General features: G+C 41.6%; 112 protein-coding genes, 1 tRNA gene and 4 CRISPR repeat arrays (1 of these 117 running past the window's edge). Of the genes, 66 read left to right on the top strand and 47 right to left on the bottom strand.

Features of this window, described 5'->3' with window-relative positions; all coding sequences use genetic code 11:
• From N483_RS17485 to N483_RS17465, 5 genes are all read left to right on the top strand, one after another.
• On the top strand, positions 1–431 hold the end of the coding sequence (locus N483_RS17485; RefSeq protein WP_023400138.1) for a transposase. Its footprint begins 562 nt before the window's first position; only the last 431 of its 993 coding nucleotides appear in the window; its start codon lies beyond the left edge, outside the window; it ends in the stop codon at positions 429–431.
• Between the two features lie 385 nt (positions 432–816).
• Positions 817–1,653, top strand: coding sequence for a hypothetical protein (locus N483_RS17480; RefSeq protein WP_023400137.1), 837 nt, complete (start codon positions 817–819; stop codon positions 1,651–1,653).
• A gap of 109 nt (positions 1,654–1,762) precedes the next feature.
• Positions 1,763–2,110: a zinc ribbon domain-containing protein gene (locus tag N483_RS27300; RefSeq protein WP_023400136.1), complete on the top strand. Its 348-nt coding sequence runs from the start codon at positions 1,763–1,765 to the stop codon at positions 2,108–2,110.
• A 158-nt stretch (positions 2,111–2,268) separates the two neighbouring features.
• Positions 2,269–3,423, top strand: coding sequence for a DUF262 domain-containing protein (locus N483_RS17470; RefSeq protein WP_023400135.1), 1,155 nt, complete (start codon positions 2,269–2,271; stop codon positions 3,421–3,423).
• Positions 3,424–3,427: 4 nt separating this feature from the next.
• Entirely contained in the window at positions 3,428–3,970 is a 543-nt protein-coding gene (locus N483_RS17465) for a HEPN domain-containing protein (RefSeq protein ID WP_023400134.1), read from the top strand.
• Between the two features lie 406 nt (positions 3,971–4,376).
• Here the strand turns inward: N483_RS17465 and N483_RS17460 are convergent, their stop codons facing one another.
• Positions 4,377–5,531, bottom strand: coding sequence for an IS110 family transposase (locus N483_RS17460; RefSeq protein WP_023400133.1), 1,155 nt, complete (start codon positions 5,529–5,531; stop codon positions 4,377–4,379).
• A gap of 111 nt (positions 5,532–5,642) precedes the next feature.
• Between N483_RS17460 and N483_RS17455 the strand changes: the two genes are divergently transcribed.
• Both N483_RS17455 and N483_RS17450 read left to right on the top strand, forming a co-directional pair.
• Positions 5,643–6,005 carry a hypothetical protein gene (locus N483_RS17455; RefSeq protein WP_023400132.1) on the top strand — a complete coding sequence of 121 codons (363 nt, stop codon included), beginning with the start codon at positions 5,643–5,645 and terminating at the stop codon, positions 6,003–6,005.
• 108 nt (positions 6,006–6,113) lie between these two features.
• Positions 6,114–6,461: a hypothetical protein gene (locus N483_RS17450; protein WP_023400131.1), complete on the top strand. Its 348-nt coding sequence runs from the start codon at positions 6,114–6,116 to the stop codon at positions 6,459–6,461.
• Between the two features lie 325 nt (positions 6,462–6,786).
• On the opposite strand, the gene N483_RS17445 is transcribed toward N483_RS17450, so the two are convergent.
• Positions 6,787–7,209: a PACE efflux transporter gene (locus tag N483_RS17445; protein ID WP_023400129.1), complete on the bottom strand. Its 423-nt coding sequence runs from the start codon at positions 7,207–7,209 to the stop codon at positions 6,787–6,789.
• 91 nt (positions 7,210–7,300) lie between these two features.
• On the opposite strand from N483_RS17445, the gene N483_RS17440 reads away from it, so the two are divergent.
• Entirely contained in the window at positions 7,301–8,191 is an 891-nt protein-coding gene (locus tag N483_RS17440; RefSeq protein WP_023400128.1) for a LysR family transcriptional regulator, read from the top strand.
• 22 nt (positions 8,192–8,213) lie between these two features.
• On the opposite strand, the gene N483_RS17435 is transcribed toward N483_RS17440, so the two are convergent.
• The gene (locus N483_RS17435) at positions 8,214–9,089 is read right to left on the bottom strand and encodes an SDR family oxidoreductase (protein ID WP_023400127.1); all 876 of its coding nucleotides are present in this window, start codon (positions 9,087–9,089) and stop codon (positions 8,214–8,216) included.
• Positions 9,090–9,546: 457 nt separating this feature from the next.
• Here N483_RS17435 and N483_RS17430 point away from each other — a divergent pair, with 457 nt between their 5' ends.
• Positions 9,547–9,921, top strand: a complete 375-nt coding sequence (locus tag N483_RS17430) for a hypothetical protein (RefSeq protein ID WP_023400126.1) — start codon at positions 9,547–9,549, stop codon at positions 9,919–9,921.
• 98 nt (positions 9,922–10,019) lie between these two features.
• Here the strand turns inward: N483_RS17430 and N483_RS17425 are convergent, their stop codons facing one another.
• On the bottom strand, positions 10,020–10,469 hold the full coding sequence (locus N483_RS17425) for an Hsp20 family protein (RefSeq protein WP_023400125.1): 450 nt from the start codon (positions 10,467–10,469) through the stop codon (positions 10,020–10,022).
• A gap of 763 nt (positions 10,470–11,232) precedes the next feature.
• On the opposite strand from N483_RS17425, the gene N483_RS17420 reads away from it, so the two are divergent.
• Positions 11,233–11,940, top strand: a complete 708-nt coding sequence (locus N483_RS17420) for a TorF family putative porin (protein ID WP_036976607.1) — start codon at positions 11,233–11,235, stop codon at positions 11,938–11,940.
• A gap of 59 nt (positions 11,941–11,999) precedes the next feature.
• On the opposite strand, the gene N483_RS17415 is transcribed toward N483_RS17420, so the two are convergent.
• Positions 12,000–12,725, bottom strand: coding sequence for a YebC/PmpR family DNA-binding transcriptional regulator (locus tag N483_RS17415; protein WP_023400123.1), 726 nt, complete (start codon positions 12,723–12,725; stop codon positions 12,000–12,002).
• A 121-nt stretch (positions 12,726–12,846) separates the two neighbouring features.
• On the bottom strand, positions 12,847–13,452 hold the full coding sequence (locus tag N483_RS17410) for an HAD family hydrolase (RefSeq protein WP_023400122.1): 606 nt from the start codon (positions 13,450–13,452) through the stop codon (positions 12,847–12,849).
• Positions 13,453–13,840: 388 nt separating this feature from the next.
• Between N483_RS17410 and N483_RS17405 the strand changes: the two genes are divergently transcribed.
• The 3 genes from N483_RS17405 (at position 13,841) to N483_RS17395 (ending at position 16,717) form a co-directional block, all read left to right on the top strand.
• Positions 13,841–14,728, top strand: coding sequence for a LysR substrate-binding domain-containing protein (locus tag N483_RS17405; RefSeq protein WP_023400121.1), 888 nt, complete (start codon positions 13,841–13,843; stop codon positions 14,726–14,728).
• An 80-nt stretch (positions 14,729–14,808) separates the two neighbouring features.
• Positions 14,809–15,411 (top strand): hypothetical protein, encoded by a 603-nt coding sequence (locus N483_RS17400; protein ID WP_023400120.1) that lies wholly within the window; start codon positions 14,809–14,811, stop codon positions 15,409–15,411.
• A gap of 1 nt (position 15,412) precedes the next feature.
• A complete protein-coding gene (locus tag N483_RS17395; protein ID WP_023400119.1) occupies positions 15,413–16,717 on the top strand; it encodes a S41 family peptidase in 1,305 nt (434 codons plus the stop codon).
• Between the two features lie 175 nt (positions 16,718–16,892).
• Here the strand turns inward: N483_RS17395 and N483_RS17390 are convergent, their stop codons facing one another.
• A complete protein-coding gene (locus tag N483_RS17390; protein WP_023400118.1) occupies positions 16,893–17,273 on the bottom strand; it encodes a DoxX family protein in 381 nt (126 codons plus the stop codon).
• 99 nt (positions 17,274–17,372) lie between these two features.
• Between N483_RS17390 and N483_RS17385 the strand changes: the two genes are divergently transcribed.
• Positions 17,373–18,257 (top strand): LysR family transcriptional regulator, encoded by an 885-nt coding sequence (locus N483_RS17385; protein ID WP_023400117.1) that lies wholly within the window; start codon positions 17,373–17,375, stop codon positions 18,255–18,257.
• A 293-nt stretch (positions 18,258–18,550) separates the two neighbouring features.
• On the opposite strand, the gene N483_RS17380 is transcribed toward N483_RS17385, so the two are convergent.
• Entirely contained in the window at positions 18,551–21,346 is a 2,796-nt protein-coding gene (locus tag N483_RS17380) for a methyl-accepting chemotaxis protein (protein WP_063383365.1), read from the bottom strand.
• Between the two features lie 546 nt (positions 21,347–21,892).
• Here N483_RS17380 and N483_RS17375 point away from each other — a divergent pair.
• Positions 21,893–22,297, top strand: coding sequence for a hypothetical protein (locus N483_RS17375; RefSeq protein WP_023400115.1), 405 nt, complete (start codon positions 21,893–21,895; stop codon positions 22,295–22,297).
• A gap of 62 nt (positions 22,298–22,359) precedes the next feature.
• Here N483_RS17375 and N483_RS17370 read toward each other — a convergent pair whose 3' ends face one another.
• Positions 22,360–23,175 carry an aminotransferase class IV family protein gene (locus N483_RS17370; RefSeq protein ID WP_023400114.1) on the bottom strand — a complete coding sequence of 272 codons (816 nt, stop codon included), beginning with the start codon at positions 23,173–23,175 and terminating at the stop codon, positions 22,360–22,362.
• Between the two features lie 77 nt (positions 23,176–23,252).
• On the opposite strand from N483_RS17370, the gene N483_RS17365 reads away from it, so the two are divergent.
• Entirely contained in the window at positions 23,253–23,612 is a 360-nt protein-coding gene (locus tag N483_RS17365) for a MerR family transcriptional regulator (RefSeq protein ID WP_023400113.1), read from the top strand.
• 52 nt (positions 23,613–23,664) lie between these two features.
• Here the strand turns inward: N483_RS17365 and N483_RS17360 are convergent, their stop codons facing one another.
• Positions 23,665–24,537 carry a LysR family transcriptional regulator gene (locus N483_RS17360; protein ID WP_023400112.1) on the bottom strand — a complete coding sequence of 291 codons (873 nt, stop codon included), beginning with the start codon at positions 24,535–24,537 and terminating at the stop codon, positions 23,665–23,667.
• A gap of 109 nt (positions 24,538–24,646) precedes the next feature.
• Between N483_RS17360 and N483_RS17355 the strand changes: the two genes are divergently transcribed.
• Positions 24,647–25,705 carry an NAD(P)/FAD-dependent oxidoreductase gene (locus N483_RS17355; RefSeq protein WP_023400111.1) on the top strand — a complete coding sequence of 353 codons (1,059 nt, stop codon included), beginning with the start codon at positions 24,647–24,649 and terminating at the stop codon, positions 25,703–25,705.
• A 109-nt stretch (positions 25,706–25,814) separates the two neighbouring features.
• Here N483_RS17355 and N483_RS17350 read toward each other — a convergent pair whose 3' ends face one another.
• From N483_RS17350 to N483_RS17315, 8 genes are all read right to left on the bottom strand, one after another.
• Positions 25,815–26,234, bottom strand: coding sequence for a GNAT family N-acetyltransferase (locus N483_RS17350; protein WP_023400110.1), 420 nt, complete (start codon positions 26,232–26,234; stop codon positions 25,815–25,817).
• 328 nt (positions 26,235–26,562) lie between these two features.
• Entirely contained in the window at positions 26,563–26,919 is a 357-nt protein-coding gene (locus N483_RS17345) for a ribonuclease E inhibitor RraB (protein ID WP_023400109.1), read from the bottom strand.
• Positions 26,920–27,304: 385 nt separating this feature from the next.
• Entirely contained in the window at positions 27,305–27,622 is a 318-nt protein-coding gene (locus tag N483_RS17340) for a hypothetical protein (protein ID WP_023400108.1), read from the bottom strand.
• Between the two features lie 255 nt (positions 27,623–27,877).
• Positions 27,878–28,675 (bottom strand): nucleotidyltransferase domain-containing protein, encoded by a 798-nt coding sequence (locus N483_RS17335; protein ID WP_023400107.1) that lies wholly within the window; start codon positions 28,673–28,675, stop codon positions 27,878–27,880.
• 2 nt (positions 28,676–28,677) lie between these two features.
• On the bottom strand, positions 28,678–29,721 hold the full coding sequence (gene rtcA, locus N483_RS17330) for an RNA 3'-terminal phosphate cyclase (RefSeq protein WP_023400106.1): 1,044 nt from the start codon (positions 29,719–29,721) through the stop codon (positions 28,678–28,680).
• A gap of 2 nt (positions 29,722–29,723) precedes the next feature.
• On the bottom strand, positions 29,724–30,950 hold the full coding sequence (locus N483_RS17325; RefSeq protein WP_023400105.1) for an RtcB family protein: 1,227 nt from the start codon (positions 30,948–30,950) through the stop codon (positions 29,724–29,726).
• Between the two features lie 10 nt (positions 30,951–30,960).
• A complete protein-coding gene (locus N483_RS17320; protein WP_023400104.1) occupies positions 30,961–32,565 on the bottom strand; it encodes a slipin family protein in 1,605 nt (534 codons plus the stop codon).
• A 208-nt stretch (positions 32,566–32,773) separates the two neighbouring features.
• Positions 32,774–32,847: transfer RNA gene (locus N483_RS17315), tRNA-Leu, on the bottom strand.
• Positions 32,848–33,142: 295 nt separating this feature from the next.
• On the opposite strand from N483_RS17315, the gene rtcR reads away from it, so the two are divergent.
• Together rtcR and N483_RS17305 are read left to right on the top strand one after the other, a co-directional pair.
• Positions 33,143–34,747, top strand: a complete 1,605-nt coding sequence (rtcR, locus tag N483_RS17310; protein ID WP_023400103.1) for an RNA repair transcriptional activator RtcR — start codon at positions 33,143–33,145, stop codon at positions 34,745–34,747.
• Between the two features lie 98 nt (positions 34,748–34,845).
• Positions 34,846–36,285, top strand: a complete 1,440-nt coding sequence (locus N483_RS17305) for a metallophosphoesterase (RefSeq protein WP_023400102.1) — start codon at positions 34,846–34,848, stop codon at positions 36,283–36,285.
• A gap of 273 nt (positions 36,286–36,558) precedes the next feature.
• Here the strand turns inward: N483_RS17305 and N483_RS17300 are convergent, their stop codons facing one another.
• Positions 36,559–37,077, bottom strand: coding sequence for a DUF6702 family protein (locus N483_RS17300; RefSeq protein ID WP_023400101.1), 519 nt, complete (start codon positions 37,075–37,077; stop codon positions 36,559–36,561).
• A 503-nt stretch (positions 37,078–37,580) separates the two neighbouring features.
• On the opposite strand from N483_RS17300, the gene N483_RS17295 reads away from it, so the two are divergent.
• The 4 genes from N483_RS17295 to N483_RS17280 are packed head-to-tail and all read left to right on the top strand — an operon-like array spanning position 37,581 to position 43,426.
• Positions 37,581–37,817, top strand: coding sequence for a hypothetical protein (locus N483_RS17295; RefSeq protein WP_023400100.1), 237 nt, complete (start codon positions 37,581–37,583; stop codon positions 37,815–37,817).
• A 55-nt stretch (positions 37,818–37,872) separates the two neighbouring features.
• On the top strand, positions 37,873–39,093 hold the full coding sequence (locus N483_RS17290) for an exonuclease SbcCD subunit D (RefSeq protein WP_023400099.1): 1,221 nt from the start codon (positions 37,873–37,875) through the stop codon (positions 39,091–39,093).
• Entirely contained in the window at positions 39,090–42,743 is a 3,654-nt protein-coding gene (locus tag N483_RS17285; protein ID WP_023400098.1) for an AAA family ATPase, read from the top strand. The genes N483_RS17290 and N483_RS17285 overlap by 4 nt, the downstream gene beginning before the upstream one ends.
• Positions 42,744–42,754: 11 nt before the next feature.
• Complete coding sequence (locus tag N483_RS17280; RefSeq protein ID WP_023400097.1) at positions 42,755–43,426, top strand: class I SAM-dependent methyltransferase; 672 nt, start codon at positions 42,755–42,757, stop codon at positions 43,424–43,426.
• On the opposite strand, the gene N483_RS17275 is transcribed toward N483_RS17280, so the two are convergent.
• Positions 43,427–43,969 (bottom strand): DUF6942 family protein, encoded by a 543-nt coding sequence (locus tag N483_RS17275; RefSeq protein ID WP_023400096.1) that lies wholly within the window; start codon positions 43,967–43,969, stop codon positions 43,427–43,429.
• Between the two features lie 124 nt (positions 43,970–44,093).
• Here N483_RS17275 and N483_RS17270 point away from each other — a divergent pair, with 124 nt between their 5' ends.
• The 3 genes from N483_RS17270 (at position 44,094) to N483_RS17260 (ending at position 48,527) form a co-directional block, all read left to right on the top strand.
• On the top strand, positions 44,094–44,630 hold the full coding sequence (locus N483_RS17270) for a lipocalin family protein (protein ID WP_023400095.1): 537 nt from the start codon (positions 44,094–44,096) through the stop codon (positions 44,628–44,630).
• 152 nt (positions 44,631–44,782) lie between these two features.
• Positions 44,783–46,804: an alkaline phosphatase PhoX gene (locus N483_RS17265; RefSeq protein WP_023400094.1), complete on the top strand. Its 2,022-nt coding sequence runs from the start codon at positions 44,783–44,785 to the stop codon at positions 46,802–46,804.
• Between the two features lie 64 nt (positions 46,805–46,868).
• On the top strand, positions 46,869–48,527 hold the full coding sequence (locus N483_RS17260) for a hypothetical protein (protein ID WP_023400093.1): 1,659 nt from the start codon (positions 46,869–46,871) through the stop codon (positions 48,525–48,527).
• A gap of 681 nt (positions 48,528–49,208) precedes the next feature.
• On the opposite strand, the gene N483_RS17255 is transcribed toward N483_RS17260, so the two are convergent.
• Together N483_RS17255 and N483_RS17250 are read right to left on the bottom strand one after the other, a co-directional pair.
• On the bottom strand, positions 49,209–49,544 hold the full coding sequence (locus N483_RS17255; protein WP_023400092.1) for a DUF3325 domain-containing protein: 336 nt from the start codon (positions 49,542–49,544) through the stop codon (positions 49,209–49,211).
• Positions 49,541–51,130, bottom strand: coding sequence for a PepSY-associated TM helix domain-containing protein (locus tag N483_RS17250; protein WP_023400091.1), 1,590 nt, complete (start codon positions 51,128–51,130; stop codon positions 49,541–49,543). The genes N483_RS17255 and N483_RS17250 overlap by 4 nt, the downstream gene beginning before the upstream one ends.
• A 609-nt stretch (positions 51,131–51,739) precedes the next feature.
• Between N483_RS17250 and N483_RS17240 the strand changes: the two genes are divergently transcribed.
• From N483_RS17240 to N483_RS17230, 3 genes are all read left to right on the top strand, one after another.
• Positions 51,740–52,306, top strand: a complete 567-nt coding sequence (locus N483_RS17240) for a uracil-DNA glycosylase family protein (RefSeq protein ID WP_023400089.1) — start codon at positions 51,740–51,742, stop codon at positions 52,304–52,306.
• A 108-nt stretch (positions 52,307–52,414) separates the two neighbouring features.
• Positions 52,415–52,798, top strand: coding sequence for a hypothetical protein (locus tag N483_RS17235; protein ID WP_023400088.1), 384 nt, complete (start codon positions 52,415–52,417; stop codon positions 52,796–52,798).
• Positions 52,799–53,110: 312 nt separating this feature from the next.
• The gene (locus N483_RS17230) at positions 53,111–53,602 is read left to right on the top strand and encodes a DUF2314 domain-containing protein (protein WP_023400086.1); all 492 of its coding nucleotides are present in this window, start codon (positions 53,111–53,113) and stop codon (positions 53,600–53,602) included.
• 7 nt (positions 53,603–53,609) lie between these two features.
• Here N483_RS17230 and N483_RS17225 read toward each other — a convergent pair whose 3' ends face one another.
• Entirely contained in the window at positions 53,610–54,092 is a 483-nt protein-coding gene (locus tag N483_RS17225) for a GNAT family N-acetyltransferase (protein ID WP_023400085.1), read from the bottom strand.
• Between the two features lie 98 nt (positions 54,093–54,190).
• Here N483_RS17225 and N483_RS17220 point away from each other — a divergent pair, with 98 nt between their 5' ends.
• The 4 genes from N483_RS17220 to N483_RS17205 all read left to right on the top strand — a co-directional run bounded on the left by N483_RS17220 (position 54,191) and on the right by N483_RS17205 (position 57,123).
• Positions 54,191–55,108 (top strand): LysR family transcriptional regulator, encoded by a 918-nt coding sequence (locus N483_RS17220; RefSeq protein WP_023400084.1) that lies wholly within the window; start codon positions 54,191–54,193, stop codon positions 55,106–55,108.
• A gap of 146 nt (positions 55,109–55,254) precedes the next feature.
• Positions 55,255–55,782, top strand: coding sequence for a chalcone isomerase family protein (locus N483_RS17215; RefSeq protein ID WP_023400083.1), 528 nt, complete (start codon positions 55,255–55,257; stop codon positions 55,780–55,782).
• The gene (locus N483_RS17210; protein WP_023400082.1) at positions 55,779–56,339 is read left to right on the top strand and encodes a DUF3833 domain-containing protein; all 561 of its coding nucleotides are present in this window, start codon (positions 55,779–55,781) and stop codon (positions 56,337–56,339) included. The genes N483_RS17215 and N483_RS17210 overlap by 4 nt, the downstream gene beginning before the upstream one ends.
• 220 nt (positions 56,340–56,559) lie before the next feature.
• The gene (locus tag N483_RS17205) at positions 56,560–57,123 is read left to right on the top strand and encodes a metal-dependent hydrolase (RefSeq protein ID WP_023400081.1); all 564 of its coding nucleotides are present in this window, start codon (positions 56,560–56,562) and stop codon (positions 57,121–57,123) included.
• 58 nt (positions 57,124–57,181) lie between these two features.
• On the opposite strand, the gene N483_RS17200 is transcribed toward N483_RS17205, so the two are convergent.
• The 3 genes from N483_RS17200 to N483_RS17190 all read right to left on the bottom strand — a co-directional run bounded on the left by N483_RS17200 (position 57,182) and on the right by N483_RS17190 (position 59,215).
• Positions 57,182–57,499: a hypothetical protein gene (locus tag N483_RS17200; RefSeq protein WP_023400080.1), complete on the bottom strand. Its 318-nt coding sequence runs from the start codon at positions 57,497–57,499 to the stop codon at positions 57,182–57,184.
• A gap of 118 nt (positions 57,500–57,617) precedes the next feature.
• Positions 57,618–58,565 (bottom strand): GlxA family transcriptional regulator, encoded by a 948-nt coding sequence (locus N483_RS17195; protein WP_036976599.1) that lies wholly within the window; start codon positions 58,563–58,565, stop codon positions 57,618–57,620.
• A 110-nt stretch (positions 58,566–58,675) separates the two neighbouring features.
• Entirely contained in the window at positions 58,676–59,215 is a 540-nt protein-coding gene (locus N483_RS17190; RefSeq protein ID WP_023400078.1) for an isochorismatase family protein, read from the bottom strand.
• Positions 59,216–59,404: 189 nt separating this feature from the next.
• On the opposite strand from N483_RS17190, the gene N483_RS17185 reads away from it, so the two are divergent.
• From N483_RS17185 to N483_RS17175, 3 genes are all read left to right on the top strand, one after another.
• A complete protein-coding gene (locus N483_RS17185) occupies positions 59,405–59,596 on the top strand; it encodes a hypothetical protein (RefSeq protein ID WP_023400077.1) in 192 nt (63 codons plus the stop codon).
• A 289-nt stretch (positions 59,597–59,885) separates the two neighbouring features.
• Entirely contained in the window at positions 59,886–60,188 is a 303-nt protein-coding gene (locus N483_RS17180; protein WP_023400075.1) for a hypothetical protein, read from the top strand.
• A gap of 176 nt (positions 60,189–60,364) precedes the next feature.
• The gene (locus N483_RS17175) at positions 60,365–61,114 is read left to right on the top strand and encodes a substrate-binding periplasmic protein (RefSeq protein ID WP_023400074.1); all 750 of its coding nucleotides are present in this window, start codon (positions 60,365–60,367) and stop codon (positions 61,112–61,114) included.
• Positions 61,115–61,150: 36 nt separating this feature from the next.
• On the opposite strand, the gene N483_RS17170 is transcribed toward N483_RS17175, so the two are convergent.
• The 4 genes from N483_RS17170 to N483_RS17155 form a co-directional block, all read right to left on the bottom strand.
• Positions 61,151–62,599: a dihydrolipoyl dehydrogenase gene (locus N483_RS17170; protein ID WP_023400073.1), complete on the bottom strand. Its 1,449-nt coding sequence runs from the start codon at positions 62,597–62,599 to the stop codon at positions 61,151–61,153.
• Positions 62,600–62,666: 67 nt separating this feature from the next.
• On the bottom strand, positions 62,667–63,401 hold the full coding sequence (locus tag N483_RS17165) for a glutathione peroxidase (protein ID WP_023400072.1): 735 nt from the start codon (positions 63,399–63,401) through the stop codon (positions 62,667–62,669).
• A 266-nt stretch (positions 63,402–63,667) separates the two neighbouring features.
• Positions 63,668–65,830, bottom strand: a complete 2,163-nt coding sequence (locus N483_RS17160; protein ID WP_023400071.1) for an ATP-binding protein — start codon at positions 65,828–65,830, stop codon at positions 63,668–63,670.
• Between the two features lie 252 nt (positions 65,831–66,082).
• Positions 66,083–67,114 (bottom strand): DUF4097 family beta strand repeat-containing protein, encoded by a 1,032-nt coding sequence (locus tag N483_RS17155; protein WP_023400070.1) that lies wholly within the window; start codon positions 67,112–67,114, stop codon positions 66,083–66,085.
• A 233-nt stretch (positions 67,115–67,347) separates the two neighbouring features.
• Here N483_RS17155 and N483_RS17150 point away from each other — a divergent pair, with 233 nt between their 5' ends.
• Both N483_RS17150 and N483_RS17145 read left to right on the top strand, forming a co-directional pair.
• On the top strand, positions 67,348–68,145 hold the full coding sequence (locus N483_RS17150; RefSeq protein ID WP_023400069.1) for an MBL fold metallo-hydrolase: 798 nt from the start codon (positions 67,348–67,350) through the stop codon (positions 68,143–68,145).
• Between the two features lie 267 nt (positions 68,146–68,412).
• Complete coding sequence (locus N483_RS17145; RefSeq protein WP_023400068.1) at positions 68,413–68,877, top strand: GNAT family N-acetyltransferase; 465 nt, start codon at positions 68,413–68,415, stop codon at positions 68,875–68,877.
• Here the strand turns inward: N483_RS17145 and N483_RS17140 are convergent.
• The gene (locus N483_RS17140) at positions 68,874–69,122 is read right to left on the bottom strand and encodes a Rho-binding antiterminator (protein ID WP_036976596.1); all 249 of its coding nucleotides are present in this window, start codon (positions 69,120–69,122) and stop codon (positions 68,874–68,876) included. The two genes, N483_RS17145 and N483_RS17140, sit on opposite strands and share 4 nt — an antisense overlap.
• Before the next feature lie 186 nt (positions 69,123–69,308).
• Between N483_RS17140 and N483_RS17135 the strand changes: the two genes are divergently transcribed.
• Complete coding sequence (locus tag N483_RS17135; RefSeq protein ID WP_023400066.1) at positions 69,309–69,698, top strand: response regulator; 390 nt, start codon at positions 69,309–69,311, stop codon at positions 69,696–69,698.
• Between the two features lie 86 nt (positions 69,699–69,784).
• Here N483_RS17135 and N483_RS17130 read toward each other — a convergent pair whose 3' ends face one another.
• Positions 69,785–71,947, bottom strand: coding sequence for a M3 family metallopeptidase (locus N483_RS17130; RefSeq protein WP_023400065.1), 2,163 nt, complete (start codon positions 71,945–71,947; stop codon positions 69,785–69,787).
• Between the two features lie 359 nt (positions 71,948–72,306).
• Between N483_RS17130 and N483_RS17125 the strand changes: the two genes are divergently transcribed.
• Together N483_RS17125 and N483_RS17120 are read left to right on the top strand one after the other, a co-directional pair.
• Entirely contained in the window at positions 72,307–72,882 is a 576-nt protein-coding gene (locus N483_RS17125; protein ID WP_023400064.1) for a DJ-1/PfpI family protein, read from the top strand.
• A 102-nt stretch (positions 72,883–72,984) separates the two neighbouring features.
• Positions 72,985–73,524 (top strand): dihydrofolate reductase family protein, encoded by a 540-nt coding sequence (locus N483_RS17120; protein ID WP_023400063.1) that lies wholly within the window; start codon positions 72,985–72,987, stop codon positions 73,522–73,524.
• A gap of 22 nt (positions 73,525–73,546) precedes the next feature.
• Here the strand turns inward: N483_RS17120 and N483_RS17115 are convergent, their stop codons facing one another.
• Complete coding sequence (locus N483_RS17115; protein WP_023400062.1) at positions 73,547–73,975, bottom strand: GNAT family N-acetyltransferase; 429 nt, start codon at positions 73,973–73,975, stop codon at positions 73,547–73,549.
• A 185-nt stretch (positions 73,976–74,160) separates the two neighbouring features.
• Here N483_RS17115 and N483_RS17110 point away from each other — a divergent pair, with 185 nt between their 5' ends.
• Positions 74,161–74,652: a GrpB family protein gene (locus N483_RS17110; protein WP_023400061.1), complete on the top strand. Its 492-nt coding sequence runs from the start codon at positions 74,161–74,163 to the stop codon at positions 74,650–74,652.
• 74 nt (positions 74,653–74,726) lie between these two features.
• Here the strand turns inward: N483_RS17110 and N483_RS17105 are convergent, their stop codons facing one another.
• Positions 74,727–75,482, bottom strand: a complete 756-nt coding sequence (locus N483_RS17105; protein ID WP_023400060.1) for an SDR family oxidoreductase — start codon at positions 75,480–75,482, stop codon at positions 74,727–74,729.
• A 121-nt stretch (positions 75,483–75,603) separates the two neighbouring features.
• Here N483_RS17105 and N483_RS17100 point away from each other — a divergent pair, with 121 nt between their 5' ends.
• Positions 75,604–76,077, top strand: a complete 474-nt coding sequence (locus tag N483_RS17100) for an NYN domain-containing protein (RefSeq protein ID WP_023400059.1) — start codon at positions 75,604–75,606, stop codon at positions 76,075–76,077.
• Between the two features lie 70 nt (positions 76,078–76,147).
• On the opposite strand, the gene N483_RS17095 is transcribed toward N483_RS17100, so the two are convergent.
• The 3 genes from N483_RS17095 to N483_RS17085 all read right to left on the bottom strand — a co-directional run bounded on the left by N483_RS17095 (position 76,148) and on the right by N483_RS17085 (position 78,726).
• Positions 76,148–76,912: an alpha/beta hydrolase gene (locus N483_RS17095; protein ID WP_023400058.1), complete on the bottom strand. Its 765-nt coding sequence runs from the start codon at positions 76,910–76,912 to the stop codon at positions 76,148–76,150.
• A 125-nt stretch (positions 76,913–77,037) separates the two neighbouring features.
• The gene (locus N483_RS17090) at positions 77,038–77,874 is read right to left on the bottom strand and encodes a pirin family protein (protein WP_023400057.1); all 837 of its coding nucleotides are present in this window, start codon (positions 77,872–77,874) and stop codon (positions 77,038–77,040) included.
• A gap of 129 nt (positions 77,875–78,003) precedes the next feature.
• Positions 78,004–78,726: a substrate-binding periplasmic protein gene (locus tag N483_RS17085; RefSeq protein ID WP_023400056.1), complete on the bottom strand. Its 723-nt coding sequence runs from the start codon at positions 78,724–78,726 to the stop codon at positions 78,004–78,006.
• 225 nt (positions 78,727–78,951) lie between these two features.
• Between N483_RS17085 and N483_RS17080 the strand changes: the two genes are divergently transcribed.
• The 4 genes from N483_RS17080 (at position 78,952) to N483_RS17065 (ending at position 83,234) form a co-directional block, all read left to right on the top strand.
• Complete coding sequence (locus N483_RS17080) at positions 78,952–80,280, top strand: ABC1 kinase family protein (protein WP_036976593.1); 1,329 nt, start codon at positions 78,952–78,954, stop codon at positions 80,278–80,280.
• A gap of 303 nt (positions 80,281–80,583) precedes the next feature.
• The gene (locus N483_RS17075; protein WP_023400054.1) at positions 80,584–81,246 is read left to right on the top strand and encodes a M15 family metallopeptidase; all 663 of its coding nucleotides are present in this window, start codon (positions 80,584–80,586) and stop codon (positions 81,244–81,246) included.
• Between the two features lie 399 nt (positions 81,247–81,645).
• Complete coding sequence (locus N483_RS17070) at positions 81,646–82,053, top strand: hypothetical protein (RefSeq protein ID WP_023400053.1); 408 nt, start codon at positions 81,646–81,648, stop codon at positions 82,051–82,053.
• 212 nt (positions 82,054–82,265) lie between these two features.
• Complete coding sequence (locus tag N483_RS17065) at positions 82,266–83,234, top strand: phosphatidylinositol transfer protein (RefSeq protein WP_036976619.1); 969 nt, start codon at positions 82,266–82,268, stop codon at positions 83,232–83,234.
• Positions 83,235–83,262: 28 nt separating this feature from the next.
• Here N483_RS17065 and N483_RS17060 read toward each other — a convergent pair whose 3' ends face one another.
• The gene (locus N483_RS17060; protein ID WP_080672620.1) at positions 83,263–84,312 is read right to left on the bottom strand and encodes a M48 family metallopeptidase; all 1,050 of its coding nucleotides are present in this window, start codon (positions 84,310–84,312) and stop codon (positions 83,263–83,265) included.
• Entirely contained in the window at positions 84,296–85,342 is a 1,047-nt protein-coding gene (locus tag N483_RS17055; RefSeq protein ID WP_023400050.1) for a YjgN family protein, read from the bottom strand. The genes N483_RS17060 and N483_RS17055 overlap by 17 nt, the downstream gene beginning before the upstream one ends.
• A 180-nt stretch (positions 85,343–85,522) precedes the next feature.
• Here N483_RS17055 and N483_RS17050 point away from each other — a divergent pair, with 180 nt between their 5' ends.
• The 3 genes from N483_RS17050 to N483_RS17040 all read left to right on the top strand — a co-directional run bounded on the left by N483_RS17050 (position 85,523) and on the right by N483_RS17040 (position 88,447).
• Positions 85,523–86,395 (top strand): GNAT family N-acetyltransferase, encoded by an 873-nt coding sequence (locus N483_RS17050; RefSeq protein WP_023400049.1) that lies wholly within the window; start codon positions 85,523–85,525, stop codon positions 86,393–86,395.
• Positions 86,396–86,478: 83 nt separating this feature from the next.
• Positions 86,479–87,333 carry a cupin domain-containing protein gene (locus tag N483_RS17045; protein WP_023400048.1) on the top strand — a complete coding sequence of 285 codons (855 nt, stop codon included), beginning with the start codon at positions 86,479–86,481 and terminating at the stop codon, positions 87,331–87,333.
• Between the two features lie 94 nt (positions 87,334–87,427).
• The gene (locus tag N483_RS17040; protein WP_023400047.1) at positions 87,428–88,447 is read left to right on the top strand and encodes a tetratricopeptide repeat protein; all 1,020 of its coding nucleotides are present in this window, start codon (positions 87,428–87,430) and stop codon (positions 88,445–88,447) included.
• Positions 88,448–88,548: 101 nt separating this feature from the next.
• On the opposite strand, the gene N483_RS17035 is transcribed toward N483_RS17040, so the two are convergent.
• A complete protein-coding gene (locus N483_RS17035; protein ID WP_023400046.1) occupies positions 88,549–88,956 on the bottom strand; it encodes a hypothetical protein in 408 nt (135 codons plus the stop codon).
• A gap of 54 nt (positions 88,957–89,010) precedes the next feature.
• Complete coding sequence (locus tag N483_RS17030; protein ID WP_023400045.1) at positions 89,011–89,556, bottom strand: hypothetical protein; 546 nt, start codon at positions 89,554–89,556, stop codon at positions 89,011–89,013.
• A 134-nt stretch (positions 89,557–89,690) separates the two neighbouring features.
• Here N483_RS17030 and N483_RS17025 point away from each other — a divergent pair, with 134 nt between their 5' ends.
• The gene (locus N483_RS17025; RefSeq protein WP_023400044.1) at positions 89,691–90,245 is read left to right on the top strand and encodes a GrpB family protein; all 555 of its coding nucleotides are present in this window, start codon (positions 89,691–89,693) and stop codon (positions 90,243–90,245) included.
• 19 nt (positions 90,246–90,264) lie between these two features.
• A complete protein-coding gene (locus N483_RS17020) occupies positions 90,265–90,768 on the top strand; it encodes a pyridoxamine 5'-phosphate oxidase family protein (protein WP_155250775.1) in 504 nt (167 codons plus the stop codon).
• Positions 90,769–90,838: 70 nt separating this feature from the next.
• Here the strand turns inward: N483_RS17020 and N483_RS17015 are convergent, their stop codons facing one another.
• From N483_RS17015 to N483_RS17000, 4 genes are all read right to left on the bottom strand, one after another.
• Positions 90,839–91,441 (bottom strand): DUF998 domain-containing protein, encoded by a 603-nt coding sequence (locus tag N483_RS17015; RefSeq protein ID WP_023400042.1) that lies wholly within the window; start codon positions 91,439–91,441, stop codon positions 90,839–90,841.
• 129 nt (positions 91,442–91,570) lie between these two features.
• Positions 91,571–92,365 (bottom strand): tetratricopeptide repeat protein, encoded by a 795-nt coding sequence (locus tag N483_RS17010; protein WP_023400041.1) that lies wholly within the window; start codon positions 92,363–92,365, stop codon positions 91,571–91,573.
• 290 nt (positions 92,366–92,655) lie between these two features.
• Positions 92,656–93,255: a hypothetical protein gene (locus N483_RS17005; protein WP_155250774.1), complete on the bottom strand. Its 600-nt coding sequence runs from the start codon at positions 93,253–93,255 to the stop codon at positions 92,656–92,658.
• Between the two features lie 249 nt (positions 93,256–93,504).
• Positions 93,505–93,804 (bottom strand): helix-turn-helix domain-containing protein, encoded by a 300-nt coding sequence (locus tag N483_RS17000; RefSeq protein WP_023400038.1) that lies wholly within the window; start codon positions 93,802–93,804, stop codon positions 93,505–93,507.
• A 110-nt stretch (positions 93,805–93,914) separates the two neighbouring features.
• On the opposite strand from N483_RS17000, the gene N483_RS16995 reads away from it, so the two are divergent.
• The 13 genes from N483_RS16995 (at position 93,915) to N483_RS27630 (ending at position 112,715) form a co-directional block, all read left to right on the top strand.
• A complete protein-coding gene (locus N483_RS16995; protein ID WP_023400037.1) occupies positions 93,915–94,424 on the top strand; it encodes a hypothetical protein in 510 nt (169 codons plus the stop codon).
• An 89-nt stretch (positions 94,425–94,513) separates the two neighbouring features.
• On the top strand, positions 94,514–94,756 hold the full coding sequence (locus tag N483_RS16990) for a hypothetical protein (protein WP_023400036.1): 243 nt from the start codon (positions 94,514–94,516) through the stop codon (positions 94,754–94,756).
• A gap of 26 nt (positions 94,757–94,782) precedes the next feature.
• Complete coding sequence (locus N483_RS16985; protein WP_023400035.1) at positions 94,783–95,226, top strand: hypothetical protein; 444 nt, start codon at positions 94,783–94,785, stop codon at positions 95,224–95,226.
• Between the two features lie 437 nt (positions 95,227–95,663).
• Positions 95,664–97,469, top strand: a complete 1,806-nt coding sequence (locus tag N483_RS16980) for an ATP-binding cassette domain-containing protein (RefSeq protein WP_063383364.1) — start codon at positions 95,664–95,666, stop codon at positions 97,467–97,469.
• Positions 97,470–97,482: 13 nt separating this feature from the next.
• Positions 97,483–99,231 (top strand): ABC transporter ATP-binding protein, encoded by a 1,749-nt coding sequence (locus tag N483_RS16975; RefSeq protein WP_023400033.1) that lies wholly within the window; start codon positions 97,483–97,485, stop codon positions 99,229–99,231.
• Between the two features lie 356 nt (positions 99,232–99,587).
• Positions 99,588–99,869, top strand: a complete 282-nt coding sequence (locus tag N483_RS16970) for a hypothetical protein (protein WP_023400032.1) — start codon at positions 99,588–99,590, stop codon at positions 99,867–99,869.
• Positions 99,870–100,144: 275 nt separating this feature from the next.
• Positions 100,145–100,952: direct repeats of the CRISPR family, unit length 28 nt.
• 380 nt (positions 100,953–101,332) lie between these two features.
• Positions 101,333–102,142: a CRISPR direct-repeat array (repeat unit 28 nt; unit sequence GTTCACTGCCGTACAGGCAGCTTAGAAA).
• Between the two features lie 398 nt (positions 102,143–102,540).
• Positions 102,541–103,371: a helix-turn-helix transcriptional regulator gene (locus tag N483_RS16965; RefSeq protein ID WP_023400031.1), complete on the top strand. Its 831-nt coding sequence runs from the start codon at positions 102,541–102,543 to the stop codon at positions 103,369–103,371.
• A 98-nt stretch (positions 103,372–103,469) separates the two neighbouring features.
• A complete protein-coding gene (gene cas1f, locus N483_RS16960) occupies positions 103,470–104,483 on the top strand; it encodes a type I-F CRISPR-associated endonuclease Cas1f (protein ID WP_023400030.1) in 1,014 nt (337 codons plus the stop codon).
• Positions 104,480–107,434, top strand: coding sequence for a CRISPR-associated endonuclease Cas3'' (locus N483_RS16955; protein WP_023400029.1), 2,955 nt, complete (start codon positions 104,480–104,482; stop codon positions 107,432–107,434). Before cas1f ends, N483_RS16955 begins: the two co-directional genes overlap by 4 nt.
• 19 nt (positions 107,435–107,453) lie before the next feature.
• Positions 107,454–108,410, top strand: coding sequence for a type I-Fv CRISPR-associated protein Cas7fv (gene cas7fv / locus N483_RS16950; protein WP_023400028.1), 957 nt, complete (start codon positions 107,454–107,456; stop codon positions 108,408–108,410).
• Between the two features lie 8 nt (positions 108,411–108,418).
• On the top strand, positions 108,419–109,423 hold the full coding sequence (gene cas5fv / locus N483_RS16945; protein WP_023400027.1) for a type I-Fv CRISPR-associated protein Cas5fv: 1,005 nt from the start codon (positions 108,419–108,421) through the stop codon (positions 109,421–109,423).
• Positions 109,424–109,432: 9 nt separating this feature from the next.
• The gene (gene cas6f, locus N483_RS16940) at positions 109,433–109,984 is read left to right on the top strand and encodes a type I-F CRISPR-associated endoribonuclease Cas6/Csy4 (RefSeq protein WP_023400026.1); all 552 of its coding nucleotides are present in this window, start codon (positions 109,433–109,435) and stop codon (positions 109,982–109,984) included.
• A 167-nt stretch (positions 109,985–110,151) separates the two neighbouring features.
• Positions 110,152–111,260: a CRISPR direct-repeat array (repeat unit 28 nt; unit sequence GTTCACTGCCGTACAGGCAGCTTAGAAA).
• Between the two features lie 369 nt (positions 111,261–111,629).
• Positions 111,630–112,378: a CRISPR direct-repeat array (repeat unit 28 nt; unit sequence GTTCACTGCCGTACAGGCAGCTTAGAAA).
• A gap of 211 nt (positions 112,379–112,589) precedes the next feature.
• On the top strand, positions 112,590–112,715 hold the full coding sequence (locus N483_RS27630) for a hypothetical protein (protein ID WP_269201438.1): 126 nt from the start codon (positions 112,590–112,592) through the stop codon (positions 112,713–112,715).
• A gap of 4 nt (positions 112,716–112,719) precedes the next feature.
• On the opposite strand, the gene N483_RS16935 is transcribed toward N483_RS27630, so the two are convergent.
• Positions 112,720–113,781, bottom strand: coding sequence for a bifunctional transcriptional activator/DNA repair enzyme AdaA (locus N483_RS16935; protein ID WP_023398200.1), 1,062 nt, complete (start codon positions 113,779–113,781; stop codon positions 112,720–112,722).
• Positions 113,782–113,981: 200 nt separating this feature from the next.
• Here N483_RS16935 and N483_RS16930 point away from each other — a divergent pair, with 200 nt between their 5' ends.
• Entirely contained in the window at positions 113,982–114,905 is a 924-nt protein-coding gene (locus tag N483_RS16930; RefSeq protein WP_036975368.1) for a DMT family transporter, read from the top strand.
• 59 nt (positions 114,906–114,964) lie between these two features.
• Here N483_RS16930 and N483_RS27295 read toward each other — a convergent pair.
• The coding region (locus N483_RS27295; RefSeq protein WP_196764413.1) for a hypothetical protein at positions 114,965–115,343 on the bottom strand (379 nt) is incomplete at its 5' end.

The raw sequence follows: 115,343 nt of genomic DNA, 5'->3' as shown, positions 1-115,343 counted from the left end.
CAGTCCGAGCCAACATGGCAAATAATCTAGAGGATAGTGATTTTACATCGATTCAAGAGCGCATCGAGCACTTTAAAAACACCAAATCAAACGCAAAAAAAATCGAATCAAAACAACAATACAGGACACCAAACCAACCTAAATCACTAAAACCGTTTGGCGTAAGAGAGCATGAAAACGCTTTACCTTTCTCGCTTTTGGATTACCTTGAACTAGTTGACTGGACGGGTCGCCATGTTCATCCCAAAAAGAGGGGATACATATCAAATAGTATGCCTAGTATTCTAGTCTCACTGAGGATTGAAAAAGCGACTTGGCTGAATAGGGTACAAAGCTTTAGAAGTTACTACGGTAACTTTGCAGGTTCGCAAACTACGTTAAGAATACATGCCGCTAAAAATGATGTGAATTGGTATAAGGGGGTTGGTTAGTAAAAAATTTTTTTAGCCTTGCTTATCAACCTAAACTTTCCTTGTTTAATAAAATGAAAATATTCCTAAGTTAAATTTATTTCTACCATAAGGCGGATTTTAATCACGTTGCTCAGAAAAACCTTAGGCTTAGAATACATTTCAGCAATTCGATTCTAACTTTTAAAAAAATTGCCTGTCCTATTTGTTACTCGTATAGTCAAGAAAACGACCAAATCGCTTGTTTTTATCCTAAGATAAAGGCGAGAACTCCTAAGTTTTAATAACACTGGCAATTAGTTAACAAATTTGTTAAAAACAACCTAATCAGAAAAACGAGCTATGCAGTTGTAGGAAAACGCGCGATTAGCTCGCTATAAACATGTTAGGCATTCACGGAGGATTCATGTCTGAAGATTCAAATGAAAATCCCAAAGAAAATAAAGATCTATTAGATGAAGCTTTTGAGTCTGGAAGTGGATCAAAGGTAGCGCGTTTTGCTCTTTCTGTTTTAGGTGGTCTTGTGCCCTTTGCGGGAGGAGCAATTGGTGGTGCGGCTGGAGCTTGGTCGGAAAGCGAATCAGAGAAATTCAAAAACCTACTGCATGCATGGCTCAAAATGCAGCAAGAAGAAGTAGAGGAAATTGGACAAACTCTCTTTGAAGTTATGGAGCGACTAGACCAATCTGACGAAAAAATTAGAGAAAGAATTGAAAGCAAAGAATATTTGTCACTGGTAAAGAAGTGCTTTAGAGATTGGGCAGCCGCCGAAAGCGAAGAAAAACGAGTCCTAATTAGAAATCTATTGGCAAATTCTGCTTCATGTAAATTAACAAGTGACGGAGTAGTTCGACTATTTATTGAATGGATAGAGAACTTTAGTGAAGCACATTTTGCTGTAATCAGGGAAGTTTTCACACATCAAAATATTACTCGCTACGGTATGTGGCGCAACATTCATGGTGAAAGTGTCAGGGAAGATTCAGCTGAAGCCGATTTATTTAAATTGATAATTCATGATTTGAGTATTGGTCATGTTATTCGACAATATCGACCTGTTGACTATCATGGGAATTTTATAAAACAACCGGCTCAAAAACGTCAAAAGGGATACTCATCAAACACGATGAAATCAGCTTTTGACAATGAAAAACAATATGTTTTAACTGAACTTGGTAAACAATTTGTTCATTACACAATGAATGAAATTGTTGGAAAGCTAAATTACCAAGAGAATGCCTAACAAGTTACTCAAAAGGACGCAAAACGCTTGGCTTGCGCTCCTTCGTCGCTAATTTTAGCCAAGCATTTCTCGCCTCTTAGTAAGGCGTTATAGCGCTTGGGAGTTTACAGTGCAGAACGAATGGGAGTGCATAGCATGTGGCTCTAAAAATAAGGGTGCAGAGCAGGTATGTAGTAACTGTGGTGTAGCTAATGAAAAGCTTTCTTCTGAGCGCAAAGCAGCAGGTGTATTGAATAAGATGGGAAGTAAAAGTAAGTTTAAGTTTGAGTGTGTTAAATGCCAACATACGGAATTTGAGGTGGGTGAACTCCGAGGTAAAGGAGGGTTGTTTTCTTCAATTTTCCAATTCAACAATAAGCGCTTTTACCATATTAGCTGCAAGTCTTGTGGTTACAGCGAGTTCTATAAACGTGACTTAAGCAGCAGAGAAAAGGCCATAGACCTATTCACAGGATAGCGCGCCATAACAAAGCAAATTAAAAAGAGCGGACAAAAATCAGCTGGCTTTGTTCGTTCCTCACAAGTTTAGCCAACTAATTTTTGCCGTTTATTTGCGGCGTTAGATTTTCAAAGGGCTCATCTTAGGAATCAATATTTAAATTTAAGGAATTAAAAATGGTACAAGAAGAAGTGTTAGATATAGAAAGGGAAGAAGAAGATTATCCTTTAAATGAATACCAACTAACAACCACACCAAATGATTTTAATATTTTGACTATCGTAAGTTTCATAGAGTCTAAAGTATTCAAGATCCCATCTTTTCAAAGGCATTACGTATGGGATTTAAAAAGAGCATCTAAGCTAATAGAGTCACTACTAATTGGATTGCCAATACCCCAAATGTTTCTATATGAAAGTGGGAGAAACGAATTTTTGGTTATTGATGGTCAGCAACGTCTTATGACAATTTATTATTTCCAAAAAGGTAGGTTTCCTCGAAAGGAAAAGAGAGCTGAACTAAGAGAAATCTTCGATTTGCATGGCTACATCCCTGATGATGTTATGGCGGATGATACACTTTTCCAAAAGTTCAACTTGAAATTAGATGGAATAGTTGAAGGCAGTGAAAACCGCTTCAATGGCAAAAACTATCAAACACTAGATGAATTTAAAACTACTTTAGACTTGGCAACGATAAGAAACATGGTTGTCAAACCAGTATCCGGAGACGATGAAAGTGGCGCAATGTTCGAAATTTTCAATCGACTAAATAGTGGAGGTATTAATTTGGGGCCTCAAGAAATTAGAATGAGCTTGTATCATTCCGAGTTCTTAAGAGCATTATTAGAGATGAATAAAGATGAACGCTGGAGAACGCTATTAGGAAAAGAAAATCCAGATATTCGCCTTAATGATGTCGAGGCTATATTGAGAGTGTTTGCGATGGCTTCATTTCTAGAAAATTACAAGGCAACTGTAAATGGATTTATAAATAAATTTGCAAACCACGCCAAAAGTTTTACAGAAGAAGATATTATTTATTTTAAAGCGCTTTGGGATGAATTTTTATCTGCATGTTCTGAGCTAGAACCGTCAGACTTTAGAATCAACTCAAATCGTTTCAGTATTATGATATTTGAATCTATTTTCTTTGCATCAGTAAAAGATGCTATTGAAGGTAGACATACGGGTGCAAGAGCCCTTTCTAAAACTTATATCGACACCCTGAAAGCTGATGAAGATTTTCAAAAATACACATACGGAAAAACAACTTTAAAAGATAACGTGGTAGGTAGATTAAATCGAGCTAAAGATATTTTAATTGGGTGATATTATGCAAGATCAGGATGATGCGTTACTTGCTGTGGAGCAACTATTCAATGACTATAAAGAAAACTATAGCACTCTTATAGAGAGCAATGAAATTAGCTTTGCAACAGATTATAAAAATCAATTTGCTAAGGTTATTTTATTAGCTTGCGCTAGTTACTTTGAAACCAAAGTTGTTAACGCGGTTATTGAATCTCTAAATACGAAAGATTGCTCGTTAACTTACAACTTTGTTTCACGTAAAGCTCTTAAAAGACAGTATCACACTTTATTTAGTTGGGATTCGTCAAATGCAAATACGTTTTTCTCTTTTTTTGGAGAAGATTTTAAAAAATTTATGGTTCAAAGAGTTAAAGAAGACGAAAACCTTAGAAGTTCAATAAAAGATTTTTTGTTGCTTGGTTCGCTCCGAAACCAACTTGTTCACGATAATTATGCGATGTTTTCTTTGGATTTAACCGTAGAAGATATGTGGGCGAAGTTTAAAAATGCACAAGAATTTGTTTTTAATATCAAAAGTATGACAAGTGAATTTAAGTGTGCGTAATCAAAATCTAACAAGTCAATCCAAAGGACAAAAAACAGTTGGTTTTGCGCCTGCGCCGCTAATTTTAACCAACTGATTTTTGCCTCTGATTGAGGCGTTGGTATGACTCCCACTGTCAAGTTAAACACACTGTTCCTTGCCTAACTTTTCAAGCCATATATTCTCACACTCGAATTAGAGCGAGTTAATACATAAAATGAAGCAAGTAATGTCGTCGGTTATCATGCTGATATTCGTAGATTACTTATTTTCATAAGCAGAGCTGACCTTACTTAGTTCGTCGTGGCACCTGTCTTCAGTCTATGTTCGTGGGTCAATACAGGGTGAGCTGTACTGCCATCCTAACGCCGTCGGTGGTAGTGCCACAGCCGATGCTTGATCCTATGCATTAACTCTAATTCGTTTTTCATGCCGGTATTCTTGCCAATCTGAGTTTTGGGTCGACCTGAGAGAGCACCACTTCTTTAGCAATCGCCCAGATATAGGCAATCATTTCACGCGCAATAGCAGTGATAACCAGGTTGTAATGCTTACCTTTATTGATGAGCTTTTGGTATCGGCGGCATAACCTCACCTGCGCTTTCCAGGCGATGGCGATGATATGCTTTGGTAAACCTTCTTGTCGTTTTTGTAACTCAGTGGATATATTGGCGGCATAGCGATAAGTATGTGCACCTTCAATCAACAGCCGCCTTACTCGGCCATTCCCACACTTTGTGATGGCCCCGATATGACGTTTACCTCCACTTGAGTGTTCACTGGGGACAAGACCAAGGTAACTCATAAGCTTGCGGGGATGGTCAAAACGGGTTAAATCGCCAAGCTCGGCGACGACACCTGCTGCGACTAATAGTCGCACTCCGCGCATGGCCTGGATAGCTTTTACAACCGGGTAATAGCGCCATTGATAGACATGGTGTGTCAGCTCATTATCAAGCCGTTGAAGTCTAGCAATACGCTCATTAATGGCTTGAAGGCATTCTTGCAATACAATTTGTTGTGCGGGGTGTGGTAAGACTAACTCGGTTAACCAGCGTAGATGTTTAAGAGACCAATTAGCGGTACCTGCGTAGTTGATATTATTTCTAAGTAGCAAGGCCTTTAATTGGTATTTAGCGTCTTTTAAGTCTTTCATAGCGACTTCACGTGCTCGAGATAAGTCGCGAACGGCTTCATCTTCAGGCTCAGGCACATAAATGGGTGTGAGGTCTTCAGATTTGAGTAACTTAGCGAGTTTTAAAGCATCACGTTTATCAGTTTTAACACGTTCACCGGGCTTTTTAGGGATAAGTGAAGGTGCGACAACATAACAACAATGACCTAAGGACGTTAAAAGTCGGTAAATCCAATATCCACAAGGCCCTGCTTCGTAGACAAAATGAAGCGTCGCATAGGGATATTTAGATTGAAATTGTCTGGCCAATTTTATGATTGCCTGTTTAGCGCTTGAAACACGGCCATGGTGAACCGGATTTGAACCGCGATGTTCTTCTATGTATGCGACCTCAACAAATTCTTTATGCGTATCTAAGCCAATAAAAAGTATGTTATGTTTAGTCATGCTAGCCTCTGCTATTTAGTTGATGACAAACTAAGTATGGCTCTGGCTTATAGCTAACCCACGAAAATGCGGAGGCTAGCACCGTGTGGGAGTCATTATGTCTAGGTATACATGGAATTTCTGCACAAATTTGCATGTTTTGATTGTCGAGTGGCATTCAAAAGGCGTGCGACCGAAGAGTCAAATACGGGTACTGCTTGGCAAGCGGAATCAGAACTCGAGCATAATTGCCCTAATTGTGGTCGCAAGATGGCTTTTTTAGGTCGCAATTTTCGTGCACCAAAACAATCGAGTAAAAATAAGTGGCAATCGGCAATGTTACTTTGGGAGGCTGGCTTTAGGTACTGTGGCAGTGGCTATCATTCAGATCCTGCTCTTCCTGAAAGCAAAGTTGAAACAATTGACTTCATTAAAAATAATCCTAGCCACACTCAAAAAATTGCTAGTAGTAACTGTTGGGAAACGTATACCTAACAAGTTACTCAAAAGGACGCAAAACGCTTGGCTTGCGCTCCTTCGTCGCTAATTTTAGCCAAGCATTTATGCGCCCATTAGTAAGGCGTTAGGCAACTTAGGAAAGTCATGCGCAAAATTTTATTTCTATTCGTATTAATAGTCTCATCTAATTCCTACGGTCAAACGTTGGTTACAGGAAAGTACGAATTGACTATCACTGAACTGTGCGAAGAAGGCGTTGTTGGTTGTGACAATGTTGTTTTGAACATGATTGAGCATGATAGTGCAGAGAAGATACGAATTGGTGGTGAAGCGTTTCATACAATGTGTGCAGACGGAGTTACGCCATGCGCATTTCAAGGTTATAGATTCAAAACCAAAAGTGAAACATACAGAATTTTAAACAATGGCACTTTCCAGATCTTTGATACAAATGGAGAGCAAATACACTCAGAAAAAGGAAAATGGTTGTAGCCGTTGCCTAACAAGTGCCTAAACCAAAGGACGCAAAACAGCAGGCTTGCGCTCCTTCGTCGCTAATTTTAGCCTGCTATTTTACGCCGGTTAGGCAAGCGTTAAGAGCGACCGCTTCTGGCACACAGCTGTCCTTCATCTCTAGCGCGTTTAGGTCCACTTTCGTTTCAGCCTGGCCGGGCTGAAACATTTCTTGCCTCAAAGTGCGTTAGTATAAATACACAATCTGTCTCAAATGAGCGAATAACGATTATAACAATTTGTGATATAAAGCAGGCGTATTTTAATGATCAGAAGGTGAACCGAGTTCTGATTTACTTACATATTATCTGATCTTTGGCGGGCTAATAATGTCGTAAAGGTAGTTATAAACAAAAGTGTATAAAGTAATGTAAATGACTAAAAACAACTCCAATCGTAGTGCCTCAAACATTGACACATTTAGCCACCAAGCCAATATTGGTAGAGTCAATACCAGCATAGTGCCTTCAAAACCTAAGGCATGAACAACCCTTACTTTTAGTGAACGCTGGATAAGTTGTTTGGGGTGATGTTTTAACAAATACGTATCAAAAACATAGTTAAATATTAAATTCCAAACGACGGCAAATATGGAAAAGGCAATACCAATCGTCAGAGATTTGGACATTTCTAGTTGAAATAAAGGTTTAAGCAATACGCTAATACCCAGCAGGGCAAATACTTCATAAAACAGGGCGTGAATTATTCGCTCTTGTTTGGTTCTCATTTTTTATCCATCGTCTAAATTGCTATCTGCTAACCATTTTATATACTTAGTGACTAGATTATTATTTAGAATATATACATTAAGTAGATAGATGGCCGTTTCCTTCGAACAATTAGAAGCTTTTGTGGCAACACATAAATGTGGTTCGTTTTCCGCCGCTGCCAGATATACTGGCAAAGCACAATCAGTAATGAGCACCTTAGTATCAAACTTGGAGATTGATTTAGGTGTCGATTTATTTGATCGCAGCCATAGATATCCAACCCTCACTCCTGCTGGAGAGTCCTTAATAGGTCGGGCTTGTGGGGTTGTTGAGCAAAGAGAGAGGTTAATAGTTGCGGCAGATGAACTGCTTGCCAACGTTGAAACTAAACTGACTATTGCTATAGAGAATCAAATAACGATTGAAAACCTAGGTCATGTACTCAAACAACTCATCGTAAAACATCCTTATGTCGATATTGAAATCGATTATGGCACGGTACAGGACGTATGGCGCAGAGTGTCCAATGACACCGCACAACTTGGCATAGTAATACAGCCTGAAAACCCTTTAGAAGGTGTTGATTTTAGAGGTGTCGGTGCTATGGAATTTGTCTGTGTTGCATCTGAAGAGCATCCGCTGTCACAATTAAAACAAGTATCTTGGGAAGATTTAAAACAGCACAGGCAGATATTGATCAAAGGTTTTGAAGATTCATCCATGACTAAATGGCAAGCTTCATTTCAGATTTGGCAAGTAGCAAACGTTCATGGATGTTTCGAGCTGGTTAGTGAAGGCATTGGTTGGGCGGTATTGCCTCGTTATGTATTAAAAGACACTAATTCAAAACAGAAAATTGTAAACTTGCCTTTGTCATTCGACAGCAGGAGTAGCTTTGCTCAGGAAGTGGATTTAATCTGGTCCGATACCAAAGCACTTGGCCCAGCTGCTAAGTTTATTACTGAACAACTGAGCGATTTAATGCAAGTGCGAAATTAATATTAACTAACCAGAGCTTGGCTTAACTCACAAGTGATTTGGCAAAAGACTCTATCGTCGTTGTTGGCTCACCTAATATTTGCCAGGTTTGTTCAGATACAGGCTGTTCATTTAACTGTTCAAAATAAGTGAGCAAGTGCTCCATAAATTCAGCTTCTTCTGCAGGAAAGCCCATCTCTGGAATAGCGGCAATCGGGTAAGTAGCTATTTGGGTTTCGGGGCTGAATACGTCTAAGAATTTTCTCGCCGCTTCTGGAAATGAAATACCTTCTTTACCTTGTACTGAAAACGCTTGGTTATAAGCTTTGTCGTTACCAATGGCGTTGTAAATGTTTATCGCTAAATCGGTCGTATTAGTATAGTAGATAGGGTAAGTATGATCGCCGATGATGCCGAACTGACCTTCTTGAATAAATACAGGGAATGAATCCAAAAAGAACGAACAGTGGAAGAAGGTATAGTTAATTCCCGATTTTTTGATGTAGTCCATTCCCGGTAAACGAATTAGATTCGTTTTGTAAATTAATCCTTTAGCGGCAAACTCTTCGTGTAAGCTGTCAATACCAACAATTTGCATAACGTGCTTCACGCCATTTTCTTTGGCGGCATCAACAATATTAATTACCCCTTCTCGTTCAGTATGAAATGGCAAACTAGGATCAAGGCTAGTGGTATTTAAACTGATATAAACAGTTTCTGCACCTTTCAATGCGTCTTTTAAACTGTCTAAATCGCTTACATCTGCATAAACACAAGTCACCTCTTCAGGTAGAGCTGCTTTTGCTTTTTGCACATCTCGTACAACGGCGGTTACTTGAACGCCTTTAGCAACTAAATTTCTAATAACAGGTTGAGCCAAGTTACCTGTTGCGCCTATTACCGTAATTGATTTTTGCATGAATAATCTCTCTATAAATATACACCACGAATGTAATATTAATATCGACTTAGGGTATTAATAAAAATAGGTTGTATCCATTTCATGTATAGGTTGATGGTTGTTCCTGGAAGATCAGTTACAAATTATAAAGCGATGAAAATTGATTCGTTTTGTCCAAAAACGAGTTTGCTGGCCGTCTGTTTCTCGCTCAAATCGACAAGTTACATAAAACCTAAATCTACTTACAAATTAAGCAGTGCCTTTGAGTTATCAAACTGTCTATATATTTGATTTTCTTTACGCCCTTCATCGTCTATGGGTTAAATTATCGCCTGTCTGTCATTTTATGTTTTTGCGTTAAATGCCTGACTTCTTTGAGGCTGTTACCTGTTCAGGAATTCGCCTACACTTTGTTACAAGTTACTAAAAATCAATGTGCTAGATTAGGGGTATATTGATTGGTATCGAGGTGAGTGTGAAAAACAGTAAGCATTTGATAAGTTTGATTGCCCTAATAGGACTATCTGGCTGCATAGTTGCGCCCAAAAAGACAATGCACTTTGATGAGCACTGTGATTTTGTCAGAGAAAAAACGGAGATAGATGTACAGATCTTTGGCGATGACCCAGCTAATCGCAGCCCCATTGTTCCTGGAGATCTCTTTATTCCAGTTATGGTTGCTGCGACAACTGCGGCGTTTTCATCGGCTGTTTATGTTTACGATAATGCACAAAATTCTATAGCGTACAAGCAAAATTGTAAGGATACTCAGCAGTCAAATAGGCATAAAACTAAACCTGAAGATACATGCGGTGGCAATGAATTGTGTGGAATAGAAAGAACGAAGTAGCTACCCTGCTGGTTTGTAAAGGGGGTTTACATACACAGAAAAAGCCGCATAAAGCGACTTTATCAGGGATAATCAAATAGGTTGTTTTGGGGTAAAGCTTAACTGGCGTTTTCGAGCAGTTTGCCTTTACCTATTTCAATTTTTCTTGGTTTTAAGGCTTCCGGTACTTCTCGCTCTAGGCTGACTACCAGCAAACCATTTTCTAATTCTGCGCCAATCACTCTAACATGGTCACCGAGCTGGAAGCTTTGTTCAAAATTGCGCTCAGCAATACCTTGGTGAATAAATTTGCGTTGAGTTTGGTCTTCTTTATTGGCTTTTTGACCTTTAATTCTTAGCGTGTTGTTCTCTGATTCTATATGCAGTTCATCTTCGCTAAAGCCGGCAACAGCCATTGTAATTTGATATTTGTCTTGGTCCAGCGCCTCGATGTTATATGGAGGGTAGCTAGTTTGTTTGCCATTATGTGCAGCTCGGTCCATCAGTGACGCTAAGTGGTCAAAGCCAATGAATGAACGGTATAGTGGAGTAAGATCTACGTTTCTCATAATAATATCCTCTTAGAGCGATAAGGTTTGTTCACCTTTCAATTGAACCGATAAACAAACGTAATAAATAATATTTTGTATTGGTTGGGACCCTGTCGGCGTCCTCACAATACTATCTATGGACGGGGCAATTTGTTTTCAAGGAAAAATCTAAAAAAAATTTAAAAACGCCGCTTTTAATGCCTTTCAGGCAAGTTTTTATCCTTTCTTCCATAAACAATGTTCCCTTTGCCTATAACCAAACTTGTGGCTGACTCGGCTTGGCAAGAAGTAACGGCGGGCATGGGATATAGGTATAAGTATTATCGCGATATGCGTGCTGCTCCTTTATTGAACATTTTTTTCGTTAAATTTTTATTTATGGTGTGTGAGATTAAAAATGGAGTGTATTTATAAGTGTAAATTTCAAAATAGTATAATTGCTAAACAAACTTTGCAATGTTTGGTAATTAGGTACTATTGAAATAGAGCTAATATTAAGATTAAATTAGCAAAAATAACATGTTACCTACTAAAATGATGCTTTTTTACGAGTTGTTTTTTACTTGTTGACTACGTCATTAAAGCACAAATGTCGTTTCTGCTTATTGTGGTAATGGTAATTTTAGCTGTTTAAATATTAATTTACTGATCTTGTCTTGGGGTATTCGCTTGTTTAACCAGTGAGTTACACTAAACTTGGTGCATATGAAGTATCTAGATAGCGCATTTTTACTTTTAAACTAACAAGGTTCGGGGTTTGATTAACTTCGAAATAAAAATTATGAAAAAAAATCTGCGACTCACATTGTGTACGCTGTCTGTATTGTTTGCCTCTAATTCAGTTATTGCAGGTGATTGGTCTTCAACCATCACTGGCGCTTCCGATTATACATTCAATGGTATCAGCCAAACGGATAACGATTTTGCGCTACAGGCTAGCTTAGACTACAGCAATTCAAAGACGAATTGGTATGCAGGTTCATGGGCTTCAAACGTCGACTTTAGCGATGGCACAGACACGGAAGTTGATGTCTACTTTGGGCGGACCTTCTCATTGACTGACGCTGTGAGCCTAGATGTTGGCATCGCATATTATAGCTATTATGGCGGTGACGACTCCAGCGATTTAAATTACCCAGAAGCTTACACTAAGTTTGGATTTGATAATGCTCTGGGCACGACTGAGTTTAACTTTTGGTATAGCTGGGACTACGCTGGTCAAGATGAAAAACACACTATTACTACGTTATCACACACTTTTGAAGTTGCTGAAAACCACGATATTTCGGTAAGTTATACGGTGTCTAATTATGTGGGAGGGGATGTAAAATGGGACGAGACAAATAGCTCCTACCACCATTATGAAATCGCTTATTCAACCAGTTTATCGGGTTTCGATTTATCGATTGCAGCTGAAGATACGTCAATAGACTCAGACACATCTGATGAGCGCATCGCGTTTTCTGTATCTCGTACCTTTGAATTTTAATTTATAAACGAAAAAAGCCGGGAAGTTGCCCGGCTTCTACATAATTATTCTATGGTCGTTTATTTTTTAACGATTGCGTTGTGATAAACGTTTTGCACGTCGTCACAATCTTCTAGCATACCCATAAACTTTTCGAAGTTAGCGATGTCATCTTCGTTTTCGATTTCAACGTGAGTTTGTGGGATCCAAGTGATTTCATCAACTTCAAAAGTGATGCCATCAAAAGCTTCTGTTAGAGCCGTTTTTGCTTTGAAGTACTCAGTGTTTGGTGCAAATACTGAAACTTTACCATCTTCAACTTCAACGTCGGTCACGTCAACATCTGCCATCATTAGGGCTTCTAGTACAGCTTCGTCATCGTCACCTGCAAAACCTAAAATAGCGAAGTGATCAAACATGTGTGCTACACAGCCTGGGCTACCAATTTTTGAGTCAGTTTTAGTAAACGGAAGACGCACATCTTTGATTGTACGATTAGGGTTATCTGTTAAGCAGTCAACGATAACCATACAGTTACCTGGACCGTAACCTTCATAACGTGCCGGTGAGTAGTCTTCACCAGCGCCACCAGCAGCTTTTTCGACTGCTTTTTCAATAACGTGTGCTGGAACTTGATCTTTTTTTGCTTTTTCGATCAAACGACGAAGGGATAGATTTGTTTCAGGATCTGCGCCACCGTTTTTAGCAACTACATAGATCTCTTTACCGTACTTAGAGTTTACCTTAGTTTTTGCCGCTGCCGTTTTTGCCATGGCGTTTTTGCGGACTTCAAATGCTCTACCCATCTTAATTCTCGTTATTTGAAATTCAATTGCACAAGATTCTAACAAGACTAGACGCTTTGGGCTATACCCTAATGGGCCTCAGTCCATATGAAAGGCTGGATTATCGGTGCAAATCACAATCTTAGGCAAGTTGATGCTGGAATTTGAGATTTTTTTGCTCTATCAACATTAATAGTGTTTCCCAACTGTTGAAAGTGATGTCTGCTTTTGAGGAATATTCAGGCGTCGCATTGGGAATATAAAGGCAGGATATCATCTGTGCATTGTGTGCGGCTTCAATATCGTACAGGTAGTCGCCAACATACATACAGGCTGTACTTGGCAGGCCCCATTGCTGCGCAATCATATTTAATGCTGTAGGGTCTGGTTTAGCAGGCGCATCGTCACGGGTTAAGATGATATCTATAGGCAGGTTACACCGCGCTAATTTTGTTTGTGCTGCTTTGGCAAAGTTACGTGTCACGATGGCCATAGGAAACCCTCTATGATGTAACTGCTCAACGACCTGCGCCGCACCAGGTATAAACTCCGCTTGATGCGCATCTTGCATTTCGTGTTGATGAATAAGCGCCATTGCTTCTTCACGCATGTAGGGTGAGGGCAGTGTATCGACAAATTCCAACAAGTCATTTTCTCTAGGGCAACCCAGCTGCGCTTTCATCATGGCGAAGTCTAAGTTGGAAGTGACTAATGTGCCATCCAAGTCAAAAATAATTCCTTTAATCATGCGTTTCTTACCTCGTATTCCGTAGCAAGACACTCTGCCTGCTTTAAACATAGAGTACGTCAATTGAGGTTGCAAAGATCACAGCGAAAATTTATCCAATTGACCATGGTGGACCGACCAAAAAGTCATAGAAATAGTTTGTAGATGTACCTGAGTTTATCACTAACATAATCTAAAGTTATTTTATTTGTGATTGCATAAGTGCTCTACTTGGAGTGATTTACCTATTTTACTTAACCATATTGATATCAAGTTAGTTTTCTCTTTTGAACTTTTCGCTGTTTTTTCCATTGTTTTTCTTTGTTTTAATAGAGGTTTATAAAAATTATGTGCTATAAAACTGTCTATTACGAACGATAAATACTAAACATATATATAAGCTAAAGTTATGTATAAAGAGTTGCTAAATATATCTGGGTTTCGCATGGTAGAGGCGGCGGCAAGGCTACAAAGTTATAGCAAAGCTGCTGAGGAATTAAATGTGACACAAGCGGCCGTGAGCCAACAAATTCGTAAAATTGAAGCGCAGATTGGTTGCAAACTGTTTTACCGTCAAGGTCGCTGTATGCAGCTAACGTATCAAGGTGCTGTTTTAACCGAAGCGATACAAAATGGCTTTGAATTAATAGTAGAGGGCCTGAAAAAGATCCAATATGAGCCATTGCCTGGTAAGTTGACCATCACAACAACACAATCTTTTGCGTCATTAGTATTGGTGCCTAGAATGTGGAAGTTCTCATCTGCATATCCTGATATTGATCTACGCATTGTGACTTCAAAGGAAGTAGAAGATTTACGCCAAGGTGAAATCGACATCGCGATTCGCTATGGCTACAGTGAATATCCTGATTATCACTGTGAGGTTTTAATCAATGATCCCATTGTTCCACTATGTTCTCCTGCTGTTGCTGAGGTGCTCGATAAAAGCAGCCCTGTCAGCTTAAAGCAAAGTTGGCTAATTGATTATTCTGGTGTCTCTTATTGGCCTAAGTGGTTTGAGCATATTGGTATTGATCCGGATATTAGCGCCTGCCAAGTACTAAAGGTGAATAATATTGATGTCGCAATGAGTGCTGTACTTGCAGGTCACGGAGTATGCTTGGGTTCCGCAAAACAAGCAGCGCACTATTTAAATGAAGGAATGCTAGTACAACCCTACGAGTTCGGGCTGATGCCGGGCACTCAGTATCGATTGATGTATGACCCTCAATCTCCACGTTTAAAGCGTATTGAGCTGTTCAGTCAGTGGCTTCATAAGGAGATAGAGTCTTTATAATTTATCTTAAAATTGATGCCTGTAGCTGCTACAGTACCAAGTGTTAGATGGAAATATAATAATTATAAAAGATGTAATAAATGGCGTATTTGATCACAACGGTTATTTTAATTGCGTGTTGCTCTGTTTTTTTCATTCCTAAATTTAAGCAGTTTACTAAGAATAACGAGCTGGCAAGTAATTTTGTACTTACGCTGGTGGCAACGCTTGTTGGTGTTTTGCTGGCGATTGCTATAAGCAATTACGATGAAGATGAAAGGGAACGCCGTGACCTAATTAAACTGCTTTATGCGGCTAAGGCTGTTGCATCTGAAAGTCTTGATTATAGTCATGCCGTAATGGATTACTATCAAAGTAATGAAGCGGGTGAGGAAACAAAAGAGTCAAAGGCTCGTTTCTTCAAAAATAATCCGTTGCCCTACCCTGACTACCTAGATGCATTGATGTCGCAACAACTATTTATTAAAAACCTCTCGCAAGAATCTCTGACTGAGTTAAGTGAATCACTGATTGTCATGAAACGAGCAAAAACCTATAGGCCGAGATTGTTTATCTCCAATTTAACGTTTGCTCTTTATATCTTAGATCAGGAGCGGCTCTTCCAAGAAGGTAAGATATCAGAGATGGAATTGGAACTGCGTTTAAGCGAGAAAGAAAGGCAGCTAGAAGAAGGAAAAAACTAAATTGAATATTCTGTTTTCTCACAAGGGAGCTTGTACTAAAGCCTGTGTATTTTTTATTTCATTGATGTCCAGCAGTGGGGCATTTTCACAAACGACTACACAGCATTTGTCGCCGACAGCAATCGACGAAGACATATCCTCATTTATTTCATTGCTAAATGAGCGTTATGCCTATTTCGATAAGAAGCAAGTTGATAAAGAGCAGTTCAATGCTTGTTTGCAAAAGGATACTAATAAGATAAAAACACGCAATGATTTGTCGAGGAAGCTTAACCATTGTTTTGAGTTTTTCTACGATCAACATAGCGAAATAAGACCTAGACCTCGCGACTACTATCTACCTATGCCCACCGCATTGACAATGTGGGCTGAGCTACGTGACAGCAAAGCAATTATCACCTCACTACCACATAATGGCTATGCGCATAAAGTGGGGTTTAGGCCGGGTATGATCATAGAGAACATAGACAACAAGCCGGTTCTTGAAGCCGTCCGGCAAGCGAATGTATCAGGCCAAAAAGCGGCTCAAACCTGGGTTCTCAATCGATTATTAACCGGAACAAGGGAGCAGCAGATCTCTGTTGATGTGAACTGGCAAGGGCGTTTGCAAACGTTGACAATAGACACCGGGCAGGTTGTTGCGGGCATCTTGAAGGAAAAGCCACTATTAACCAGTAAACTAATAGGAGAGTTTGCGTATATCAGACCTGAAAACAGTTTGGGCAACAATGCATTGATCGGCGCTTTTGATGAGGCAATATCACAGTACAAACACTCAGCCGGTTTGATATTGGACTTGCGCAATACACCCAGTGGTGGGAATAGCGATGTTGCTAGAGGCATAATGAGCAGGTTTATCGCGCAGCGGCTTCCCTATCAAGAGCATGAATTGATTGCTGTAGAGCGTCAATATGGCGTTAAAAGGCGTTGGCAAGAGTTTGTCTATCCAAGAGGTGACTTTACTTATGAAAAGCCTTTGGTGGTTTTAAGTAATCGCTGGACAGGTAGTATGGGGGAAGGGCTAACGATTGGGCTCCATGGTATGAACCGTGCCACAGTGATTGGGACACAGATGGCTCAGTTACTTGGTGCTATTTCCGGACATACATTACCCAAATCAAAGCTTGATGTAGTGATCCCGGTTGAAAAGCTATTTCATGTTGATGGCAGTGCAAGAGAGGTGTTTTTGCCTGACATACAAATAGATCATGTTAAGAACGCGGAAAATGCAGATCTTGCTTTGAAAGCGGCGATAACCTACCTGAATAAATTTGCAAGTGCCGGTGATAAATTCCAATCCGAGTAAAGGAACAAGGCATCAAAGTGAAATCTGGATGAGAAAAGCTGCTTGTTTAATTAATCTGATTTGTTAGCAAGCAAGCTCCTTTATATAGAGCGCAATTGTGCGCTCTTTTTCAATGTATAGAAGTGTGCCTTCTATCTGTTATCCCATAGTTTGCCTATGAGCAAACGTCATCGTTTCAATTGCTACTGAAAAATTGTGACAGCAGAGTTTGGTTGGATATAACTAATGCAGAAGATAGCAACAAAGTAACAATTGCTGGAATAGCATCTTTCAGTGTATCGAATTTTAAGTGGAAAAAAATCGCGCCAACTGACGCTATAGTAATACATAGAGCGCCAATGCAATTTAATATTGCATGTTCGTATGCCAACGAACCTAACAAAGATAGTGCAGCCGTCAGTTCGATAATACCAACCAAAAACATATGTATACGAGTCAACCCATACTTTCGAAAGAAAGCCAGCTGTGTTTCAAATATATACTTCTGCCAGCCTAATATTTTAATTGAACTTGCAAAGGTGAAAAAAACGCCAAGAACAGCAGTAATATATGTCATGTAAAACTCCCAATAAATTTTTCAATGGCATTTAAGCATTCCTTAATAGTCGGATAAATGCTATTTTTACGATATCTGGTATTCCAATTTGGAATGATGATGGACAAGTTAGAGTGTATAAAAGTGTTTCGGCATGTTGCTCGGTTAGAGAGTTTTACGGCTACAGCAATCGAACTCAATACGACACAAGGAGCCGTGAGTAAAAAGATAGCTTGGTTGGAAGGGGATTTAGGCTTTACTCTATTTCATAGGAACTCACGTAAGATTAGTTTAACAAGTGCTGGTAAACAATACCTTGGTTTTTGCCACGAACTTGTTGAGAAAATGACCCTGACTGAGCAATTGATTAACAAACAGCTAAGCCTTGCTGTAGGTACACTTAAGATATCAGCCCCGTCAGCATTTGCTACTCAGCGACTAGCGGTTCCTATACGAAAATTCTTGATAGCAAACCCTGAAGTGAAAATAGATATTTCAGTCGACGACAAGCATGCAGACTTATATCGTGACGATATTGATATCGCTATTCGAGCCTCTTACCTCAAGGATTCTGGGTTAAAAGCCAAAAAGCTGCTGGATCACGACGTTTGCTATTTTGCATCACCTGATTATCTAAAAAATAATGGTACTCCAGTTGTTCCCGAAGAGTTATCAAAGCACACTTGTCTAACTTACTCTTTAAGTACAACCTCAAATGTTTGGCAAATAAATAAAAAGAAATTCATGGTACGAGAGTTGTTTACTAGCGATAGTCCAGAAATGTTAGTGAAAATGGCGATATTGGGATGTGGTATAGCCGCTATGCCGAAATGGATGGTTCAAGAGTCCTTCAAAATGAATCAGTTGACAGAACTGTTCGCAGACCACCAAAAAGGTTCTCTACCAATGTACGCAGTGTATAAAAATTCTGACTATTTACCTTATAGAATTAGAGCGTTTGTCGACTTTATCGCCAGTTACTTTGAATCTGAATTGGTGAATTAGCTTTTATCAATTCTACGGGTGTAATAGAGTGAGCAACCTCCTTTTGTGGGGATAAATCTTAAGAAATAATCTATTGCCATAGAAGTTAAGCGGTTTTAACTTATTCAAAGTGGTTTTTCAGATATTAATTAACCATCGCTGTTACTTGTGATTTTCATAGGTGGTAGCCCAATGCTCCAGTGTGGCTTTTAACTGAAATGGGCGTGAGTGTTTTATTTAAAACCACCGCTTGTTAAGTATTGATTTAAAAATACATTATTACCTAACAAGCTGTTGTGGTTTTCATTCGTGTTTCAATTCCCTACACCAAGCCGCAACATTCCTACAGCCTCTGGCGCGGGTAGCAGTTCCTGCTGAGTCGTCGCCTGTGTTTTAAAGCTAGCGACTTGTTGTAACAAGTTTTGAGCTTGCTGCCTCATAACTTGGCTTGAATGCGTGGATTGTTCGACTAAATGCATATTTTTCTGCGTTTCGTTATCCATTTGCGCAATCGTAGATGACACTGCAGCGACGCCCTCTGATTGCTCTTGACTGGCCTCGGTTATTTCAGTGATCATCACATTTACCTCTTTAACCACTTGGATCAGTTGCTCAAAAGTATCCCCTGATGCCGATACCAGCTGGCTACCTTTAGATACAGCTTGAGAGCTATCTTGTATTAGGCCTTTAATTTCCTTAGCTGCGGATGCGCTGCGCTGTGCGAGATTACGGACTTCACTGGCGACCACCGCAAACCCTCTACCTGCTTCTCCTGCTCTGGCCGCTTCGACAGAGGCATTGAGTGCTAATAGGTTGGTTTGAAAAGCTATCTCATCAATAACCCCGATGATATCTGAGATGCTTTTACTGCACGCTTCAATTTCATTCATCGCGGCAACTGCATCTGAAACGGTACTACCGCCCTGCTGGGCTTTGACCATTACTTCATCTGCGTGATCAGACACATCTTTGGCGCTTTTGGCATTTTGCTGTACGGTCACGGTTAGCTCTTCCATGGTGGAAGCTGTTTCTTCGATGCTTGCGCCTTGATTTTCAGTGCGTTTGTTTAATTCTTCATTACTATTGGCAATACTCTGTGCGCCTTGGTACACGCTGTTTGATGCTTCTGTGATTTCTTGCACCATGCTATTTAAATTATTCATGAGGGCGTTCATAGCGTCTTTTAAGATATTAAACTCAGTGCCTAAATCATCGTCTATGGTATGCATTAACTCACCCTCAGCAAGTGCCATGATGGCGTGTTTGATACTCGAAATCGCGCGCTTTCTAGCTGTGATATCCGTCGCGTACTTCACCACCTTAAAGGGGTTGCCTTCGGCATCAAAAATGGGGTTATAGGATGCTTGGATCCAAATTGCCTGGCCATGTTTATCAATACGCTTGTACTCGCCACTATCAAATTGTCCAAGGCGTAGGCGCTGCCAAAAATCTTGATACTCTTGACTGCGTGCATACTCGGCCTCGGCAAAAATTTTGTGATGCTTACCCTTTATCTCAGCCAAGGTATACCCAGTCGTAGCAAGAAAATTCTCGTTGGCATCAAGGATAGTGCCATCTAAATTGAATTCAATCACGGCTTGTGACTTGTGAATAGCCGCCAGTTGCCCGGCAAAGTCGGCGCTTTGTAACTTTTGAACTGTGATATCCGTCGCAAACTTAACAACTTTGAAGGGCTTGCCATTGGAATCAAATATGGGGTTGTAAGTCGCCTGTATCCAGATTTTTTTGCCATTTTTACCAACTCTTTGGTACTCACCTGAGTCAAATTTTCCTTGGTTGAGTTGTTGCCAAAACTGTTTATATGCCTGACTGTTGGCGTAATCTGGATCAGCAAACATGCTATGGTGTCGGCCTTGAATTTCATCCAATGTGTAGCCAGTCGTTTTTAAGAAATTTTCGTTGGCATTGATGATGGTGCCGTCCATGTTAAATTCGATCACTGCCTGTGATTTGCCTATGGCTTGTAACTGTCCTTCATAGTTGGCGGCCTGAAGCTTTTGCTCCGTGATATCTGTCGCGTATTTAACTACTTTAAATGGTCGGCCGTTTAAATCGAGTATGGGGTTATAAGATGCCTGAATCCAAATTTCTTTGCCGTGCTTAGCTTTGCGCAAGTATTCCCCTGCGGAGTATTGCCCGGCGTTTAATTCAGCCCAAAAATTCGCATATTCGGCACTTGCAGCATACTCTGGATCAGCAAACATACTGTGATGTCGACCTTTTATTTCATCTAGCGTATATCCCATGGCCGATAAAAAGTTTTCATTGGCATAGATGATAGTGCCATCCATATTGAATTCGATAACAGCTTGGGACTTTCTGATGGCTTCAAGTTGACCTTGATAATCCGCCGCTTGCAATTTAGTTTGTGTTATATCTGAAGCGTACTTTACTACTTTGTACGGGCGACCATTTACATCAAAAATGGGATTGTAGGATGCATGGATCCAAACCTCCCTTCCGCCTTTGGCGAGTCTTTTATATTCTCCCGTACTAAATTGGCCCTGATTCAGCGCTTGCCAAAATAACTGATACTCTTCACTTTTGGCGTATTCAGGCTCTGCAAACATGCTGTGGTGTTGGCCGACTACTTCTGACAGTGTGTATCCCATTGCTTGTAGGAAGTTGTCATTGGCATGAACGATTGTACCGTCCATATTAAACTCGATGACTGCCTGTGATTTACCGATGGCCTCAATTTGGCCTAAATGTTCAGTGTTAGCACGTTTATAGTCAGTCACATTGTGCAGCAGTAATAGCGTGAGTTTACTGTGAGTTTGCTGATCAAATGTGCTGTGCATAGATGCGCGAAACCAAAATACGGAATTGTGTTGATATCGGACTTGAAGCTCTTGGTCTGGCTGAGCTATGTGGTTATCTAAATCAAGCTTTGTCTTTATAAGTCGGCTGTAATGTTGACCGATTAAATCGGCTTGTTTACAGCCAAGTTCTGCCAAAAAATGCGCACTGACTTGCGTAATTTTCCCCTCGTCATTGAGTTCTAATACAGATTGTTTTTCAAAAAAGACGTTAAGTTTGGCTTCTAAAGATTGTAATTTTTGACGCTCTGTCCTTGATGAAAATAACATAGTCCACCTAGTTGATAATCGTTACTATTAGTCAGAAATATAGTAGAAAAATGTATAAGTGCCACTTGAGTGTATGTTCGATAAAGGAAAAACGGACGCGTTTGTTAAAGAGCGTGTGATGACAAGGGGAAGAGTTATGTGTGGAGCAAAAAAAAAGCGCGCCAGAGGCGCGCCAAAAGTCTTTTTAAGACAGGGAAATCAACATGTTAAATAACTGCATTAGACATATCTACTTAAAGTCGAAGGTGTGTATATGCGCTTACTCAACAGGGAAAAGTATATCTATAGCTGCTGTTGCAATCTTGACTTAGGGTGCAAATGGCTGTGCAAGCTTGTTACTCTTTGTAAAAGAGTTTTCGTATTGCACTATTTTGAGTACAAAAATAAATCGAAGCTGAACCAAACAAGTATGTGGCATAGAAAAAGTGCCAACCGGAAAGTCTAAAAGTTCATCGATATAATGTGTATTGTCTAGCCTCTAAGGGTAAATTAAATCAGGTAACGGAGAAAAGAAGGTAACCGGGTTTGCAAAGCCAAGGAGTTGAAATGAAGTCTCTTCCTATAATTGTGGTGGTTGTTTTATCTGGGTGTGTTCACACGAACTATACGCAGTTGAGTCTTGCCCAGCGGTTGGTAGGCACTTGGTATTATTCTGATCGTGGTACAAATCACCATGATAGAAAATCATGTCTGTTTAAAGAGTCAGGAAAGGTTGAATGCGATGTTGAGGAAGGCAATTTTTTTGCAAACGGATTTGGCGAAGCGCACTTTCACAAAACAACAGGTAGTTGGCACATATACAAAACTCAGTTAACAGTGATAGAGGCGCCCACCTATTCACCAAATAATGTACATACTTGGAAAATGAAGGTCGACAAGTTGACCCAAAATCAAATGATATTGTTGAATGAACAAGCGTATCGAGAAGTGTGGCAAAAAGTGACAGACTAACTGCTCAGGTACTAGGTGATGCAAAACGGTACATAGTAGTACCGCATTAACCTCATAAATATTTAAACATCTTTTGCCGTTTCAGCTTCATAGGCACGGTGTAGCAGATTCTTGAGTGTATCCGATTGCTCAAACGATTCACTGTCAATGCCCTTTACACTCACTGCGGGTGTCCATGAATTCATAACAACCGCCCCTGTGAATGAACTGAGCTCATCGAGTGTTAATTGCGTGGTGCGTTGTGGCATATTTAGCTTGGTCAATTGACGTTGTAACATACTCATCATAGTACCTTTTAACATTGCGGCGCTTGGCCAAATAACGTGATTGCCATCCCAAAAAGCAACATTCCAAATTGTCCCCTCGCTTATGCGACCTTGCTTATCAATAAACAAAGCATCATCAAATCCGAGCGATTTAGCTTTATGCAGGTAGTAAGTTTTGCCAATTTCCCCCACATGTTTTATTTCTGGTAAATGTCGTTCGTGCGGGATAGTTGTGAGCCTTAAAGGGCCTTGAGGCCCATTTGATGGCGCACTGGTGCTGACCAGTACACTGGGATAAGTATTCATACTACGAGTAGTAAATTCACCGTGGGTAGAGTAAAGAGTCACGGTCAGCGAACAATCATCTGAGGAATTTGTAATTGCTTCACGAATGTAAGATAGAAGTTGTGCGTCATTCAATGATTTACCAAAAATAGTCCGTGAAGCTAGGCGCAATCGTTCTAAGTGTAAATCCACCCCTTTAACCTTGCCATTTCGTACTTGCATGGCACTGAAGTGTGCAAAGCCTGCAAATGCTAATGGGTTAGTTTCTGAGTTGGGCTGACGTCGGCCGTTGATAAAAACTTGTTGTACAACATCTTGATTTTTCATACTTTACTTCCGTTGAATTTGCTTTTGGAAGGCAATAATATAAACCCTCACAGTGCTGTTAGAGTCAAGAGCCCGATATGAAAATTGGTGAATTATCCAAACTAACCGGCGTGAGCATACGAATGCTGCGCTACTATGAAGAGCAAGGGCTTTTAAAGCCACGGCGGTCCGCTTCTGGATACCGTGATTTTGATCAACGAGAAGTGCAAATATTAGAGAGAGTTAAGTTATTGAGTTCTGCAGGCATGACCTTGAGCACCATTCAAGTATTTTTGCCGTGTGTGCGCGGGGAGCGGCCTATTATTGAGCCTTGTGATGAGTTGAGAGTACTCCTAAACACCCAGTTGCGAGAAGTGGATGAAAAAGCCGCTCAGCTGGCTCACAGCAGACTTGTGCTCACAGGTTTCTTACAAGAAATAGAAGCAGGTGACGAATAACAATTCCCGCGGTTAATTGCCTTTGAGAGTCTCTTCAACCTGTCGCTGTAACTTAGGCTTCAGCGAAGGGGGAAGCGCACTTCAACATATCTATAAACTTTCGTACTTTAGGTATATGAATAATGTCACGGTGAACTAATACCCAGCTGTTAACTTGCCAGCTTTCGCCGATTGCGAGTTCATGGAGTAGATTGTTATTTTGCACGGCTTGTTTGGTTGCGATGGAGATCCCGCACCCTGCCTGGAGTGCATGGTCCAGTACTTGATACGAGTTGCTGGTGGTGACAATATTACTGGTTGGAATGTGGGTATGGATCCACTCATTCCATGGCAAGTGCGCGATGCGTTCTGAGTTGGCTAGAAACTGATGCTGGGATACATTATCAAGCGTTGGTAGACCATGTTTTTCGATATACGTTTGGTGTGCACACAGAATTACGTCAATCTGCTGAAATGGAATGACAATATTGTCGAGGGTTTGTGGTTTTTCTCCCATTCGGATCGCCAGATCCGCTTCCCCGTACTCTAGGTCATATTTGCGAATATCACCGAGGATCTCAAAGCGCACATTCGGATATCGAGCTTGGAATTGTCGGATCACAGGAAAAAGTAAAACAGACAGTTCACTGACACAGGTGATCTTAAGGACGCCTTCCATCAGTGCACTTGAGTTGGTTGTTTTATCAACAAATTGCTTAAACTGCACATCGGTGATTTCTCCTAAACGCATTACCTCCAACCCCGCCTCGGTGGGAATATAGCCTTTGTCATTACGTTGGAATAACTTTACGCCAATGTGCGTTTCTAAGGCGTCAATGTGGCGCATCACCGTCGAGCGATGTATGCCTAGATCTTCAGCCGTGGCACTGAGCGTTCTCAATTTTGCTAATCGATACGCTGTTTTAAATTCGGTCCATTTATCCATAATCAGTATTGCGTTGCAAATATGCACATAAGGGTATTTTAATTACGCATTAAAAACAAATTTGCAACGGTATATGCTGTCGATCGTCAAGTGAGTGGAGAGAGTGAATATGAAAACCCAAGTGTTGATCATAGGCGGAGGCTTTGGTGGCGTCACGACAGCGCAAAAGTTACAAAAAAGTGGGATCAAAACAACATTAATCGATAGAAAAGATTACTTTGAGGTGACCTATGCTGTGTTAAGAGATGTGGTTGATCCAAATAAAACGAAGGGGTTAGCACGCAGATATTATCGGGATATTTTAGCGGGAGGTTTTGTGCAAAGCACAGTACAAGTGCTGCGCGATAATAGCGCTTTACTTGAAAACGGCGAGATCATTAATTTCGAACAAGTAGTGATTGCAACAGGCTCCAGATATCCAACACTGCCTCTGGCAAAATCCATAGATGCGTCTACCTTACGCGATAGAGAAGATGAACTAAAGCGCCATTATGACAAGCTCAAAAGTGCATCAGAGGTTTTAATCATGGGTGGCGGTGTGGTCGGAGTCGAACTTGCTGGTGAAATTGCATATGCGATTGAAGGCGTCAATGTGACATTGGTGCACAAAGGTCATGCTGTACTCGATGGCTTTAGTGAAAAAGCACAACGTAAAGCCCACCAGCAATTGGCCAAGTTAGGTGTGCACATAAAATTGGAGAGTAACTATCAACAAAGCGGGAATAGCTATAAAGATGAGCACAGTGGACATGAAATAACCCCGGATGTCGTTTACATGGCCACGGGTACTAAACCAAACAACGCATTTTTACAGCCGCATTTTAAGCATCTGCTTAATGATAAAGGGCTTGTTGTTGTCAACGAGCGATTAGAAGTAGTTGGACAAGACAATTTTTATGCACTCGGTGATATTGCCGAGGTCGGAGAAGCAAAGCTTGGTTACCTTGCCGTAGAGCAAGGCAAATATTTGGCAAAGGTCATAGCGAACAAGCGCCAAAGGCAACCGAACAAAGCATACAAACGCAATGCTTTTATGGCCCTAGTTCCGACTGGACAAAAAACGGGGGTAGTCCAGTTGCCGGTATTTACTTCAACATGTAAGCACCTAGTCAATTTAAAGCAAAAAGATTTGTTTATTGGCAAAACTTATAAAGAGTTTATGAAATAGCTAACGCTTTTTCATTTTGGAGGCTGTTGTTCAGCCCCAATGCTCTTTTTTAAATTGTACAGCTACGTCACTCAACTTGTGATTGTCTCCTGAAATTGACAGGTCCATGTCATACAAACTTACACATACCTAATCCGAGTTTTGTGCCATCGCGAGAGGTAAAGCCAAACTTTTCGTAAAATGTCTCCTTACCTTGGGCTGCCAGCAAACCAATCGTTGCACCAGATTGGCAGTTTTCATCCAGATAAGCACCGATTAGCCCCATGATTTGAGACCCTAGCCCAATGTTTTGATGTTCGGGGTGAACAATGATGTCTTGAATGTAGAAGTACATGGAGCCATCACCGATAACGCGGCCCGTGCCAATTAGTTTGTCGTCACGATACGCAGAAACCCAAAATAATGACGCTTGCATACTGTTTGCTAGGGTGCTCAACTGCGGATTAGACCAACCAATCAATACCCTGATCGCTGCGAATTCTTCGACCGTCGGCGCTTGCTGTTTTAAAACAATGTTAGAGGTAGTCATTTTACTCCTTTAATGGCGATGTTTGAGCAGAGGTAAATACCGTGGAGCTAGATACAGGGGAATTCACACCCACGTTAACTTAGATACTTTTTGTACAACCGGCTCTTTTTGGGTTCAAGTTTTATAGATAAAGTGTCGTCAGGAGAATGTAGTACACCATGTTTAGGTCAGAACGCCGGTAATTTAATAGTGGGAAAGCATTCATGGAAAGACAGTTAGTTATTTATTGACTTGGGTAAGAAAAAGTAGCTACAGGAATTACAATGCACCAACCTATCCTGATATGTTTACATGCGATGATAAGTCAGTGCAACTAGGAGCCTCTTTGTCAGCTACAAGGACTACAAACAGCCCATGAATTACAAACACCATCCAAAGGTTCGACGAGGCGGCTTAGCCTCGTTTGCTCTTGGCCGACAAATTCGTGAGTGACGATATTTTTAGTCGTAAATAGTACATATCCGGGCGCGTCACCGTCAGCAATTGATTCTTGATCTGAGTCTAGAAAGCTTGCTCTCGGTAATTTTTCAGTGATTTCTTGCTGTTGTTTATCAGTGAGAGGCCAGTTTTTAAATTCAATGTAAAACTCAATATTGTGAGTTTTATCGAAGTCAAAATCCCTGTCTTCTAATATGCGCAACACGTCGCCATCAGCATCGGCCGGCCAAGTATTTCTTTCGCTCATGGTATCTTTTCTTTCTATCAAATAGAGTTGGTTAATGTTAGTCGTATTTCGAGTCGATAAATTTACTGCTTTTACTCAATTAATTGAAAGCCTATACACTATTGGACTGGAATGTCTGCTGGTGTGACTTTTAGACTATTCGACGTGGATAAAAAGATGAGTTGGTAGGTTGGTATTGCTTGGCGTTATTTAATACGTAAGGTAGCGTGCAGCTTCCTTGCAGCTTCCTTACAGCTTCCTTGCAGCTTCCTTGCAGCTTCCTTATAGCTTCCTTGCAGCTTCCTTATAGCTTCCTTGCAGCTTTCTTTCAGCTTCCTTGCAACTTCCTTACAACTTCCTTACAACTTCCTTGCAGCTTCCTTGCAGCTTCCTTGCTATCTTAATGTTAGTTTAATGAAACACTACCTAAACTTAGATAACCAAGAGCGCAGCTGTTATAGCTGACATTAACCGGTTTACCTGCCATGTATGCCGCCAATAACATTGAAACGCGTGTTTGATACTCATCAGCGGATTTGAACTCTAAAAAAAAGCCATTGTTGTATGTGCACTGGACACTATTATCTGTGTTTGTGAAGCTTTTTAGCTGAACATAAACACCATTACTTTGTGCTTTAATTGTGTGGATCTCTTTGAGTCCTGACCAAGCTGCACTTGCATTAAACGATAGTGCTAAAAAGGCAAATAGTGCTATTTTTTTCATTTCTGCCACTCATTTTGTTGTGTTTATTTTAATAAATAGGGGTGAAGCTCTTCCGTGAGTCCCTATTTTAAATGCAAATGTATCGTGTCGGTAGGTTTAATGCGTGCTGAACTTAATTTAATGAATTTTATTATATTTCAATGGGCTACACCAAGTAGAAGATGTGACCTCCTATTGGCGAATTGCGGTTGAAAGTGGAAATACAGTGCAGAGTGTTGGGTAGCGTATTACTTACCCAACGTGCAGTTTAATCAATTATATACTGTCTAACATTTGCAAAAAGGCCTTATCCAGTGCTGCTGTGTTTTGGTCCACATCAGACTTATTGAATTGATAGTTAAAATGATTGAGTTCAGCTTCAATAAACCGATTAAGTGTCGGAATTTGCGGCCCTAGTGCTTTTTCTGTCGCGTGCAGTTTTTCTACTACCAGTTTCTGGATCTCGTCGAACAAGACACTGTCATCAATAACAGCTGCCACCAAGGCTTCAAACTCAATGGGGGGTGGGCTTTTAAAGCGTTCTATCCACCTTGCTGCACATAGTGCACGCATTACATAGAGATACTTTTTACGCGGAACATATTCATTTTTCAAATAACCTCGATAGTTGTTTTTAGCCATATTGAAATAATGGTACAACCCCCGCTCTGCTTTATAGTATTGTTTAAAAAGTGCCATCACCTGTGTTTGAAAGTGGTTATGGTTGATATAAACAATGGGTGATTGAAGCCATTCACCAATCGCTGGGTTGGAGACGCGCAGTAGTTTTAGTGCTTTTCTTAAATCCCAGCCATTGATATCGATATCATCGACAATGGGGTATTCAATCACATCTCTTTGGTCTTCTAGCATCACTGACAAATACCAATCTTTGGGATGGGCATAGATAAAGCGTACATCATAGTCACTATTTGAAGACGCAAACCCCCAAGCACGGCTACCAGACTCAATAGCGTAAAGGACCTTTACGTTATGCTCTTGTTCGGTGTTTTTGATGCGTGTCATTATGTCATGGCGTATCTCGGGTGCGATACTATTTACTGGTACGTTCATAGCTAATCCAAATAAACTTTCCAAAGCTTGTCGTTAAGTTGTTGTGTTTTGATACAGGTTCCCGTTATTTGGCTGATCACATCAATATTGGTTGTGGTGTGGCTACTTAGCTGCGTAGTGGTAAAGCTGCCTTTTCCAGCCAGTACCATGGGCAGAAGTAATTGATCTGCCAAGTGCTCTTCAATTGCGGCGCCTGAGTTCAAATAAGCTTTTAAGGCAGTGACGGTTCTCCCTGCTACTTTTTCTGCACTTAGGCCAAGTTCACCCATTTGTTCGAACATGGCTACTTGATTTTGGTGGCCAACACTTAAGTGAAAGCTATTGCCTTGCCCGTGTGCCGCGCAATTTAATATCTCTGTAAAGGGCGCATTCCAACCCAGTCGCTTTTTCGCTTCTTCGATCTCTCTTTTTGCGACAGAGTTTTTTACCCCGGCAACAATGGACATCGCTTTACAGTGACTTTGCTGCTGTTCTAATTCTGCACCGGATTGCTCAAACAAACAGGGGGACAATGTATCTGTAGGGTTGATATCTATTTGCCAACAGCCGCCACCAGCTGGGAAAAATCCCAACTTGGTGGTCTTTACTTGGCAAGCTACGCCCATAGTTTGCAATGCTGGTAAAAATGACTGCTCAAAAAAGGTCAAAGAAGGAGACATGCCATTGTGTGTACCGCCATGCAGTTTTACGCTTGATGCCTTTCCTGCCAGTACTAAGGGGAGTAATATGGTTTGGCATACCAGCACGGTACTGCCCGCTGTGCCAATTTTGAATTCGTACTCGCCCGGTTCGACTGCATTTGGTGTAAATTTAATACATTGCGAATTTAGTTCTGCGCCTTCCACAGCCGCACTGCTGATCTGTTTTGCAGCAAGTACACAGGTCAAATGCTGTCGCATCAGTCCTGGCTTTTTACGACCAGCACGAATGTTACGAATTTCGATGGGCTGATTGTGTAGCATAGATAAGCTCAGTGCCGTTCTTAAAACTTGTCCGCCACCTTCGCCTTTTGAACCGTCTATGATTATTGTTTTTTTATGAGTCATTATTAACCTTTTACACATACTACTTGTTTTAATGTGCACACGACCTCTACCAAATCTTGTTGTGCAGCCATTACTTTGTCTATATCTTTATAAGCGTGAGGGATCTCGTCGATGACCGCTTGGTCTTTGCGGCATTCTACGCCTTTTGTTGCCGCTACGTGATCCGCGATGTTATAGGTCTTTTTAGCCTTGGTACGTGACATAACACGCCCTGCTCCATGGCTGCAACTATTGAAGCTATCTGGATTACCAAGCCCCCTAACTATGTAAGAGCGTGCACCCATATTGCCAGGGATGATCCCCATTTCACCTCTTTTTGCGCGTAAAGCCCCTTTACGGGTGACATAACATTGTTTTCCAAAATGCTCCTCGCGGGAAATGTAATTGTGGTGGCAGTTAACTGCAACATCTATGGTCTCAAATGGGATTGGCAGTTCTTCGCGTAATGCTTTTAGAGCGTTAAACATCATTATCTCGCGGTTTTTGGCTGCGAAATCTTGGGCCCATTCTACGGCTTCAACGTAATCATCAAAATAGGCACTCCCCTCTTTTAAGTAAGCAAGATCCAAATCTGGCAAATGTTGTTGATGACGTTGCATTTCTTTTTTTGCGAGTTCAATAAAGTAGGTGCCAATACGATTGCCAACGCCACGGCTGCCGGAATGTAGCATGACCCAAACATATTGATGCTCATCTATACAGAGCTCTAAAAAGTGATTACCTGTGCCCATGGTGCCCAAGTGGTTAACATGGTTGCTTTTAGCAATTGCTGGATGCTTATCACAAATTCTGTCGAATCGTGTTTCCAACGTTTGCCATTCTTTCGCCACCAGTTTGGGAATATTTCCCCATGCACCTTTGTCTCGCTTACCGCGATTGGCTGTGCGACCATGAGGCACTGCGGCTTCAAACGCGCTACGTATCGACTTGAGGTTGTCGGGTAGGTCGCTGGCTTTTAAGGTTGTTCTCGTTGCGACCATACCGCAACCGATATCAACACCGACAGCTGCGGGGATCACTGCATCAACTGAGGGGATAACACTGCCTATGGTTGCTCCTTTTCCTAAGTGGACGTCAGGCATAACGGCAATATGACTATGTACAATGTCCATAGCTGCAATATTTTCTAGTTGTTGTTGTGCTGCTGGTTCAAATGGCACGCCTTTTGTCCACGCTTTAATCGGGTAACTATTGTCGTTCTGTATTACTTCGTATTGTTCTTTACACATTGTTTTTCCCTTATTGGTGGCTTAGTTTCACAGCGTTATTCATCAGTCCGTCCAGCCCACCATAGACAGTTAGACTATCTATTTTGTCTGCGATCTTCTCTAATGCTTCGAGCTCTTTTAGGCGCATTAGTGTGGGGTTGTTCTCCATCACTTTTGCTGTGTTGTGTAAACTTCGGGTCGCTGCAGTTTCTTCGCGTCGTTTAATAACATTGGCTTCGGCCGCTTTTTGTGCTTCTACTACTTGGTTTAATATCGATTTCATCTCACCGGGTAAGATGATGTCCTTCATGCCCACATTAATTAGCTTGACGCCTAAGGCCTGTAGCTGAGTTCCAACAATGTCTCTTAGGGTTTCGTTTATGTATAATTTGTCGAGTAACAAGTCATCTAGGTTTTGCGTACCTACCGCTTCTCTCAATGCCAACTGTAAAATGTTGTAGGTGAACGACATAATGTCCTCAGTACTTTGTGAAGCGATAACCGCATCTGTGACTTGCACACTCGCAGTGAGATTTATTCGTAGACTCACCCTGTCTTTGCTTAAGATCTCCTGACCAGATACTTCAAGCATTTGAGCACGACAGTCGAATACTTTTAGATCAATGTCTCGATTAAATCGCCACATACCATAGTGGCCCGGTGGCAGCTTTCTGACTAGTACATTGTCTACATATAACAACCCGATATGCTCACTTTCAATTGACACATCGACAATAGGGTTACAGCTCACTGCTGTCTCGCTCTTAAAGAGTTTTGCAGCGCAATTGAGACCTAATCTATTTATGTTTGCCAATGTAGCTGCATCGACATACATGTTTTCGCTTATATCCACTCTTTCCAAATGGATATCACCAGCGTCTTTCCATAAATACAGGTGTTCACCAGGAGGGACGATGCCTTTTAAAACCTGATTTACATACAGCAGCCCTACTTCCTGTGGCCCAATAACTTGATGTGACATACTCTGAATTGCTTTATTTTTATCATATATATCCGCCCCGTCACGCGCTGTTATTGTGCGACAGTCAAAGGTTTTAAATTCATAGTCGCGATTAAATTGCCATACACCATAGTGGCCAGCTGGCAGTTCTTTCACAAGTTGATTATCAGCAAACAAAAAACCGACGTGGTCGCGTTTTACAGTCATCTCGTAAATAGGCTTACAGGCGCTGTTTTTAGCGCTTTTAATAAGTTTAGAGGCGAGGTTCAGCCCTGCTTTTTCAATGAGTTTTAATGTCCTGTCTTCGACGTAAAATTGCGTAGTGAGATCAATTTTCTCTAACCGAATATCTCCCGCATCTTTCCAAAAATATAAATCTTCACCAGGTGCAACGACCCCTTTTAGGGTGTCATTTAAATACAGCAGGCCAACTTCTTGTTCTGTGAGTTTAAAGTGACTTATATGTGATTGCAGTGCTGGGTGTGTGTGGTACAAACGCACAGCATCAGGTGCTGTAAAGTAAAGCGTGTCGATATTGAAAGTAACAAACTCTAGCTCGTTGTTAAAGTCCCAAAAACGGTGCTTACCGGGTGTAAGTACGCGGTCAAAAAGTTTGTTCTTGTATACTAGTACGCGTTTCGCCTCAGCGACAATTTGTTGTTTTATAAATTTCATGTTTTTAATCCTTATATTGCAATTGTAGCGGCCTGCTAGCTATGACCTAATTGGCTTGATAACTGCGTCTTTGGGGAGCATCCTGCTTGCCAACGACGGGAGTTACCTTGCGAGTTTTGCCTGAGTGTTAGCGGCGGCTACGTGCAAAGTTTTGAGCTTTACAGCCCAGTAAATTCGTATCAATCAAAGATGATTTGTATTTTATTTATGGTGATTAGAGCGGGACTCGAACCCGCAACAAACGAAAGCTATGTTCGCGGCTCTACCATTGAGCTATCTATCAAAAATGGGGAGTCGAACCCCGCACCTAAGTGCTTTCCATATTGAGTAGTTAATATCGGAATACGTGCTTACAGCGTAAGTCGTACCGTGGTGTTATTTAGAAACACGTTATCAAGCTACAGCCTAGATATATCAAATGGTGTGCCAAGCATATTAAAAACGTGCTTATTTTGTTTTAAGTATATGATTTTGAATGTTTAAATTTTTGTTTTTTAAATTTTTAACTTGAAGGGGTCTTGCGCTTATTTTGTTTTAATGTTTCTATTTAGATATTAATTTATCTATTTGGATATAAATGTTGAAGGAAGTAGTAGCGGTAAGTTTGCTTGGGACCCAGTTAGATTTCGTCGGTAAGCGGGTGGATAGGTGGCAGCGCTGGCGGCCCAATATCTCGTTGGTTAGTCAAGAAGATCTCATTATCAATAAGCTGTATCTATTACATGGTGAGCGGAGCTTTCGACTCGCCAACAATGTTGCTGTTGATATTGAGACCGTATCGCCTGAAACATCGGTACAACTGGTTGAAGCTAACTTTGAAGATCCTTGGGATTTTGGGGAGGTATATGCCAAGCTCTATGACTTTTGCCAGACCATCGAATTTGATCTAGATAATCGAGAGTATTTGTTTCACATTACTACCGGTACACATGTTGCTCAAATATGCAGCTATTTATTGACTGAAAGCCGCCATTTTCCCGGACGATTAGTACAAACGTCCCCTGATCCTAATAGTGACAATAAATCAGTTGGCCAGGTTCATACAATTGATTTGGACTTGTCGAAGTATGATCAATTGGCTCAGCGTTTTGATATTGAACATCAGCAAGGGGAAAGCTTTCTCAAAGGGGGAATAGAGACAAAAAACCCTGCCTTTAATCGCCTTATTACCCAAATTGAAAAAGTGGCTATTCGTTCTAGTGCTCCTATTTTATTGACCGGTCCCACAGGTGCCGGGAAAAGCCAATTGGCAGCAAGAATTTACCAACTAAAAAAGCAGCGCAATACATTGCAGGGGGATTTGGTCGTGGTGAATTGTGCGACGCTTAAGGGTGAGAACGCCATGGCAGCTTTATTTGGTCATACCAAGGGGGCATTTACTGGCGCTCAGCAAGCACGAGAAGGTTTTTTAATGGCAGCAGATAATGGCCTACTCTTTCTTGACGAGGTTGGTGAGTTAGGGCTGGAAGAGCAAGCTATGCTATTGCGGGCAATTGAAAATAAGCAATTTCATCCTGTTGGTAGCGATAGAGAAGTGAGTAGTCAATTTCAGTTAATAGCGGGCACTAACCGGGATTTAAAAGCAAATGTAGAAAGCGGTTCTTTTCGAGAAGATTTATTGGCAAGGATAAATTTATGGACATACCAGCTACCAGCATTGAAAGACCGTCGTGAAGATATTGATGCAAATATTGACTTTGAGCTAGACAAATATAGTCAAGAGCAAGGGCGTCGAGTTAGATTTAACAAAGAAGCGCGTATGGCGTATTTAAACTTTGCCCACAGTGAGCGCGCAACATGGCAAGGTAATTTTAGAGATCTAGGATCATCGATGATCCGTCTTGCAACACTCGCTGACGGTTCAAGGATCAGTAAAGATGATGTGGATGAAGAAATCAGTCGATTACAAAGAGATTGGCAATTGACCAACGCTACTCTGCATGGATCTTGCTTAATTCATATTATGAACGATGGACAAATTGCCAGTTTAGATGCGTTTGACCGTCAGCAGTTAGAATATGTAGTCACCGTTTGTTTGCAAAGCCCGAGTATGGCAGCGGCAGGACGTGTGTTATTTGATGTGAGCAGAACTCAAAAATCTACGGCGAATGATTCCAGTCGATTGCAAAAGTACTTGGCAAAGTTTGGCATTAAGTGGCGAGATATTGCAGCAGCAAAGTAGCACATAGCTTGTGTAGGTAAACATCTGTAATACCCATTTACAGAGCTTTTACTACACTAAACAAGGAATTAGTGACGCAAATTAGAAGGAAAACGAACATGCGAGTCGTAAGTATATTATGTGGGCTGTTGATACTGGCCAGCTGTAGTAGTCCAAAGCCCCTTAAAAAAGCGGAAGTGATCACGGCGTACTCAATGCTTGCGCCGAGTAGCCAAGGTGACACCCTGATTTATATTAGGGCCATCATTCCGGGTATTCACACGAAACATCAGGTTTGTCCAGTTTTGGAAAGTGAAAGTGGTGAGCGAAGTCAAATGCGCATTCGTGGATTGCATCCAGGTGATAATTTTCCTGTCACTGTGTGCGAAGCTACCGCGAAGGCGGACATTGCCTACCAGGTGGGGGGCACAGAGCTGAAGTTTGATGCAATAACCTTAAACCCCAAGCATATTCAAGTGTATGGAGATTCGGGGTGTAAAGCACATGTGTGCAATGGTAATGGACCCGCAGAGCCGTTTAAAACTTTGATAACTGAAGGTGCAAAACGTGACGTTGATCTCATTTTGCATATGGGGGATTACAACTATCGAGGTACTAGTGGCAGCATCAGTAAAGGCGTCTATGCCTACGATGCTGGAGATGGCGGATATGGTGGGAAAACCTGCGGCTTAGAAGAAACCTACTATAGCCAAAATGCTCAGGGAAGCCCGAAACCGGATACTTGGCGTGCTTGGCGTGCAGACTTTTTTAGCGCAGCTGAGGCTATTTTGACTAAAGCGCCTTGGGTGTTCGCTAGAGGAAACCATGAACTTTGTAGTCGTGCTGGTTTAGGCTGGTTCTACTTTTTCGGTCCTGGTTCAGAATTGAAAGAAGGCATTGCACAACGCGCTTGTCCTGCACAAGGGAGCTTTTCTCAACCTCTAAACTCCGCAATATCGGCGATAACTATGATAGACCCCTACATGCTTAAACTTGATAAACACAATATTTGGGTTCAGGATTCGGCGAATGCTTGTGACGACAGGTTTTCAAATGCGCTTACAGCTCAGTATCAAAGCCAATATGAATCTCTGCAAAAATTTGCCAGCAAATATCCAAATAAACCTATTTGGACAGTGACGCATAGGCCGCTTTGGGGCGTAAACAATGTTGCAACGGACAATACGTTGAATATTATGTTGCAGCGAGCGTTAGCTGATACGCCATTGGGGCGTTTACCAGAGCAAGTTGCGCTTGCGCTGTCTGGTCATATGCATATCTATCAATCTTTGAGCTTTGACAAACAATATAAACGTCCACCGCAAATTGTGGTTGGAAACAGTGGTGTGAGCCTGAGTGAGGAATTGCCTTATACGAGCTTTGAAGCTGTCGTTGATGGGCTTGAAGCAAACGGAAATGAGCAGGCTAAATTTGGCTTTTTAGAGCTTGAACTGGACCGGTACTCTGGTTGGTATGGACGCTTTTTTGACCAACAAGGCGAAGCGTTTTTACGTTGTGATTCCCAGTTTGCCGCACGTGACGAGCAAGTATGTCAGTGAGTGGGCATCAATTGAGTTGAGAGAGTAAATGTTTGATGTGGTAAATTGTCTATGAGTAATTGAGCCAAGCAGCCACATCTTCATCCTTTTTGACAAGTGAGAACATCCTGCAGAATTGCCTTGAATTGAGGCATATTATTGCTAAATTGTGATTTATTAAGAACGTTCTAATATTTAGGTAAGAAACGTATTGTATTGACTGGCACTGAAATTGAAGTTGATGTGCTTTTAGGTACTTAAGTGCATGGCATAGCTCATTGCATTTAATCAGTTTTATTTTTTATTATCTTTTTTACTCTCAAATTGCACGGTTAACCAATTGTCGTTTTTATCAAAATACATCGTCTTTACGGCCCCCATACCTCTAAAGTTAACTAAGTTTATTTGCTGCGGCCAAATATCTCTTAGAACGCCGTGGCGCATTTGTAAGCCTTTCAATGGGATACTTTTGGTGTATTGTGCATCCTGATACACCCACAAGTATTTGTTATCTACTTCATATGTGGGCTTGGACAGGGCCAACGCTTGTCCACTTAATCGCCTAAGCGACGTTTGTGTATACACATAATCAATGAATTGCTGTTGTATTTTTTTGTCTTGATAGATGCTCTTTGAGTCATTAAACAAATGAACAACAGCATGCTCTAAATCATGCAAATGAAATCGATACTCAATTTTTATGTGTCCACTGTCGGGCAATACTTTTGCCGTTGCTAGGGAAACTTTTAACTTGTGTGCTTGACTTGGCATAGCCCAAATCAAGCTGAGCCCGGCAAAAAGCCAAGTTCTCATAAATCTAACTCCTTAACTCGCAAGTGATAGTGTTCACTCACTTACATATAGTCTACTTTATTTTGCAATTGTTTAAGAGGATTATTGTGATTTTTTGTCGATTCTAGCAAGTGGTTTGTCGACTTTTTGACCTCTTTAATGTGTTGAGATAATATCACATTTTTACTTTGAGTTGGGTTAACTTCATAATCTTCATCATATTTAGTGATAAATGTAATAAATTGTATGGGTGGACCTTAGGTTCAGAAATTGTTCAGCTCTTTCTTTTAGGCTAGATGAGTAGTTGAGAGTGATGAGAAAATGACAATTTTTATTGTATGCCAAGTGTTCATTTTTCATATTTATTGTCTCTATTTTGAAAAAAAATTTAAAAACCACAGATTTACTGTTGATATTTGGCATTATTTATCATTAAAATCGCGCTCTTCCTTATTTTGGGTAAAACTGGCGTTAGTTTTGCTCATTGATTAATACCCGTTTATAGAAAAAATGTGGTGAGCGGTATGGACTTTTACATACTAAAAAAACAAGAGAAGTTAGTAGCGATACCTGCTGACGAACAAAATTGTAAAGCGTATATTGAAAACGGCTATTGTTATGTAGACAAGGTGGCTGCGTGTAATGAGCGAGCAGCCATAAAACGATTAGAAGCAAAACAAAGCAAGCTTTATAGAGCACCAATGTTACTATTATTGGCGTTGCCACTATTAATTTTTGCTTGGTGGCGATTGAGCTATTAATAATTAGCCCCAAGCAATGTTATATTAGCGTTCCTAATTAGGAAAGGAACGCTGTATGAAGGTTGTACACACATCAGACTGGCACCTCGGTCAACAATTTTTCGAACATAATAGATATGAAGAACATCAGGCTTTTTTAGACTGGCTTGTTCAAGAGCTAGTGCAAGTCGACGCTGATCTATTGATAGTCAGCGGTGATATTTATCATACAGCAACCCCCCCAGCATCTGCCGAGCAGCAGTTGTATGCGTTTATTAAACAAGCCAAATTGTGCTTACCTCATCTGCATATTGTGATCATTGCCGGCAATCACGACTCCGCAAATCGTATTGAGACTGCCAAACCTTTGTTACAGCAATTTGATACCCATGTGGTTGGTCGATTTGACAAGGATCAACCGCAGGATGTAGTTAAGTTAGTTGAAACACGCGATGGCTTAGTCAATATAGTTGCCATGCCATTTCTACGCAGTGCTGATATGGCACAGACTGACAGTGAAGACAATGGTTATGCACGTGCTGTAAAACAAGCCTACGACTCAGCCTATGCACAGCTTGATGATGTAACCATACCTGTGATTGCAATGGGGCACTTACATGCCAAAGGTGGCGATATTTCCTCTGATTCTGAGCGTAACATAACCATAGGTGGATTTGATTCTATTCACGCGGATGTATTTGGCGAGACGCCTGATTATGTTGCATTGGGTCACTTGCACAAAGCTCAAAAAGTCGCCAATGATGAGGCAATTCGCTATAGCGGTACCCCTTTCCCCATGTCTTTTGCGGAGCGACATTACAAACACCAAGTCGTTTTGATTGAGTTTAGTGGCAAACAAATAAGCAGCATTACTTCTCGGTATGTGCCAAGGCATAAACAAGTGATCCTATTACCTGAAAAAGGAGGGGCAACGCTAGATGAGCTGTGCGATGCGCTCCATAGCTTAGAGTTGCCGCAAGATAGTGAAATACCAAGACCATATTTGCGATTGCGTTTAAACGCGAATGAAACGGACAGCCAGTTTCGTTTCAAGATTGAGCAGGCTCTTGCGGATAAACGCGTACACTTTTGTGGCATTGAACGCGTTTCAAATTCAGCGGAAGGTGACACAGAGCTATTATTTGAAGATTTAAGTAAGGTGAATGAGCTTGCACCATTGACCTTATTAGAGCTGGCTTATAAAGAACAGATCGATGGGGAAGCACCGCTCCCTGTCGAGTTAAAAACATGTTTAGAAACGGTGTTAGTGGCAATCAGTGAGCAAGAGGGATCATGAAAATACTGACAATACAGGTAAAAAACCTTGCTTCATTACCTGAAGCTTCTATTGATTTTACAGCGCCACCACTTAAAGACACCGGGCTATTTGCCATTACCGGAGAGACTGGTGCCGGGAAAAGTACCTTGTTGGATGCTATTTGCTTGGCATTTTACGGTAAAACTGCGCGCTTAAAGTCTGATTCCAAGAATAAAGTGTCATTTAACGGGGACGAAATAAAACTCAGCGATCCAAGACACTTATTACGCCGAGGAACCGTGTCGGGGTTTGCTCAAGTGGGTTTTGTCGGTCAAGATGCAGAGCAATATATAGCGCGTTGGCAAGTCGCTCGGGCACGCAATAAAGTCGATGGCCGAATAAAAGAAGCCGAGTTGATTTTGTTAGATGCAACGGGCGATCAAGTATTAGCACAAAAATCTGCCGCCAAGCAAAAGTTGTTGCAATTAATTGGCTTGAGTTTTGAGCAGTTTACACGCGCGGTGCTGTTGGCGCAGCATGATTTTGCAGCATTTTTAAAGGCCAACGCCGATGAACGAGCACAATTGTTAGAGTGTCTCACCGCGACTGAGCAGTTTAGTCGAGTGGGAAAAACTATTTTTGAATTTCACAAACAAAAGTCTGAAGCGCTGTCTTTGTTTAAGCAAAAGTTAGGTGATATAGAATTACTCAGTGACGATGAGCTTCAGCAAAAGCAATTACAGCTAAGCGAGTTCAAAGAAAAACAAAGTCAGCTACAGCAAGAGGCAAAAAGCCTTGAACAGCATTTAGCTTGGTATGTGACCAAGGCAAAACTAGAACAGCAATTAAGCCTGTTAAATAACACACTGCTTGAACAAGAAACCACGCTTTCTCAGCACAGTGAATCGTTTCAGCGGGCGCACTTGGCACAGTTAACCCAACAGGTTTCTGATAACCGTGCACAAGCGGTGCAATTGACAACGAGCATTCAACGCATGCAGGCCGACATCGCATCTTTGACAGCGGTGGATACACAAAGCGAAATTAATGCGCAGAATGCACTGCTTGATGTGTGTACTGACAAGCTTTCGCAGGCACAAGCGCTGTGGCAGAAGCACCTGCCAGATATCGCCAAGGTGGCTGAATATGATCAAACCTATAATGAGCATATTAAACTCGCAGCACAGTTTCGCACACAAGTTACGCAACAAGGTGCGTTAGAGCATCAATATGTAAATGAGTTGAACGGGCTGCGAACACAATTGATGGCGCTTGAAAGTGAACAATCCTTGGTTGAGCGTTCAATTACGCAGTCTCCAAAAATGGCTTCATTGGCAGCATCTTGGCCTGAAACTCACGAAGTTTTACAGCAGGCGCTTCGCGCTCACAATGATTTAAAAGCGATAAAAAATGAGAAGTGCACACTTGAAGCCAAGTGCCGAGATGCAAACCAAGCGGTTAAGCAATCACAACCTCAATGTGCTGAGCTAGAAAATCAAGTTGAGGGAATGCAGGCTGAAGTCAACCAATTGCAACATCGTCTGAATGAGTTAGATTATGAAAAGTTACAATTCCATAAATCTCAACTGATTAAGGCTCAGCAAGCATTTGCACAGCAAACGGAGCTCAACAATGACTCACTCCAATTGCAGGCTCAGATTGATGGGTTGCGCCATCAACAACACAGTGCAGATGCGCAGCGCAAAGATGCTGAGCACCAAGATGAACTTACTCGGCAACAGCTGATGTTAACTCAAGACAATTTACATCAAGTGAAGTTACGTGCCAGTGATAATATCAGTGCGCTGCGGAGTCAGCTGGAGCACGGAAAAGAGTGTATGGTCTGCGGTGCCACGGAGCATCCCTACCGAGTCGATCATATTGATAGTCACTGGCAGCAATTGATCCGTGACTTTGAAGGACAGTTTCAAGCAGCAGAGCAAGCCCGGCAGCAAACACAAGCTCGTTACCATGATGTTGTTTCTCAGCTAGAGCAAGTTAATGGTCAGCTTCAAGCTGCGCTGCAACAAAAGGCGCAATTAGCGCAAAAGCAGCAAGTTAATCAAACTTTGTTAAGCGAACTTCCTGAGTCGCTGAGAGATTTTAGTAGCCATGCAGAGCAACTGCAGGACATAGACCAAAACCTGTCTTTATATAGCGAGCTAAGCAAAGTACAGCAACAAAAATGGCAAGTGTTGCAGAGCAGTTCACAGCAGTTGCAAACTCAGCGCGAAGCCTTAACGCAACATCAACAACAACTCCAGGCGTTTGAGCAATCACACTCGACATTAAAGCAGCGAGAGGCCGAACTGATTGATTTGAGTTCGCAATTAGCCGAACGTGTTGCGCAGGTATATGACCATACTGATTGGTTGGCTCAGTTTAAAGAGGCACCTGCTGAAGCAATCAGAGTTCTGTCTGAACAAGTCTGTGCGTTTATTGAACTACAAGATAAGGCCGCGCAAATTGTTAAGTCAATAGAACAATGCGCGCCACAACTGACCACAACGCAAACGTTACTGGACAAAGTAACAACTCAATTGCAAGGCTTAAATACCGAGATCACCAAACATCAACAACAGGCTGAAGCTGCGCGAAGTAGTAGAAGTCAATTATTGACTCTGGAAGTGACATCGGAACAGTGGCGTCAGCAATTACAAGATGGTATTACACAGGCACAGCAACAAGTTCAGGCACAAAAAGACAAGTTAAGTGCGATGAGCAAGCGACATGATGAGCAGGCACTGCGTGTAAAGCACTTACAGCAACAGTGCGAAGAGTATCAAGTCGAACTTGAAAAAAATCAGGCCCGCTTTGATGAGTGGCTTAAAGAGACGCAAAATCAATATCCGTTATTGGATATTGCATTGGTTGATGAGTTGCTTGGGTGGCAGTCATCACAATGGCAAGCGTTACTAAAGCAATCTCAGCAATTAGAACAACAACGAAATGGCACTCGTTCCCAATTAGATCACGTAAAACAAAACTTGAGTGAGCATGCTGAGCAAGCACAACCTAATCTAGCAGAAGTTGATTTGACCGCCGCCGTAGAGAAACTAAATGGTCAGCAATCTGAGTTGCAATCCCATATTGTGACTGTTTCTGTTGCTTTACAAACACACCAAGACAACATCGATAAATTGCAGGCGCAACAAAGTACTTTAAATCAAATGCAGAATGAGTATGAGCACTGGCATTTACTTAACCGCTTGCTCGGTGATGCAACAGGTAAGACAATGCGTAACTTAGCGCAAACCCAAACTCTGAAAATACTATTACATTATGCAAATCACCATTTATCTAGCCTATCACGTCGCTATCGCCTCACCGTAATTGGTCAATCACTTGAAATAGCGATTATTGACCGAGATATGGCTGATGAGCAACGCAGTGTGAACACATTGTCAGGTGGTGAATCATTTTTGGTGTCTTTGGCTTTGGCACTGGGCCTAGCTTCGCTGTCCTCTAATCAAGTGCAAATTAACTCTTTGTTTATCGATGAAGGGTTTGGCACGCTTGATCCGGAAACTCTCAGCGTCGCTTTGGATGCATTAGATGCGTTGCAATCTCAAGGACGAAAAGTGGGTGTGATATCCCATGTTGCACAAATGACTGAGCGTGTTGCTACACAAATTCGAATTAAGAAACAATCGGGCGGATATTCAACCGTCAGCACTAAGGAAAGTTAAAGGGGAAAGAGATGCCGACATTTACCGGTGACGAAGCACTGAGTTATGATCAACGAATTGGAAAACTGGTGCCTGGGTATGAGCTACTGCATCACACAACCGCGGCGCAACTGAGCGTAATGCTCGAGCACAATGCAACTATCTTGATTGTTGGCGCAGGCACTGGCAAAGAAGTAATTGAATTGGCTCAGTACAATCCCACTTGGCACTTTATTGTACAAGATGTTTCGGCCGATATGTTGGCCATCGCAGATCAGCATTTTACCAACTTGGGACTGAGCGATAGAGTCACTATCCATCATGGCCCTTTATTGCAAGGCCAGTACCAAGCTGACGTGGCCTTGTGTTTATTGGTTATGCATTTTGTTAAAGACGACGGTGGTAAAATGAATTTGTTCGGGCAAATATGTGCAAATTTGGGCGCTACCGGATCACTTTTTTTGGCAGATCTTACGTTGCCGGAGACCTCATTCGAGCGAGAGGCACAGCTAAATTACTGCCAAAAGCACTTGGGATTATCTGAGATCGGTGTTGCCACTATGCGCAGTAACTTTAGCAATGAGTTTTTCCCAATAGATACAGCGCGTCTGAGTGAGCTTGCTCAATGCGCTGGTTTTTATTCGCCAGTTCCTTTTTTCAAAGCGCTAGGCTTTAGCGCTTTTATCCTTCATAAGCGTGATTGATCAGCTTGTATGGTCTTGAATAAGCTCAACCAGCTTGGTGATTTTTATATTGCTGAGCTGGCGATAGTCAAAATATGGACATACGATAACTTTATTAATGGGGTCAATCGCAAACTCTTCGTCTATCCATACCATTGAGTGGGTAAAATCGTGATCTCTTAACAACCGCTTGGCGTAAGTTCGGCCAGCGATAACATGCCATTGATAACTATTTTGCTCTAAATCTGGGGGGGAAAACAGTAATGCTTCTTGGCTGTGGCTTTGCAGCAACGCATTATCACGATACTGTTGCCATGTTTTAGTACCTTCGCTCTGGTTAGTAAAATGATGATCTGGATGCTGTAACTGGGCAATAAACTTGCTGTAGACATTGAAGAGCTTGCGCCAGCCATTACCACATTCTTGATTAATATAGTCTATCTCCCCCTGTTGAAGCGGGATGACATCATGTAGCTTTGTGTATTTTTCTAAGTTTGGATGGCGTTCAACATAGACGGCCAAAACCCCTTTTGCTGCCCCAAAACCGTGAGTTAGTATTTTCATGGACTGTAACGTTATTTCAAAGACTTAATATTTTGCCAGCTAGCAGATCGCTCGGCGCCAATTGGCCGTATTGACCAAGGTCGTGATTGTATCAGCCCGCTTAGTAATTTAGGAGAATAGCGCTTTGAAATTAAATCAATTGTCGAAAATAGGTGTAATTGGCTTATTACTTGTATTGACGGCTTGTACAGGTGTTCCCAAAGGTATCACGCCGGTCAATAATTTTGATTTACTGCGTTACCAAGGCACATGGTATGAAATTGCTAGACTTGATCATCGTTTTGAGCGAGGAATGCAAAATGTGACTGCAACCTATACGTTAAATGAAGATGGCAGCGTGGCGGTTGTTAATAGAGGCTATGTCACAGATGAAAACACTTGGAAACAAGCTAAAGGGGTTGCCAAGTTTGTATCTTCACAGGATATCGGTCATCTGAAAGTATCATTTTGGGGGCCATTCTATGGCAGTTATATTGTATTTAAACTTGACCACGCTAACTATCAATACGCTTATGTAACTAGTTATGATAGGGAATACTTATGGTTATTGTCGCGTACGCCTCACGTATCTCAAGGGGTTTTAGAGGACTTTAAAAAGACGGCCAAAGACTTTGGCTACGCGATTGATGAGTTAATCTTTATGCAGCATGAGAAAATTTGACGATGTAAAGCCCCTTTACAGTTAATTTGGCATTGTCTTGTTTATGACCAAAAACTTTCATCTTTCATCAACTTAAATGTCATTACTTCCGGTCAGGCTATGTGCGCCTATGAAAAACCCAATGTAGCAACAAATAAATCGGAGTAATAAAAATGAAGCGCATAGCCTATTCGTTAATTGCCTCAGCCGTCACTGTGGCACTAACTGCATGTAGTGGAGATGATGGTGCACCAGGAGTTCAAGGTCAACAAGGTGTTCAAGGTGAGCAAGGAGCCGCTGGGCCTGCAGGTGAAAATGGTTCAAACGGGATCAATGGAGCTGATGGCACTAACGGTAAGGATGGCCAAAATGGTATTAATGGCGAGAATGGTGTTGACGGAGCAGACGGTGTCAATGGTGTTGATGGAGAAAAAGGCACCGACGGCGTAGATGGAATTGATGGAGTTAATGGTACTGATGGCGCCAATGGTGCTGATGGTATCAATGGCGGTACTGGTTTAGTGCGGATCGCAACTGTACCTAGAGGCTCGGAAGTAACGGGCATTTTCTTAACAGAGCAAGGAGACCTCTTTTTTAACGCGCAACACCCTAGTGATGAAAACACAGCGGTAGATAGCTTTAACAATCGTCCATTTAATACAGGAACTGTGGGCGTACTTACAGGTGTTAACTTCAATAAACTGCCTCGCAATTTAGTTGACGCACCGCTTCATGCAACTGAGTTTGAGGAACAAACAGTTGTAACCGCAATCGGCCAATACCAAATCTTAGGTCAAAGCGGCGACACATTTAATGACCTAGGAACAAACAGTTTAGCGGGTGGACTTGGCGTAATCTACGGCATGACCTCGGGCAACGAAATCATCAAAAATGACATGCCAGACTTTAATGGTTTTATCTATGAATCAGAGAACTCTGGTTATTTGTTCACTAACTGGGAAGATTACCCTGGCGGCATGAGCCGTTTGAAAATGAGCAAGAGCGAAAATGGCCAATGGAGCGTCGAGCAGGCCATGATGATCGACTTTGACTCAGTGAAAGGCACGGCGGCAAACTGTTTTGGCTCTGTATCTCCTTGGGGAACTCCGCTGACTTCAGAAGAGTGGATTGTCAACTCGGCTGTTGATACAACCACAGCACCAGAGTGGAATGCACCAGTTGTAAGCACGCGTTTGACTCAATTTAGAGAGTTTTTGGCACCTGAATCACCAAACCCTTATCGTTATGGCTATATTGCAGAAGTAAAGTCTCCGATGGCAGATAAGCCTGTCGTTGAGAAGCATTATACGATTGGACGATATGAGCATGAAAACGCAGTTGTCATGCCTGATAGACGCACTGTTTATTCCTCTCAAGATGATACCGGTGGTGTGCTTTTCAAATTTGTTGCCGATACAGCTGAAGATCTCAGCTCAGGCACGTTATATGGCGCGAAGCTTATTCAAGATAAGGGCTTATCAGATCCAGCTGTTACAGGGTTTGATATCGAGTGGAAAGAAATTGCAACGGGCACTAACGCGGCTATTTTAGACTGGATAGTTGAGTATGATGGCATTACACCTGACAGTTATGTAGATGGTAAAACCAACTATATTTCCATGGCTGATGTACAGGCTTGGGCGGATGGTAATGCAACCTACCCTACTGAAGCGCAGGGCGGATCTCCTGTCACCGCTGGTAAACCTATGGATGACCGTGTGGCATTTTTAGAATCGCGCCAAGCGGCACGTCTTAAGGGCGCAACCGCTGAATGGCGCAAGCTTGAAGGCTTAGCAATCAACCATGATCGTGTGCTTGAAGCTGTGTCTGGTCAAGATATGATCGCAGGTGAAGTTGTAGAAAAAGCCTACTTATACATAGGTATCGCAGATATCGACAACACCATGATTGATGGCGAAGGCGACATTCAGTTGTCTGCTCGTGTAAAAGATTGCGGTGGTGTTTATCGCGCGCACATTGATAACAACTATAGCTTAACCCGTATAGAACCTGTTGTGATGGGCTCGACTTATCGTTCATCGCTGGATGCTTCTGAGCGTTGTGATGCAAGTCAATTAGCGCAGCCTGACAATGTTGTTGTTATGCGTGATGGTCGTATTCTTATCGGGGAAGATCACAGTTCATCTTGGAAATACAACAACACATTGTGGATGTATGACCCTAAATCAAAATAACAATTAGTTACTGAGGCGGTGCTGCGCACCGCTTTTTTTGGCATTAAAAATGGAAGTCATACAAATGCAATACCCATTACTTATTTCAACACTGGCAACCTTAGTTTTATTAGCTGGGTGTACTGATGCACCTGAGCAGAGCAAAATTTTACCAACAGAAGATGTGTTAGCGAGTCAAGGTGCACCATACCAACCGGGTGATGATATTCCGGCGATGGCGTATATTGAGCACGATGAAGTATACAATCCAGAATCGGTGATCCCACCGCAGTGCTATACCAAAACAGAGGGAGTAAATAACCCGTGTTACGCCTGTCATCAGTCATATCACGGAGAAAAAAAGCGCCCAAATGTTATGAATGATGGTGATCTGCAAGGTGATTACGAATTTTCAGATCTGGGTTTAACAAACCACTGGAAAAACTTATTTATCGATCGTTCAGACCTTATCAAAACAATCTCAGATCAAGAAATTACTAACTGGATTGAACAAGATAACTATACCCCATTTATCGAAAAAATGACTCAGCGTAGTGATTGGCGAGGTGAAATTACACCTCTTGAAAACTTAGCATATCCAGAAAAAGCATTTGATGAGCTTGGCTTTGCGCGTGACGGCAGCGGCTGGGTTGCGTTTAACTATAAGCCTTTTCCCAGTACATTTTGGCCTACGAATGGCTCTACTGGCGACGTAATGATACGGCTACCTCGTAATTTTCAAACCTTAAAAGGCCAATATAACAAAGATGTATACTTGGCAAACCTAAGCTTAACCGAGCTGGCACTAAAAGGTCTTAATGAGATCTCTGTCCCTGCTATTTCAGAACAGCATATTGGACAAGATCTTAATAATGATGGGCAGTTGACAGAGATAGTCCTAATAAAAAAACAAGCTCAATATGTCGGGGATGCAAACGCACCATTAGCACACATGCTCTATCCCGAAGGCACGGAATTATTGCATACAGTTCGGTACTTAGGGGTTGATAAACAAGGCAATATTTATAATGCGCCGAGGTTAAAAGAGTTGCGCTATATGAAAAAGCATAACTTTAAAACGAATCAAGAGATTGCAGCCTCATACTATCGAGAAGCGAAAGAAAAAGAGTTCGAAAAGCTACCTATCACGCTATATTTAGGAGACAAGGGCATAAACAATACGTTTGGCTGGACAATCAATGGCTATATTGAAGACAGCCAAGGTGAGCTGCGTCCTCAACATGCTCAGGAATTGGCATTTTGCAATGGATGCCATAAGACCGTTGGTTCAACTTATGACCAAACATTTTCATTTGCTCGCAAGGTCGAAGGGGCTGCTGGATGGGGTTACATCAACTTAAAAACTCAAAAAGATGTTCCCAACCTTGGTGAAAAGCAAGGTGAGTTTCTTACTTATATGTCTCGTGTAGGTGGGGGGGATGAATTCCGCCAAAACCAAGAAATGCTTAAAAAGTGGTTTACTGGTGGCAAAGTCGATAAAGAGAAAGTACAAAAAGCGGTTAATTTGTACGAGCTTATCACTCCCTCCAAAGAACGTGCATTGGCCTTAAATAAAGCATATCTAACGATAGTCAAAGAACAAAGCTATCTATTTGGCCGCGATGCAACCATGGTGAAAGCGAAAAATGTACTTGAGCAAGTGGATGATTCACAGGCACCTCTGCGAGATGAACGGCAGTTTAAGTGGGATATGCAGTTAGATTGGTCAAAAAACGAGGACTGACAGCAGAAAAGGTGTCGTATGTACATAAATTGTAGCTATGACATATGGCACCTCTTTGAGTATATACAGCCCAGATCATTATTTTACGAACTGAATTTAAATACAATAAACTTTGCTGTCACGCTAATACCAAGGATATTTATCTCCCTCAAATACCGCTGTTCGCACCTTTTTATTGTACAGATCATATTGAAGAGATCAGGTTTTTACTAAGTTAAGCTCGATGAGATCAGAATTTAACTAACTAATAGAGCAATACTTAGTAAAAAAGTGAGTTGATATCTTACAGATCAAATTTTTACTAACTCGTGATTGTTATTTAATCAAAATATTTGCCTGAAGCTATAAAGGCTATGTATTTCAGCGTACTGGAATTAATTTAACTTACAACGAGATCATATTTTTACTAACATACAGTGAGTAATTATTGAAGAGAGATCATATTTTTACTAAGCGAACAGTCACAGATCACAATTTTACTAACAGTAAGAAGGTGAATACAGTTGAGAGATCAGGTTTTTACTAGCTTAGTGCACTTGTTTATCAAACAAGATCAATTTTTTACTAACTTAAGGGGTAAATGGAGCCAAAAAAGTTGGGGTTTTATCTGGAGTTGATGGTGAGGCTAGTAAAATAGTGATCTCAGCGGCTGTCAGCTCGATGCGCAGCCGCTGAAATAGGTTACAGAACAGCAATTAGAATTGCCAAAGCACCAGTTGTGATAGGAAGTACGTATAAAAGTGATCTCAGCCAATGCGGTTTGTATGTAACACACAGTGCAATTAGCAATACTGAAAGCGCCATTTGTCCACAAAACATTAAACTACCGTAACCAATAGCTTGCGTTAAATTGACTAGAAAACTTAGTAAAATAATGATCCAGGCAGCAAGTTTAAACTGTTGAGTTTGTTTTTGGCTTGGCCTAGAGCCAAATACGCTTTTGTAATGAGGGGTTTTGGCCATTGCAAATGCGTAAAATGCACCGAAGCACAATAGTGTTGCCAAGCCATAAATCATGCTTTTTGCTCCCTATTTAAAGTACGCTTTTGAGCTGGCTTTACCTTCACTGCATTTACCTTAGATGAGAGCTTTTTACCTTGTAGAGCAAAAGCCGCAGCGGTAGCCAAAAACGCAAGATCAAAGCTCGCTAGGATCCATTTACCCTCCACGATGTAAGTCATTAAGTTTCCATTAGTGGTGAGTGCGTTACAAATAGGCAGTAGTAGCCAAGTAATGGCATTGAGGTAAGCGAAGCCTTGCCAGACACGTTTATTTCTTCGGATCCCCGCGGCAATCGCAGATGCTAGCCACACGATAAAGAAGGCCAAAATTTCTTTTTCAGCGCGATCTGCAATGTCTGCTGGCAAGAGTCTATTTGCATAAAAGAAACCAGCAGTAGCTAAAGGCAATCCCATGATGGTACCAAGGTTCAGAGCTTCGACAAGCTTTAGACCAAAGCTGGGAGATTGCTCCGGTTTTAGGCGCTCTCTGATGCGTTTTGCCCACATGATACAGCCAGATGCAATCATAATGCAGCCAGCGATACCACAGATGAAGTAAAGCCACCGCAAGCCAGGGTGAGCAAGTCTCCCGCTATGAACTGCAATCATGCCACCGTATAAAACTTCCCCACTACTGGGGTCTAGTCGTGCTGTTTTTAGCAGTTCTCCTGTTGTACCAGAGTATTGCCAGTATGGGTGTTCATCGCGGATCAGAGTACCATTGTCGCCATATATTTTGATAGTTGCGCTCATATTACTTGGATGGTCAACGATGACGCGCTTAATTTTTTGTTCAGGCCAATTGAGACGAAAATGCTCAAAAGCACTGTTAAAGGCTGGAGTGGATAACTGTTGTTCTGTCGCTTCTGTGCGCTGACGCTCAGGATAAAAATCAGCTCTGAACCCTTTAACACCATCTTCATATAAGGTGTTTGCAGGGTCGGGAAAGAGCATGAATATTAATGTCACTAGTCCCGTATAGGTGATCATGAGATGAAAAGGAAGCGCAAGAACAGAAGACAAGTTGTGTGCATCTAGCCATGCCCTGACGCCTTTTTGAGGCCTAAACTGGAACATATCTTTAAAGATACGCTTGTGAATTACAATGCCTGAAATAAGCGCTATTAGCATAAATAAGGAAGCAAGACATACTAGCCAGCGTGCCAATTTACGGTCCATATAGTGTAAGTCAAAGTGTAACCGGTAAAAGAAGTTACCACCTCGGGTATCGACGAGACCATCAACTTGATTAAGCGTATTTGGATCTAACCGCTCATCGATCCATTTATCACGCTGACCATCTGGTTGACTATGTCGATGAGAAACTTGCACTTCAGGCTGCCTAGGTGATGGTAGACCAATCCACCAACGGTTGGCATCAGGTGCTGTTTTCCCTAAATATTCTAACCCCGCATCGATCAATGCACTTTGCTGTACTTTGTTATTTTCGATACTGTGCACAGCTGGTTGATTCCACAGGCTAATTTCATGACGGAAAAAACTAATAGTGCCGGCAAAGAATATTAAAAATAACAACCAGCACATCAAGAGGCCAACCCATGTATGTAACCAAGTCATAGATCGAAAAAAGCTATCTTTCATGATCCCCCCTGAATATAGCCTATGAGTAATGCTATGGCACCTATGCTAACAACAAGTGCAGCCCAGATATGTATGAGTGAGCGGACGGAAAATACGGCAATGAATACACAGCTGTAAATTAAAATGCTCAAGCACACGCTGTACAAAACGGCATCTACTTTGCTTGTGGGAAGCAACAGACTTAACAAAGAAATACTGTAAGCAGTAAAAAAGTAACCGCCCAAAATTGCAGCGCAAAATCGGGACAAAACGCTCAGCCTGTACTGAAAAGTCAAAGCATTATCGGCTTGTGACATAATGTTCCTAAAGTTTTTTATCAGATCGATGATTATCTACGAATAGTGTTGTAAATGACAGTAGTTATCATTACTAAATGCGCCTAATGTACAACTATCTGGGTCCGAAAGAGAACTGTTAAAACTTTGGCTACAAAAAAGAGGTGAAATTAATTTATTGGTAATACAATCTTTATTTTGAAAACTAATTTATTCTATGTGTGCAGCGCAAGCTCTGTATTTGAAAAAGTTTATTAATTGGGCGAATTTTTATTTGCTTCAATCGGTCTATTTTTACTGACGATTGAACACCCTAGCATTACAAGATATTTTTATGAGCTTATTAAATGAAATAGCGCAATGCCGCCTGTGCAGTGCACAATTTGAACATGATCCCTCTCCTGTCGTACAGGGAAGCGCGCGAGCGAAAATACTCATTGCGGGTCAGGCTCCAAGTATGAGTGTCCACAAAACAGGGAAACCGTTCAATGATGCCAGTGGTAAAAAGTTGCGGGCATGGTTAGGCGTTAGCGAGCTGCAATTTTACGATCCATCCTTGTTTGCTATTGTCCCAATGGCGTTCTGTTATCCGGGGAAGGGCAAATCTGGAGATAAAGCCCCCCCTAAAATCTGTGCAGCTACATGGCGAAAAAAATTACTCGCTGAGTTTAACAATATTGAGTTTACGATAGTGATTGGACAGTATGCGCAAGCATACCACTTAGAAGGCTTTACTAATGTAACAGACACAGTTAGAGAGTGGGCAAGTTTCATGCCTGAGCAAATGCCCATACCACATCCGAGTCCACGTAATTTATATTGGTTAAAGCAGAATCCATGGTTTGAAATAAATGCAATTCCTGCATTAAAAAATCGTGTATCGGCAATTTTAACAAATTAACCTTCATGTATGTCACCTCAAAGGAGTTGCGAAATTGCATTACATCTACCATAATCGCCAAATACTTTGGTTTACAAAAAATAACATTTTAATTCAAAGGAACTGAAAATGATTTATCACCTATCGGGATGGATCTCGGTATTGATTTCGATATTTGCCATCTACCCAAGTTATCAACCGGGTGCCAATTCGGTTATTGGTTTCTATTTAGCCTTATTTTCCTTACTTGTCGCAGCTTTTGCCAGCCATTTAGGACACGCACTGTATTATCGCGCTGTTTTTGTATTCTCAATTATTAACGTGATGTTTGTGAATGATGGTACGAATCTATCACTTTTGACCAGTGAAAATGATTGGGTTTACATAGGGTCTATGTATGGTATCTACATTGTAGTCAGTAGTATTTGTGGGTTTTTGGTGAGTAGAGAGGATTTACTTGGCAATAGTATGCGCCGAAAACAAGCTAAGCGAGAACAAAAAAGAACGGCTTAAGGCACATTTTATATAATTAATATTTTTATTGTAAATGATTGTGAAAATTCTAATTTTTGCATTTGTTTACATATGGGATGTTGACCTGTTGTATCCAAACACTAGGGTCTTTACTGTCTGTAGCCGTCGTAACCGTGTGCCATGCACTTCTGACTGCATAACGTGGCGAATTAAGTAGCTTACTCATCACTAACCTCCCCCCTTCTTAACTACAAAATTAATTCAAGTTAGGTGTTATTGGTCTATGATTTGTCTTAGTTTGTGTTAAATAATTGCACTTAATATATGGAAATGAGGTGGCTAGGAGAAAATATGTACTGGGGTTTAATAATTGTCATTATTCTCGCAGGTTTTTGGTTACATAACCGATACAGTTCAGAGTCTCAGGACTTTCCGCCAATTGAGACCGATCCCAATGATCCCCTTGTATTAGAGGCTATTGCGCTGGCAAAAGCGTCGTTAGACGAATTTAGAATATTGTTTTTAAGATATCCCAATGACGCTTTTGTAAAATTGGGCTTTGAAAGTGATGGAGGTGTTGTAGAGCATCTAGGTGCACATGTAGAGGGGATCAAAGGTGATGAGGTCAGCGTATTCTTGGTAACTCCACCGATCACTCATACCGGTAAGATGGCACACAATTATGTTTGCCAGATAGACGATATTGAAGATTGGCAGATCACAGATAATGCCGGCAATATTTATGGTGGATTTATTCAGCGAGCCATGTTTACCATTGCTGAGCGTGAAGGCATTGCTTTGCCACCGGAGCTCAAAGCAATGCAAAATAAATATATCGATTAATAGGTGCTTATGGCTGCTCAGCAAAGTCTTTAAGCGCTTGTCCGGTTAAGCGGTAGATGATCCATTCATCTTGCGGCTCTGCGCCAATGCTTTGGTAAAAGTCTATGGCCGGCTTATTCCAGTCAAGTACAACCCACTCGAAGCGGCCGCAATCTTTTTGCACTGCCAATTGAGCTAAGTGTTTCATAAGCGCTTTTCCGGCACCTGCACCACGCTTATCTTGGGCGACGTACAAATCTTCAAGGTACAGGCCATATTTACCTAACCAAGTTGAATAATTGAAGAAGTAAACCGCGAAGCCAATCGCTTCATCGCCTTGTTCACAAATGACGGCATGTGCCCGGACATCATCACCAAATAGCTTTTTTTCAATGTCTTGCACAGTGTTTTTGACCGCATCTGGTTCTTTTTCGTAGATAGCTAGCTCATTGATAAAGTGCAAAATTGTCGCAGCATCTTGGATCTGAGCGGGGCGAATAGTTAGGCTCATCTTTGGTAATTCCTGTTTGACTTAGATATACAGCAGTGTACTGTTAAGTTACACATGAATAAAGTGCATAGTTTGCACTTGATGTATGCATTAAATACATGAGTAATATACCAAATATAGATTTAAATCTGTTGAAGCTGTTTGTTGTGCTGTATGAAACAGGTTCGGTCACAGAAACCGCGAATATTTTGCATATGAGTCAGTCGGCATGTAGCCATGCGCTGACCCGGCTCAGAGCGCGCCTAAAAGACGATTTATTTGTTAGAGAAAACAATAAAATGCTAGCGACAGAGTATGCCAATAGATTAGCAGCCGATGTTATGCCTGCATTTGAAGCCATCACTCTTGGACTGCAAGGCGCTAAACCATTTGAGCCACATTTAGTCGAGCGTATAACACTGGCTGCGACGGATTATACCGCTTGGTGTTTAAAACCATTTTTGCGTCACTTACTCAATCAGTTTCGCAATCTGTCTATTCAGGTCATCCAGCTTGAAGAGCGTATTCCGGTTCAAGCGCTCAAAGAGCAAAAACTAGATATTGTGTGTGGTTTTGAGCATCAACAAGAAACATCTGAAAGCCTCTCGCAGTTGAAGTGGTTTGAGGGGGAATACGTGACACTAAGTTGTGCTTCTCAATCTTTGCCGCAGAAGCTCCCTTTGGCAACATTTATGTCTAAGCCTCATGTTTTAATTGCTCCGTGGAATGAAACCCGAGGTATTGTGGATCACACATTGGCACAGTCCAAAAAGTCTCGCAAAGTGGTACTTGCTACGCCGCATATGTTAAATACCCCTTCGTTATTGGCTGGCACTGATTGGCTTTTGACGCTGCCTGCAAAATACGCAGAACATGTGGCCCAAACGCGTGATTTGATGATTCATAAACCGCCAGTAGAGATCCCCAATTACCGAGTTAAATTATACTGGCATAAAACGCGTCAGTGTGACCCAAAGCTACAGTGGTTTGTCACCCAGTTTTGTCAATTTTATAATTTGAGAAACCCCGCTAGATAGCAAGCCAATTAAGTATGCACTTTTGCTGTAATTAGTAAAAACTTGATCCCAACTTAGGATAAAGCGAGATCAGGATAAATTGGGCTTTGTGAACAATCTACTCGCATCAAACGTACAAACTGTTGAACATAACTGACGGATTAAAAATGAAACAGTTTAAATATAGCCTAATGGCATTGTTACTGCTCATGGGCGGATTTGCCAACAGCAACGAAGTTGACGCGTTAAATTTAACTAAGAATTTGAAGCAAGTCGGTCAAACTGCACGGATGACTTATTTGTTTTGGGACATTTACGATATTCGACTTTATTCCGCTACCGGGCTGTTTGACAGCCAGCAGCCTTTTGTATTGCAGCTTACCTATTTACGGGACTTAAATGGCCAAGAGATTGCGAAACGGTCTTTGCAAGAGATGCAAAAACAAGGGTTTAACAACAAACAGCTCGGTCAACAGTGGCTAGGTCAAATGGAGGCAATATTTCCCAATGTTACAGATAACTATTCACTCTTTGGCGTAAGGGGAGAAGACGGCGCTACACGGTTTTACGATAACAGCAAACTATTGGGGGAAATCAAAGATCAGAATTTTACTAAGTGGTTTTTTGATATTTGGCTAGGAGACAAAACATCTGAACCAGCAATGCGTGCAAAACTAATCGGAGGGAAATCATGAATAAGGTCTTTTTACTAATAGCGATGTTGCTGTTGTCTGGGTGTCAAAGTGCAGTGCAAAGCGATGAATATCAAAACATGACCCCAAAAATAGATGTGTACAATTTTTTTGATGGACGGGTTCAGGCTTGGGGCATAGTGCAAAATCGTAACGGTGAATTGGTGCAACGCTTTAAAGTTAATATAAACGGTTCTGTTGACGGTGATGGCCGTTTGGTACTGGATGAAAAGTTTAGCTACGGATATGGGGATGGAGTCAAACACCGCATTTGGACCATTAGCAAAAATGGCAGTGGATATGTAGGAAGCGCACCTGATATCGCGACTACCGCGATAGGCACTACGTATGGAAATGCTTTAAGGTGGCAATACGAAATGGACTTACCAGTCGATGATACGACATACCGAGTTGTCTTCGATGACTGGATGTGGGCCTTCGACAATTGCAGTTTGATGAATCGTTCGTATATTAAAAAGTTTGGCTTTGTTGTGGCTGAAGTAACAATTTTTATGCAAAATACTGGCGCCAATCGAGATTGTACAGGGGGTTTACACTGATAACATGACAGCCTTAAAGCGTCATATTAAAGCTTGATCTAAACCGCGTAAGACCGTTTTCTCATGTAATGCAATGCGCTGAAATGCGGCTTTCTTTGTCTACCAATAATGTTAAGCGAGCATTCAATTTAAGTGAGTAAGCTTATAGGTACAAATATCAGTGACCTTAGCTGCATTCGACTTGTTGAACGCATGTAGCACCTAAATTTGAGAGCGCTACGTGGCACCCGGAACACATTTTTTACTAAGTTGGACCATTTCTACAACATTACTCAAGCACCGAAGAGAGCGCTCTTTAGTCACTGTTTCTGGGGTTGCAGCCGATCTTGATGGTTTAGGGCTTGTAATTGATCTGCTCATCGGAACCACTAATTGGTATGGTCAATTACATCATGTCTTAACGCATAATTTAGTTACAGGTGTTATTTTTGCATCGATATGTGCATGGCTTGCGAGTGCGCAAAAGCATGTGGTTTGGGCGCTATCATTTACTTGTTTTCACCTACATATATTGTGTGACGTACTGGGGTCGAAAGGACCTGACGGCTTTCAGTGGCCTATCTATTATTTATATCCACTCTCAAGCGATTTTACTTTAGTATGGGCACAACAATGGTTGCTTAATGGTTGGCAAAATCAGTTATTTACCGCAATATTGCTGCTAGCGAGCCTCTACATTGCGGCGGCAAAAAAAATAACCTGCTTGGAGGTGTTCAGTGTGCGCTTAAATACAGAGGTATTTAACATGTACACCAAATATGTTGGAAAACATCATGTTAAATAGCGACACTGAAGCTTGTTTAAAACATCCCTTCTAGTTGAAAGTGGTAGACTTTTGGGTACTATAACTTTCCGTCCATATACGCATCTATTTCTTCGGCCATATACGACTCGATGTTATCTTCCAACTCAGATTTAGTGGTGTCGTGCATGGCTATAAACTTAGCTGCTTGCTCTGCACTTAGCAGTTTGTTTTTTACTCTATATTCCCATTCGGGTAAGGTTTTATCGTACCTAGGCACTACACTGACAGTTGCGAACTGGTTTTGCCAAGGGCCTGCGTTTTCTTTTTGACAAAAAGCTTCAATATGGTCTTTACCTTGTGGCCCCATACAGCCTGGTTCTAAACGTAATTGGATATAGAGTAATAAATCACTCATACACGCTCCGTAGGTTACAGTTTCTTTGAGTCTAGACGCTCATAAAGATAATATAAATCCTATTTCTGATCTACTCGTCATTGCATCGTTGTACATTGCTTTCAAGCTCGAAGTCAGCTCAACAAGCATGTTGTTGGCGAAATTGCTGTGGACTTAGCTGTGTAACCTGCGTAAACGCACGCCTAAACTGCCTTCCACTTGAGTAGCCGCAATGCTGTGCAACCACTTCGATACTTTGATTACTGTGCTTTAAAAGTTGTTTTGCGTGACCGACTTTGATGTGCAGTAAGTACTCTCGTGGTGTTATCCCTAAATGGAGTGAAAATAAGCGGCTTAACTGTCGTTGCGACAGACTGGCAATCGTGGCGAGTTGTTCAAGGGAGTAATGTTTGTCTACGTTGCTGCAAATGGTATCTTGGACTTTGTGAATGCTTCGGTGCATATGGTTGCGATATTGAAGCCAACAACTCAGCTGTGGGTCCTGACCGGTGCGACGAAAATACACTAGCATTTCCTGCGCTACCTGTGCGCCAATGTGCTCGCCGAATCGAGTCGCGATAAAGTAGATAGCCATATCAATACCTGAACTGATCCCCGCACTACTGATAATATTGTTGTCTTCAACAAAAATGCGGTTTTCAAGTGCGACACATTCAGGAAATGCTTGGCGCATTTTTTCTATGAGGTGAAAGTGAGTGGTATAAGTACGATGCGATAATAATCCGGCTTTGGCTGCAAGCACTGCGCCGGAGCAGATCGTCAAAATTGCCTGATGAGTTATGGTATTTTTCAGCCATTGTATGGTTTGAAGTGACGCTTCTGTTGAGTATGCTTCAAAAGCATGGTGGCAACCCGGAATGACTATAATGTCGTCAGCTTCTAGTTTTTCCGGTAGAGGCGTCAAATTTTGTAGTTGCAACCCGCCATCACATATCAGTTGGTCTGAAGCGCTGACATACTTTATATCAAAGGATACACCCAATCGCCGAGCTTCCAAAAATGCCTGCAAGGGCCCAGCAAAATCGAGAGGGAGGGTATCTGCTACGAAAACAAAATAGATATTCACGGTTGTTCGCCATTGCTTAAAATCACGCCGTATCATAAAGCGTATCAGCGTGATAAGAAATAATTGATAAAAACAAGCATGGAGTTCACTTGTTTTGTGCAGGTAAACAGTTAATAGTCACTGTGCCCGCGGATCGATGCAAATCGATTGGCCAGCACTAGATTTGTCTTTGCTTGTATATCAGAAGTTGAGTACTGAATATCAGTTGTAGGACAGATCATGTCAAACGTCAGTGTTGCATCAGTGACAAATTCTACCTTGAACCCTAAATCAAATGCGACTCTGGCGGTGGTCTCACAACATTGCTCAGTTCTGATCCCTGTAATGACGAGCGTATCAATCTGATTGCGTCTTAGCCAATTTTCAAGCCCGGTATCTGTAAAGGCGTTGTGAACCGACTTATAAAAAACCTTGGAAAACTGTTGTGGTAAAAAGTCCATTGGTTTTACTAGCCCAGAGCTTGGATTGAATGGACTACCTATCGCATCTTCTCTGCTGTGCAGGACTTTGACAATCGGTTGTTTTGTCGTGGTGAAATGGCTGATTAAACTCGTTAGGTTATTTTTAAATACGCCAAAGTCTTTGTCTTGCCAGTAGTCTGTTTCAAAAAATGAGTCCTGAGTATCAATAATAATAAGTGCTTTTGTCATGGTTTTTACCTGTGTTGATTATTGGAACTCCTAAAAATATAAAGGTTTTGCAATCAGGCGTAGATACGTGTTTTCGACAAGATTAGGTCATATTAGGACATGGCATGAGCTGGGTGTTTTTTATTCAGCACGATCGTTGACACGGTTCGGTTTTGTATATACGTTTGTATATACAAAAAAGGTTTAGGTATGGCAAAAAATAAAGATGCGCAGTTACTTGTGCGAATAAACAAAGCCCAGCGAGATGAATTTGTCGCGCTTTGTAATGAGCTTGAAACCAGCTCATCTCGTGAAATAAGAAAGTTCATTAAAAGGTTTGTGAGCAAACACAAAGTTAAGCACAAAGCACCAAAAGGAGATAATGATGGCCAAGAAAGTTGAAGTTAAAAAGCTAAAGAAAGAAGTGAAGCAGCGTATTAAAAAGATTGCTAAGCATGAAGCAAAAATCAAAAAACTGAAAAAAGCGATTAAGAAAGCTTAATTGAAGTTTAATCTGAAAAAAGCAGCGCAGGCTGCTTTTTTTATCTGTGTACATCGAACCAGGATTAAGTTTTTAGGGCGAAATGCAGGTAAAGCCGAGAATTTTGAAAGTAGCTGTGATAAATCCTTTGTCGCTATATTTGCATGAGTCTAATTGTCATAGACCGGTTTTAATTATCAGGAGTATGGTATGAGTTGGATTTGTGGTAATTGCCAAATGGAGATCGAAGATGACACATTTGAAGTTTGCTGGAATTGCAGTTGCGTTAAAGGTGAAAGCCAATCAAACAATGAGGAATATACGCCAGTCGACTGTATTAGGTGCGCTATCCCGCTGACGTTTATTGGCACGAAAGAGTTTCATGAAGGTATGCGCTGGGGCTTGTTGGGCAATCTAGCTGAGTTTTTTATCAACAAAGAGCAACTTGATATGTTTGCCTGTAAGCGATGTGGCAAAGTAGAGTTTTTTTTAGCAGGTAAGCAACGTCATTGAATCTCAATAACGCAAAAACTTGCTAAGAAAAGTGTTCCTCTTTGTGGCTTACTTACAAAGTCAACACGCATTGATATAGCAACCATATTAATCTATGAGGGGAATTATCACTTTACTCATGCCTTACAAACTGAGTGTTAGCATCTACACTTAAAATAGAATTAGGAAACCTTATAATGTTTAAATTCGTTTTTACTCTATTTGTCGTGATGCTGGCGCACAGCGCTTTGGCTAAAGAGCCGAAACTTGTTTGGTTTACAGAAGATTACCCTCCATTCAACTACCATGTGAATGGTCAAGTCGAGGGGATCTCAATTAAGGCGCTCAAGCTTATTTATCAAGATTTAGGATGGAAATTTGACGACAATGAAGTGATGTTATTACCTTGGCCAAGGGCATACCAAATGACTCTGTCAAATCGCAATGCCTGCATATTTTCCATGACGTATACAGAAGAACGCGCCAAGTTATTTCAGTTTATTGGTCCGACAATGGACAATCATGTTGCTATCATTGGCCACAAAGAGACTAGCTATAAGCTTTCAAACTTAACAAGTATTGGTGATCTAAAAATAGGTGTAGTAAAAAATGATATTGGCCACCAATTGTTGCGCCAAGCGGGTATTGATAAGGAAAGTTTAGTGTTTTTGGCGTCGGGGTTTGAGTTGGTGCAAATGCTAAAGTTGAAACGCATAGATCTCATCGCATATGGAGATGTAATTGCAAGATACCAATTTAAACGAGCAGGTATTAACCCAAAACACTATCGAATAGTGATGCCTTTGAGTTCATCTTATTTAGGATTTGCTTGTAACAAGGCGGTAGATAAGCATGTTGTAGACAAAATGAATGATGCACTTAAAACCATTAAACGCCGTCAGCCAGAGATTTTCGATCCAGAATATTTCTACAGTAAAGCAGAGTGAGTTTCGCTCACCCTGCTGTCACACAACTATATGTATTTAAGCACCTGGACCACACTCTAAACAGTGTTTAATTATGTCAGGACCAAATTTCAGTTTGGCATTGACGTTACGCAATGCTGTTCGGACTCCCTCTTCGATCACTGGGTGATAATATGGCATATCGAGCATCTGTGGTACGGTCATCTTGTTCTGAATAGCCCACGCCAGTAGGTGTGCGATGTGCTCTGCCGCAGGTCCAACAAACTCGGCACCTAAGAATAGACCGGTCCCCTGCTCTGCATAGACACGCATATGGCCTTTGTTTTTCAACATAACGCGGCTTCGGCCTTGGTTTTCAAAGCTTACTTCACCTATTTCGTAACATCCACATTCGCCGTAATTTGCCGTAAGTTGCGCATAGTTGTCTCCGACCATCCCAATTTGTGGATCACTAAATACAGCCGCAATCGGTGTGCGTCTTAAACCGTTACGTATATCTGGGTAACGCCCTGCGTTGACACCAGCAATCGTACCTTGGTCGGCCGCTTCGTGTAGCAGCGGGATTTGATCGCTCGCATCACCGGCGATAAATATATGGCTATTTCCACACTGCATTGTATGCGGATCCGCAAGGGGCACGCCATGGTCTTCTAGTTCCAAAGATGTATTTTCAAGGCCTAGTAAATCTACATTGGGCACCCTACCCGTTGCCGCAAGCACATAATCAAATTGCTCAGTTTGTGCTTGGCCTTGTTTATCAATATAAGTTAGCTGCGCTTTATTATCGACTACTTTCATATCAGAGACTTTTGCATCTGTATCTACATAAAACTCCTCTGCAAACACTGTGTTTGCATAGTCTCGGATCACAGGATCTGTAAGTGGGCCTATATTTCCACCAACTCCAAATAGCTTAACTTTTACGCCCAGCCTATGAAGTGCTTGACCGAGTTCTAAGCCTATAACACCGGGTCCAAATACTGCGACGGACTCAGGTAAGTCTTGCCAATCGAAAACGTCATCATTAATGATAAGTCGGTCTCCAAAAGCCAAAAATGGTTTCGGGATATTAGGTCGGGAGCCGGTTGCAACAACAAAGCGTTTTGCAGTGATCACTGTGTGGTCGTCAATTTGAACACGCTGATCGTCCAAAAATTTGGCATGTCCAATAATCCGATCTTCAGCGGGTAACTCTTCGACTGCGTCCACAACAAAGCCTACAAATCTATCTCTTTCACTGCGTACTCGCGCCATCACTGCTTGACCGTCAATTTTGGCAGGTTCGCTCATTACGCCAAACTGCGGGGCTTGCTCTATATGGTGGGCAGCTTCAGCAGCAGCTATTAACAGTTTACTTGGCATACAACCAACACGTGCGCAAGTTGTCCCATACTTGCCTGATTCAATCATCAGCACATTGGGTGTAAATTGCTTAGCATTCCGATAAGCACTAAGGCCAGCTGTACCTGCACCAATCACTATGACATCTGTTTCAAGCTGTTTCATTATTACCTCACTAAAGATTGGAAAAGTAGTATTCAGGGGCTGTCATGCCCCTTTACAGTGCTGGCTATTAGTTATTTTCAAAATAAGTTGTTAAATCATCTGAGCCGCCAATATGTGCTCCACCAATAAATACTTGAGGCACAGTTTCACGACCGGACAAGGCTTTTAAGCTGGTTAAGCTCGCCTGTTGGCCAAGCACTAACTCTTCGTATGCCAAACCTTTTTCACTGAGTAGTGCCTTTGCTTTGGCACAGAACGGACAACCTGGCTTTGTGATAATCGAAACTGGTTCAGGCTTTTTCTGTTCTGGGTTGATATATTCAAGCATGGTGTCTGCATCAGATACTTCAAATGGGTCGCCTGGTAAATCTGGTTCGATGAACATTTTTTCGATCACGCCATCTTTAACAAGCATTGAGTATCTCCAACTACGCTTACCGAAACCAAGGTCGCTTTTATCTACTAGCATGCCCATACCATCTGTGAACTCACCATTACCATCAGGAATAAGAGTGACATTGTCTGCTTCTTGGTCTTTTGCCCAAGCATTCATGACAAAGGTATCGTTTACTGACATACATACAATGTCGTCTACGCCATTTTGTTTAAAAACATTTGCCAGTTCATTATATCTTGGCAAGTGTGTTGAAGAGCATGTAGGCGTAAACGCACCTGGTAGTGAAAAGACAATAACCGTCTTATCTTTGAACAATTCATCTGATGTAATTTGTTGAAATTCTTCACCTACGCGAACTGGAAAAGTGACAGTTGGAACGTTTTGGCCTTCAATGTTATTTAGCATTTTATATTCTCCTCGAAAGTTGATGGAGCTATTATGTCGTCGGATTGGTGATTTGTATATTTGATTGAATTAATCAGACTAATCAATAAAAGTGATTGGTTAGCGCCAGTCAAATCAAAGCATATTCAAAATATAGACGTTAAATGACAAATTGATTAGCCATGCTATACGTTGGCAAGCCGTCAACGTCGTTGTGTGGGTCTAAGTCATACTGGAATCAGGGTGTATAGAGGATAAAAAATAGTTTGGTGGCTTTTGTAAGTGTGTTATGCCTTTATAGGTAAAGTAAATTGAATCACGATGCCACCCAAGTCACTGTGTTTGGCTTCAATACTTCCTTGGTGTAATTCGATGATTTTTTCGCAGATGGACAAACCAAGGCCTGAACCTCCCAGATCTCGACTGCGAGACTTGTCGCAGCGATACAAGCGCTCAAACAATTTGCCAAGCGCTTCTGTACTCACCCCTGGCGCACTGTCTTCGAAGTGGCAAACTACTGTTTGCTGCTGCTGGAAAACGCTTATTTTAATCTCTCCAGGTTGATCCGTATAATGTACGCTATTTCTCGCTAGGTTGTTGAAGACTTGATTTAATCGGCTAATGTCACACTCAATGTGTAAGGAGTCAGGTAACTGGTTGACATACAAGACATTGATATCTGAGTTGTCCAAAATAGGCGCTATGGCAACAGCAAGGTCATCGAACAGTGACCGCGCTTGACACGTTTCAAACTCAAGGCGCAAGTTATTGGTATCTGCTTGGGCTAATTCGTAAATATCTGCAATCAGCGTATTGAGCATATCTAACCTACGTTGCAATACTTGGTAAGTGGTTTTTGGGTCTTCTGTTAGGTTGTATTCCAGTGCTTCAATGTTTAACTTTAAAACGGTTAAAGGTGTACGCAGTTCATGGGATACATCTGCAAGTAACTGTTGTTTCAGGCTTAAACTTTGACTAAGTAACTCAGCTTCTTTTTCCATTACTCGACGACGTTTCAAATGGTACAGGTAAAACAGCAATAAAAAGTTAATCAATACAATAATTGCGGCAGCAAGGACCACGGTACGTGTTTTTGTATCCTCTTGTTGTTTGGCAAGCCCAGCTTGCAACTCGTTGACCTCAAGTCGCTTCAGACCTATTTCACTGTTGAGCTTTTTCGCTTCTAAGCGTGTTGAAATAGCGATTTTGTCAATTTGTGTTTTCATCGTAAAAGCACGCTCTTGATAAGATAACGCCTGTTCAAAATCGCCTAAATGCTTGTGCGCCACAGCGAGGCTTTGCAGTATTTGCAAGTTAACTTCGTTATTCGTTATGTCGTGTCGCTTTAGCAACAACTCAATAGCTTCTTTAGGTCGAACATGCGCCAATGCTTGACCTAGGTATACTTGATATCTTTTGAATAAGCTCACGTTGTCTTGCTCATTTAACTGGGCAAGTGACTGTGTTATCAGTTTTATTGCCTCGGTATAGTTGCTATTGGCAAGCGCAATTTGTCCCTTTATGGCATCTGTTTTCGCTATGTTTTTGGCATTCTCAATCTGTTCGAAAAGCGCGCTTGCTTCATTGATAGCTGTGCGGGCAGCAGCCAGATCCTTAAGGGCAATGTATTGCTCTGCTATGTGCAGCTTTGCGACACCCATATAGTTTTTGTCACCAAGCTTGGTATCAATATCATAGGCCTTATTTAGTGCGTCTATCGCTGCTGGGTGATCAAATAGCTTTTCGTAGATACGAGCGAGGCTGTAATAAGTTGATGAAATATGTGTCAAGCTGACATCAGGTTGTCCCGTTTGAAACTCGAGCTGTTGATTTAGTACATCAAGAGCTTTGTCGAATTGATTAAAATCACGATATATACGGGCTTCTGTGCTTAGCGCTGCACTAAATAAATGTACGTTATTAATGCGGTTGGCTTTATCTTTTGCCTGAAACACGTGAGATAGCGCTTGAAAATAATCTCGTTGCTCAGATAAAACATTGGCGAGCATACGGTGAGCATGGCTTTGCATGCGCACATCTTTGGTCTGGGAAAACAGGGATATTGCTTGTTCAAAGTGGTACTTAGCGTCCTTACTATTTCCTACCAGGATGGCCAAATCTCCTGCTACCCAATGGTATTTACCAAGAAAAACGGTATTGGGGAATTGCGCCAAGTGAGCTGAAAACTCTTCGAGGCGGGTTGCCGCTTTTGTAAATTGATTGGTTCTGACAAAGTGAAGTGCACTGCGATGCAGTACATAGGTGCGCTGCTGCGCTGTTAAGCTTGGGTCCGCAAGTAATGTATACGATTGTTCAAGCAATGCGTGTCTATCTTTTTTGCCTTTGGCTTCAGCTTGAGACTTATATTGCTCAAAGCTATTCGATGAATGTGTATCAAAACTGGCAAATGAAAGTGATAGTAAACACGTAGATATAAGAAGCTTAAACACCGCGATCCCATAGGATTAAAAAGCAAAAGAGCCATATTATGAGAACTTGAAGAGTGGGGGTATAGGTAATTATTATTAACATCGCCTAATTGATATGCATTTTTTGCATGCATATGTCGCCTTTTGCATAAGCACTCATATCAATTTATTGGACTATCACTTCGACGTAAGAATTTTTTATATTTTCAGTTAGCTGTATGCTCCTTATTAAGAGCATACAGCACGCGTAGTTGCCTAGGCTGGCAGGCAGGATCAGCCGTTGCTATTGATATTGTATACGTGCTTTACATTGGAGATCTTTACTTCACCAGCGCCATCTTCTTTAATATTCAATTGCTGCGCGTCGCGCACTTCGATATCGCCAGAGTCATCTTCAATTACAATTTGGCCTTGCGTTCGGGCTACTGAAATATCACCCGACCCATCAACGATGTTTACATCGCCTTCAATATTGGCTACTCGAATATCACCAGAGTCATCATGTAGTTCAACGGATAGCCCACCGTCGATCTCAATTTCACCTGAGCCATCGGTTACCGCAATGGTGCCCACAACATTACTAAGCGTGATATCACCTGAATTATCTTCGATCTCTACAGACTTGCCACCACTTATTTCGATTTTACCTGAGCCGTCTTTTAGTTGAATGGCACCAAGAATATTGTGAAGAGTGATATCGCCTGAGTCATCCTCAATTTCTACGGATTTGCCTGAATCAATGGCAATATCGCCTGATTGATCTTCAATACGGATATTACCAAGCGCGTTCGAAATTGAAATACTGCCTGAGTCATCATCAATTTCGATTTGGCCTCGGATTTTGGCTAATTCAATGTGGCCAGAGTTATCATCGATTGCCACTGCTTCAACATTCGAAATCGAGATATGGCCTGAGTCATCTTGTACATCGACGAGTAAATGCTCGGGTACAGTGACTTCGATATCAATTTTTGGGCTGTGCTGTGCATACCAAAACACTCTTACTTCAGTGTCATGTTTGGCAATCAGTTTTGCAGCATCACCCTGTTTATCTAAAGATAACGTGTAGGTTCTGTCAGATGTTGTGAAAACATTGGCTGTTAATGAAATAGCTGTCGCGCTTTTAACGCCCTTAACCACAATATTTCCAGCATTGTTATCAATTGCAAGGCGGCTTAATCCTTGAGCAGGAATTGAAAGTGTTTGTGTTTGTTGTACTAAATCGTCTTGTGCATTGCCATTAACATGCACAACACAACCACTTAGTAGTAAACCGGCTATGATAGGAGTAATGATTCTTTTCATCTGATGAGTCTTCTAATTGTAATTTGTTCAGTATTGAGAGCAAAGATAGGGCCATAAATTCAAATTTTTTAAAATTTTGATTTTTAAAGGGTTTTATTTTAAAGAGAATATCATAATTGTATTTTTGACCACTTTTTAGTTTTTAATTTAATAAATTCGCCAATTTGATGTCATGACATTGTCAATATGTGTAAGTAACTTTGGATCAGAACTGCTGACAGAAGAGCTTGATAATGTTTCAAGAAATGCCCGTATCCCCGGCCCTAGCCCAGCCCTTTGATACACAGAGTTTTCCAGATGCTGCATTATTTTTAGGTGTGGGTGATGCCAGCTCTGTTGAGCTAGGCAATTCAGCTTGCGTGTTGCAATGTCGCTCAGTACCTTGGCTGTTAATCGACTGTGGTCACGATACGTTGAGCCGATATGAACAGGTATTTCCAGATAGCTTGCCAAGTGCTGTTTTTATCACCCACTTACATTACGATCATATTGGTGGTTTAGAGCAACTATATTTTAAGGCTGCCCTATCAGGACACCAAGTCAGACTGTATGTGCCGGTATTTTTGGTGCAACAGTTATGTGCGATGCTGAGATATACAAAATTAGCAGAGACTAAAGTTGATGTATGGCATACCTTTATTTTACACCCTGTGTCCGAATCTTTTTGGCATCTGGGTGTTAAGCTGTGGACCTATCCTGTTCGCCATCACGCGCCAAACTCTGCTTTTGCACTGCATATACCTAGCATTGTATTCTATTCAGGGGACACGCGTCCTATTCCAGAGTTATTAACGCATGTCAGTTCTGACGGCGAAGTCATATTGCATGATTGTGCTGTAAAAGGTAATCCCAGTCATAGTGGGATAGAAGATTTAATACGAGAGTACTCTCACTCGCAGCGTAACAGGTTGTGGGCTTATCATTACCACAGTGAGCAGGATAGAAATGCCTTTGTGCAAGCTGGGTTAAAATATGCCAGAGCAATGCAGCCTATTCAATTGGCTAACAACAGCCAAAACCTACCTCTCTGATTAAGACGACTTTTTGAACTTTTTGAGTTGTTTTGTACCCATTTACTGCGATAAATCGCATTTTAATAACATTTAAACTATTTTCCGTTATACTTGCGTCAAATTAGATTACACTGAATTGTTTACATGAGCGACGGCCTTCAATTTTATCTAGGCTGAATACCACAGAGATCGACCCATGACTTGTTGTGATAACTATGTATACAGCCAATAATGGTGTATTCGCAAAATTTGCGAGCGACAAAATAACAATGTAAAAGGGACCCTATGCAGCTAGTAGAGCTAACGTCTGATGATCCTAACGTACAAGATTTATTTGCAGAAATAGATCGCTTAATGAATACCCTCTACCCAATCGCGAGTGATCAATCGCTGGCACTTGTGGAGTTAAACCAGCCTAATGTTCGAGCGGTGGGGTTGAAAAATGAATCAGAGATTGTGGCTTGTGGTGCCATTGTCAAACAGTTTGATAAAACTTTATATGGTGAAATAAAACGCTTGTATGTTAAACCAAGCTTCCGTGGTAAAGGCTTATCAAAACGTATTATGCAGATCCTCTTGCACTATGCAGGCGATGCCCAAATCCCCTTGATCCGCCTGGAAACTGGGGTGAAACAGGAAGAATCAATTAAGTTGTATGAATCCCTAGGATTTGAAAGATGTGAGCGATTTGGTTTATACAGGGACAACCCGCTCAGTGTATTCATGTCTTTGTCTCTACAGCCCGATTAATTGTCGGTTTTAAAGTTAATCGATTTAAAAAAAGGGTTTTGGGTTAAGGCTGTGAGCTTTAATATTGAGTCCATCTCAATAAGAACCTCTTGTCCGTCTTGCTCTACAAGCAGACATTGTGCTCGTTGACTATTGTACACGATGTCTTTCGCCACACCCTGGTACACTTTATTCAGTGTGGCCACCTTGAGCATAAAGTGTTTCATGCATGCTACTTCAATGAGATCTGTCTCTTCACAGCGCATTTTCCTTCCCCTAGAGTGATGAGTTGTATCGTTAAATTTTATCATAGTTGATGCGTCCTGCTCGAGTAAAAGCATTGATTATCACACTGGGTTTAGGTGTTGCTGTAAAGGGGTTAGACAAGAGGCTAAAAATTGTCTAATTTTGAAGTTCGACACTTAATCCAAGCGTGCTGATAAGGATATAAGATGAGAATTTTGGTGGTTGATGACATGACGTCCATGCGTCATGTGATGATTAATATGCTGAGAAAGCTTGGCTTTGATGATATTGACGAAGCAATCGATGGAAAACAAGCACTAACGTTGCTGGGTAAACGTAGATATCAACTGGTTGTCTCAGACCTTAATATGCCACATGTCGACGGATTAACGTTATTAAATACAATTAGAGACACGCCTCAATTGGCAAAAGTGCCTGTGCTAATGGTAACCTGCGAAAATAGTAAAGAGCGGGTACAGGAAATATTGCTAAAGAAAGTCGATGGATTTGTCATAAAGCCATTCAATATGGCAACTCTTATACAGCAGCTTAAGCGAATTAAAGTGCTAGATGAGCATGGCCAACTATGTGAATAGGTTGACAAGTATGTCAGCGAGTTAAGTTGGATAGCAATAAAAAGGGCGTGTAATTTAACGCCCTTTTTATTATTTAGAACCTGGCCTTATTTAGTTTCAGGAAAACCACGGTCACGCATCAGTGCGCTCACATCGGCATCGCGGCCACGGAATTTACGATAGGCTTCTGCTGGGTCCATCGCATTTCTAACCGCAAAAAGGTAGTCAACTAAGCGCTTTGCAACATCTTTGTCGTAGAAACCCCCTGGTGCATTGGCAAAGGCCTCAGCCGCGTCAGAAGTCAGTACTTCAGCCCATAGGTAACCATAGTAAGCGGTCGCATAACCCTCGCCAGAGAAAACATGGCTAAAGTGCGTTGTTCTGTGTCGCATAACAATTTCGCTTGGCATACCGATCGCTTCGAGTTGTGCTTTTTCAAATGCAACTGGGTCACCGATCTTATCTGGATCTGTGGTATGGAATTTCATGTCCATAATGGCAGATGCAAGGTATTCAGTCGTTGCAAAACCTTGATTAAACGTCGAAGACTCTTTGATCTTTTTAACCAAAGATTGTGGCATTGGTTTGCCTGTTTCATTGTGTAATAAGAACTTATTGATAACTTCTTCGGTTGATAACCAACGTTCTAACAACTGAGATTGAAACTCTGTGTAGTCACGTACACCAGAGTTTGAACTAGGGTATTTTACATTTGAAGACAGTGCGTGCAGCGAGTGGCCAAATTCATGGAAATAGGTTTCTGCATCGCTCCAAGAAACTAACGTCGCCTGCCCTTCTGGGCCTTTTACGAAGTTTGAGTTGTTAGTGCTCAAGACATTTGTCTTGCCATCGATAGAAGTGTGGTTACGGAATGAAACCGCCCATGCGCCAGAGCGCTTGCCTTGACGAGCAAATGGGTCTAGATACCACAAACCAATGTGCTTGCCAGTGGTTTTGTCAGTTACTTCCCATACTTTGACATCTGGGTGGTACACAGGTACTGACCCGTCTTGGATAGGTGAGAACTCATAGTTGAATAAGCGTCCCGCAACATAAAACATCGCATCTGTTAGCTTGTCTAGCTGCAGATACTGTTTAATCTCGTTTGAATCTAAGTTGTACTTGGCTTTACGTACTTTTTCAGCATAGAAGCGGTAATCCCAAGGCTCAATCTTGATGTTTGCGCCTTCTTTATCCGCAATTGCTTGCATGTCCGCAACTTCTTCTTTTACGCGTGCAATCGCAGCTGGCCATACCTTGTCCATCAGAGCAATGGCATTTTTAGGGTTTTTCGCCATTCGATCTTCTAGTCGCCACTGAGCATAGTCTTCAAAACCAAGTAGCTCAACACGTTCACGGCGTAGCTTTAAGATCTCTGAAATAACGGCCTTGTTATTGTGTTCACCAGCGTTATTGCCGCGACTATAGTAATTTTGCCAAACAGCTTTACGCAATTCACGCTCTGTTGAGTAGGTTAAAAACGGATCCATAGAAGAGCGAGTGTTGGTGATCGCAAACTTACCCGGCTGACCTTTTTTCTCAGCGGCACTCGCTGCCGAATCAATAAATGCTTGTGGTAAACCAGATAGTTGGTCCTTTGTTAGGAAAGTTGTGTAACCTTCTTCATCGGCAAGGACATTGTTACCAAACTTAGTGTATAACTTTGATAGCTCAAGGTTAATTTCTGCATAGCGTTCAGCTGCCTGCCCTTCCAATGTTGCACCATGGCGTGCAAAGCTATTGTACTGAGTCCAAGTAACACGCTGCTGTTCAGGTGTTAATGTTTTATATTCTGCGCCTTCATAAACCGCTTTTACACGCTGAAACAGTGCTTTATTTTGGTTGCGCGTAGATTCAAACTCAGACAACTTAGCCATCACAATCGCTTGTTGCTCGCGTACTTCAGGGGAAGACAGATTAGTAATGTACGTGACAAAATAAGCGTATAGGCGATTTGTGGCACTACCAGAGCGCTCAAGTGCAGCAATGGTATTTTCAAAGGTTGGGGCATCTGAGGTGTTCACAATGGCTTCAAGCTCAGCTAAGTTTTCAGCCAGTGCGATTTCAGCAGCAGGTACTAAGTCTTCGAGTTTCATTTCGCCAAACTGAGGAACACCTTGATATGGGCCTGTGTACTCTTTCAGCAAATGATTGTTGTATTGTTTTTTAACTTGTTCAACTTGGGCTGAGTCTTGTGAGCTTGGTGTCGCTGTGCACCCTGCTAGCGCTAAACACACTGCTGCGCTCAAAAATGACATTTTTAATTTCATAGTGTTCTCAGTTTGCTTGGATTGATAATTGTGAGTATTTGAGTTGCAATATTGACCAAAGATTGGTCCCTATATCTTATTCTTATGGAGATACAAGCTTGCTATAACGGGAACATAGTACTGTAATCAATATAAAGTGCAAATGGGATTGATAGTTAAAGTATTGCAAAATGTGAAATCGATTTTGTGAGCCAAGTTTATCGCTTTAAAATCACATTTCGTCGAAAGTTTGGTGAAATTATTTATTTTTTCATTATAGGGGACTGTGAATTTTAAATGTGTTCATAAAACTTTCTCTTGATTGTTGGCTAAAATTGAGCCACTTTAAATGACACATACTGTAAACCCGTGATGAAATCATGGAAATTGGTATCTTTATATATAACGGTGTTGAAGCGTTGGATTTTTGTGGTCCACTCGAGGTTTTTAGCACCGCCTCACGTATTGCAAATCGCCCTATTAACGTTAGTTTGATAGCTCCGAGTAATTCGCCCATTAGAGCGCGCGGAGACTTGTCAATAAACCCACATTTTTGTATTCATGGTCATCCAAGGTTTGATTTATTAATTGTCGCCGGTGGAAAGCTGGATCGCGTCATTAACAACCAAGCAGTATTGGATTGGTTAGCGGAAACCGCGACCCACACGCGACACTGCGCTTCAATTTGCAGTGGCGTGTTTTTGTTTGCAAAAGCCGGATTGATCGAAGGGAAAACGGTCACCACTCATTGGGAACGGGTAGATGAGCTAAGCAAACAGTATCCACATTTATTAGTGATTAACGATAAAAGATTCGTCACAGATCAAAATTTTACTAGCTCAGCAGGTGTTGCATCGGGCATTGATATGAGCCTCGATATGGTGAAAAAAAGGTTTGGCTTTGACGTCGCGCGAAAGACAGCTCATCAGATGGATTATCTATGGGCTGAGTTGTAACGGGTGCGATCTCGTTGGGTACTAAAAATTTTACCAAAGTTGCTAATAAATCTGTATTTTTAGCCGATACTTAGTCATTGGCTAAGGCAAGCGGTTACAGTAATGAGCAAAAAGAATACAGTATATTTGGCACAAAGCCTCGATGGCTTTATTGCCGATCAGCAGGGCAATATAGATTGGTTATCCAAAATAGACAACCCAGACCACAGTGATCTTGGGTTTGGCGCGTTTATGGCGGATATAGATGCGATTGTGATGGGGCGAAATACATTTGATCAGGTAATGAAATATGGTCAATGGCCTTATGATAAGCCTGTGTTTGTGCTCAGCAAGTCTTTAAAGGAGTTGCCCCTGCAAAGTAAAGGCAAAGCCTATCTTGTATGTGCGAGTGAGCGTGAGGTTATTAATCAGCTGCATCAGTTGGGCCATAATAGGCTGTATATCGATGGTGGCAAGCTGGTACAGAATTTCTTGAGCCAAGGGCTAATTGATGAGTTGATTGTTATAACAGTACCAGTGGTTCTTGGAAAGGGACTAAAGTGGTTACCAGAGCAGCCACTCAATTGTAAAATAAGTTTATTGGCAACGTCGGTACTGTTGGGGCAATTGGTGCAGTCCCATTATCAAATAGTAGCAAAGTAGCCGTTGTAAAGGGGGTTGACAATTAACCCCCATACAACACCATTTCGTATTCAAATTCATCTTCAAAGTAGATACTAAACCCTAGTTGCTGATAGAGCCGAACAGCAGGATTGCCTTTAAGAACGGTTAAATATGCTGGTGTGTGAGCATATTGGGCGAGGAGGCATTGCAAGATGGCGGTACCAAACCCTCGATTTTGATGTTGGGGAGCAATTTGCAACTGCATAATTTCGAGGCGTTCATCGTTCGCGCGGTATTTTAAGCATCCGACTTTATCTCTGTTAATAAATACGATCTTTGAACCTTGTAAGTGTTCTTCTAAGCGGCTGATATGGGCTTCATGGCACAAGAAGATGCCTTGTCGTTCTAGGTGCTCTGTCATTGTTTGTTTTCTTAATGACAATAAGTATGGCTTATCTGACTCGGTAGCGGGCTGAAGTGTTATTTTCATGTGCTCATCCTAGCGAACTGTATATTGGAATGCGTAATGTGAGACTACTGAAACAACTCAATGGAGACGATACCATGGCTACGTGACAAAATAGCCATGCCGAGAAAGATAAGATGAATATGTTGTTAGGACTAGAAATATGGTCGGTGGAGGCGTCTGATAGTATATAGGTATGGGAAATTTACATGAAAATAGAGCTGTTTGACTATGACCCAACTTGGCCAGACAAGTTTGAATTGGAGCGTAAGAGGTTACATTCGGTTTTGGCGCCATGGCTTTTTGGCTCTATTGAACACGTCGGCAGCACAGCAATATCAGACATGATAGCCAAACCTATAATTGATATTATGGTAGGCGTAAAAAGCCTGAATGGATCTCGTGGCGCAATCGAGGCTTTATGCCGCCATGGCTATTGTTATTACCCCTACAAACCCGAACAAATGCACTGGTTTTGCACTCCATCACCGACGTTTCGTACTCACCATGTTCATTTAATCCCTTATCGTAATGCACTTTGGTTTGAAAGATTAAATTTTCGAGATAAGTTGCGAGGTAATCAAGAACTTGCCGATCAATATGCGCAATTGAAGCTGTCATTGGTGCAAAAAAAACGCGATGATAGAGAGGCGTACACGCGTGAAAAGTGGCTATTTATTCAAAATGTATTAGAGTTGTAAAAAGCTAGTTGTGTTTATGCTTAATCAAGGCAAGCAAGAGACTTGCCCTGCTATCTCAATTCATTTTCAGCATTCTAACGCGCAACAAAACCGCCGTTGACCAACAGTGTTTGTCCAGTTGTCCACTGTGACTTTGCAGAGGCAAGGAATTCCACAACAGGAACGATGTCCTCTACTTTTCCCAATCGGCCTGCAACACTGGCGGTATTTAGAAAGGCAACAGAGTCAGGGTCTTCTTGCTGGTGAAAAAAATCAGTATCGATGGGACCTGGGCAAATCATGTTCACCGTGATCCCCCTGGCACCAACTTCTTTGGCGAGTGCTTTAGTAAATTGTTCTAACGGTGCTTTTGAGCCTGCATACAGTGCATAATTACCTGTAAACGCATCTAAGAGAGAGGTTCCGATATTAATCACTCTGCCATTGTCTTCGAGGAATTTGGCAGCTTGTTGCATGACGAAAAAAGCCCCTTTGCAATTTATGTTAAATAACCGATTAAAGTCGTCTTCGGTATAGTCGATAAAGGCTTTCTTAGAGATTTGGCCCGCATTATTAATAACAATGTCGACCTTTCCATATGCTTCTTTTGTCTGTGTGAAAAGGTTTATAACATGGGATTGCTGAGCGAGGTCACCCTGTATCACGAGTGCTCTTTGCCCCATTGCTGTGATTTTCTGTGCTGTTTTTTCTGCTTCAACAAAAGAGTGGTCACTGTGATAGTGAATAACGATATCACAGCCTTGCTTAGCAAGGTTTAAGGCAAAAGCCTGCCCCATATTTTTTGCGCCACCCGTTATTACGACAACTTTATCTTTCAACTCTGTATTCATAATGCATTCCTTTTCATTTTTGTAGTCATATTAACTATAGTTGCTTTACGCTGTGTCTATCATTTTGATTGATGTTAGACTTATCCTTTTCATAATCTTCGATTCGTATTGAGAGCCTAGAATGCAAACAGTGAGTATCTTTGTGGATGTACAGAATATCTACTACACCACAAGAAGTGCCTATAAACGTAACTTTGATTACAATCGCTTTTGGGCTGAAGTGACGAATAACCGCCTAGTGGTAAATGCCTATGCTTACGCGATTGATAGAGGTGATGAGAAACAACGTCAGTTTCAGAATATTCTCAGGGCGATTGGATTTGAGGTGAAATTAAAACCTTTTATTCAGCGTGCCGATGGCTCGGCAAAAGGTGACTGGGATGTTGGAATTACGATAGATGTACTGGAGGCTGCCGAGAAGTCAGATATTGTGGTGTTGGTATCAGGTGATGGCGACTTCGATATTTTACTCAATACGGTGCGAGACAAATATCAAGCTGAGGCTCATGTGTACGGTGTCCCATCACTTACAGCTGCTAGTTTAATGAATGCAGCATCCCGATTTATACCCATTGAAGACACTTTGCTGCTATAGAATTGAGCTAAATTACTTGTTTTTTAAAGTAACAGGAGTGGCTACTCTGCCTGCATTAACTGCACGTCGATTAGTTGCTTACCAGTTGCTTTAAGGTGCTACAAGATTGCCCTTTTAAATAGCGACTGAACAAGCTTTGGATTTTTTGTTTCAACCATACAGGACCATTATCTGTCATATCATTGTGCCTAGATTCAGGAATTTTTATCACACAGCCAGGATATGTTTTAAGTTCGCTATTTGTGTATAAGACACCCTCATCAGCTGGGAAATCGCTCGCTCGAATAGATAAGACGGGAACGTTTATGTTACGAGGAAGCGGTACGCGCCTGTGATCCAACGTTACTAAGCCAGAAATATAGTCTTTGCCGTGGTTTATTAATAATGCAGATAGGTCTCCTCCATTGGAGTGACCGACGAGCAATAAATTGTCGAAGTCATACTGTGGGTAGCTAGACGCTAATTTAGTACGGACAAACTCAATTGTTTTTGCGCCACGAAGCCAGTTTTCCTGACGTGTTTGGAACAAGTTCCCTGATACGGACAGCGGCGGATCGGTTTTCAACTCATGCCTTATTGCTACGGTTAGGTAGCCTAGATTAACTAAGGTTTCACTTAAAAATTGGTAATCTTGGTGAGGAACACCGTAGCCTGCACTGATAAATGCCACGGGGCATGGTTTTTTTACATGGCAACTACTGGCTGTTTTAGGCCGCTTTATCTCGATGGGAACTGCCCTATTGCGCGCTTTATCATGCAATAAGCTGATTGGTTGTTCCGACGCATGAACACTGACCGCAATTGTTGTTAAAAGTGCTAAAACCGTTTTTTTCACCGTACTACATTCCCTTTGATATTATGCGGCGCGAGTATACGCCGCTTTCAATAATGAGTAAACGTCTGAAAAAGCAGGATTTGTAACTGCTAATGAGGTTTACAGTTGCAAACAGTTCAAGCCGCTTAGATGGAGCCAAATTTACCTGCTTGATAATCCCTAACGGCTTGTTTAAGTTCTTCTTGAGTATTCATTACAAATGGACCCATGTGTGCAATACGCTCGTTAATAGGTTGGCCTGCCAATAATAACAGTCCCGCTGCTTGGTCTTGGCTTTCGATATGTATAGGCGCTTGGGGGTCTAAGTTAAGCAAGTAGCCAGCTTGATGGCGACTATCTTTTAAAGCGCCTGTATGAATGTAGGCCAGCACCTTTCCGTAATGGGACAAATCGAGGTGCACAGCACTGTGTGCCTTTAGCCAGATATCGCTAATTGCGCCTGTGCCAGCTAACTCATCTAAGCCAGAAGAAATTGACTGCTGTGATTCAGTCCAATTGCCAGCAAGTGCGGTGAGCTGTGCACCGCTTTCGTTGATGATAAAAGGCAATACACGGTCACTTGAGTCTTGATATTTGGGTGTATTCATCTTGTCTTTTGCGGCCATGTTTAACCAGATTTGAAAGCCGTGCATACCGTGTTGTGCATCGGCCAAAGGCATTTCTGAATGAATGACGCCTCGACCTGTGCTCATCCACTGGACTTGGCCTGCGCGAATTGCTTTTTTGTTACCCATTTGGTCTTGGTGCTCAAATCCGCCTTTGCGTATATACGTAAAAGTTTCAATTCCCCTGTGTGGATGAGCAGGAAAGCCGCCTATATAGTCTTGCGAATTGTTTGATTTGAGTTCGTCGATCATCAAAAACGGATCTAGGCTTTTACCGTCGAAGCCAGCGATACGCTGAATTTTGACGCCTGCACCGTCTTGCGTTGAGTGTGCTCTTGTTACATTTAAAATCTTCATAGTTGCCTCGCTTATGTACGCCATTGAAGCTACTTTATGTTGCTACCTACCCGAATAAAAGTGACAAAAAACGAAGAGAACATTCTGTAAAAAAGAATAAATGCTGAATTGCACTGTAATTGCAATGATTTACTGTGGGTCTAAGCTCTGGTTGTGCAGCATGACTTGCTGTTCAGCTTGGGCGATGAGCGCTGCTAATTCTCCTGACTTCTTCATTTCAATTAGCTTGTTGTTTACCAAAGGAACAAGGTGTTGCTGAGACTCATGAATATAGTGAAACAAGTCTAGTACCGCGAGGTTCTGGCTAGAGATCACATTATCAATGCCCAGTTTTTCTAGGTGTATTAAGCCATCCATTCGATTCGTGAGCGCGACATCGGCTAAACCTTTGGAAACCAGCTTAAGTATTTGAGCGGTGGTATCCATATCTTCTACATGCTTCATACCTTGAGTGATGTTGTTGGTATGCTTGACACCTCTAACTTTGACAATATGGTGTTTTTGTAAGTCTTTTGCTGTTTTGATGTCTATTTTGCTATCTTTACGAACAAATGCAGCTGTTTCTAAGTAGTAATATGGGGTAGGCACACGAATTGTTGTCGGAGTTTCTATGCCATAGCTAAATATTCGCATGATCTCCCCATTGGATAACCCTGTTTTGGCTCTGAATTGAGCGCGTTTTCCCGGAAGCGGCGTGATGGTTATTTTGATATTCAATTGCTTGTAAACTTCGGTCAGAACAATACGGCCAACCTCTTGCTCTATTAAGTAGTTGATCGACACAAAGTGATATGTCTCAGCGTAAACGGGCCTAGTTAAAACTAAAAAAAATGCGGCTAGCAAATACTTCATTGATGAGCAAAGGCTTAAGAAAACAAAACTAATCAAAGTATAGCGCACACGAAAAGTAATTAAAGTGTCTACATATCTAGTAGGGAGAGTACGTTGATTTTGATATACTCGAGGTGCTCTCAACGCGGCTCTTTTTATCTAGAGATCAATGTATTGATCCAAAACGCAGGGAGTACAGTACCTGTATTGTGCGCACGTAGACATAGGATTGATTGGTATAGAAATATGACAGATAAAAGTAAAAAGGTCCCTTCTTCTCGAATATCTAGGTTAGCTCACTTAGGCGGGCTGGCAGGGAAAGTGGCATCCAATGTCGTAATGTCTGGTGCTCGACAAGTGCTCAGTGGCCAAACCGTAACTAAAAAGGAGCTGCTGTTACAGCCAAAAAATATCCACGCTGTGGCTGATAAGTTGGCTCATTTGAGAGGCGCTGCGATGAAGCTAGGGCAATTACTGTCTATGGACTCCGGGGATCTTTTGCCAAAAGAGCTGGCGTTGTTATTAGAAAAGCTCAGAGCAGACGCACAACCTATGCCACACAAACAGCTCATTGGCTTACTCAAGCTTAATTGGGGTCCTCATTGGCTTGATAAGTTCAGTCACTTTGAACTAAGAAGCTTCGCACGGGCATCGATTGGTCAGGTCCACGAAGCAACCACTGAATCTGGTCAAAAGCTGGCGTTAAAAATCCAATATCCGGGTGTTGCAAATAGCATTGATAGTGATGTTGACAACGTAGCCATGCTGATAAAAATATCTGGTCTTATGCCCAAGCAGGTAGCTATTGAGCCGCTGATGGCTGAAGCAAAGCAACAATTACTGGTCGAGACTGACTATTTAACCGAAGGTCGTCGCCTACAGGCGTTTAAAACGGGTTTACAATCCTATTCACAATTTAAGGTGCCAGAGTATTTCCCACAGCATTCAACAGAGCATATATTGGCGATGGAGTTTGTAGCTGGTCGGTCACTAGATTCACAGGTACACGCTTTACCAGCAGTGCGTAACAAAATTGCCAGTGACTTGATACAATTATTCTTTATTGAAATGTTTGAACTGGGCGTAATCCAAAGTGACCCCAATTTAGCGAATTATTTGTATGATGAAGCACAGGAGCAAATAGTACTACTCGATTTTGGCGCTTCTCGCAGCATCCGTCATGAATTGGCCTTAGGGTATTGGCTGTTGCTCAAAGCAGGTTTAGAGCATGACAGAGAAATGATGACTAAAGCCGTGCAGTCAATAGGTTATTTTGGTGAACAGATTGAACACGACTATCGGGATATTGTGTTGGATTTGTTTTTTATGGCCACTGAACCATTGCGTGCCGAACAACCTTATGATTTTGCAAACAGCGATATTGCCCAGCGGATCCGAGACAAGGGCATGGCATTAAGCGCGCGCGAAGGTCAGTGGCACACACCCCCTGTGGATGCTTTATTTATTCATCGTAAATTGGCTGGGTTATATTTAATTGCAGCAAGACTGAACGCTGAAGTAGATGTCACAGAGCTATTCAATGGTTTTGAAAAGCCCGACAGTTTGGGGCTATAAAAAGTCATCGTCCTTGAAAAATGATGCTAATAGCATATGTCCATCCCATAAGTTATCTTATATACAGCATATGCTATGGTTTGAAAATTGCCGTTATAGAGTGTGATAATAAGTAAAAAAGTGTAAGTGAGCACTGACTCAATACGGTTTTTTCTCTTTGTGCCAACCAAAAAAACAGGCTATGTGCTGTCGCTTGGCGCATCTGACTGAAGTTGTAATTCCTGAATTACTGTCCATACTTCTTCCATAATTTCATTCCACACTGTGTTCTTTGTAGTTAGGAAAGGTACCTCGAGGTATTCAATGAGAACAATTACTTATGGGTTAGCGTTGGCTGCTTTGACGAGCCTAAAGTTGTCGGCAGGAGAGCTCGTCGACGTAGCGGCTAAAGTGCCTAGCATTCAAACTGAGATCCGCTATTTCACCACAGATAATTTTGTTGGCAAAAAAGTTGATGGTTATTTGGCGCCCAAGTGTTTACTAAGTAAAGACGCGGTGAAAGCTGTCACAAAAGCACAGTATGCGCTCAATGAGTTTGGCCTGGGGCTCAAAGTTTTTGATTGTTATCGGCCGCAAATGGCTGTGGATCATTTCGTACGCTGGGCCAAAGACCTTGAAGATACTAAGAATAAAGCGAAATACTACCCAGATGTACCTAAAAACGAATTATTCAAACGTGGTTATATCGCGGCGCGCTCAGGGCATTCTCGAGGAAGTACACTGGATGTTACCCTTATTGATTTAACGACCGGTGCTGAACTGGATATGGGATCCGGCTGGGATTTCTTTTCAAAAGTATCGTGGCCAAGTTATCAAGGGATCAGTGCCCAGCAGCGCGCAAATCGAATGCTATTGGCTAAAGCTATGCGCAGCGCCGGCTTTATTGGCCTGACTGAAGAGTGGTGGCACTTTACTTTGATTGATGAGCCTTATGCAGATCAATACTTTACACTACCTGTAAAGTAAGTTTTTTCGTAAGAGCATATTGAGTACTATTTGTAAATAAAAGTAAACGTTGATTTTTATGCAAGTTGTTGAATTTAATGTGTCAATAGTATTACTTTATTTCATTGTGAAAATTTTGTGATTGATTAAGCTTCTTTAGTGCTTGATTAACTTGATAGCACCATTTAATGTACCTAAATAGCTGATAATTGTTAAAATAGTGATATGTATAAGGGAATAGCTTGCACGATCGCATTTTTTGTTGGATACCTTCTTTGGGGAGGTCTTAGCAATGTCTGTGCAAATGGAATAAAGCAGTACACTCTAAGCACAACAAATAATTACTCCAATTCAGGTGTGGATACTAATTCCTCCTTGGCTCAAAGTGATAAAAAACACTTTGTCATCAACAGAGCTTCTATGAATGCGAGAAAGGCATTATTTGATGAGCATCAATATATTAGCCAAGCATACATTGAGTTTGATATTAGACGTATTAAAAATTTGCATATCTCTGATTTAGTTGCCTTTTATGTTCCACAGCAAAAGCGTAGTTACATGATTGTGATAAAAAACATTCAACAGACAAAGTTGGGTGGGTTGCGTATTGCAGGTTATTTCTCAGATGATGTACAGCGACATATTGCGCTTGAACTACAGTTAGATGGACGCTCTGTATCGGGGCGTTTACAAACAACCAAAGGCGAGTATCTGTTTCGCTCTCATGCGCAATACGGTTGGATTGCAGCTCAGTATGAAGGCAAAAAACAATATTTAAAATACCCCGATGAATTTGCCAAACCCAAAGATGTTGTTGCTAAAAAGTAATTAAGAACATTTTTTTTACATGGCTTGTCGGGGTAAAATATTTATCTGTTGAAGTGAAGTTAAGTATATATTTTTCATAGCTTTAATAGCCCTTTCATTAAATCATATCCATAAAACTTCCCAATTAAACTGGAAAAAGAAAAAATATTGTTAATAATTTTGTAATCTGGAGTATTTACTCTTAATGTGACGGAATTATGATGGAAACTTTAATGAGATTACTTGGTTACATTGCTTTAATAGCTAGCTTTTCGGGGGCTGCAAATGCACTACCTACCTGCCCAAACCTCGCTTGGCTAGAAGCTGAATTCGACGCCCCTATTATGCCTAGGGCGGATTACAACAATCGCCTCAATAAGTTAATTACATGGCTACCTGAGTTTCATATGTTGCACGATCGGGTTATCGCCGAAGGTACTTCAGTGGAGGTGACGGCGAAGTTTGATTACGGCGCTATTGCACATAAAGATCTTGAATACGAGACGGTGAAATTTTACATCCGTTCAGAGCAAGACTCCCAGTGGCGTTTTCTTGCTAATGCCCAAACCAATAGTGATGGTAAAGCGAGTGTATCTTTACCTGCACTTCAGGCTGGGCAATATCGAATTTTTGCGGGTGTCCCTGCGGATGGCACTGGCACTCAGGGCTATGTGACGGTTGTTCAGCCAGGCACTCAGGCGGTGCTGTTTGATATTGATGGTACGCTCACAGAGTCGGATGCTGAGCAGATTGGGGATTATACTGGGATTGATAGAGCCGATCAGAAGGAGGGGGCATATTCATTGGTGCGTCGTTATTTAGATCTCGGGTATCAACCCGTCTATTTGACGGCACGTGTATATTGGTACGTCAAAGGTACACGCAGCTGGCTGCATTGGACTGGGTTACCTCAAGGCTTTTTACGAGCATCTTCGAGTAATGAAACCAGCTTGTTTCGCACAGCAGAGTATAAAATCAATGAAATAAACCAATTGCAGGAACAAGGGCTGGATATCGTGCGTGCATATGGCAACGCAAAAACCGATGCAGAGGCATTTATTCGTGCTGGGTTAGGTAGCGCTAACAGCTTTACAATCGGAGCTGATGCTGGCCACTATGGAACAACCGCGATAGAAAATAATCACTATTATCACCATATAGATACGCATGTTGATGGCTTTGCTGCTGCGAAATGTGAGTAACTATTACCGCGTTGAAAAGCCAATATGGTCAATCTGTTTGATATGACTGAGCGTGTTTTATGCGCTCTTCTAGGCTAGGGTGGGTGGATAAGTACTCTAGCCATTTAGGTGCTGTTTGAGATGGAGCCTCGTTGTCGTGTGTCAGTGATTGTAAGCGTTGTAATGCTTGAGCAAAATCGTCATTTGAATGTCCCAAATGTGCTAGCCGATCCAGTGCAAATTGATCCGCTTCCCATTCCATCTCTTGTGAAAACTGCGCGCCCATGACCACATTTCCCGACCCAATTAACAGTTCAACGATCCCTTCCATATCACCGAATATAAAACTCATGGCGATCGTGCCTGCGAATGCTTGCGCGGCAAGTCTGATACTATGTTTTCTTTCTACATGCCCTATTTCGTGGAGGAGAACCGCGCGAATTGCACTAGGATTATCTTTCAGCGCTTCAATTAAGTCATCGGTAAGTACAATTTGGCCGTGAGGTAGTGCGAATGCATTCGCACCAAAATGCTCAGAATCATAAATACTCAGTTGATACTGATCGTCAGACAAATCTAAAGCTTTGAGCGCATCCTTCCAAAGCGTATGGACTTGTTGTTGGGTGCCTAGGGGGAGCTCGCTAGGTGACAAGAAGCTTTCTTCAATCACGTACATAGATTGCTGGCCCATTGTATCTACTACCGATTCAGGTACATATTCGACAAGCCAAACCGCGGAAGCTGGCACAACTTTAAACAACAGCGCATATATCAATAACGGCGTTAGTATTAGTGCCGATAGGATCACCATTGTGTGGCGCTCTAAACTTGCGATACTTGTGGGTGAGGCTCGACCGGGCCAAACAAAGTTGGGATCATTGGGCACAAAACGCTCACCAGATGGCAGTGTGGCTTGTACAGGTACGCCGGGAATTGACGTCGACAAAGTCAAAGCGTCTAACGCACATTTAGCCGCACGGTTTTCTCCGTAGTGAATATGCAATTGACCATTTTCGAGCAGCGCTTCTACTTTAAATGCAGTGCTGTTCGAAAACGGATAGAGTAAGCCTGAGACACGCATACTAGGTAAGAGATACATCTATATCAAACAGCGTTGCGGCTTCATCCCCCAGAGAGGACTCTGCGTTATCTAGGGTATCGAAGACATTATCCGCACCTGCCAACATTGTGAGCGCGCTGGCGCTGGCTAGAATTTTTGCTTTGCGCACTTTTGCCCAAGGGTAAGCAAACCCAAGCGTAGCGGCAATAGCGAGGATATTGGTCACTTCTACAACGGCAAACTTCGCCGGAGATAGATCAGAGTGTAGTTCGGCGACTTGGTCAATCGACGTACTGTTAAAAATGTGGTTTCTAATCATCGCCTGATAAATGGCTTTTAATAAGTATATACACGCAAAGTAAGCAGGTATCAAAATGAACAATACTTGTGAAGAACCCGCAAGGGTACCGCCAACTGCAAAGACCCCACCCAGCACCAGTGGAATGGCTACTAATGAGCAGAGTAAAGTCGTGACTGCTGCGCTAAAGTATGTGCTAGTAGATAACGTGGTTGCAAATGGCTTATCACCAAATTGAATATTATTGCAAAGGTATTCATCTATCTTTTTCAAAACCCAAGGCATCAATAGGTACAGTGTAAATACGCTCAGGATGGGGAGTAAGACAAAGACTTTAAAAGCACCGCCGTAACTGCCGTTGAAGCTAAAACGGATGTTTCTGAAGCGAGTCATTCGCATATTGAACTTGAAACTCTGATTGATGAACCAAGGTGCGAGAAAGGTCAAAGAAATTGCCAAAGCAGCACCAACGATCGGGAAGTAATGAATACAAAACATATAGGCAACCAATAACAGCGCTGCAATAACCCGGCCGGTTAATATTTGTATAGGTGTGGCTAAATATTCAAAGCGATGACCATCAATACTCGTGTTATTGTAAAAATATTGCTTTGTACGCACTGTTGCCCATGCTGAGTATATGCCTAAAGTTGCGATACTCAATAATAGGTTAACAATCCAAATTCCAAAAAAATCTCGGCTGTTGCCTGAAAATCGAACAAGCTTAGGGGTGTGAGGGCCTGATTGAACAGGTGAATTAGCAAAATCCATTAAAAAAACTCTCCTTTAAATATGTGTACATAATACACCCAACGTACCAAAAAAGGCAACGCTTTGGCGCAGGAGAGCAGGTTTTAAAGTGAGTTTATTGCGTTGTAGTTGAAATTCGTTATTTGTTGATTAAGCTGTAAAAATGTTTAGGTGTGGTAAAAGTAAATCAGAGGTAGAAGCATGGAAAAGGATAATTTTGTCATTAGGGCGATGCACAAAAGTGAAGTGGATATTGCCATTAATTGGGCTGCGCAAGAGGGTTGGAATCCCGGTGACTGCGATGCATTGAGCTATTATTGTGCTGATCCACATGGATTCTTGATTGGTCTATTAAATAATCAACCTATTGCAGTTATTTCAGCGATTAAATATGACACAGCTTTTGGTTTTATAGGTTTTTACATTGTAAAACCTGAATTTCGTGGGCAGGGCTATGGCTACCAAATTTGGCAAGCGGCTATGGCCTATTTGTCAGGGTGTAATGTGGGTCTAGATGGGGTCGTCACACAGCAAGATAACTATCGTAAGTCAGGGTTTGAACTCGCGTATCGCAATATTAGATATGAAGGTGTGTTGGAAACGGCGCATTTCAAAAATCAGTCTCAACCAGACGGCGCCACGATTTGCGAAGTAGATGAAGATTTAATTGAAGGTTATGAAACCCAGTTTTTCCCTGCCCAAAGGGCGCGTTTTAATCTCCAGTGGCGAGCTCAGTCTAATGCGTGTGCTTTGAACCTTAAAAAAAGCGGCAAAATATGTGGCTATGGCGTGATTCGGGCGTGCCAAACCGGCTATAAAATCGGACCATTATATGCGGACTGTGCACAAAACGCGAAGGCACTTGCACTGGCACTGATCTCGGAAGTTGAAAAAAACGTCGCTGGACCTGTGACTGTATTTATTGATACGCCAGAGCAAAACAGTGCTGCCGTTGCGGTCGCCGAGTCGTTAGGTATGAGTATTGCTTTTGAAACTGCGCGCATGTATACGGGGAAATTTCCAGACTTGCCAATTGGCCAGACGTTTGGCGTAGCCTCATTTGAAATTGGCTAACAGATTATTCCTTTGCATTTGCCACTTGTCCTAAGTGTGATGCATACAATTAGATTAAAAATTTTGAGGTTATTAGGAAGTCTATGACAGTACCCAATGCGATATTTATTCTTTTTAGGGGTGATGACATAACGCCTCAAGCACGTTATTTTGCTCCGCCATCATTGCAACACGAAGGGTATATACACGCTTGCAAAGCTGAGCAAGTTCACGATGTATATCAGCGTTTTTATTTGGGTTTGGATGCGGTTAAGGTTGCAGTGATTGATCTTCGTCTGATAGAGGCTCAGGTGGTTTTTGAAGCGCCATCAGAAGCCATTGGCAATCACACAGAATTCCCCCATATTTATGGTAAACTTAATACAAGTGCTATTGTAGATACTATTGAATACCCACACTTTACACACCAAGATATTGTATTAGATATACTGGATGTATTGGCTCACTATCGCTTTGAACGTTTGCCAGTAGAAGGTACTTTGTATAAAAGCACTTGGCGTGCAACTGAGGAGTTAGACAGTAACGAGCCAATAGGTACAGCGATGATTGGCATGTACTGCCATGTATTGAAAAGCGTATCTTGTTTTCATCGTTTAACACACGACGAAATTTGGCACTTTTATCAAGGTGATGCATTTAATCTGTATTTGCTCCACCCCGATGGGCACTCAGAAACTGTGGTTATGGGGAATGACTTTAAACAAGGTCAAAAAATCCAGTACCGAATACCAGCAGGCGTTTGGCAAGCTGGGGAGTTGGTAGGATCAGGAAAATATGCGCTGTTTGGGTGCACTATGGCTCCTGGGTTTACCGGTTCGTGCTTTGAAGCCGCAGATCATAGAGCTTTAAAAAACAAGTATCCGGCTATGGCTGAAATTTTTGAGAGGTTGGCAGTCAACAATCATGAGACGAAAATGCCAAAGGGGTTTGCAAGTTAGCTAAACAGATTATGACCAAACGCCAAATTCGCATTTGGTCTATTTGTATTGTTCCTCTGTATTGAAGCAGTGACAAATTAATAGGAACTTGGTTTTGATAAATAAGGTTGTATTCATCGTAGCCGGGCTGCTGTTTTCAGCTGTGCTTGAGGCAAAACCATCTGTTGAGAAGCAAATGGAGGTATTACAAGAAGCTGAAGACTACTTGACTGTAAAACCTTCACACTCACTGCGTCTGTTGAATACAATGTCGCACCGTGATGTACTGCCTGTAGCACTCAAGATCCGCTGGCATATTATACGGGTTAGAGCCTCTGTTCCAACCAACCAGCTCAACATGCTGGAGGGATCCCTAAAAGCACTGTTTGAATTTGAAACGCACTCCTATTTTCTGAATAAATTACCAACTGTGTTGAGTGCGTTGGGTATTTGGCTGCGTAGAAAAGGCTATCTTGCAGAAGCGGACATGAGTTTGCAGTGTGCGCTCAAACATGCTCAAGGGGATGCTCAGAGGCTAACGTTAATAAATAGTCGTGCACTGGTTGCAAGGCATATGGAAGACCACCAAAAAGCCATTAAGTTATACCAGCGTGCGGCAAGATTGGCGAAGGAACTGCAACATCGTTCTATGTCGGCGACGATTAACAATAATATGGGGGCAATCGCATTAGACCGAGCTGACTATGTGAGATCCGACCGTTATTTTAGAGCGGCTCTTGAAGGGTATCAAAGCGTCGATAAACGTTCAGGCTATATTACCGCAGGAGTGAATTTACTCTTTCTGTTTGTGCTCAAAGGTGAGGCATTAAATTATCAACGCCTTTATTCACCGATAAAAGCGATGACAGATGCCTTTCCCAATCAGTCTAAAAAAGCATTTTTGCACTGGATCAATACGGCACATGCGGTACAACAAGGTGCAAAGTTATCCACCGAAGAGCGCCAAGCGCTGCTGAACTATTTTGCACAACTTGAAAGTACCAAGGTTAAAATTCTGGTTGCCAAACATTTAGCGCCGATTGTGCAAATTGACGTACCAAAGATCTCTGTAGAAAAAGCACCGCCATTTGAAGCAAAGTGGTTTGATAAAGTTCGCTCATGCGAGTGGTTGTAATGGCGTCATTAAGTTTAGGTCAGTAGTGTCAGCTTAATAGTTATGATGGACGATTTCTCAGCGAACCAAGGCGGTGATTAATCTTTCACCGCCCGATTGAACTAAACGTCATAGCTATTTGAAATTCTAAAGAACTGTCTAATACGTGAATCACTATAGCACCAAGTAAAAAAGGCATTTCCTTCATCTATTGCTGCTTCAATAACCGCATCACTGAACGGCGAGTTTTGGCTGACAATTAATCTCACTCGGTCTTGAAAGAGATCTGCAATTTTTTCCACCTGTTGCATTTCGACATCAGTAAAAGGGTGGCTATATCCCCCTTTGGCAGAACTCGCATCGCCAGCGCTCCCGTGATAACCAACATAAATTTTAAGTGGCCTTTGTGATGTTGCTAGCGAGTTGATGGTCGCTTCGTGCTTTTTTAAAGCAGTGTAAAAGTCATTGACGTCACCTGTGCCCGTATTTGTGACTATTCCACCGGTATAAAACTTAAAATCTATAGTCATAATGATTCCCCTTGAGTACAAAGACTTTGATATACATTGAAAAATAATTACAGCTTATGGACGTGAGCGCTCAAATTGTGCGACCTTGATAGGAGCGCCTCTTCTGGCTAAAAATGTACGCCCCTTGGTTTTCTTGTCGTCACTGACGTCGCCGTCTTCTCCCATATCTATGATGTACTTTTTATCGATAATGAGTGTCAATGTGACTCCGGGCCAGTCAAACGCTAAACTCCCTTGGTAAAATTCATAAAGCTGCCTGTTTTCGAAAAGGTCGGCGAGGTTGCTCCATGCCTGTTGGTAATTGGACGCTGTTAGGTCATGCCAAGAGGTATTTCTTGGGTGAGAAGGAACATATGCACTTTCATTGTTCCCTTTTTGTTTTGTGTAATCCTCATCGACTAAGGTTTGTTCGCTGAGTGTGGCCGATCTGTCCTCATCCCAACCACCAACACCTTTGTCATGGTACAAAATCATATAGGCTTCGATAGGGTGACATAATCTGCGAACGACAAAACAGTTATTTTGTATATATTCTTTGATTTTATCTGGGGTATTACTTTCATTTTCTTCTAAAGCAATGATGGAGTTGCTTCTTTTCAATGGGTTGCTTTCCACTATAACCACCAATTAGACTTAAGCGTTGGTATCTCCATTATGAAAATAAATGAGGTATAAAACACGGCGAAATGGGCTAGATAGTCATGGGAATAAATGAATAACGCATAGGTACAGCAATGAGCCAAATAGAAATTGTAGATTATAGTCCTGTTTGGGCTGAAGAGTTTAAATCGATTGCAGCAGCTTTAAAGCAAGCTTTAGGTGACCTTGCTGTCGCGATTGATCATATCGGCTCGACCTCCGTTCCTGGGTTAGCGGCCAAAGATGTAATAGACATTCAAGTAAGTGTAAAGGCCCTTGACGATCAGAAGATCGTAAACGCTTTGAGTGAGTCAGGGTATAGATACAGAGCAGATATTACCCGCGACAATCTCATTGGTTATGATGAGGGGGATTTGAATATGCAAAAAATGTACTTTCGCGCCCCACAAGGGCAGCGAAAAATTCATATTCATATTCGAGAAATAGGCAGAGTTAACCAAGCTTATGCGCTGTTATTTCGGGACTTTTTACGTGATAACCCCGTTGTGTCAAAAGCTTATGAAAAGATCAAACGGGAGCTGGCGCTGCGATTCCCCAACGATGAGAGCGCTTATTACGCGATTAAAGATCCCTATATGGATACTATTTTTAGTGTTGCTTGTATGAATAAACAAGTAAATCAGGTTTAATAAAATAAGTTAATAATCAATGAGCGAGCTAGATATGGATATAGAAACGGATTGGTCAGAAATAAAGTCTTTGTTTAAGTGCTCTTTTAAGTCTTCTTTTCATTATGCGATTGCCAGTGTTACGGACGATGGCGAACCGCATATTACGCCCATAGGCTCTTTAATCTTAGCGGAGCCTGGCAAAGGCTACTATTTTGAAAAGTTCACCAAGCAATTACCTAGCAATGGGCGGACGCAGCCAAAAATTTGTGTATTGGCTGTCAACGGTGGCATGTGGTTTTGGCTAAAATCCTTGATTAAAGGGGAGTTTGGCAGCCAACCTGCGGTGAGGCTGTATGGTACATTGGGCGTATTGCGTGATGCGACTGATTCAGAAAAAGCGCGTTTTCAACGGCGCGTAAAAAGCACACGTTTTACCAGAGGGTATAAGTTGCTGTGGAAAGATATGTCTAAAGTCAGAGAGATTGAATTTGATAGAGTCGAACAAGTTAAGATTGGTGCTATGACTAAACGTTTCTTTTAATGTCTAACGCCTTCTTAATGACCCTCTGCTTTGGCACTTGTTATCGTTCAATCAGCAGAGGGACTTTTGCCTAAGAGGCCTGCCACAGCAGCAAAGATAGCGCTGCCAACCAAACAAGTTTTATCCAGTAGGAAAGACGCTGATACAAGCCTAAATTCAACCTTAGCTTATATGCTCGAGACAACTTATATAAATAGAAAAATGCGGCGCCGGCAGATAAGCCAGAAAAAACCCGAAATTCAATCGCTAGATCACTGAAGGCGGTAATAATTGGGGCGATAAATAAAGACAGCAACATGATAAACCCAGCGTGGGAGTGGATTTGGCAGTTCAGGGTTGGTGCTTCAGTATAAGGGTCTTTGTCCATGGGAAAAAATCCGGCAACCCAAGTGCCGATACCATGTATGATAATTAACCAGCCAACAAAAATCAGTGATAGCGTATCGCTTGCTGCTTGTGTCACTGCCCAGCCAAACACGCAAAATAATACGCCTAAAGGATAGTTATTGATTAGTGGAGAAAGTTTTTCTGTCGGACTACCTGCCGCGCCAAGTTCGCTACAAAATTGCGTTTTGTGATTGTAGTTTGGGTAAAACCGCCCGGCAATATAGACACCAAGGGTGATCCAAATTGTAGCTAGCAAGCCAGCCAGCAGTAAGATGTTACCTTCCATGGGATACCTCCTGTATTTTAATATTTATTTTATTGATGTTCAAAATAAAATACGTGAATGGCTTGAGGGTGTCAATGTACAGCTTAAAAGATGATGTTTAAAAACGATGATTCTTAATGTAGGTATAGGTTAAAGTGTCGTTTCTTGGAGTTTGATATATATTTCTTCAAAAACCTGCTTTTGCTCAGGGAAGCTCTCCATTCCCTGTTTAAAGGTGGCCATTGCCCGTTCGTAGTCTTCTAGGTTGATGTAGCACATCCCTTTGTAATATTGGGCCGTCGTACCTGCAGGGTGGATCTCTAAAGATTGATTAAAATAGTCTATAGCGGTAGCAAAATCACCCATATCCATATAGGCAAAACCAATATTGTCTATAGCTTCAAAGTAAAGAGGGTAGATATTGATTGCTTGACGATAAGCTTCTATTGCTTGTTTGTACTGGGCGGCTTGATTTAGTGCATAGCCTTTAGTGTAGAGTGTATTTGCCCTAAAAATGAGGTCATCTACTTTTTGATTCGTCACTTCTGCATACTTGTTAAAATCATTATGTTTTAAGTAGCTAATATAGCCTTTTAACTCAGGTTTTAGCGGCACCTCATGTCCGATAAATTGCCATTTTTGCGCTAATTTTGCGTGGGCAATGGTTGAGTGGTAGGCCGATATAGGGAGCGCTCGCAATTGCTTGAGGGCAGGTTTGTCTGTGACAGGTTGATAACGCAATACATGGATAGTAGAAGATTGTGCGTTTGTATCAATATCAAGAATTTTAGCTGTGTGCCATAGATCACCATCTTTAATTGTGAATACATCACCAATTTTATAGTGGTAGGTTACTTTATAGTAAGCATTGCTGGCATGTGCGTCCGGTGTAAACACTAAGAGATAAGTAAACAGTAAAATAAATGAGATCAAGACGTTGTGCATTCTAAATATACTTATAATTATAAATTGCTATGGTGTAAGTAAATACTGACTCATCTTCTGTTTATGGTGGCGGATTCTCTCAGATATATATCGCTTTGTCATCAAAAAAAGGCCGTTTGAGAGCTTTTTATTAAGAAATGATATTATTCATAATAACAAAATAAACATCCATTGAAAAAATGTTTAAACTTTGTACAGGTTGGGTTGTAAAGTGCTCAAAATGGAGACTGTGCTGTAACATAGTGGCGCCTACTGTTGCCAAAAGGGTTTTTGCTGCCTTGATGCTGTGATCAGCTCCCTATTTCAGCTGGTTCCTGTAATTTACTTGTATCAATTTCTACCACGAACAGCATCGATATCAACAGTGCACACAAGATGGCACGCAATGTATAGGCGATGATCTCATAGCTATCATATATAATGGTTAGCTTCGTTAGCACGCCGAAAAAATCATTGTTAAAGCCCAGATCTATGGCATTTCTCAATAAATTCTCGATGAGCATCAGTGCCATCAAAATTGCTGTTAAAAACAGCGAAAAAGCAATAAGGCCCTCAGCGTAGGTTGGCGCGACATGGGGCACCTGATTGAAAAAGTGTTTAGTTAACCTAACTCTGAGCAGCAAAAGGAAACTCGTACTGAGAAATAAAGTGAATTGCACGCCGTAGACAATAGTGCCAAGCCATATCATTGGTAGGGTATCTGACTCGAGAGGTATCAGATAGTTAAATGAGGTGAACTCAAATAGTGACATTGCCAGTATTAAGATGGCAATGGATTTGGCATTGATGTTGTCTATTCTCAAAAGTAATACGCCAAAGCAACAAGAGATTGTAGCGAGCGACATAAACACCCAATCGTACGAATAGACAAACACTAAGGCTATGATCATAGAAATTGCACAAGAAATGCGCAAAACGCTCATGAGTTGAGAGCTTATTGTTGTCGGTTCGTTAGTGTGGTCGGTTTAACTGGTTTCGTTGTCGGTCGTTTAGTTTTATATGCGCCACAAACAAGGTTGTAATTGTCAGGAGTGAGGAGTTTTTCTTGGAGTGGTATTTTCATGTTTATTTTCCCTATACTTGCCGTATTAACTCAATCCGGCTTAGTTATTTCAGCGATTGTAATTGAAACCCACACGCTACTTTTCGTGTTTGAGTTTGTTGACTTTGCGATATCTGTGCAAGTTGTTTTCTACTACTAGCTCACGCAAAGTCTGGAGTTGCTCTTCTATGGCGCTTAAATCAAATCTACATGCAAGTGACCATTTTAAATAGTCTTTGTATTTAATATCACTGACACCATTTTCATAGTTAATGATTGTTGCTTCGCTGGTACCGAGCACCTTGGCCATTTGCTTTTGAGTCTTGTTTGCTGCAAGCCTCATTACCTTTAAGTCACTTAAGCTTTGCTCATCGTGCGGCCGAACAGTTTTATTCAATGTCTCGCCCTACATATAAAAATGTTAATTAATCTAAAGATTTTTAGATGTTTAAGCATTTATTATAAAAATGTTAAAATATGTAAATACTATATATGGAGCATAGCTGAATGACAAGGATAGAACATGACATTACGTTGATAAATAGGTTTCAAAGCACGGTTGAGCAACGCTTGAATAACCAAGTGAAAAGCCGATGTGTAGACATGTTGTCGACGGATAAATGCCCGGTGGTGAGTTACCAGCCTTTGTATAGCAAGCGGCCACCAATGTGGGTTATCTATACTCAGATGGGAGAATATCAGTTTCAGTCATTAGAAAGTCTTTACACCCGCATGTCTGCGCAATTATTACGTGTGGTTTTAAATACGGGTTGTCAGCCTAGCAATATCACGGTGTGTGTCACCCTCAAGGGTATTGGCAACAAGTGTAACAGTGGTTTTTTGCTCACATTGGCAGAGTTAGTTAGTGGTGTGGATGAATACGAAGCTAAAAGTCGAGTGCAATCAGATTTTGGGGTGGCAGCGCAGCTGATTGATATGCTCAATGGGGTTGATCCCTTGATTAAGGCTATGGTCAAAGCGACATGTATTGACTCATCCGTAATACAGGTTGTGTAACTTAGTGCATGGCGGCAGTATCAGGCTATTGCGAAGAAACAAAAGATCCACTAGAATCGGAAAAAAGCTGGATATTTTATGGAGTTTTTATGGCGGATTCGAAGAAGACAGAAGTTAGATTTTCAGTAGATGCAGATTATTTAGCTGCACTGCAAAGCAGGCTAGGGCTGAAAAAATCTAGCGATCTAACCAAAGTTGCATTAACGTTGTTAGACTGGGCATCAGACGAAGTCGTCCATGATAGAACGATTTTATCCGCAAACAAACAGGGCAAAGACATACATCGTCTTGTCATACCTGAGTTAAATAATATCTCCAAATCCAATCTCTAAAAACCAAATTAGTAATGAGTTAAGTCATGTCTTCAAGTGCACAGGACTGCACACAATCGCCGCAATCCACCTCACAAGAGTCTTGGCAAGATATTGATCTTGCATCTGCACAGGATTATACCCCTGAAGATGCCCCTGTTTCAGAGCCGCTCACTGGCAAAGAAAAGGCTGGCGTAAAATTAACTTGGGGGATCATTTGCATATTGATCGGGTTTTTGGTGGTCATCCTAATTATTTTTATGTGGGGTGAATATCAGTTTTTTACCGCAATGCGAGATACGCAGCAATTGATGCTTACGAATCAGCTAGCCAGCTCAGACTTTTTAGATCAGCTAACTCAACAGAGAAACGATTTTCGCGCTTTTTGGTTTGATACGTTACAGCTCATATTACTCAACGTATTGTTTCCAACGTTAACGGCTTTACTTGGCTATGTATTTGGTACTAGTCGAAATGGCGGTGGCAATTAGGCTTGTTGGGCGCTATCGATAAGTATCTGTTAGCTAATAGAAAAGAATGAGTTCCAGCCATTAAAAGTGAATATTATTGTTATTCTATGGGCAGATCTTTGATTGTTAAGTGTACGAGTTTGTTTATAAGTCGGCTATTTTATTGCCTGACTATGAATAAACTTTTAGTGTGAGGCTACTCAATTCGTTTTGAATTACATTAGTTGCATATTAGACATGAAATAAATTAAGTTGATCTGTAGAGTAATACTTGTAGTCTTTACTCATTCTTTATGGTGAGTTTTGTTTAAAGGAGTGAGGCTTGTTTGATGCAAAACAAGTTCTCTTAAACAAAACTTGCTTTTGACCACAAGGCAATTGCATTGCCCTGTTACATAAATATTATCTGGCTAGCCGTTCGGCCCTAAATTAAAAACGCATTTCAAGGAGCTGTTTATATGCGTGTTGAGCCTTATAGCGTCGAGGAAAGCATAAATCCTTGGTCTGTTTTTGTTTCGTTCTTGGCAACTTGCAAGGGCAAAGTGACTCTGGTGTTGAGCTTAGCTACTTCGATCAGTCTTATAGAACTAATGTCTGTCTATCTTTTATTTTTGTCTATTCAGGCGTTACTTTTACCGTCGACCAGTTCAGTCGATAAATTGACCTGGATTGTTGTGGGTTTAGTGGGGGCAATATTGATCAAGTCTGCATTGGGTATGGCTGCGTATTATTTTAGCCATCAAATTGCGTTGAAAGCATTGACTGAACTTAGACTGATGCTGGTAAATAGGTTTGCTGCCTTATCACAGAAATGCTTATCACAACATCAACCAGAAGAGCTTAAATATCTCCTAACTGAGGATATGAAGAAGTTAGAAGTTGTAATTTCACGGCACAGTGTTGAGCTTTTACAGGCAGTTATATCTTCTTTGATGATAGTTATTGCTCTGTATTTTATTGATTGGCGGTTGGCATTAAGTATCGTAGCAGTAGCTTCTATGGCGTTATTAGTTTCTAGGTTATTCATGTCTAAAATGGCGTCATACCAAGCGAAAGCCAAGGGTGCAGAGGAGGGGCTCAATTCGGCATTGATTGATTATGTAAAATACGCCCCTTTGGCGAAGGCGCATGGTTTAGATAGTCAGTATTTTACTACTTTAAGTAATAAAGCCGCCAACTATAATGATGCCGCCCTTTGCTTTGTCGAGCAAGAGGTGCGTAACCGAGCGCTGTGCTCAGCATTGTTAGGTTCCTCTTTCATTTTTATGCTGCCAACTGCTATTTGGTTGCACAGCGTTGAGTTATTAACCTTAGAGCTTGTGGTTTTAAGTATATTATTGGTCATGAGCATGGTCGCACCAATACTCAGTATTTATTATCTTTTAAAGAAATTCAGCGGGTTGCAAGATAGCATCCAGCGTATTATGCCTTGGTATGTTAACCAATATTCAAGCCGAAAAAGCGCCCCGCAAGCAATTGACTTAAAGTATCCGCAGCTACAATTTTACCATGTCGGTTTCAATTACAAGCAACACTCGATACTGAGTAATGTGCACTTTGAGCTACGCCCAAATACGATCAATGTGGTCTTTGCTGGGGCTGGCAGCGGGAAGTCCACTTTGGCTATGTTAGCCAGTGGTTTGATATCTCCTTCATCAGGTCGAGTGCAGCTGTACGGCAAAGATGTATCGGAGTTATCGGATAGTGAGCGGGCAAATGACATGGGAGTGGTTACGCAGGCGTGCTACCTATTTGAAGGGTCTGTACGTGACAATATTTTGCTTGGGCGAAGTGGAGTGAGCACTGCAGCGCTTGAGCATGCGATAGTGGCATCTCAACTCAAACCCTGGTTGCAGCAGCAAACTAGTGGTCTAGAAACCCAGCTCCAAGCGCAGGGTAAAAACTTGTCTTGTCGTGAAAAGATACGTATTGCGATCGCAAGGGCCCTCATCAGTGCACCTCCTTTGGTGATCATCGATGATGCGGATTTGGCAATGGATAACCAAACCCATGCCAAATTCTATCAGACATTGAAAGGCCATTACCCAAATACGACCTTTTTGGTTTTTACATGCACATATCTCGGCCTTGAAAACGGTCAACAAATTAATGTGCTTCGCAATGGAGAAGTTATTTCGCAAGGCACACATGAAGCTCTGTTAGCACGGTGTGACCACTACGCAAAGGGTTGGCAATTACAGAGGAAAGAAGATGCTACAACAGTTTCAACTTCTCACACTCCATTGGAAAGTTTCGAGCACTAAATGCGAGCACTAAATGGATAGACAAACCATAACCAGTATTTTTCGTGTCTTAAAGCATGTAGAAGCAGGAAAAAAACGCCTTGTGAACGGTATTTTGTTTAGATCAGTAGCTGGCTGCTTATCTATTTGTCCTCTCGCATTATGCTTTTATTGGCTCTATAGCGAGTTGCGTACCACAAGTGACAAAATTGTATTATTGCAGAGCCCAAGCGGCTATCTCATTATTTTGGTTGGGGTGTTTTTTGCGCAATTAGTGTGTGCCTATTTAGGTTATTCACAGAGTTTTATTGCTAGCTCCCAAATAATTCATGCTTATCGAAAAAAGTTGATAAACCACATTAAAATGCTGCCTCTTGGTCAAATAAATCAAACGCCCAACACGGAATTTGCCAAGCAATTAAATCAAGATATTAAAGCAGTTGAGCAAGGCTTAATTCACGCAATACCGAGTTTAATTGCTGTACTCATCCCGACTATAGTGGGTGTTGCAATATTGGCATTGATTTCACCCTTGTACACTTTAGGTGTGTGTCTGGGCTTGATGAGTGCATTCTATATGATGCTTTTTGCAAAGAACAAACTTGAGCAAATTGCTAAGGAAAAAGCGCTATCTGATCATCAAATTAGTCGAACGGTGAAAGATTATATAGAGGCATTACGGGTAGTTAAGTTGTTCAATCAATCGTGTCATTGGCTCGCGCGGGTTGAAAAACAGCTCAGAATTAATAAACATCATAGCTTGCAGGTTGGGATATGGCAGGGCAGTCCTGTGCTGGCTTATCGAATTGCACTCAATATGACCGTGGTGCTAATCGTTGCTATGTTAGCGGTGACACGACCTGAGCAAGGTGTCTTAACCATCGACTTTGAGGCCATTATATTTACGCTTCTGTTAATGCAAATACTCTTTCCGCTATACGGTATTGATAAACAACTCAGTGTATTGCGCATTGCAATTCAATCTGAGCAAAAACTCGACGCATTGTTGGGGGAGTCAATACTCACTGAACCTGCTGAGGCCCACATACCTAAGCGCAATAGCATTAAATTTGAGCGCGTGTCCTACAGTAATGGCATTGTTCAAGCCATAGAGCATGTTTCTTTTTATGTTCCTGAAAACTCAGTAACCGCCGTCGTAGGAGAAGCGAGTGGCGGTACCTCGGCATTACTTAAATTGTGTTCACGTTTTGTAGAGCCTGATTCAGGCCATATAAAAATCGGGGGTATAGACCTAAAAGATATTGGCTCTCAAGGGGTTTTCAGCATGGTTAGTGTAGTGTGCCAAAATGTGCAACTGATAGATGCCAATGTATTGGACAATATTCGAATAGCCAAACCTGGTGCCAGTAATGAAGAGGTTTTGCAAGCTTGTGAGCAAGCTAATTGTCTTGAGTTTATTGACCAGTTACCAAATGGCGCAATGACTCAAATCGGCGACAAGGACATAAAGTTATCTGCCCATCAACGACATCGAATAGCCATTGCTAGAGCATGGTTAAAAGATGCGCCTATAGTCCTGTTTGATGAGGCAACCGCATTTTTTGACCCCATTGCACATAATGATGTGGCTTGTGCCACTGCGCGCTTGATGAAAAATCGCACGGTTATCATAGTGACACATCATTTATCGAACATCATGCACGCCGATAATATTTTAGTAATAAATGAGGGAAAGCTGGTGGAGTCAGGCACTCACCGCTGTTTATTATCAATTGGTGGTTACTACACCCGTTTGTGGCAGGCACATATACGAGCCGCGTAAAGGGGGTTGACGGCTAGTTTCACTGTTAAAAAAAATCACTTTTTTTGTGTTGCCAGCTGCATTTATACAGGTGTCACAACGTTCTTTAACAACTTGGGAAATATAACAATTGTACCAAAAACTTTGATGGATTTTTCGCGAGGTTTTTATTTTATAAATCCAAGGTCTATTTTAAGGTTGTTGCCTTTGAATGCGGTGTTAAACCGTCGAATTTAACCAGGTATTTTAAAACTGTTTATCGCATTGAAGGTGCAAAAAAGTAGTGTGATTGAAAATAACTCAATTGTTAATTTTGTGTGTTTTTTGTAGCGTCAATTTTCAAGTGTTTATTCAACTAGATATTCAAGGAAAAGCGAATGAAGAAAATGCTACTGACAGTGATCAGCTGTTTAGGTATAAGTGTCGCGGCGATTGCCGCAGATACTCAAGCGGCAACTCCAAGTCAAACGGCCACTATTGATGGGATAACATCGGCAACTTATACGGCTAACACAAACATTTTGGGCCTGTTAACTCCTTCAAATGCCTGTACAGATAGATGTCAATATGAGTATGAAGCCTGTGTTAAATGGGCACCACCTTGGAAAAACTGCCGTGCATATCTTACAAGTTGTACGAGAAACTGCGCAAATAAATAAAATAAGTGTCACGAGTCTATGAGGTCGCTTCACGACCTCATATGTTGAAATAAACCTGAAAAGTAGTGGTTTTTGGTACTTTTGAAGTTAAGTACATCAAGTAAATACCACAATTATTCTCCTTGCTGTTTAAAAAAGGAAAAATACCCTTTTATTTTTCGATAATGCTGAGGCTTTAAAAATCAACAAGTTATAGTCTCCTTAAAAAATAAGGTATTTTTACTGATAGCAAAGTATGTGTTTGTAATTCATACTTTTTGTGCTAAAAATCAATACTTCACTGCCGAATAGGCAGCTTAGAAACTTATATATCTCCTCATATGTAACATAAGCCACTTCACTGCCGAATAGGCAGCTTAGAAAATCTTCACCGTCTTCGCCTTTATCACCATCTTCTTCACTGCCGAATAGGCAGCTTAGAAAAAGAACTGGTTCGTTAGTGCCTTGCTTATAAACTTCACTGCCGAATAGGCAGCTTAGAAAATTGATTGCACTTTGTCTGTGAGCGCTTCAATCTTCACTGCCGAATAGGCAGCTTAGAAAAGTTTCGCTGTAACCAACTTTCGCCCTTGGCCCTTCACTGCCGAATAGGCAGCTTAGAAAATTGGGCGAGCGACAACCGTCGAACCATCGACCTTCACTGCCGAATAGGCAGCTTAGAAAGGTAAAAGCATGGGCCAGCACGTGGGCTATTCCTTCACTGCCGCATAGGCAGCTTAGAAAGACGGCTGGCAGGAACCTCAACGACTATCAGACTTCACTGCCGCATAGGCAGCTTAGAAAATCAATATATTGAACTAGGCAATGCATGCCCGCTTCACTGCCGCATAGGCAGCTTAGAAATTTGTGCTGCTTTTTTCGTTCAGCGCATTTGCCTTCACTGCCGAATAGGCAGCTTAGAAAAGTAATTAACGACTGCGGTAATGCCACCAAAACTTCACTGCCGAATAGGCAGCTTAGAAAACAAGGCGGTTTTGCGCCTCAACAATCCCAAACTTCACTGCCGCATAGGCAGCTTAGAGATTTATATCAAACAATCGCAGAACAATGCGAAACTTCACTGCCGAATAGGCGGCTTAGAAAACCTTGTGGTCGAAACCTAGTGCAATGAAAATGTTCACAGCCATGTAGGTAGTTACGAAACTGCAAAAGTTGGATCCTGATTTTCATCAGGATGACGGTGAGCAGCGTGGTATTTAGGGTACTGCTGGTCAAATGCAACGGGTAAATTGTTCAAATAAAATCTACATGTAACAATGTTAAATGCATTGAAAAGACCGAAAAGACCGAAAAGAGCGTGTGTCTCATTTTTAATCAATTAAAGAGGAGTTTTACCTTCTATTTTTGCTCTTTTAAAATTTTTATAGAATACAAAGAGTTAAAATTATATGTTTTTAACAAGGTAAAAATGGGCTTTTTACCTTGTTAGTTTGTTGCAACTTATCTTTTTTCATTTATCTTATAGTTCACTGCCGTACAGGCAGCTTAGAAATTGAGTGGATCCAAGGCGAAGATAATCCGTTTGTTCACTGCCGTACAGGCAGCTTAGAAATATGTCCGATTTATTTAATGTGAGTAAAAAGTGTTCACTGCCGTACAGGCAGCTTAGAAACCAAAATCCGCGTAAATCGCCGCCTTAAATTTGGTTCACTGCCGTACAGGCAGCTTAGAAATTTATCTAGACAATTGGCTGCGTTGCAGAGCAGTTCACTGCCGTACAGGCAGCTTAGAAATACCCCATAAGTGCATTTGTACAGTAGTGCCTGTTCACTGCCGTACAGGCAGCTTAGAAATGAAAGCAAGGCTGAAAATAAGCCAGACCCCAGTTCACTGCCGTACAGGCAGCTTAGAAATCTGACAGCTAATTTGGCAATCAAAATTTTGAGTTCACTGCCGTACAGGCAGCTTAGAAATCTGACAGCTAATTTGGCAATCAAAATTTTGAGTTCACTGCCGTACAGGCAGCTTAGAAAGTTGTTACATACGTTTTTGTGTTTTTGCTCAAGTTCACTGCCGTACAGGCAGCTTAGAAAGATGATGTGCGTCCTCTAACAGATCATGTGAGGTTCACTGCCGTACAGGCAGCTTAGAAAAAGTCGCTACCAATCGTACGCAATACAATACCGTTCACTGCCGTACAGGCAGCTTAGAAATGATGACCTTGAGTTGCACAACATGTTGCAAGGTTCACTGCCGTACAGGCTGCTTAGAAATGAATAATCTTTGTATATCGAGCCAACTATATGTTCACTGCCATACAGGCAGCTTAGATGATGAGTGACCGAAACGAAGTTTCGTAGCGCAAGGCATGAGTCGCTTAGAATAAGGTCATGGATGGCCAATGTGACCAAGCTCCATGGATGGATTTCAGCTCTGTGTTAGCTACATACTTCGCTTCACAGCCATTCACGCAGCCTAGATGAGGGAAATCTCGAAGCCTCCAAGCAAATGGATACTGACAGCCGTCATTCCGAGCTTGCCTCGGAATCCATGTTTTAAAGACTATTTAGGTGAGCAAAAATAACAGCGAATAAATAAGTGGTACTTTCGGCATTGCATTACTTTTGCTGAGCTAAGGTTGTGTGTTTGAACATCATCTTGTCGCTGATCAATGACTTTCATATTTTCATTTGATACATTTATTTCACGTTAAGTTTACTAAAAGTGGCATATGCAAGCTAAGGAAGAGCAATACTTTAGATATATTGAGGCGGTGTTGTTTTGGCAAGGTGAGATCCAAACAGGTACGTTTCAAGATAAATTTAAACTATCCAGACCCAGTGCAAGACGTTATCTAAATGACTTTATAGCGCGTTATCAAATCGATGCAAATTACAGCGAGTCGGAAAAAGCCTATGTATTGGCAACCCCCTTTACACCGAATTATATTTCCCAAGACTTTACCGAATATGCCAACTTAATTGGCGAGCAGTATGTACACAACTTAAGTACCTCAACGATTGCGACTCTGCCTTTACCTCATAGAAAATTAAACCCCACCATTTTACGGCCCATATTAAACGCTTGTCGTCGGCAAAGTGTGCTTGATATTCGTTATCAGTCGATAAAAGACGGTGGAGAAACGGAGCGTATTATTCGCCCTCATACACTTGTTAACTCAGGGCTTCGTTATCACTTAAGGGCCTATTGCGAAGATGCTAAAGGGTTTAGAGACTTTTCTTTATCTCGTATTTTATCTGCATCTCCGGAATTTAAATGCAAAGCGCAAAAGTACAAACAAGATGATGAAGCATGGCAACAAGAGGTGATCTTAACCATCATGCCTGATCCGCGTTTAAGCGAATATGCCCAGCAAGTCATTGCCCATGATTTTGATATGAATGGCAACAAGAAGCAGCTCAAAACCAATGCAGCGCTGCTTAATTATTTGATAAGCATTCTCCGCTTAGACGTACAGCACCCCAGCCCAGAAGCGCAGCAAATTGTGATGGACCCCGATTGCTATCGAGCACTGAGAAAGCAAAAGCTCCTTTGGAACTAAACACCACCTGTAAAAAATTTAACTGGTAAAACGTGCAGCATTGAAGCCGCGCATAGATAAAAGTACGTTATGTCTAAACCCAAAGGAAGTGGAAGACGATGGAAGACTTAAGCCCAAGCGATTTAAAAGCCATATTGCATTCAAAACGTGCCAATTTATTTTATCTAGAATACTGCCGAGTAATGCAAAAAGATGGCCGCGTTTTATATTTGACTGAGGCCACTAACGAGAACCTCTATTTTAATATTCCGATTGCCAATACCACTGTGATTTTATTGGGTAATGGCACTTCCATTACCCAAGCGGCGATGCGCATGCTTGCTCAAGCAGGTGTATTGGTCGGTTTTTGTGGTGGTGGCGCAACGCCTTTGTATATGGGCTCTGAAATTGAATGGATGACACCGCAAAACGAATATCGCCCCACAGAGTACCTCCAAGGCTGGATGGGATTCTGGTTTAATGATGAAAAGCGCTTGGATGCTGCAAAACGTTTTCAACAGGCTCGGATCGCGTTTTTAAAGCTAGTTTGGCAAAAAGACCGAGAATTAAAAGGAGAGGGCTTTAACTTTGGCGATAAGGCCATTCAAACTGCATTGGATACGTTTTTCACACGAACGGAGGCCGCGACCAATTCTCAGACGTTATTGCTCACAGAAGCACAGCTCACCAAAGTGCTTTATAAATATGCAGCCAATACCACCAATTGCGATGGTTTTAAGCGCCAGCATCAGTCATCAAAATCTGTAGATATTGGCAAAGCCAATGACTTTTTAAACCATGGCAATTATCTCGCTTATGGCTTGGCTGCCTGCACTTTGTGGGTGTTAGGCATTCCCCATGGCTTCGCAGTGATGCATGGCAAAACTCGCCGTGGAGCATTGGTGTTCGACATTGCTGATTTAATTAAAGACGCGCTTGTACTGCCTTGGGCATTCATTTGTGCCAAAGAAAATGCCACTGAACAAGAGTTTCGCCAGCAAATCCTACAAGCGTTTACCGACCATAAAGCACTGGATTATATGTTCGAACAAGTAAAGCAAGTGGCGCTTCAAGATCTCAGTGAAGAGCAAGTTGCAGAAATTGAAAACAGCCAAAAAGGTGACTCCTTATGATGGTCACATTTGTGTCTCAATGTGAGAAAAACGCCCTCAAGAAAACCAGACGGGTACTTGATGCCTTCGCCAACCGTATTGGGGATAACACATGGCAAACCGTGATCACCCAAGACGGGCTCGATACCGTTAAAAAGATGCTGCGTAAAACCGCCAGTCGTAGCACCGCTGTAAGTTGCCATTGGATTCGAACCCGCGCTCGCAGTCAGTTTTTGTGGGTTGTGGGGAATAAAAGCAAGTTCAATTTAGAGGGCGTGGTGCCTGTGAATTACACCATAGTTAATGATGTTAAAATGGATGAAACAAAAATCATGTCAGAAGTCGTTTATGCAAATACTCAAAAACAGTTACTTTCAGAACATCTTTTTGCTGTCGGAACTTTAGCTGCGCTAATAATCGAGCAGTTATTCGGGAGCAACCAACCCGGGTTAAAACAAGCTGCGTTCGTGAGTGGCTGTTTACATGATATTGGAAAATTAGATCCTGAATACAGAGCATGGCTTGAAAAAGCGATCAATAAAAATAAAAAGCAGGAAATAGAAACGCAAGAAGATGGATTACATATTGATACAGCTAAGTTTTCATTTGAAAAACACCCTCGTCATAATGAAATCTCATTGTGGTTATGTCAGTTCATTGATTTAGTACCTGTACTGCCAAATAAAAAGTTAATCCCATATGTTGAACATACAGTCTATTGGCATCATGCCAAGCCGATACGTAAAGATGAATATGTAAAGATTAATGATGTGCATCGTAAACTGAACGCAATCTACAAAGAAAAAGGCATGCAAGAATTAGTGGAGCATACCAAGCATCTGCTAAATGAAGTCGTCGAAATCAATAATAATTATGCTCATACTATAGTTAATGCTGACTTTACAAAGAGCACAATAAAATATGATGAAGACCTAACATCGGGTTTTCGCAATACAGATTTACCATACTATAAGCAATACGTATGTGAAGAATCGTTTCAACCCTATATCAAAGACATTAACCTTAACGCCAAGGCCAATATTTTAAGGGCATGTGTGATCAGCGCTGATCGACAAATCTCAGCATTAAGTGTGCAAGATCTCAGTAATTACATCGCAACGAGTACCTTAGATTTACTAGTTGAAAAAACACTTCAACAGCAAAGTAATTTAACCCAGCAAATACGAGATTGCTTATTAGGGTTTGAGCAAAGATACCCAAACAGTGAGCGCAATCAAGCTCAAAATGCCACAGCCAAAGAACTGTTAGATGTCGAGCAGGTGGCTGTACTTAATGGCCCAGCAGGGTGTGGTAAAACTAAAATTGCATTGGAGTGGGCAAAATTAAGCGAAGCCAATAAAATTATTTGGGTTTGTCCACGAGTACAAGTGTGTGAAGGCCTTTACCAAGACTTAACCAGTAACGAATACCTTCCATCTGGCAAAGTAGAAATATGCACAGGGGAGTTTAAATACGTTAATAACCAAGGTGAATCAGAGCTAACACCGCAAGGGCAAGAGTTTTCTGGTGATATTGTATTAACGACGATTGATCAGGTTATTAATAGCATCACTACACACACCAATGTGACTGCATTTACGGATTTTTTGAATAGTCATATTGTTTTTGATGAGTTTCATGAATACATTCCAATGCCTGCGTTTAATCTACTATTCGCGGAGTTAGTTCAAGCGAAAAAACTAATGAGTAGTAGCGCCAATACATTACTTGTTTCAGCAACGCCTAATTACAGTTTTATTGAGAGTATTTTAGAAATCGATAAACAAGACATTAAATCTATACCGAGCTTTAACCCGAGTCACTATCAGATCAACTTTGAACTTTTTGATGAATCTCAGCAAAACGAAACGAACCCATTATTTAAAACACAACCTAAAAACACCATTGTTATCAGTAATACGGCAACTCTTGCGCAACAAGCTTTTATACAAAATCAAGCGGCAGAAAACGCCATTGTGTTTCATGGCAAGTTTAAAACAAAGGATAAACTTGCCATTTTCAACAAAGTTTATGAAAGCTTTAAAGCGGGTGGCACGAAAGAATTTGATGTATTGCGAAGTGGCCCGATAGTACAAGCAGCGCTAAATATTACCTGCTCGCATATGACCAGTGAATTTACCTTGGCTGAGAACTTTTTACAGCGGCTAGGGCGCTTAGACCGATTTGGTCAGAGCCAGATTGTCAATCAATATACCGTTGCTGTGCCAAGTGTTATTCCAGAATCAAATGGCAAAATTACGTGCAATTGCGCCCGCTTTCTAAATGGTAATAACAGTTATCTCAGTGCATATGCTTGGTATGTATTTTTACAAAATCATATCAGCGAACAGTCACTAACAATCAACGAAATTTATCAGCTTTATGAACGCTTTTATCAATCCAGCCAAGGACTAGCCGCCGTAGAAGAAGACTTACTAGCCGCATTAAAAGAAAGTGCCAAAGTTATCGCGGCTAAATTGCATGACCCTATTCGCTTTATTAAAAAACAAAAAGCAAGTGATAAAAAGAAATTAAAAAAATCGTCGCTACGTGGCGATAGTCGTTTTGTGCAGATGGTTGTGATGGATATTGAAACCTTCGATAACTTCACCATCACTGATGATTATGCGATTGATTGGCAAGAGTCAGACTGCGACTTTGCAAATTGCTACACGGAGTCACTTAATCTACTAAGAAACACTGGCATCATCGATTACGCAGCGAAAAAGCACCATCAAATAGACGAAACAAGCCCAAGTAAAGGCATTACAGCTAAAAACATTGGCTTGCGTAAACAGGTGTTAGAAGGTGCTGCTGTAGAGCCGCAACATCCAATTTATTTAAGTTACACGCCATCAGATTTACTAACGAAATTAGGTGAAAATGAGGGCGATGAATCTGCAATTTATTACTTAAAAGGCACAAAACAAGTAATTGGCGCAATGCCAATCAATAAAATTATTCAATCATAAACTTAGAAAGGACAAACACATGGAAAAAGTAACAGGAATTAAAAGTGTCGACTTTAAAATTGTCGCCTTAGGTCACGGTGTAGTGAATTGGAATGGACCTACAACACTTACTGGTGATGACGGTAAAACGGTTGATAATCACACACTGCCTAAATTGCGTGGCTACTCGAACTTAACGGGTAAAATAAAAGAAGAAACAGGTTATAAATATAAAAAGCAGGCTACCGATATCGACTTTAAGGAAACGCCGCTTTACATCAGCCAAAACTGTATACGCCATCATTTATTTAGATCGCAAGCATTTGATATTCACTATGCCAACAAAGCGAAGCTGGATAATTTAACTAAAGTGCTGTCATCGGTAACAGGTTTAGTGCGTGGTTATGTTGTACCAAATAGCCAAAATAAGCGTACAAGCCCGTTATTGATAGAGGATTTTGTTGACCAACTAGGCAATGGTAATTTTGAGCAATTTGGGCAAGCGGGTGAACGCGATAATTCATCGTTCTTTTCGAAAACCACCTTTGGTGACACTAAATACATTTCATACGGTTCAATCAGTATAGAGCAATTGCAATTTATTTCCCTTGATAAAAAGTTTGACCGCGAAGCAATGCAGATTAAAGAAGGACAAGGCGAGGAAGTAGCTAAGTCAGTTGAAGAGTTTATTCAAAAACTGAATCCTGAGTTATCACCCAAAGCCATTTTTCACACAAATTATGTGCGTAAAGGTACGATTTTCGATGAAGGTGAAAATGGTATTTTGCTTAATCAAGACGCGATTAAAGCATTAGTGCTATTTACTCTTAACCTAATTGCAGAGTTGTCCATTCGACAAGCGAAATCATATATGTATGTTGATGAAATAGTTATCGATTATAACGACAGCAATAAGATGATGCGTATTAAGCGTGACGAAAGTGAGACCAGTTTACAGCCGCAAACAGATTTTGCAGTTTACTTTGAAGCTAGGTAGAGGTGGTTATGAAAATAACCATTGAATATGAATCCAGTTGGCGAAATTCATTTTTAGAGGGAAGTAACAATGAAGCATTGCCTAAAACAGGGCGTAAATTTATTGGGTCGATGACGAGCTTAAAAAAGTCCGAAAACTTTATTAATCGCGCAGTTACCATAGATACCGTAATGGGTGTGTTAAATCGTTTGATTGGCGATCAGCGTAAGCTTTATCAATCTAGAAGGAGTGAAAACTATTTTTTTAAAGAGATAGAGGAGCAGGTTAGTTTTGTTGACAACCCCAAAGCTGTTAACGGTGAAATGACTTATATAAGAAATATAACAGGCAGTACAGATCAAAATGCGTTTACTGGCATGATTAAAGTAAATGATCCCATTTTTACTTCTGATTACGCAGTGCATTTTTGGGGGGTATTATCATTAGATATACCAGACTTAATTAAGTTTGTCTTAGAGCAGGAAGTAAACTTCACTTCATTATCTGCTGATCCGCTGACAATAGTTGCAAGGCTAGAAGAGATAAATAAGGAAAAGCCGTTAGAAAATGAAGGTGAGCTCGCACAAGCTTATCAACACCTTGCAGACAAATTTGAAAAATTTAAAGGAATTAATAATAAGGGGTTAATTATCCCAATTAGCATGTATTGTTCAGCACTTTATTTGCAGCTTGAAAGGCTTAGCAGTCAGTATGATATGAGTACTGCCAAAACCAAAGCAGGTGGTATCGGTGGTATCTCTAATAATGGCTTCACTAAAAAGGACTTTATGGGGCGCTACACTACAGGTGAAAAGAAAAAAATATGGGGAAACCCATATATGCGCGAGGAGATGGTAAAAGGGGTGGGTAAAGCAAAGCACTTAATGACCAAAGCTTCTGGTGAACTAGCCATTGAAATTGATATCCCCCGTGCAAAGGCAAAAGAACTCTCTCAGCTTATCGAAAATGCGGGTGTCTCATCATTTTATTTGGGCAAAAAAGGGCTGGCATACGTCAGTCATATACGGATATAGGAGGTGATAGTGGATAGTTATATTGAAATCACAATCAAACCAGATGCTGAGATGCGTGAAAATGTTTTATTGAATAAAGTGTATACAAAGCTACATAAAGCTTTGTTCACGCTGAAATCAGACAGTATTGGTGTCAGCTTCCCAAGCTATCAAGTGAAGTTAGGGCGCGTGATTCGCATACATAGTTGTGATGCCATGCTCCATGATTTAACAGGGATGAATTGGTTAGGTGGGTTAGTGGGTTACTGTGATGTGAGTGATATCCAAGCTGTACCGAGTGGGTGTGAATACCGAGTCGTTTCGCGAATTCAAAGCACCATGTCTCAGTCAAAATTGAAACGCCTAATTAAGCGAGGTTCTATTAGTGATGAACAGGTGAAAAGCTATAAAGCTAAAATGTTTACTAAAGGGCTCGATAACCCATATTTTGAACTTGAAAGTGGTTCAAATGGGCATAAGCATCGTCGTTATCTGCAATTTAGTGAAATAAAAAAAGCACCAGTGCAAGGCTATTTTGATCAATTCGGTTTAAGTAAAACGGCTACGGTTCCGTGGTTTTAAAAAACCGAATGTAAGAAAGTGATAAAGGGTATTTTTACCCTTTATTTTTGCTCTTTTAAAATATGTATAAAATACAAATAGTTGTGATAGGCTGTTTTTAATAAGGTAAAAATAGGTTTTTTGCCTTATTAGCTTGTTGCAACTTATCTTTTTTCATTTATCTTATAGTTCACTGCCGTACAGGCAGCTTAGAAATTGGGTATTTGGAGTCATCTGGTGATGGTTTTGTTCACTGCCGTACAGGCAGCTTAGAAATTGGGCTTTTAGCTTTTCTTCGTGTCGTTTCTGTTCACTGCCGTACAGGCAGCTTAGAAAATGGGGTTAGTACGCGAAGGCGTCAGCCCGTAGTTCACTGCCGTACAGGCAGCTTAGAAAAAGAGGCATTAACTTACCAGCCAAGAACTGAAGTTCACTGCCGTACAGGCAGCTTAGAAATCACTCTTGGATATGACGCCAAGCTTGAAGACCGTTCACTGCCGTACAGGCAGCTTAGAAATCTAATTATTGGTTCTTACGAGGAAAATAATGGTTCACTGCCGTACAGGCAGCTTAGAAATCCTTGTGACGATTGTCACCCCCTGAGAATCTGTTCACTGCCGTACAGGCAGCTTAGAAATCAAGCTTTTTGAGTTGGTTTGCGCCAAGAGAGTTCACTGCCGTACAGGCAGCTTAGAAAGACTGATAGCGTTACAGTTGAAGTCGGTGTCGGTTCACTGCCGTACAGGCAGCTTAGAAAGCAGATAACGCAAGGGCCACGCCGACAGGTTTGTTCACTGCCGTACAGGCAGCTTAGAAATGAATTTATCACTGCGGGTGTGTCTGTTTTTAGTTCACTGCCGTACAGGCAGCTTAGAAAGATGACTTTGTTATAACCCCATCTTGCAACACGTTCACTGCCGTACAGGCAGCTTAGAAAAATGTGTACGGTCCCGGGGTTAGCACTGATATGTTCACTGCCGTACAGGCAGCTTAGAAATAGCTTATGAGCTAAGCAAATTAAACAAAAAAGTTCACTGCCGTACAGGCAGCTTAGAAAGATACAATCATCCCTGCGGTCGGCGCAAAGGTGTTCACTGCCGTACAGGCAGCTTAGAAAAGGTGTTGGCCCTGTTATACCAAGGTCTATTGGTTCACTGCCGTACAGGCAGCTTAGAAAATTAACGGGTAACAGGGGTTAGAAATGAGTAAGTTCACTGCCGTACAGGCAGCTTAGAAATGTTATCCATGAACGACTTACGAGAACGTGATCTTCACTGCCGTACAGGCAGCTTAGAAAACTTTGTGGTCGAAACCTAGTACAATGAAAATGTTTACAGCCATGTAGGTAGTTATGAAACTGCAAAATTGGATCCTGATTTTCATCAGGATGACGGTGAGCAGCGTGATATTTAGGGTACTGCTGGTCAAATGCAACGGGTAAATTGTTCAAATAAAAGTTACATGTAGCAATGTTAAATGCATTGAAAAGACGGGAAAGAGCGCGTGTCTCATTTTTAATCAATAAAAGGGAGTTTTCCCCTTTATTTTTGACCTTTTAAAATTTACTTATAATACAAATAGTTGTGATTGGCTGTTTTTAACAAGGTAAAAATAGATTGTTTACCTTAATAGTCTGTTGCAACTTATCTTTTTTCATTTATCTTATAGTTCACTGCCGTATAGGCAGCTTAGAAATTTTGGCCAGCGAACTCGGCCATGAACCCATGGTTCACTGCCGTATAGGCAGCTTAGAAATCCATCCGTCCAGTTATTTAATAAAGGGGTGAGTTCACTGCCGTATAGGCAGCTTAGAAATTTAACAGACTTTTGGCAACCGACAGCGGCTGGTTCACTGCCGTATAGGCAGCTTAGAAACAACGTCAAATGTGCATGGTAACCTTTCAGCAGTTCACTGCCGTATAGGCAGCTTAGAAATTAAGTTGTGTAGTATCAATCATTTACTACACGTTCACTGCCGTATAGGCAGCTTAGAAAATCAACCTCAAGTGAAGCGCCGTTGTTGTTTAGTTCACTGCCGTATAGGCAGCTTAGAAAACACCGACTCGCATGCTTCAAGCATTGATGTCGTTCACTGCCGTATAGGCAGCTTAGAAAGATCATCTTAGAAGAAAAAACAATTGAGTCAGGTTCACTGCCGTATAGGCAGCTTAGAAAGTTGAGCAACCCATTAAAACCGAACCAGAGGTGTTCACTGCCGTATAGGTAGCTTAGAAATAGAGATAACGCGCTGGCCGTGGTTGCAATGCGTTCACTGCCGTATAGGCAGCTTAGAAATAACAACATACAATTAGATTTATTGGGGCTTTGTTCACTGCCGTACAGGCAGCTTAGAAATCACTACGGTTCCTCTGGTATATGCAAAGGCTCTTCACTGCCGTGCAGGCAGCTTAGAAATCAATAAAAAAATAGTCGCACAAACAGGATGGAGCTTGACCTTCGTCAGGATGAAGGGGGTTGTAAATACGTAGTTGCAGTGTTGAAGTGTATCCGAACCGTCTTCCCGAGCTTGCCTCGGGATCCATATTCAAGGGCGCAGAAAGCCTGATGATATAGGGCGAGATGGATCCTGACTTTCGTCAGGATGACGGCTGGGCTGGCGAGTTTGATGGAATTGGGTGAGATGGATCCTGACCTTCGTCAGGATGATATCGACGTGGTTGGTGGTATTTGGCATCATGGCTCCCGACGTTTATCAATGTGGCGTCGAGCATTGCGTGTTTTACACTTTTAAACCTTTATTGCTTTTTAACTCCTTCTTTGGCTAACAAGGCTTTTTTTCGTTCTAACCCCCACCTGTAGCCGCCTAAAGTACCATCGCTGCGCAATACTCGGTGGCAGGGGATCAATATGCCAATACGGTTTTTACCACAGGCTGTGCCAACGGCTCGAACCGCTTTTGGGCTGTCAATTTGTGCTGCGACTTCTCCATAACTCATTACCTCGCCCTCTTTAATACTGAGCAGAAATTGCCACACTTTAAGCTGAAATGCTGTGCCTTTAATATCCAGCGGCACATCAGGTTTGGGAGCACCGTGTGAGATATGGCTGTCCAGAGCATATATCCAGTTATCAAGCTCAGGTGTATCTTGTGCCTTGGATAGTATGAGTGTTGCTTTGGGAAACTCCTCCGATAATAGGTTCATTAAGGACCTTTGATTATCTCCAAATTGCACTGAACATACTCCCCGACTCGTTGCCGCCATCACCATGTGCCCAAGTGAGGTTTCTCTACATGCGTAGTAAATCACCTCTCCTTGTCCTCCAGCTCGATACGCTTTAGGTGACATGCCGATATTGCGTGTTGTTTCACCATACACTCGGCTTATTGAGCCAAATCCAGAGGAGTAGATAGCGTCAGTGATCCCTTCACCGGCCCTCAAATGACATTTGAATTGGCGCATTCGGACTGCATCCTGATAGTGTTTTGGAGACACTCCAAACATTGCTTTAAATGACCTTTGCAGTTGAGAGGGTGATAAGCCTGCAACCTCGCCCAATTGAGCAAGCGTCAGTTTTTCATCTGCGCACTTCTCTATATGGCGTGCGACATTAATAAGTGTGTCGGCTTTTTTTGTTGATGCAATGGGGTTACAGCGTTTGCATGGTCTGAAACTGGCCGCCAAAGCGGACGCTTGATCGCAAAAGAATCTTAGGTTTTCTGGCTTTGCTGATTTTGTAGGGCAAGAGGGCTGACAAAAAACGCCGGTGGTAATAACGCCATAGTAAAACTGTCCATCAAATGAGGGATCTCGGCGGTTTACTGCCGCAGCCATTTCAGTTTCAGTGAGCTTCATCATAGTCAGGTTCTTTGGCCATATAAAAGTGTTCATACTTCATCATAGCTGTTTCTAAAATAACATCTGATTCTTGCTACGCAATTATTTTAAATCAGCATACTGTCAGTCTAAATTTAAAAGGGGTGCAAGAATCGGATGTTTTGCAATACGTGCGCCCGCTAGCATTGTAGATACTTATAAATAGCTTGGTTACATGAACTATGACAACTTCCATCAATCACACAATGAATATAAAAATTTGGACCATGCTTGTTCTGCTATCTATGTTGTGGGGGGGATCTTTTTTCTTCGTAGGTGTTGCGGTTAGCTCGCTACCTTCAATGACAATTGTAACTCTACGAGTGGGTATTGCTGCGCTGGTATTATGGGGTATGGTCATTGCCTTAGGCGAACGCCCGCCTAAAAACCTAAAGGTATGGAGCGCGTTTTTTTCTATGGGACTGCTTAACAATGTCATCCCCTTTGTCTTGATTGTTTGGGGTCAGACACAGATTGCATCGGGCTTGGCATCTATTTTAAATGCTGCAACACCTATTTTTGCTGTGATCGTCGCTGGGGTTTTATTGCCTGATGAGCGGCCAAGCTTTATGAAGTTGGTGGGCGTTATTCTCGGCTTTTTCGGTGTCGTTATTATGATTGGTATGCCTGCTTTAGAAGGAAGTGGTAGCGTACTTGCCCAGCTAGCAGTTGTTGCAGCGGCACTATCTTATGCTTTTGCGGGTGTCTATGGGCGTCGATTTAAATCACTGGGAATTAAGCCCTTAAGCACCGCTGCAGGGCAAGTGACGGCCTCAACAATGATTATGATACCGCTAACACTGCTGATAGAGGGGTCTATAGATTTTCGTTCAGTGAGTGTTACCACTTGGGGAGCCGTTGCGGGATTGGCCGTTGGCTCTACAGCCGTCGCATATGTACTCTATTTTAAGGTGTTGGAGTTGGCTGGCGCGACGAATGTGCTCCTAGTTACGTTGCTTGTTCCGGTTTCGGCGATTGTTCTTGGTTCACTGTTTTTAAATGAAACTTTAGAAACCATTCACTTTATTGGTATGGGTCTTATTGCTATAGGGTTATCAGCAATTGATGGGCGTTTATGGCGACAATTGAGGCTGGCAGGTGTTTAGTGTTTTTATCGTTTAGAGAAGTAAATAGTGCTGCCTCTAAGCCAAAGTAACAACGCGTTTTAATAGTGAGTCTTATTTGGATGTGGATCCTGACTTTCGTCAGGATGACGGTGTGTTGTCGATAATTCGTTGCAGTGTTGAAGAGTGTCTGACCTGTCATCCCGAGCTTGCCTCGGGATCCATATTCGGGGCGCAGGTGAGCTTGATGGTATTGGGCGAGATGGATCCTGACTTTCGTCAGGATGACGGCTGAGGTGCAGTTGAGTTTGATGGCATAGAGTTAGATGGATCCTGACTTTTGTCAGGATGACGGTGTATTGTCGATAATTCGTTGCAGTGTTGAAGAGTATCCGACCTGTCATCCCGAGCTTGCCTCGGGATCCATATTCAGGGCGCAGTTGAGTTTGATGGCATAGAGCGAGATGGATCCTGACTTTC

The organism is Pseudoalteromonas luteoviolacea NCIMB 1944 (assembly GCF_001625565.1).
Classification (GTDB): Bacteria; Pseudomonadota; Gammaproteobacteria; order Enterobacterales; family Alteromonadaceae; genus Pseudoalteromonas; species Pseudoalteromonas luteoviolacea_F.
This window is presented reverse-complemented; position numbering and strand designations above follow the sequence as displayed.

What these genes read in the sequence shown, in the direction of transcription:
- N483_RS17480 (WP_023400137.1), top strand. Translation starts at nt 817, where the DNA reads ATGTCTGAAGATTCAAATGAAAATCCCAAAGAAAATAAAGATCTATTA.
- N483_RS17470 (WP_023400135.1), top strand. Translation starts at nt 2,269, where the DNA reads ATGGTACAAGAAGAAGTGTTAGATATAGAAAGGGAAGAAGAAGATTAT.
- N483_RS17465 (WP_023400134.1), top strand. Translation starts at nt 3,428, where the DNA reads ATGCAAGATCAGGATGATGCGTTACTTGCTGTGGAGCAACTATTCAAT.
- N483_RS17460 (WP_023400133.1), bottom strand. Translation starts at nt 5,531, where the DNA reads ATGACTAAACATAACATACTTTTTATTGGCTTAGATACGCATAAAGAA.
- N483_RS17455 (WP_023400132.1), top strand. Translation starts at nt 5,643, where the DNA reads ATGGAATTTCTGCACAAATTTGCATGTTTTGATTGTCGAGTGGCATTC.
- N483_RS17450 (WP_023400131.1), top strand. Translation starts at nt 6,114, where the DNA reads ATGCGCAAAATTTTATTTCTATTCGTATTAATAGTCTCATCTAATTCC.
- N483_RS17445 (WP_023400129.1), bottom strand. Translation starts at nt 7,209, where the DNA reads ATGAGAACCAAACAAGAGCGAATAATTCACGCCCTGTTTTATGAAGTA.
- N483_RS17440 (WP_023400128.1), top strand. Translation starts at nt 7,301, where the DNA reads ATGGCCGTTTCCTTCGAACAATTAGAAGCTTTTGTGGCAACACATAAA.
- N483_RS17435 (WP_023400127.1), bottom strand. Translation starts at nt 9,089, where the DNA reads ATGCAAAAATCAATTACGGTAATAGGCGCAACAGGTAACTTGGCTCAA.
- N483_RS17425 (WP_023400125.1), bottom strand. Translation starts at nt 10,469, where the DNA reads ATGAGAAACGTAGATCTTACTCCACTATACCGTTCATTCATTGGCTTT.
- N483_RS17420 (WP_036976607.1), top strand. Translation starts at nt 11,233, where the DNA reads ATGAAAAAAAATCTGCGACTCACATTGTGTACGCTGTCTGTATTGTTT.
- N483_RS17415 (WP_023400123.1), bottom strand. Translation starts at nt 12,725, where the DNA reads ATGGGTAGAGCATTTGAAGTCCGCAAAAACGCCATGGCAAAAACGGCA.
- N483_RS17410 (WP_023400122.1), bottom strand. Translation starts at nt 13,452, where the DNA reads ATGATTAAAGGAATTATTTTTGACTTGGATGGCACATTAGTCACTTCC.
- N483_RS17405 (WP_023400121.1), top strand. Translation starts at nt 13,841, where the DNA reads ATGTATAAAGAGTTGCTAAATATATCTGGGTTTCGCATGGTAGAGGCG.
- N483_RS17400 (WP_023400120.1), top strand. Translation starts at nt 14,809, where the DNA reads ATGGCGTATTTGATCACAACGGTTATTTTAATTGCGTGTTGCTCTGTT.
- N483_RS17390 (WP_023400118.1), bottom strand. Translation starts at nt 17,273, where the DNA reads ATGACATATATTACTGCTGTTCTTGGCGTTTTTTTCACCTTTGCAAGT.
- N483_RS17385 (WP_023400117.1), top strand. Translation starts at nt 17,373, where the DNA reads ATGGACAAGTTAGAGTGTATAAAAGTGTTTCGGCATGTTGCTCGGTTA.
- N483_RS17380 (WP_063383365.1), bottom strand. Translation starts at nt 21,346, where the DNA reads ATGTTATTTTCATCAAGGACAGAGCGTCAAAAATTACAATCTTTAGAA.
- N483_RS17375 (WP_023400115.1), top strand. Translation starts at nt 21,893, where the DNA reads ATGAAGTCTCTTCCTATAATTGTGGTGGTTGTTTTATCTGGGTGTGTT.
- N483_RS17370 (WP_023400114.1), bottom strand. Translation starts at nt 23,175, where the DNA reads ATGAAAAATCAAGATGTTGTACAACAAGTTTTTATCAACGGCCGACGT.
- N483_RS17365 (WP_023400113.1), top strand. Translation starts at nt 23,253, where the DNA reads ATGAAAATTGGTGAATTATCCAAACTAACCGGCGTGAGCATACGAATG.
- N483_RS17360 (WP_023400112.1), bottom strand. Translation starts at nt 24,537, where the DNA reads ATGGATAAATGGACCGAATTTAAAACAGCGTATCGATTAGCAAAATTG.
- N483_RS17355 (WP_023400111.1), top strand. Translation starts at nt 24,647, where the DNA reads ATGAAAACCCAAGTGTTGATCATAGGCGGAGGCTTTGGTGGCGTCACG.
- N483_RS17350 (WP_023400110.1), bottom strand. Translation starts at nt 26,234, where the DNA reads ATGACTACCTCTAACATTGTTTTAAAACAGCAAGCGCCGACGGTCGAA.
- N483_RS17345 (WP_023400109.1), bottom strand. Translation starts at nt 26,919, where the DNA reads ATGAGCGAAAGAAATACTTGGCCGGCCGATGCTGATGGCGACGTGTTG.
- N483_RS17340 (WP_023400108.1), bottom strand. Translation starts at nt 27,622, where the DNA reads ATGAAAAAAATAGCACTATTTGCCTTTTTAGCACTATCGTTTAATGCA.
- N483_RS17335 (WP_023400107.1), bottom strand. Translation starts at nt 28,675, where the DNA reads ATGAACGTACCAGTAAATAGTATCGCACCCGAGATACGCCATGACATA.
- rtcA (WP_023400106.1), bottom strand. Translation starts at nt 29,721, where the DNA reads ATGACTCATAAAAAAACAATAATCATAGACGGTTCAAAAGGCGAAGGT.
- N483_RS17325 (WP_023400105.1), bottom strand. Translation starts at nt 30,950, where the DNA reads ATGTGTAAAGAACAATACGAAGTAATACAGAACGACAATAGTTACCCG.
- N483_RS17320 (WP_023400104.1), bottom strand. Translation starts at nt 32,565, where the DNA reads ATGAAATTTATAAAACAACAAATTGTCGCTGAGGCGAAACGCGTACTA.
- rtcR (WP_023400103.1), top strand. Translation starts at nt 33,143, where the DNA reads ATGTTGAAGGAAGTAGTAGCGGTAAGTTTGCTTGGGACCCAGTTAGAT.
- N483_RS17305 (WP_023400102.1), top strand. Translation starts at nt 34,846, where the DNA reads ATGCGAGTCGTAAGTATATTATGTGGGCTGTTGATACTGGCCAGCTGT.
- N483_RS17300 (WP_023400101.1), bottom strand. Translation starts at nt 37,077, where the DNA reads ATGAGAACTTGGCTTTTTGCCGGGCTCAGCTTGATTTGGGCTATGCCA.
- N483_RS17295 (WP_023400100.1), top strand. Translation starts at nt 37,581, where the DNA reads ATGGACTTTTACATACTAAAAAAACAAGAGAAGTTAGTAGCGATACCT.
- N483_RS17290 (WP_023400099.1), top strand. Translation starts at nt 37,873, where the DNA reads ATGAAGGTTGTACACACATCAGACTGGCACCTCGGTCAACAATTTTTC.
- N483_RS17285 (WP_023400098.1), top strand. Translation starts at nt 39,090, where the DNA reads ATGAAAATACTGACAATACAGGTAAAAAACCTTGCTTCATTACCTGAA.
- N483_RS17280 (WP_023400097.1), top strand. Translation starts at nt 42,755, where the DNA reads ATGCCGACATTTACCGGTGACGAAGCACTGAGTTATGATCAACGAATT.
- N483_RS17275 (WP_023400096.1), bottom strand. Translation starts at nt 43,969, where the DNA reads ATGAAAATACTAACTCACGGTTTTGGGGCAGCAAAAGGGGTTTTGGCC.
- N483_RS17265 (WP_023400094.1), top strand. Translation starts at nt 44,783, where the DNA reads ATGAAGCGCATAGCCTATTCGTTAATTGCCTCAGCCGTCACTGTGGCA.
- N483_RS17260 (WP_023400093.1), top strand. Translation starts at nt 46,869, where the DNA reads ATGCAATACCCATTACTTATTTCAACACTGGCAACCTTAGTTTTATTA.
- N483_RS17255 (WP_023400092.1), bottom strand. Translation starts at nt 49,544, where the DNA reads ATGATTTATGGCTTGGCAACACTATTGTGCTTCGGTGCATTTTACGCA.
- N483_RS17250 (WP_023400091.1), bottom strand. Translation starts at nt 51,130, where the DNA reads ATGAAAGATAGCTTTTTTCGATCTATGACTTGGTTACATACATGGGTT.
- N483_RS17240 (WP_023400089.1), top strand. Translation starts at nt 51,740, where the DNA reads ATGAGCTTATTAAATGAAATAGCGCAATGCCGCCTGTGCAGTGCACAA.
- N483_RS17235 (WP_023400088.1), top strand. Translation starts at nt 52,415, where the DNA reads ATGATTTATCACCTATCGGGATGGATCTCGGTATTGATTTCGATATTT.
- N483_RS17230 (WP_023400086.1), top strand. Translation starts at nt 53,111, where the DNA reads ATGTACTGGGGTTTAATAATTGTCATTATTCTCGCAGGTTTTTGGTTA.
- N483_RS17225 (WP_023400085.1), bottom strand. Translation starts at nt 54,092, where the DNA reads ATGAGCCTAACTATTCGCCCCGCTCAGATCCAAGATGCTGCGACAATT.
- N483_RS17220 (WP_023400084.1), top strand. Translation starts at nt 54,191, where the DNA reads ATGAGTAATATACCAAATATAGATTTAAATCTGTTGAAGCTGTTTGTT.
- N483_RS17215 (WP_023400083.1), top strand. Translation starts at nt 55,255, where the DNA reads ATGAAACAGTTTAAATATAGCCTAATGGCATTGTTACTGCTCATGGGC.
- N483_RS17210 (WP_023400082.1), top strand. Translation starts at nt 55,779, where the DNA reads ATGAATAAGGTCTTTTTACTAATAGCGATGTTGCTGTTGTCTGGGTGT.
- N483_RS17200 (WP_023400080.1), bottom strand. Translation starts at nt 57,499, where the DNA reads ATGAGTGATTTATTACTCTATATCCAATTACGTTTAGAACCAGGCTGT.
- N483_RS17190 (WP_023400078.1), bottom strand. Translation starts at nt 59,215, where the DNA reads ATGACAAAAGCACTTATTATTATTGATACTCAGGACTCATTTTTTGAA.
- N483_RS17185 (WP_023400077.1), top strand. Translation starts at nt 59,405, where the DNA reads ATGGCAAAAAATAAAGATGCGCAGTTACTTGTGCGAATAAACAAAGCC.
- N483_RS17180 (WP_023400075.1), top strand. Translation starts at nt 59,886, where the DNA reads ATGAGTTGGATTTGTGGTAATTGCCAAATGGAGATCGAAGATGACACA.
- N483_RS17175 (WP_023400074.1), top strand. Translation starts at nt 60,365, where the DNA reads ATGTTTAAATTCGTTTTTACTCTATTTGTCGTGATGCTGGCGCACAGC.
- N483_RS17170 (WP_023400073.1), bottom strand. Translation starts at nt 62,599, where the DNA reads ATGAAACAGCTTGAAACAGATGTCATAGTGATTGGTGCAGGTACAGCT.
- N483_RS17165 (WP_023400072.1), bottom strand. Translation starts at nt 63,401, where the DNA reads ATGCTAAATAACATTGAAGGCCAAAACGTTCCAACTGTCACTTTTCCA.
- N483_RS17155 (WP_023400070.1), bottom strand. Translation starts at nt 67,114, where the DNA reads ATGAAAAGAATCATTACTCCTATCATAGCCGGTTTACTACTAAGTGGT.
- N483_RS17150 (WP_023400069.1), top strand. Translation starts at nt 67,348, where the DNA reads ATGTTTCAAGAAATGCCCGTATCCCCGGCCCTAGCCCAGCCCTTTGAT.
- N483_RS17145 (WP_023400068.1), top strand. Translation starts at nt 68,413, where the DNA reads ATGCAGCTAGTAGAGCTAACGTCTGATGATCCTAACGTACAAGATTTA.
- N483_RS17140 (WP_036976596.1), bottom strand. Translation starts at nt 69,122, where the DNA reads ATGCGCTGTGAAGAGACAGATCTCATTGAAGTAGCATGCATGAAACAC.
- N483_RS17135 (WP_023400066.1), top strand. Translation starts at nt 69,309, where the DNA reads ATGAGAATTTTGGTGGTTGATGACATGACGTCCATGCGTCATGTGATG.
- N483_RS17130 (WP_023400065.1), bottom strand. Translation starts at nt 71,947, where the DNA reads ATGAAATTAAAAATGTCATTTTTGAGCGCAGCAGTGTGTTTAGCGCTA.
- N483_RS17125 (WP_023400064.1), top strand. Translation starts at nt 72,307, where the DNA reads ATGGAAATTGGTATCTTTATATATAACGGTGTTGAAGCGTTGGATTTT.
- N483_RS17120 (WP_023400063.1), top strand. Translation starts at nt 72,985, where the DNA reads ATGAGCAAAAAGAATACAGTATATTTGGCACAAAGCCTCGATGGCTTT.
- N483_RS17115 (WP_023400062.1), bottom strand. Translation starts at nt 73,975, where the DNA reads ATGAAAATAACACTTCAGCCCGCTACCGAGTCAGATAAGCCATACTTA.
- N483_RS17110 (WP_023400061.1), top strand. Translation starts at nt 74,161, where the DNA reads ATGAAAATAGAGCTGTTTGACTATGACCCAACTTGGCCAGACAAGTTT.
- N483_RS17105 (WP_023400060.1), bottom strand. Translation starts at nt 75,482, where the DNA reads ATGAATACAGAGTTGAAAGATAAAGTTGTCGTAATAACGGGTGGCGCA.
- N483_RS17100 (WP_023400059.1), top strand. Translation starts at nt 75,604, where the DNA reads ATGCAAACAGTGAGTATCTTTGTGGATGTACAGAATATCTACTACACC.
- N483_RS17090 (WP_023400057.1), bottom strand. Translation starts at nt 77,874, where the DNA reads ATGAAGATTTTAAATGTAACAAGAGCACACTCAACGCAAGACGGTGCA.
- N483_RS17085 (WP_023400056.1), bottom strand. Translation starts at nt 78,726, where the DNA reads ATGAAGTATTTGCTAGCCGCATTTTTTTTAGTTTTAACTAGGCCCGTT.
- N483_RS17080 (WP_036976593.1), top strand. Translation starts at nt 78,952, where the DNA reads ATGACAGATAAAAGTAAAAAGGTCCCTTCTTCTCGAATATCTAGGTTA.
- N483_RS17075 (WP_023400054.1), top strand. Translation starts at nt 80,584, where the DNA reads ATGAGAACAATTACTTATGGGTTAGCGTTGGCTGCTTTGACGAGCCTA.
- N483_RS17070 (WP_023400053.1), top strand. Translation starts at nt 81,646, where the DNA reads ATGAATGCGAGAAAGGCATTATTTGATGAGCATCAATATATTAGCCAA.
- N483_RS17065 (WP_036976619.1), top strand. Translation starts at nt 82,266, where the DNA reads ATGAGATTACTTGGTTACATTGCTTTAATAGCTAGCTTTTCGGGGGCT.
- N483_RS17060 (WP_080672620.1), bottom strand. Translation starts at nt 84,312, where the DNA reads ATGTATCTCTTACCTAGTATGCGTGTCTCAGGCTTACTCTATCCGTTT.
- N483_RS17055 (WP_023400050.1), bottom strand. Translation starts at nt 85,342, where the DNA reads ATGGATTTTGCTAATTCACCTGTTCAATCAGGCCCTCACACCCCTAAG.
- N483_RS17050 (WP_023400049.1), top strand. Translation starts at nt 85,523, where the DNA reads ATGGAAAAGGATAATTTTGTCATTAGGGCGATGCACAAAAGTGAAGTG.
- N483_RS17045 (WP_023400048.1), top strand. Translation starts at nt 86,479, where the DNA reads ATGACAGTACCCAATGCGATATTTATTCTTTTTAGGGGTGATGACATA.
- N483_RS17035 (WP_023400046.1), bottom strand. Translation starts at nt 88,956, where the DNA reads ATGACTATAGATTTTAAGTTTTATACCGGTGGAATAGTCACAAATACG.
- N483_RS17025 (WP_023400044.1), top strand. Translation starts at nt 89,691, where the DNA reads ATGAGCCAAATAGAAATTGTAGATTATAGTCCTGTTTGGGCTGAAGAG.
- N483_RS17020 (WP_155250775.1), top strand. Translation starts at nt 90,265, where the DNA reads ATGAGCGAGCTAGATATGGATATAGAAACGGATTGGTCAGAAATAAAG.
- N483_RS17015 (WP_023400042.1), bottom strand. Translation starts at nt 91,441, where the DNA reads ATGGAAGGTAACATCTTACTGCTGGCTGGCTTGCTAGCTACAATTTGG.
- N483_RS17010 (WP_023400041.1), bottom strand. Translation starts at nt 92,365, where the DNA reads ATGCACAACGTCTTGATCTCATTTATTTTACTGTTTACTTATCTCTTA.
- N483_RS17005 (WP_155250774.1), bottom strand. Translation starts at nt 93,255, where the DNA reads ATGATCATAGCCTTAGTGTTTGTCTATTCGTACGATTGGGTGTTTATG.
- N483_RS16995 (WP_023400037.1), top strand. Translation starts at nt 93,915, where the DNA reads ATGACAAGGATAGAACATGACATTACGTTGATAAATAGGTTTCAAAGC.
- N483_RS16990 (WP_023400036.1), top strand. Translation starts at nt 94,514, where the DNA reads ATGGCGGATTCGAAGAAGACAGAAGTTAGATTTTCAGTAGATGCAGAT.
- N483_RS16985 (WP_023400035.1), top strand. Translation starts at nt 94,783, where the DNA reads ATGTCTTCAAGTGCACAGGACTGCACACAATCGCCGCAATCCACCTCA.
- N483_RS16980 (WP_063383364.1), top strand. Translation starts at nt 95,664, where the DNA reads ATGCGTGTTGAGCCTTATAGCGTCGAGGAAAGCATAAATCCTTGGTCT.
- N483_RS16975 (WP_023400033.1), top strand. Translation starts at nt 97,483, where the DNA reads ATGGATAGACAAACCATAACCAGTATTTTTCGTGTCTTAAAGCATGTA.
- N483_RS16970 (WP_023400032.1), top strand. Translation starts at nt 99,588, where the DNA reads ATGAAGAAAATGCTACTGACAGTGATCAGCTGTTTAGGTATAAGTGTC.
- N483_RS16965 (WP_023400031.1), top strand. Translation starts at nt 102,541, where the DNA reads ATGCAAGCTAAGGAAGAGCAATACTTTAGATATATTGAGGCGGTGTTG.
- cas1f (WP_023400030.1), top strand. Translation starts at nt 103,470, where the DNA reads ATGGAAGACTTAAGCCCAAGCGATTTAAAAGCCATATTGCATTCAAAA.
- N483_RS16955 (WP_023400029.1), top strand. Translation starts at nt 104,480, where the DNA reads ATGATGGTCACATTTGTGTCTCAATGTGAGAAAAACGCCCTCAAGAAA.
- cas7fv (WP_023400028.1), top strand. Translation starts at nt 107,454, where the DNA reads ATGGAAAAAGTAACAGGAATTAAAAGTGTCGACTTTAAAATTGTCGCC.
- cas5fv (WP_023400027.1), top strand. Translation starts at nt 108,419, where the DNA reads ATGAAAATAACCATTGAATATGAATCCAGTTGGCGAAATTCATTTTTA.
- N483_RS27630 (WP_269201438.1), top strand. Translation starts at nt 112,590, where the DNA reads ATGGAATTGGGTGAGATGGATCCTGACCTTCGTCAGGATGATATCGAC.
- N483_RS16935 (WP_023398200.1), bottom strand. Translation starts at nt 113,781, where the DNA reads ATGATGAAGCTCACTGAAACTGAAATGGCTGCGGCAGTAAACCGCCGA.
- N483_RS16930 (WP_036975368.1), top strand. Translation starts at nt 113,982, where the DNA reads ATGACAACTTCCATCAATCACACAATGAATATAAAAATTTGGACCATG.